Origin of the sequence: Paenibacillus sp. FSL R7-0179, assembly GCF_038002265.1 — a bacterium.
Taxonomy (GTDB): Bacteria; Bacillota; Bacilli; order Paenibacillales; family Paenibacillaceae; genus Paenibacillus_AQ.
Genome location: NZ_JBBOCC010000001.1, coordinates 57,672 through 173,014, shown reverse-complemented (window position 1 = coordinate 173,014; position 115,343 = coordinate 57,672). Strand labels below are relative to the sequence as shown.

Below are 115,343 nucleotides of genomic sequence, written 5' to 3'. Positions count from 1 at the left end.
AATCCGTCCTCCAAGTAAGCAGCGCTTTGTTCGTTTGCGTAGTCTTGGAGAATCGTACAGCGAAGAGGCACTCAAGCAGCGTATTCTCCAAAACAAAGCTCCCAAGCAAGCAATGCCAGCTCTACCACCACGAAAACGAAAGGGTATCCTGTACGGGAAAGTGGCCGGCAGTCGCAAGCTTCAAGGCTTACAGGGCTTATATGTAAAGTACCTGTATCAAATGGGCATTATTCCCTCCAATCGTAAGACAGCTAAAAGACCAACCTTTCGTTTGCGTGAGGATGTGCGAAGGATGTCGCTGCTGACTGCACAAGCCAGTTTGCTTAGCGAAAAGAAGATTTCGACAAGGGAACAGCTTGAGCTTTACCTATCTGAGGTGAGTATGCAGATGGAGCTGCTAAAAACGGGACGAAGGGGACTTTATCATCGAATTCGCCGCTGCAGGGATAATGAACAGCGACTAAGCTACAAGGCGAATATAGCTGATTTAACGAAGCAGCTCTCTGTACTACGAAGGGAGGTGAGGCTTGGCGAGGGAATACTGGTACGTTCTGCGGACATGCAGACTACGCTAAGGCAAGAGCAAGAAGCAGGGCGAAAGGAGGAGCAGAAGAATGAGCACCGAAGCAGAGGCAGCCAATCAGGTCGTGAATATGAGTCTACGCAGCATCGAGGTGATGGCCAAAATTTCAGGAGAAGGCGCTAAGCACCTGGCTGTATATCTATTTGCAGCCCTGCAGGGGCAAAAGCGAACAAAGGGCAGCATTCGCTTGGAGAGTCTGCTGCGCAGCGGCAAGGAACTCAAGGTGTTTGCGGTCAGGAATGCGGATCTCGAAACCTTCTGTACGGAAGCAAAGCGGTATGGTGTATTGTACTGCGCGTTGCGTGACAAAAAAAATGTGGATGGCTTATGTGACATTATGGTTCGAGCGGAGGATGCTTCAAAAATCAATCGGATTGTAGAGCGATTTAAGCTGGCAACGGTAGACACAGCAAGCATTAAAAGTGAAATTGAGAAGTCGCGGGAAAGTGCCTCATCGCAGCAGGAGCAAGAGCTACGAGTAGAGGAGCACATCCATTCACAGGAAGCAGAGGCAACAGCGGCTTCAGACGAGTTGGAGAAGGTGAATACGGAGGATTTTTTGGACGAGCTGATGGGAAAGCCTCAAGCACCGGAGGAATCTCCCATTCAGGAAGAGCAGCCGGTGATGAAGGAGCCAAGCGTGGAGGAGAGGACCTTGGGGGAGAAGCCCTCCCATCCGTTAGAGCCTATCTCCGAACGCAGCGAGGCTACCGTAAAGGATACCCCTGATGCGCAGCCTGCAAAGGAGCCAGAACGAATCTCCATTCGACAGCTATTACGAGAAATTAGAGAAGAAAACCGTAAGGCCAATAAGGAGAAGCAGACGTTAGTGCATGAGGACCCACTACCCTCCAGAAAAAATCGCCAACCAGCAGGGAAGGCAAAAAGCACCAAGGGAAAGGGTGATGGAGGAAGAAAGCGAGGGAAGACGAAATGAGTGGGCTGGATGATTTATTCAGAGAAGAAGCATCCATTCCTACAACAACTGACCGTCACAATCAGGCCTTTAATAAAGAGGCATGGGTGCAAAAAAAGCAGGAGCTGCGGCAGTGGACGTATGACACCATAGATTCGACCTCGCTACACATTGCTCAAAGTGGTGAGGAATTTCAACAGTATTTGGATGTGCAGAGCCGTTTTGACCGCTACAGTGTGGCAAATACGTTGCTCATTTTGGCACAACGGCCAGAAGCAACTCGTATTGCTGATTTTGAAAGCTGGAAGGAACAGGGCGTCTTTATCCGCAGGAAGGAAACCGGTTTTTATATTCTGGAGCCAGGGGAGAGCTACAAGCGGGAGGATGGGAGTACCGCCATTAGCTATAATCCAAAGAGGATGTTTGATATTTCGCAGACCACAGCGCTTCAAAAACGGGAGCGGCACATGATGCCTGATGAACGAGCAAAAATTAAGGCACTAATTGAACGCGCGCCCGTTCCAATTACAATGAGCGACAGCTTGCCATCAGAGAAGCATGCGCTGTATCAACCAGATACAAGAAGTATTATGATTCGCCGCGGACTTGAAGCAGGCGATATTTTTCGTGCGCTAACACAGGAGCTTGCACATGCGGAGATGGATAAGGGCAACGGACAATACGCTCGTTCCGAAAGCAGCTTTCATGCGTATTGTGCGGCTTATATGCTGAGCAAGCAATTCGGATTTTCTACCAGCAGCTTTTCCTTTCAACGTGCACCTGATCTGCTAGGTAAAATGGAGCCGCAGCAATTGCGTGCAGAACTGACTTGCATGAAGGAAGCTGCGCAGCCCAGCATTGTCCGAATGAATCGCCAGCTCTCACAGCAGCAGCGACAAGCTAAGCGTTCGGAGCCTACTCGCTAGCTATAATCTTAAAACAGGAGGGAGTGCCTATGAAGGAGCAGCATGAACGGACGCTAAGCCTGGATCATTACGAGCATGGTATTGTGGTGCACGCACTGCATAGCTTACGTAATGATTTAATTGGTGAGAAGCGTCCAACAGATGCCGTCGATGATTTATTGTTAAAGGCCATTGAAGCCCCGTATCAAAAGCAGAAGCGATGGAAACGCCATGAAGCGCGATAGAGCCGTAAGGAGTAACCTATTACTCTTTGCGGCTTTTTTTGTTCCCGTCATTTGGCTGGCTTTACTGGCAGCACCAGCTTTGTCAGAGGGAGTGCTTGGTATCATTACACATTTAAATCAAGCTTTCCAGCGGCCCTTTCATATTCAATGGGTAGAGGATACACCGCGTAGCTTATTTATCTTTATCCTTTCCTATGGCTTGGGTGCGGGTATTTATTTAGCATCTCCTCGTAACTACCGCCGCCGGGAGGAGCATGGTAGCGCACGCTGGGGGAGGGCAAAAACAATCAATAGCAAATATCGCAGTAAGAAGTCAGAGCAAAACAAAATTTTAACTCAGCGTGTACGGATCGGCTTGGATGGGCGAAAGCATCGTCGTAATTTAAACGTGCTGGTAGTCGGAGGATCTGGTGCAGGGAAAACCCGATTTTATGCCAAGCCTAACGTCATGCAGACCGCTACCTCCTATGTCGTTCTTGATCCTAAAGGGGAGATTTTAAGGGACACAGGCCATCTGCTACAGACACAAGGCTATGACATTCGAGTGCTGGATTTGATTAATCCTCATCGCTCTCATGGCTACAATCCATTTGCCTATTTGCAGGATGACAAGGATGTACTGAAGCTGGTCACAAATTTGATTCGCAACACAACGCCCAAGGGCAGCAGCACCAATGATCCGTTTTGGGAACGCTCTGAAACGGCGCTGCTCGAAGCGCTCATTCTGTACCTGCTCTATGAAGCACCGCCAGAGGAGCAGAACTTTCCAATGGTAATGGAGATGATTGCAGCGGCAGAGGTGCGTGAGGAGGATGAAACCTATCAGAGTCCGCTTGATGAGCTATTTGAACGGCTGGAGATGCGTGACCCTGATCATCTAGCAGTGAAGCAGTATAACATCTTCAAGCTGGCTGCTGGAAAAACGGCAAAGTCGATTTTGATTGGACTTGGTGTACGGCTGGAAAAATTCAACCTGCATACGATAGCAGGTATGAGCTTGGTTGATGAATTGGGCTTATCCACGATTGGAACGAGAAAGACAGCGTTATTTGCTGTCATTCCTGACAACGATAGCAGCTTTAACTTTATTGTAGGCATGCTGTATACGCAGCTTTTCCAAGCCTTAATGTATGAGGCTGATTATCGTCATGGAGGCCGCCTGCCCACACATGTTCATTTTGTTATGGACGAATTTGCGAATGTTGCCTTGCCAGACGAATTTGATAAGCTTCTATCCACGATGCGCAGTCGGGAGATTTCCGTATCTATCATTTTGCAAAATCTGGCGCAGCTCAAGGCACTTTATAAGGATAGCTGGGAATCCATCGTAGGCAACTGCGATGTGTTTTTGTATTTAGGGGGAAATGAGCAGTCCACGCATAAATACGTGTCCGAGCTGCTTGGTAAGGAAACGATTGATACGAATACGTACGGTCAGAGTAAAGGACGCAGCGGGAGCTACTCCATTAATTATCAGCAATCGGGACGTGAGCTGCTCACTCCAGATGAGGTACGGCTGCTGGATAACCGCTATGCACTACTGTTCATCCGTGGGGAGTATCCAGTACAGGACGACAAATACGATTTATTGAAGCATCCAAATATTCTCTATACAGCAGATGGAGAACAGCCACCCTTTAAACACGGAGGCACAGAGCATGCAAGGGATTGGCGCTCTATCACGCTGCATGAGGATGGAGAGTACGAGCTGCTTTCCGAGGAGGAAGTGGAGGCAAGTCTAGTAGACCAGGGAGGTAGAATGGCATGAAGGGAAACACGAAACGCAAGTGGCTGTTAGGACTATACATCTTCACTATACTTAGTGCGGTTTTTTCATCTGTTGCCTATGCAGCAGGTGATCCTATGTCCGCCGTTAATAATTTATCCAATTTCATTTTTGGCCTAATTAGGGCGATTGGCATGATTATTTTAGGCTTTGGTGTGGTGCAGGTGGGACTATCCTTTAAGTCACATGATCCGTCACAGCGAGCTAACGGATTTTTGACCTTGGCTGGGGGAATTATCATTACCTTCACCAAGGAAATTCTGAATATTATCACTGGATAACCAGCTTAAAAGAAGGGGCAGGCCTTATATGCTTGCCCCTTTGCTTCTGGAAGGGAGGCAGCCTGTGTCTAAAAATAGCTGGATTGCTGAAAATTTAGAAAATGCTTTAGAAACCTGGAATGACAAAATGACAGAGATTTGGACGCTGGTCACTCAATCCCCTGCGGAGTTTAAAGGAGGGAGCGTTTGGCACGTCATTCTGGATATTCATGGTGGACTGCAGGCCACAGGCTTAGCCCTGCTTGTGTTGTTTTTTGTCATTGGTGTAGTGAAAACGACAGGCAGCTTTGCTGAGGTGAAAAAGCCAGAGGTGGCCGTTAAGCTGTTTATTCGCTTTATTCTGGCAAAGGCGGTGGTTACCTATGGACTAGAGCTTATGCTGACGCTATTTACCATTGTTCAGGGTATCATCTCGACCATGATGGCTCGTTCAGGCTTTGGTTCCGCGACTTCATCTGCGTTACCCAGTACAATAGCTCAAGCCATTGAAGAGGTGGGATTTTGGCAAAGCATACCTCTATGGATTGTTACACTGCTAGGTAGCCTGTTTATTACAGTGCTGTCCTTCATTATGATTTTATCCGTATATGGACGCTTTTTTCGCATTTATTTGTATACTGCCATTGCACCAGTCCCGCTTTCTTCCTTTGCAGGGGAGCCAAGTCAATCTATTGGAAAATCCTTTTTAAAGGGATATGCTGCGGTGTGCTTGGAGGGAGCCATCATCGTACTAGCTTGTATCATCTTTACAGCCTTTGCTGCTGCGCCTCCAGCAGTGGAGGAAGGTGCCGGGGCTATCACAATGGTATGGACTTATATTGGGGAGCTAATCTTTAACATGCTGGTGCTTGTAGGGATGATAAAGATGGCTGATCGTATTGTGAGGGAAATGATGGGGCTTTAGATGACACAATTAAGATCATTTTACTGCATTTAGAAACAGCTTCAAAAGTGCCAAAGCATCTTTGCGTTGCTTTTCTGTGCAGTTTTGGAGTGCTGCCATAATTAACTCAGACTCATCACTCATTGAAGAGGCTTCATTATCCAATAGCAATTCATTAGGAGAAATTTTGAGCAGATGGCATATGCTGAGCATCGTTTCAATGGACATGCCAACCTTTCCGCGCTCAATATCTCCACAGAACCGCGGTACTCGTTTAATATACTCAGCCATCTGTTCACGCGAAATTTCCAGAGCATCCCGCTGCTTGCGAATGCGCTTACCTACCTTCTTTTTGTCGTAAACAATCATCACAGTGTCCTCTTTTCAATTAAAGTATCTTTATAACTCTTATTATGTAGGAGTACACAATTGACTTAAACGAGTCTTAAAACTACCATTAAGGTAGTTTTTAAATATACATTATGTTCATCTTTTCTACTTTTCATAACTGGAGTGGAGGTCGAGGATGTGAATGAATTGTTGGAAAAAATGGAGGAGGAGCGACGTAAGCTAAACGTATTAGGACAAAATGCAATAGAACAGTTTATTCTTTTGTCTCAAAGTCCAGAAGTTCAGGAGCAAAGTCGCAAGTTAGATGAATTACTGGCCCTCTACCAGAATATGAAGGCCAAGCGAACTGAGCAGATGCTATAAAAGAAAGGTAGGAGGAAGCGGGGCGATGGGATTTCCACCGTGGTTTCGACAAGCGATTCAAGGGAGAATGGATGAGGTTTCTGCGAGAATTGAGCACGATCCTGAATTAAGCTTTATTCGTGAGCAAGCAGATAAAGCTTTTGAAGCGTTGTTTGCGGGAAAGGATATTGGACGTATGCCGGAGTTCTCTGAATGGGAGGACTGGCATCACCACAAGTATGGCATTATAAATGAACGATTGTATCTACAGGGGCTGAAGGATGGTATTCAGTTAGCTGCCACGCTGCTGTGTCATTCCATTGGGTTTGATGAAGGCGAGGGACTTAGCCATTCAGAGGAAAGGAAAAACAGTGAGTAATGAGTAGCTAATGGGGAGTGATGAAGGTGGAGGTAAAGATTAACCGGGAAATCCGGGAATATACGGAAAGCTTATTTTTTGGACTGTCCTTGCGGCAGTTCTTTTTTTCTATTCTGGCTGTTGGTGTAGCGATTGCTTTGTATTTTGGCTTGCGTACCCAATTTGGCATTGAAACATTAAGCTGGATGTGTGTGCTAGGTGCTGCGCCATGCGCGGCATTGGGCTTTATTAGGTATCATGGCATGACAGCAGAGCAGCTATTATGGGCGTATGTAAAGTCCGAATTTCTTATGCCGCGGCGCTTAGTTTTTTATTCCACAAATACCTACTATGAGGCGCTACAGGAAACGATTCAAAAGTATGAAAAAGAAGGAATGAAGCACTATGATTAAAACGCTAAGTCGCATTCTGAAGCAGGATAAGGAAAGGTTCGTTATACCTAAAGGTATTCAACAGGTAATCCCGATTCGTGCCATCTGGCAAGACGGGATTTTTTTTGTTGGCAACAAGTTTTCTAAATCCTATCGCTTTGAGGATATTAACTATGCCGTGGCATCTAGGGAGGATAAGGAGGAGATGTTCTTATCCTATTCAGAGCTGCTTAATTCCTTTGACAGCGGAGCAACAACCAAAATAACGATTCACAACCGCCGCTTGAACCAGGCTGATTTTGAAGGCTCTATGCTTATTCCATTGCGAGAAGATCCACTTGATCTATATCGGAAGGAATATAATCAAATGCTGATGGACAAGGCCGTTGGAGCACACGGAACGGTTCAGGAAAAATATATAACCATCTCCATCGCCAAGAAAAGTGTAGAGGAGGCGCGGCAATATTTCTCTAGGGTTACGACTGAGCTATCTGCTCATTTTGCTCGACTTGGATCACGCTGCATCGAGCTAGATGCGGCAGATCGGCTGCGGATATTTCATGACTTTTACCGAACGAATGAAGAAGCAAGCTTCCGATTTAGCTTGCCTGAAACGATGAGAAAGGGACATGACTTTAAGGATTACATCTGCCCCGATACGTTAGAGTTTGAGAGTGATCATTTTCGCATGGGGGGGCTGTACGGGCGGGTCATCTTCCTTCGTGAGTATGCTAGCTATATTAAAGACAGTATGGTATCCGAGCTATGTGATTTAAATCGGAATTTGTTCCTATCCCTGGACATCATTCCAATTCCGACAGATGAAGCAGTTCGTGAGGTGGAAAATCGTCTGTTGGGCGTGGAAACCAACATTACCAATTGGCAGCGTAGACAAAACAAGCACAATAACTTTTCTGCTGTCGTGCCTTATGATATGGAGCAGCAGCGCAAGCAGAGTAAGGAATTCCTGGATGATCTGACTACACGCGACCAGCGCATGATGTTTGGTCTGCTGACGATGGTGCATGTTGCTGAAAGCAAAGAGCAGCTTGATAGTGATACAGAGGCGCTATTGACAACAGCGCGTAAGCACCTGTGCCAATTCTCCACGCTGAGCTATCAGCAAATGGATGGACTGAATACTGCATTGCCCTTTGGAGTAAGAAAGGTGCATGCGCTGAGAACGTTGACTACGGAAAGCACGGCAGTGTTCATCCCCTTTCGGGCGCAGGAGGTCATCCACCCCGAGGGCATTTACTATGGGCAAAATGTAATTAGTAAGAACATGCTCATTGCCAATCGAAAGCAGTTATTGAATGGAAACAGCTTCATTTTAGGTGTATCCGGTTCAGGAAAAAGCTTTACTGCCAAGCGTGAAATTGTCAATCAGGTGCTGGCTACAGATGATGATGTCATTCTCATTGATCCGGAACGCGAATATTCGGCACTTGTTGAGGCGTTGGGGGGAGAAACGATTCATATTTCAGCAACCTCGCCTAACCATATTAATGCGATGGATATGAACCGTCACTATGGAGATGGAGCCAATCCAATTATTTTAAAATCAGAGTTTGTACTTTCCTTATGCGAGCAGCTAATGGGAGGGCATCATTTGGGTGCAAAGGAAAAATCGTTGATTGATCGTTGCACAGCCAGCGTATACCGAAGGTTCCTGCAAAACAATTACAAGGGAGATCCACCTACTCTGCAGGATTTTAGAGCAGAGCTGCTCAAGCAATCCGAGCCAGAGGCTCAGGATATTGCATTGGCCATTGAGTTGTTTACTGCTGGCAGCTTGAATACCTTTGCAAAACCAACCAATGTAAATGTGAACAATCGCCTCATTTGCTATGACATCCTGGATTTAGGAAAGCAGCTACTGCCAATCGGGATGCTCGTGGTGTTGGATAGCATTCTTAATCGAATTACGCAAAATCGGGCAAAAGGGAGGAACACCTTCATCTTCATAGATGAAATCTATCTGCTGTTCCAGCATGAATATAGCGCCAATTTTCTGTTTACGCTCTGGAAGCGAGTCAGAAAATATGGCGCTTTTTGTACGGGAATTACGCAAAATGTGGACGACTTACTGCAAAGCCACACAGCTCGGACAATGCTGGCTAACAGTGAGTTTATTGTGATGCTGAATCAGGCAAGCACGGATAGAAGGGAATTGGCAGAGCTTTTGAATATTTCTGATCTGCAATTGTCCTACATTACTAATGTAGATGCCGGGAACGGTCTACTGAAGGTCGGCAGCTCATTAGTGCCATTTACAGATAAGTTTCCACGACATACCAGGCTGTATAGCTTAATGACGACCAAGCCAGGGGAGTAGAAGTCCAATTATAAGTAGGCGGCTATCCATATAACGCTGGATAGCCGCCTTAATTCGTATCGTTTTTCATTTGGTTAACTACAATACCTCTTGTAGCAGGTGCTTGATTTTCTTCCTCAGCCTATGTATCCGACTGGTAACTGCTGTATTGGACAGGCTATATTTTGCACTCAATTCAAGAATGGACAAGTGCTGCTTGAAGTAGTCCTCATATAATTCTTGTTCACGAGAATTGAGCTTACTCAAAAGCTCCTCAACCAATTTGCTTAGGTTAGTCGAGGAAAACAGGACCTCATCTAAAAACGGACAGCGACAAGCTAGCATGTCGGCTACATCGCAGTGAAGGCCAATCTCATATTTTTGCTGGATATAGCACTTTCGAAAAACATTGTTTACCTGATTACGGGAGGTTTTATAAAGCCAGCCTTCAATATTTGGATGTTTTTTAAGCTTGTTCGCTTGCTGCCCTGCATGCAGGAAGGTATTTTGCACGCATTCCTCAGTTGCATCAGTGTAATGTCCTTTCAGAAGTCTTTTGCAAAATAAACGGATTCGGCCGGCATGACCTCGATAGATTTCCTCTAAAAATTCCCCGTTGGTTTTTAAGCTGTACATGTGCTGCTCCTCCTCTCGGCTAGTGCTGATAAAGTTACCGCTACTAAAGGTAAAGAGTTGGTTCAATACTCCTATATTTTACCATGAGCATGAAAATTGAGTTTTTATAATTTACAAAATTCGTGTTAGTACGACTAAAAACAGGAAAATATTCCTGGTTGCGTGATTTATAGTAGTTCGAGCGACATATAACCATATAGGGATTATTGTCTAAAAATGTAGTTATTTTGAATTTGGTTTGGAGGCTGTATAGATTGAAGGGTTCTAAGCAGGATTTTCACTTACGAGTGGTGACACCTGAATAACTGAACATGAAGCTTTCTTCTCACAGGGTGTCGCTATGTGAGCGGGAGTTGATATTTTGTGGTCGAGTGCCGTTAATATCAAATCACGTGCAGCTTGTGCTGCAAAGAAGCTGGTAGCGCAGATCAGTTTTGCTGTATACGCTACTCTATTATCCTTGTGTCAATTTCTGATTATTACTATCCATGTGGACTCTAACAGCATTTTGCTTTGGAGTCCTTTTTATTCCACCAGTGGATTTTTGAAGCATGGGACAGGCTGTCGTTCTCCTCCTCTGTTTTGGTTTGCACCTAAAACCAAAAAACGGAGGTAAGAACGATGAAAATAAATTTGAGAGACTTATATTCCTTTTATACAACAGATGTATGGGTAGAGGTGGATAAAGAAATTGTTGAGGAAATGCATCGCTTTGATAATCTTGATAGCGCATACAGATTGCGTGCATATCGTCATCGTGCTTATTATTCACTGGATGCTAACGATGGCATAGAGCATCAAGCATTATTTCAAATATGTTCTTCTGAGATGGAATTCGAGGAGGCTTGGCTTCGGCAGGAGATTTATAAGGCCATGAGCCAGTTGTCAAAAAAGAGCTTCAGACGCATTTATGCTCATTATTTCTTAGGATTAAGCAAGGTTGCTATTGCTCAGATAGAAAAGGTGGACGAGCGTGCGGTTCGTAAGTCTATAAGCAGTGGTCTGAAAAAGCTGTCTCGTTTGCTTGATAAAATACTGGACTAAGCAATGGGTCCGATTTATCCATAAAAATGATGGGATTGTTAGAAGATTGTTTCGCTGCAGCGGCTGGTGCTAGTGACCAGTCGCTGTATGCTATGAAGGGAGCCATTTAATATGCAGCCAAAAATGTTTCGAGATGAGGAGCACGAACGCTTTTATTATGAGTCGCTACGAAGGGCGAATTGTACAGATGCCTATCATCGAGCCGTTTTTTATGTGTTAGGGATATCATGGGAAACGAGAAGCCATGCGAATGAGTTATTTGATTATTCAAATGACAGCATCAAGCCTACAGGCCTTAGCGCTGCATGGCAGACCAGTAGCACAATTCGAACAAGCCGTTTAGCTTTTAATTTGTGGAACGGCTGGACTGAGGATGGCAAGGAGCGTTACTCCACCCCACACGAGCTATTTGACTGTAGCTACGGCTCTTACTTCTTTGAGGCTATTCGCTTGCGTTACCCTGAATACTGTAGAGAGCATGAACGTACTACCAGAAGCATTGAAAATCGCACTCGCTAAATAATTAAGTGGAGGTGGTGGTATGAAGGATATAAAAACAAGGATTACGCATAAAAGTGTAAAAAAGCTGGAGAGACATGTACAGTTACTTGATAAAACACGAGCATCTATAGTTCAACTCAAGCTGAAGGATAACGATGAGTCAGATGCACGTTCTCCTGTTGAATATGCTAAAGGGAGATCGAGTGATGCCTTACAGCGCTCATTCAGAATTGGTAGACATTTAATCAGACCTATTTTAAAAAGAGCGTCTCAAAAGATGAGGATTGAGCACGCACCTTCATTGATAAATAACAAGCGAAATGTAAGCTTGAACAGGCAGGAACAGAGTAAAACAGGAATAAAAGCAAGGAGGAAGGCATCAAAGCAGCCTAGTTTAAATGGTAGAGAAACAAGAACAACTCAACTTCCACGTAGTATGAGGCAAATTAAAGCATCAGTAAGTAATACTAGGTATCGGGGCGTTCAATATACCTTGCTAGTGCCTAGACAGGCCTTGAACGTGGGCTTGTCAGATAGAGTTGTAAGAAACCAGGGTGATTTAAAGGGCCGGGCTAATGCTCGGCTTTTGTATATTGGGAGGGTATCTAAAACGAAATTGCAGTCTATTAAGCAGCAGAAAGGCAGCAGAATACAGGCGGAAGCTAAAAAGCAGTCTCCTGCTCAATCAATGAATCCCTCTTATTTGAGGCGACAGTCTAGCCTTGAGAAACAATCCGGTAATGTTGAAAGGAAGTTCTTCCGTACGCAGTCATCATTTCAATTTGCTAAGAAGCCAAAGCATTCTCGGCTGGTCAGCCATTCTGTTACTACCAAAGGACAAAAAATAATCAAAACCTTATCCAAGCAAACAAGGCTGGGGACGTCCAACAGACCAAAAAGCAGTATGGATGCTTCGGTTCGTAAAAAGGTTGGCATAGAGCAGGCTAAGAAAGCGATTCACCAGGCAGCGTTAGCTCGAAGAAATATACAAAGAATACAAGCCATGACCCGATTTAATCTGCGTATCATTCGTATCGTAGTAAAGGCTGCCGCTGTGGCAGTGAAGGGAATCATGGCTTTATTAGGAGTGAGTGGCTCAGTCATTATGCTGATGTGCATCGTATTAGCGGTTGCTTCTCTTATAGCATCCCCCTTTGGCATTTTCTTTTCTGACGAAAATACGGAGCAGGATGTAAAGCCCTTGTCTGCGATTGTCCAAGAAATGAATTCTGCATTTGTTGATAGACTAGAGGAGATTAGACAAAATGCAGGTACTGTTGATCGTGAGGAGATAAATTATATTGGTGGTGCAGATAATACTCGTGTAGATAACTGGAGTGATGTCATTGCAGTCTTTGCAGTGAAGACGGCGCTGGACACTGAGGGTGGAATGGATGTGGTCACCATTGATGCGACGCGTGAGGAAATGATTCGCTCCGTCTTTTGGGATATGAACATAATTGAATACGATTTAGAAAAGATAAAGCATGAGGAAACAATAGCGGTAGAGCAGGAGGATGGTGGATTAGAAAATAGGACGGTGACAACGTATGAAACGGTTCTCCATATTACGATTACTAGCCGGACAGCCGAGGAGCAAGCAGGGGATTATAGATTTACAAACAATCAACATTCACTAATGGAGGAGATGCTATCAGAGGAATTTAGGCCTCTTATGTTTGCTCTTTTAGGCAAGGACAGTGATACAGGCTTATCACAGGAGCAGCTTGATCTGGTTTATCGAGATTTGCCAGAGGGAGCACATGGGGCTGAGGCGGTTAAGCTAGCATTAACTCGTTTAGGTGATCCGTATAGCCAGCCTAAGGCTGGGATGGGGCGCTACACAGATTGTAGCTACCTGGTACAGTGGGCTTATAAGCAGTTAAATATTCAGTTGCCACGCACCGCGGCAGAACAGGCACGTTATATAGTAGATAACAATCTCGCAATCCAAAATGAGCATTTAGCTCCTGGAGATTTGGTGTTTTGGAGCTATGAACGCAATGGTCGTTTTATGGACATTACGCATGTCGGCATTTATGCAGGCAATGGGAAAGTCGTCGATGCTTCCTCCAGCCGCGGACAGGTGGTATATCGGAATTTGTTTGATGGGGATAAGCAGGTGATGTATGGGCGGGTGGCTTAAGCCGCCCTTCTGGGGGATATTAATTTATAAAAAGAATATTGTACAGTATGATTGTCTGATTGGAAACATGAAAAATGGAGGAATCCTCCAATTTATGTCGAATTCTAGTTCTGTAAGTAAATAAGGAATCTATTTAGAAATAGTAAGGTGTGATTTGGTTGGAGTGGGCACTAGATATAAATAAGGAACATGTTCACGCCTCTTCGTCCGACGCAATAAGAGGCAAAATTTATGTATGCCCTAGATGCAAAAAAGATACTCTTCTGAAAAAGGGAACTAAAAGAGTTCCTCATTTTGCTCATGTCTCTCGACAAACTAATAATAATTGTGAATTATACATACCACCAGCAATCTATTCGACAAAAACAGAAGGCAAAACAGCAATAGATGCCCTAAATGAATATTCACTAGATATCTATTTAAATATAGAAAAAGATAATTGGTCTCTTGAAATAAAGATATTCTCCGCAATAGGGCAATACGAAGGGAATACATTTGTTAAACTTCCATTTGCTTGGGAAGGAGAGAGGAAGATCCCACTATCCTCTATACGGACAAATGGGAAAAAAATTCGCGTTAAATTACAAGCAGAAGAATATAAAATAATAGTTAATGGTATCGTTCGAAATGAGTGGAAAATGAAAATAGAATCACCAGTTAAAGGATTAGATGAATTTAAACCTACGGTTTTTTATTACTCTCGATTGGGAGGTAGAAGACTAAAAGAAAGTGCTTCTCTTCAATGGGGGGAGAGATACGTTCTAGTATGGGACGATTTTGAAAACAGAATGTCTCACAGGTTTCCACCCATGCTTGCCATCCGAAAACTACAGAGCCAGGATAACTGGTCATGTATGATTATAGAATTACCTAATTCATATGATAAATTGGTAGAGAAATGGATTAACCAGCTACTTAATCGTAGTGTAACTTTTACTTTGCCCGAAATAAGGTTGGTAACGCCAGTTTTAACAAAAGTAATTAATGATGGAAGATTCGAAATCTCTCCATCAGGTAAAGTTGTTATTGGAGTGACGGGAACAGAAGGAGCAAAAAAATGGTCAACTATTCACGTTTATAATATTGATAAAGAATTAGAGGTGCAGCATTTAGGGAATGGGCAGGTTCCAATATTATTACTATTAGGAAAGTTGCCTCTTGGAAGAACAGATATTTGGTTAGATGATAATAGAGAAAATGCTCTAAGATTAATATGCCAAGACGCCGTCGATTTATTTCCCACAATAAATGGTGTTTGTTTTCGTGCAGTCAATTTTGTAGGTGTTGAAGAAAAATGTAATTTGCATTCTATAGCGGCTAAAGAGTTTTTTAGAAAAATTCAAGATAATAAGTTAACGTTGACTGACATACAGTTTCCGATGGGTATTAATATTACCGTGAATTTATTGGGAAGTCGATCTAATCATTGGAGTTTAGACACTGAGAGTACTACTGAGGTTGTTTCAATTCTAAATAATTTACTGCGAAAAGATGAGCATATTCGAATTGATGCATGTGGTCTTGGTAGCATAGAAATAATGCCTAAATCTCTATCTAATGCTAATAAGCTTACAATGAGTACTAGATGGCGTGAGCAAATGAAATGGATGTTAGTAACTCTACAAACGATAAATCATAAGGAGGTTACCTTTAGAAACGACGTTATTAATAAGGTCGATTTGTTCCAAATCCATAATTTGAGTAAAAAGGATCAAGGTTTAATATTGGAGTTTGCTAAAGTACGTTTTATTCCTAAATCAATGTTTCAATACGCTAATGCAATTATAGATGAATACAGAAGATTAATTTCTGTGAAAAAATTTAGAACATAGGTTAGGTGAAGTGCAATTATGAGTTTTATTGATTACCCTGAAGAAAGAAAAGTAATAATTAGGGATTACTCTTTCGATGAATTTAAGGCTTTTTTTGATTTAATCCCGACAGGAATGTTAGCAAACTCAATCAAGGTATTACCTAAAATTAATGGTTTTAGAACCGGAAAAGATACTGAAATTAAGCTTAAAGTTTTTTTAGGAAGAATTGATCGTTGGGATCAGAAAGAGTGGAGATTGTTTTCGAGAATATGGATATTATGGGCGGAGTCACAGGAGAGCTTGATGAATTTAATAAATCATCAAGATATTAAAACTACAGTTGAAAAAATGTTGAGTAGCCAAAGTGAGAAAATACGAATAATGAACATTCTTGTTCAAGGTGAAATATCACAGAGTATCATTAGTCAGTGGTTGAAGTTCGGACCATTTAATATAGACATGGATATATTATGGCTAGTATCTTTAGCTCCTTCAGCTACGTTGAAAAGATTAGAAGAGCGGCTTGAAACTTTAGAGAGACAGAATTACGATTTACAACAAAAATTATTTGAAAAACAATCGGAAACTATTGAAGAGAATCTATCTACATTAGCTAGTGATTTTTTAAACATTAAACAAGCAGTTTCTTTATTGGACAAAGAAACTGCTAAGGCTGCGAGGAAAGCTCAACAGATTGAACATGAAACCTTAACGTTAACCAGTCATGTGAATAAGTTATCCAAGTATGAGTCTATTTCTTCAGATGCATATAAGAAACTAGTAGAACAAATAGCGTCTTTAAATCAAACAAGTAAGGACTTAGAACTAAATTATAATATGCTTGCTTCCGACCAATTAAGACTAGAAGATCATTTGAATCAAATAGATATGAATGAAATTGAAACAAGTATAGGACGAATCAAAAAATTAGATCAAACGGCAGCAACTGCGGAAGTATATCAAATTTACGAAAGTACTATTAAGTTCGAGTCAGAACCGATTCAACTGATCAGTTTAGAACAAGCCCTTACTCATTTGAAAAATAATTTGAACAGTTTAGGTATAAAGCTAGCCGATGCAAAATCTATTTCTTTTGAGGTTCTTTCGGCAGTTCTTTCCAATCAATTAGTAATGTTTAGTGGATCGATGGCTATGTTTGTAGCAGAATATTGTGCAGCTAGTTTATGCGGACATACAGCAAAAATAATCAATGTTCCATTTGGTAAAATAGATGATCTTGTTTCATACGAACGAATTGATCAGTGGATTAATCAAGCCAAATCTTATGGATGCCCAATTGCTATTATTTTTGAAGGATTAAATCGCTCATCTTTTGAAGTCTATGGAGCTAGTTTAAAAAAATTCATTGCTAAACGTATAGTTATGCTGAAAAGTGAGGACATCCCGATTGTATTTATGGGAACTATTGTTACTGGCCCTTCCGTATTGAATTTAGGGAAGGAAATTTTGGAAATTGGACCAGTGTTTAATACAGATCATATTGGATGGAACTATAAGAATATTACTCCATATACTACTGGTGTTATTGACTCCAGCATACTGACGAGGCAAGGAATCGAAATTATTGACCATCTGGAAATAGAGGATTTATTACCTAAGGGAATAGTTGAACATGGTAGTATTTTATGGAGAAAGACAATAGCAGCTACTTATAAAACGATGATCCAATTAGATTCATCATTTGATTTTTCTTCTGTAAATTTTGGTTGGTTAATTCCTACAACGTCCTTGTATTTTTCGGATCATATGGAACAATTGTTTGATGAAATAGAATTGGATGAGAGATGCAAGGCACTCATAAATTACATGAAATTGGAAATTCAATAGTTATGGAGCATGCAAAAGTATTGAATCAGAAAGAACTAGTAGAGTTGCTTTTAAATGATAAGATTTTTTCACTTCCAGAGAATATTGAATATCAGAGAGAACTGCTCATAGCGGAATATTGGAGAATTCTCCTCTATGATCTAACTTTTGAAAAAAATTTAGAATATATTGATAATATCGTGGAGCCGGTTCGTATTCGTAAACGACTGTTACTCCAATATCTCGATACTATTTGGCCAGAGTTAAGGGATGAAGAATCACAAAATATTATTTCTTCTGTTTGTAGCAGGCTAGATCAAGTTGGTGATATGGTTCGTTTACCTAATGGATTTTTTCTGGCTACTCCACTAAGACTCATTAAAGTCCCGATTAGCAAGTATTCAATTATAGTAGGTGGTGTTTCAACCGAAGTAGTGCAATTTTTGTTGCCTGAAGCAAAGATTGCGGGATACGGGCGTATAATTGAGAATGATAAAATACCTGATGCTGTTAAAAGCAATCAAAATTGGTGGCAAGATTATACGAATTGGATAGGCTGGAAGCCTGATGATATAGAGAATTGGGTTAAAAAGCAAATGAGTCAGTTATTTTCATTAGGAAGTCAGAGTATTCAAAACTTTGAAGAGTTTGAAGTTTTTAATTCTTTCAAAGAAAGAAAAAATAAAAATCGAACTCTTTGGCTAAATCCAAGTTCTATTTTAACTGAAGGAGCATCAGGTGTTTTCTTATGTAAAACAAATGACTCCAACAGGCGTTACTTTCTTGGAGAGTTTAACAAAGGATTTTTAATTAAAGAATTATCAATTACGGATAAACAAACTCAACTATGGCTGATGCTTGGTTTGCGTTTATATAATAGACACTTTCCCGTGGCACGTTGGAATAATAATTACCTGAGGGTAATTCCCCAACTTCCCAGTGCAATTGAGCGTCATATCCTAGTATTTTCGTTGAAACAAAATGCTTATGAATATTATGTATATGAGCAGTTTCACGACGATGTTGTAGAATTACTCAATGCTTACGGTTATCAGTTTTCAATCAGGAGGACTAAAGATGAATGAAACATACGGTGCTTTTAAAATTTCCAATGTTCTTCATGATACATTAAGATCCTATCTTGAGTCAGCGTATCATATAAAAAATAACAGTTTAATCAGAGAGAGGGTTCAATTACTAAATCAACTTGGTCAAATAAGCCAGGAACCTTATATTGAAGCAACACCAAGCTATAAAATGGGAGCTTCTTATGATACTCTAGATATCCCTGATTCAGCTAAACAAATTTTAATGAACGTTGCTAAATTAAGCAATCCTGGAGTGGGTGTCTTTCCTAAACCTTATACACATCAGGCTAAGGCACTTGAGTCTTTTTTAGGTGATGATAAAGATATAATAGTTGCGACAGGAACAGGATCTGGGAAAACAGAAAGCTTTTTGATGCCCATTTTAGCATCCTTAGCCATTGAGGCAAAGGAACGAACAAATGTGTCTTCTATGCGAGGATGTCGTGCAATTTTATTGTATCCTATGAATGCTCTTGTAAATGATCAATTAGGCAGAATAAGAAGATTATTTGGTGATGAACGAGTAGCTTCATTTTTGCAAAAAGGGAGATCAAGGAATATTCAGTTTGGTTCATATACCTCAAAAACTCCATATCCAGGGGTCCCTAAATCCGGTAAAACGACAGCACATATAGAAAAAATGTTTGAAAATTTTTACTTGAAGTATGCTGGAGATGCGGAGAAAGTAAAGGAATTACAGTCTAAAGGAAAATGGCCCAGCAAAGATTTAGTTCAATTTTATGCAAAGAATAAAGAACAAATTGATACATTTAAAACAGGAAAAAAACAAGGTAAAAGGAGAGTATCAAAAAATTGGAATTTACGTTTAAAAACACAACCAAATGATAGGGAACTATTAACAAGACATGAAATGCAAGAGTTGTGTCCTGATATCTTAATTACCAACTATTCAATGTTAGAGTATATGCTAATGCGTCCAATTGAAAGGAAAATATTTGAAGACACTAAGAAATGGCTTGAAGCTGATCCAAGCAATAAATTAATCCTAGTTTTGGATGAGGCGCATATGTACCGTGGTACTGGTGGAGCAGAAGTTGCTTTTCTAATAAGACGATTAATGGCCAGACTAGGCATAGATCGTAGTAGAATGAAATGTATACTTACAAGTGCAAGCTTGGGAAAAAGTGAAGAGGATGAACGAGCGATCATAGATTTTGCTGGAGAATTAACAGGAGTCACTAGCAATTATCCAAGAAAATTTCAACTGATAACAGGAGATCTTGAATCACGAGCAGGATGGAGTAAAGGAACTACAGGACAGTCGGATATACTTTCAAATGTTGATCTATTCAGTATTCAAAATGGCTTAACTAATCCACAAACTGCAATCAATGAATTTAATTCTATAGCAAGTAAGTTAAAATGGAAAATATTTAAAGGTGTTGATTTTAGTGGATTTATGAACCATCTCTTTTTTCAATTGACAGGTTGGGGACCGGCGGAACAAATGATTAACGTCTTGAGTGGGAATGCACTTCCATTAGCGGAATTAACAAAAAAAATATTTCCAGATTCAGATGAGCAAACAGCTCAAAAAGCAGTTGAAGCTCTGTTAGCGTTGGGAGCCTTGGCAAGAAGAGAGATAGATAATAAAGTATTTTTGCCTACCAGGCTCCACCTTTTTTTTAGAGGAATACCTGGTCTATATGCATGCACAAATCAACAATGTGAGTGTCGGTTGGATAAAACAGATCCCAATCCAATTCTGGGAAGACTGCATGCGGTTCCAATGTTAAATTGTACATGTCAAAAAAAAGCTAGAGTGTACGAATTGTTAACTCATAGAGATTGTGGCGCAGCCTTTATAGTAGGCTACACACATGGGGAGCATGGTGATTTTTTACTTCATGAGCCGACTAATATAACAGGAGTCAATGATGAGGTTGAAGATCGTCTTTATAAGATTCAATTATTAGTAGATGGTGAACCAAATGAAAGAGCTATGGAACATAGTGTTCCTGCTTGGCTGGATATCAGTTCAGGAAAACTTTTTGATAAGGAACCCACTAAATTAGAAGGCTTTATTAAGGTTTTTAAGCCTATTGGTAATACTACTGAGGGAAGAGTATTCAATAGTTGTCCAATTTGCTTGAAAAAGTGGAAAAAAAATAAAAGTAAGATTATGAATCTCTCTACTAAGGGGGAAGCACCTTTTGCCAATCTTGTAAAAGCTCAATTGTTCAATCAACCTGCACAACGTATTGAAAATAATGAATATCCAAATGGTGGTAGAAAAGTATTGCTATTTTCTGATGGTAGGCAAAAGGCAGCGCGTTTAGCTAGAGATATTCCAAGAGAGGTCGAATGGGATACATTTAGGCAAGCTATTGTTTTAGCTGCTGTTCGCTATAAAGCAGTCTGTAATAGAGATCCGAAAATAAATGATGCTTTGTATGTTGCTTTTGTATCAATAGTTTCTGAATTCAATCTTCAATTTTTTGATGGAGATGATAGAAAAGCATTATTATCAGATGTTCGTGAGTTTAAAGATGGATACTCTGGCTCATTAAAGGAGGCCATAGAAGAGCAATGGGATGTTAGACCCTCATCTAGTTATCATAAAGCAATATTGAGGCAATTATGTAATAGAGAGTACTCTTTACGAGCAGCCACTGTTGGTTATTTAAAACCTACTAAATCAGCTCTAAAGAGAATACAAAATGAAATTTCGATAGTAACTAGTAAAATGGATACTCTTCAAGTTGAAGCGCTAATTAACTATTTTATTGAAGAAATTCTGGATGATTATGCATTTGAATTAGAAACTAGGATATCTTCCTCAGTACGTAGGAAAGCAGCAGGATATTCACAAAATTCGTGGACAAGCTCGGGTAAAATTGGAGAAAACCAGAAATTTATATTGGAAAACTATTTTAACATTTCTTTAGATGAAATAACCAGTATTCAAGAGATACTGAGAAAAAGACTTTGCCATAAAGTTGGCGATGCTTTTGTTATTAATAGTAACGAAGTTGTATTAAACATTGATATTGAGTCAGATTGGTATAAGTGTGATAGCTGTACATTCCTTTCTCCAGTAAAGATTGGAGATTATTGTGTTAATTGTGGAAGTAAAGAAATAAGTTCTCTAGATCCAGAAAATCATGAATATATAAAGGCACGAAAAGGATTCTTGCGAAATCCAGTTGTAATGTCAGTTATCGGTAAGGATAGGCCAAAGCATGTAACTGCTGAAGAACATACAGCACAGCTTTCTCACAAAGATGCTGGAGAAATATTTGCCTCGAACGAAATGTATGAACTTCGTTTTCAGGATGTTAAGCTAGAACAAGATGAGCTAGAAGGGGATTCAATAGATATATTGAGTTGTACCACTACAATGGAGGTTGGGATTGATATTGGTTCGCTAGTTGCGGTTGGACTAAGAAACGTTCCCCCTCAGCGTGAAAACTATCAACAAAGAGCCGGTAGAGCAGGACGTCGGGGATCATCACTTTCCACTGTTATTACCTATGCTGAAGGGGCTCCCCATGATAGTTTTTATTTTCAAAATCCTGATAGAATTGTCTCTGGAGCTCCTAGGTTGCCAATGATAAAAATTAACAATATAAAAATTGCTAAAAGACATGTATTTGCCTTTTTATTTCAAACCTTCTTTCATGAGATGATTGACAAGGATGAATTGCATATAGATCGTGATAAAAACCTATTTGCAGCCCTTGGGTCTGTCACAGATTTTTTTAATGAAGAGTCCAATAGTAATTTTAGAAAGGTAAGATTTATTGAATGGATTGAAAAAGAAAAGTCAATTTTAGTGAAAAGAATAATAGAATGGCTCCCTGAAAAAATATCTGATGATAAAGCCGAGAGTGTCAACATTTTTATAAGTGAGTTGTTGTATAAATTAAATGAAATTAACTTTAAAATATCACCTTCGAATGATACGAATTCAGATGAAGATGACGAAGATGAGATCGATTTAAGTTCAAGTAGAGATGAACTTCTAACTTATCTGTTTAATGAGGGCTTCTTACCTAGCTATGCATTTCCTACTAGTCTATGTAGCTTCCCAATTGAGCAGAGAAAAGAAAAAGGAAAAAATAGTTATAAGATATTTACTAAAGAATTGCCACAACAATCTATTGATAAGGCACTAAGTGAGTACGCACCTGGCAGGCTAGTTGTTATTGATAAAAAAACTTATCGCTCTGGAGGGATTGTTTCCAATGACGCTAAGGTTACAGATCCCGATCGAGCAGAGAAACTTTTTCAGCATAACTTACGTAAATATGTATCCTGTAGGAGATGTACATTTGTACGGGATATAAATGAATCCATAAAATTAAATAAAGATGATTCCTGCCCTGTATGTGAAGGACCTCTAGACATTGGTGAACTACTAATACCAGAAGTGTTTCTTCCTGAAAAAGGAACTTCAATTGTTGAAGGGGATGACGAACAAGAACTGACTTATGCTACTACTGCGCAATTTCCACTTCCACTTTCAGAAGATGACTTGGGTGAATGGAAAGGGCTCGGTAAGAGACTGTTAACAGTACAAGCAAAGGATAGATGGTTAGTTACAATTAACAAAGGAAATGACGAAAGTAATGCTGGATTTTATGTGTGCGAAGCGTGTGGGGCATCAAAGGTAGTGGATCCTGAAGATAAATCACCAAACGGTTCACATGAACGCCCATATCAAGTGGAGCCTCTTTATGGAGTGAATGTAACTACAAGATGTCATGGATCATTTAAAAATGTATTTTTAGGCCATGATTTTAAGAGTGACCTGTTGCTTATTCGCTTAAATATTGAAGAGCCATTTGTTCGAACAGTGAGTAAGAATTTGGCTAATCATATTCTCAATGCTGCATTACGAACAGTTTCTGAAGCAGTGTTATTGGCTGCAAGTAGGGAGCTAGATATTGATCCTTCAGAATTTAAATCTGGCTACAGATTGGTAAAATTAAATCCAGATGAAACATTGAGGGCAGACATTTATATGTTCGATTCTTTAGCTGGTGGTGCAGGGTATGCTGAGCAAACAGGTAAAGATTTGCCGACAGTATTAAATAAGGCGCTAACTTTGTTGGAAAGTTGTCCTCAAGGGTGTGACCGTTCCTGTACAGATTGTATTAGACATTATCAAAACAGATATTGGCATACCCAATTGGACAGACATTTAGGCTCTCAGTTGTTGCGGTACATGATTCATTCAAAGATACCTGATATTTCAGATGTTGCAAATCAAAGCAAAACACTTCAACCCTTGGTTCGACTTTTACAATTGGAAGGCTACACATGCGAAGATAATGTGAGTTATAATGGAATTCAAGTTCCGTGGATAATTAGCAATAACAATAGTTTTTTTGTTATTGGTGCGTATCCAAGTCTAATTGATGAAACAGATTCTAATAGACTACATCCATTAACCAAACATTTTTCTGAGGAACAACTGTTTTTAGTAAATGAATATTTGATTGGTAGAAATTTGTCATTGGTTTACAAACAATTCAAAGAAAAGGTTATGAAGGCTTGATTTATTTAGTGATAAAATGTCACCTCCGAAAGGTGGGAGGTGACATTTTTATTTTTGATGGCCAGGTGAAAAAATATGATTGATGAGAAATCAGTAATACAACCGTTTTTATCAGATGAGTATTTGCAGGAGCTTACTGAAATACTAAAAAAAGCGGAGAGCTTAATGGCTGGGCGAGAACGAGCAAATTGGATCGAAGATAACATTCCAGATTCCAACAATAATGAAGTGCTAGATGAAATGAGATTCAGAAGCTTGTTATTGCTGTTCCGAGACTTGTTTTCACAGGGATGGGAATTGACTTTTAAAAATGGAATTGCCAACATTCATCATCCAATAACACCAGATAATGTTGAAACAAAGCAGTGGTATAGAGATGCACTTTTACGCGAAAGAAATAAGCAGTTAGAGAATGATTCAATTAAAAAGTTTATTTTGAAAATGGAAAAGGAAAGAAAATACAATGGAGACAGGGTATCAATAAAAAATCTGATATTGCCTGTTAATCAACTTCTTAGCGATATAGAGGATTATAAAGAGGATGCAGTGAGGCCTTATTTACAAATTATACAATCAAGCTCGGAAAAAGATGAAAAGACAGGATTTAAATTGCTTGATATTTGGAGATACTTTCGTTTGACATGGACGTTACCACATAAACCGACCCCTGGAAGAAATATTTTTCTTTTGGTCCGAGACTCGGCACAGGAATTTAATCCAATTATTGGAATTGCGGCTCTTGGAAGTAGTATAGTGCAAATAACTTGTCGTGATAACGAAATAGGTTGGACATTAGAAGGAATCCGAGAACGTATGGACACCATGAATGATGTTACAGCCGGACAAATAATTAATTCTTTAAGTCATTCGCTTCTAAAGTCAATTTCCGGAATTGAGTTTCGCGATTTAATAGGTGGAGAAGTAAATATATTAAATGCAAAAGATTATGAAAATACATTGAGTACTTTTTTAAAAGGAACTGGGAGTAGGCCAGCAGCTCCGAGAATCTCTTCAAATTTAGACGAAGTGAATTGGAATGATGTATGTCAAAGTCCCTTTTATAAAGTGAAGCGTGCAAAAGCACTTCTTAATCTTTTTAAAGCCCAATCATTTTTTAGCGATCTTAATATTAATGAACCCCTGGAAGCGCTCCGACAACTTATTATGACGTCACGTGGACGTTCGGCTCTGTCTACAGCATTGCAGTCAAATAAAAAAGAAAAAGTTGGGGCTAATATGATGGATATCATTGTATGTGGAGCAATCCCACCATATAATTATCTGCTTGGCGGAAAACTGATTTCAATGTTAATGATGAGCCCCGAACTTACTCAAGAATATCAGAGAAAATACAAAAATCAAATATCAGTAATTGCTTCTGCTATGAAAGGCGAGCCTGTTGTAAAACCGGCTAATCTTGTTTTTTTAGGTACAACAAGTTTATACGAAACTGGGAGTAGTCAATATAATCGTTTAACAATTCCCAAATATGCTTTGAATGATAATGAGCCGCTGCATAAAATTGGTTTTAAACCCCTAGGTGTGACTAAGGGATTTGGTACAGTATATATATCAGATGAGACTGTTGAAGCTCTTTCTGAACTGACAACTAAATTGCACGGAAGAAGGGTAGTGAACAATACATTCGGAGAAGGAACGAGTCCCCGGATGAGATTAATTAGAGCAGGATTGGACGCACTGGGTCTTCCGTCAAATCACTTACTTAATCACAATTTTAAGCGGATTGTATATGGAGTGAAATTAGCCGATAATGCATATGAATATTTGCGTGGTGAAGAAAATGAGCCTTGTTATTTTTTAAGTCAAGATAAACCTCATGAGATGACAGAAGCTATCTGTGAATTTTGGAGAAAACGTTGGTTAGCAATGAGAATAGACAATAACGATATTATGCATAAATTAAGTCGATTTGATATTAATGACTTCCTTTTAGGCAATAATTATTTTGAAAATAAATAGACAAATAACTTAATATTGCTTAGTGTACTTCAACTACGACATAATGTCTAAACGAAGTGTGATAGGTTGTTTTGGGTATCTAAAGTGTTTAGTTAATTTGTGAATTGTCAGCAGTAAATCAGACAGCTTTTTTAAGGGCTTCTTGCCGTTGGACGGGTAGTACTGATTTTTACAGGATAAGGAGAATAACCGTGGAATGATTGTTGATGAAAAAATAATAACTGGAATTTTTGTAGAGGAGAGCAAAAATAGATTTTTGTGTACAGTAATAATTGATAACAAGATTTGTGAATGCTATGTTCCTAGCTCGTCTAGGATTGAGAATTACTTAAATTTAAAGGGACGTGAGGTTCTTCTTACTGAAAACAAGGGAATAAATAAAAGAACTAGATTTAGTCTTTTTGCGGTGAAATATTATAACAAATACATTCTAATTAATTTGAATATGGTTAATAGAATAGTAGGAGCTATGATTCTTGAGAGGAATATGAAGCATCTTTCTGGAACAGGAATCAAAAGAGAGCAAACAATAGAGGGGTATAAAACAGATTTATTATTAGAGGAAAACGGTAAGGTTACTATTATAGAGATCAAAGGAGTAATCTCAGCTCACAGGGAAGTTAAATTTCCAAGTGTAGCTTCGGAAAGAGCAACAATGCAGCTTGAAAAAATTAAAGAGCTTCTGCAGCGTGGATATAGGGTTGTATATCTGATCGTATCACTTAGTCCCATTGTGAAAAAAATCGTATTAGACCCAGATTTCTCGGAGTATTATTACTTATTAAATGAATGTGTTGAATTGGGAATGCGGCTAAAGGGATTTTCATTGTCGTATGAAGAGGGTAGTATCAGCTATAACCAAAAGTTAAGCATTATTTAATACTGAAAATCGTAGGATATATAAGAAAATGCTCAGCATTGAAGTATCATATGATGATGCCACAATTTTTATTAAAGCACGAAACTCAATTCGAGATTCGTGTTTTTTTATTGAGGGTCCGATTTTAACTGGAAAATGAAATGACAAGTAGAGGGACAAAACCTCCTTGTTCATTGAAAACAAAATACTCATCATATCCAGCACTTTCTTCGCATGCTCCAAAAGGAGAAAGCCAGTCTGCAGGTGCGCCATGATCATCTTGAATTATTAGGATACGAGCGATTTTTGCCATGCAGTAAATAAATGGAGGTTCCATTTAAGGCGATGATTTATGCGAAGCTATAATGATACTTCTGTCCAGCCACAGCTTATCGCAATGGGGGCAGCTCGCAGAGAACCTGGGAGAGGCTAGCTACCTATGAGAATGACTAACCATCGTTCGCTGGATAAGTGAATTGTCAAACCAAAACAGAGGAGAAGGGGCATTCGCATGCCCCTTTCATTAAGCTTGTGCCAAACTATGCGTTTATCTTAAACCAAACCCTTCAATAATGAATTTTCTTAATCTGCTTTATTGGGAGGTATTGTATGAAGCACAATCTGATCCGATACAGCATGCAAATTGCTATGCTCAAGCAGTTATTATCCATATCTCTAATTACCGAACAGGAGTTTCGTGCACTCAAAAGCAAAATCATGAAGGACTACGGTGTGATTTCTGACCTGACAACCTGATTCGCACAATTGTTGATTACACCCAGTCTTATTATACTAATTCCGAGATAATAAGCGCTGAGGGAGGAATAACAATGACATATGAAGTAGAAGTGATTAAGGCCAGCCGAAAAATATCTGACCGAAAAGGCGGCGGAGCTTCTGATATTTTAAGAGTAGCCCCATATGCGAGAGTAAGTACAGATACTGAGGAGCAGCTTAGCAGCTACAAATCACAGGTTGCCTATTATACTGAGCTAGTGAACAAACGAGGGGATTGGCAGCTTGTCGATATATATGCAGATGAGGCAGTCACGGGGACACAGGTCAATAAGCGTGAGAACTTCCAGCGGATGATTGATGATTGCATGAATGGAAAAATTGATATGGTTATTACCAAGTCTATTTCCCGATTCGCTAGAAATACGCTAGATACACTCAAATATGTGCGAATGCTCAAGGAGCAGAATGTAGCTGTATTTTTTGAGGATGAGAATATCAATACAATGACAATGGACGGGGAATTATTATTGGTTATTTTAAGCTCAGTAGCACAGCAAGAGGTTGAAAATATATCTTCAAACGTGAAAAAAGGCTTGAAAATGAAGATGAAGCGTGGCGAGCTTGTTGGATTTCAAAGCTGTCTCGGTTATGATTATGATGTTCAAACGAAGAAAATATCTGTTAATGAGAAGGAAGCGGAAATCGTACGTTATATATTCGAGCGTTACATAGCTGGCTATGGGGCTCATATGATTGCTAAAGAACTAACTGCCGCGGGTCATAAAACGCGGGCAGGTCGAAGTATTTGGCAGGATGGTGCGATTCTTGGCATTGTTAAAAATGAAAAATATAAAGGTGATTTGCTTCAAGGAAAGACATTTACAGTTGATCCGATTTCAAAAAGAAGGCTGGAGAATTACGGCGAGGAGGACCAATTTTATATAAGAAATCACCACGAGGCAATAGTCAGTGAAGAGGTTTTTGAAAAGGCTCAGGCTATCCTGCATCGGAGAGGAGCAAGGTTAAGAGGCGTTGAAAAGGGAAAACGTAATAAATATAGCCGACAGTTTGCTTTTAGCAGCAAGTTGGAGTGCTCCTTTTGTGGGAGTAACTTATCCAGGAGAAACTGGCATAGTGGAACGAATCATACAAAGGTAATTTGGCAATGCGTGACTGCAACGAAAAAGGGTAGAAGGTATTGTCCACATAGCAAGGCTCTATTTGAAAATGTACTTGAAGGTGCTTTTCTTGAATCTTATCGGAGATTGTGCAGTAATCATACGGATGTATTAGATGAGTTGATGGGAAATATGGAAACTGTTCTTAATAATCAGAACCATATTCGGCAACTAAATAAAGTGAAAAATGAAATCAAGCTATTGGAGCAAAAGCGTTGTAAGCTCATTGACCTTTGCTTGGATGAAAAAATAGATCGAACTACGTATGAGAGCCGGTATGGGGAACTGGAGGCACATATCAGTAAGCTTTTAGCTGAGCAGACTCAGCTAGAAAAAGGCTCGCGGCAGGAAGTTGATTTGGAAAAGAGATTGGAGCATTTGAGAAAGGTGCTGCAAAAGCATGAGGTGCTTTCTGCCTTTGACCGTAATGTTTTCGAAAGCATTGTTGAGAAGGTTATTATAGGAGACTTTGCTGATCCTACACAGCCAGAACCACACAAGCTGAAGTTCATTTATAAAACGGGCTTCACAAATACCGTCGAAAGTAAGATGTTTAAGCAAAAAAAATCCTACGTAAATGAAAGGGGGGAATTGCCTTCCCTTGCTGAGAACGACACATGTGGAGTCGGTCGGCAAAAATAGACAGAAGACACCCGAAAACTTGAAACGCGCCCCCTGTCAAGTAGACAGAAAATAAAAAGCAATATATAAGCAACCTGAGTCCGGTATTCATACGGACTCAGGTTTTTTTAATTCCGTTGAGGCCGCTTCTTCCCTACACACTTTTGTAACAAGAATCTGGAAATAAGAGCAAAGACAAATTGGGATTAATTTGATAGGATGGGACGATAAACTCTTAATTAGGAGAATTTAACCATGATAACCAACAAAAAAGTTTGGTTTTTTTTGAGCCTGTGCCTTCTTTGCGTGGCTGTATTTAAAGGCCGTGATGCCCTTTCTGCCTTGGAGGCAGGTGCATTTCTGTTCTCAGCAGATAAGAAAGAGCAGCTCCTAGATTTAGCTTACGATCGTAATCCGAAGAAAGGCTACACGGTGTATCTCAAAGAAGGCAGCGAGTATGTGCCCTACCTTGTGGTTTCATCGAACTATGGCGGTAATGTGCTGCTATTAAGAAGAGAACTGCTAGAAACGATGATGCCGTTCAACAAGAATGAGAGGCATATGTGGGCCCGGAGTCAATACGGAGCTTATTACGAGAATAGTTCCATAGATCAGTACTTGAATGGCGAATTTATCAGCAGATTCAGTCAGGCAACACAAGAGGCTATGGTTAGTAGCGATATTACTATTACGGACAAAGCCAGTATAGGGGTTACGGGTGAGAGTACGATTGAAATTTCGCGTAAAGTATTCTTGTTGTCGTTGAAAGAATTGAATGGTGCGGACTCCAGGGCGAGTGTTGCCGAAGGCAAGACGCTAAAGTTCTTTGACGACGATTATAAGAGAAGAGTAGCGTATTTACCCAATCAGGAAGCGAATCCATACTGGACACGCACTCCTGAAACTTGGGAGACCTCCATCGTTTTTACCATAGGCCCCAAGGCAACAGGTGCAGGAGGTGCGGATATACACAGTGGGGTCCGCCCGGCTTTTTGTTTGGAAGGATCTACTGTGTATAAGCAGCGTTCTGACATAATAAGCGGGCAGACGGTTTTTGTTATTGAATGATGCTCGTAGAGAAGGTACCGCTTATAAGCGTTATCATATAAAGAAGAATTGAGGATGATTAGGTTGTTCAAACGTTTATTGATTATTTTACTTGCAGTCTGCCTTATAACGGGAGGGGCTTCATTCCCTCTACTAAATGCAGCGGTTTATGCAGAAGAGTTACCGGATAACATGTCTGGTATGATGCAGGCCATTTCCTCTGGTGAGGATCTTACAGAAGGTCAAACAGTGGCCAGTGAGGTTTATTTGCCTATTCATCCGCCGCAAGTCCATATGACGGCTGCCAAGCCGCCGCAGTCCAATCAGAGGCTCCAAGCAGCAAAAGCATTACCATTGCCCACGAACGAAGTGCTTCGTTATTCTGTTCTCGTGCTGGATACATCAGCTTCTTCTAGTTTCGTAGATTCGAAAGGCCGTGTTTTTTACACTGCCGATACAGCTATAGATTATGTTAAGACATCTGCGAAGAAATTTATTGAAGCCACGCAAGTTGCAGATGGAACGAATTACGTAGCCATCGTTTCTTATAAAGGCTCCCAAGCTTCCGTTGTTTCTCCATTTTCAACTGATGTGAAGGCATTAGGGACGGCTATTGATAGTATCTATGCATCAAGCAATAACCGGAATGTTGCAGCCGGACTTCAAGCTGCGGATAAGCTAATCAGTGAAATATCTGAACCTTCTGCAGTGAAAAATGTTGTTCTTGTTACCACCGGGATGACCAATGATGGAAAGTCTAATTATAATGGTCACTACGATGAAAGTACGGTTGGCAGCAAATGGCGGCGCATGGATACGGAAATCCGATTATATGCGTATGCGAACGTAGCGTATGAAGCGGCGGAAGCCCTTAAACAAAAGGCAACCCTGAACACCATTGGGCTTTTTCAGACCTTTGAGGGCATGCCGGAAGAAGGAAAGGAAGTCGCGCAGTTCTTCAAGCTGAGTGCCCTGGACTGGGCGACATCACCACAGCACTTTTATGATGTGAAGGACCCAAATGACTTAGAGTTTGTGTTCGGTGAAGTGGCTAACAGCATTGTCAAGAAAACCGGTACATTTAAGTATCTGGGGGATGGCCGGGACTACAGCGCGACCTATTATTACGAGGACTCCTACTTCTACAATAGCGCATATCTGTACAATGAACATCTCGCTACAATGTCTCTCAATCTTGAACTCTCGGCTTGGGCGAGTGCAGATGCGGGTGACTCCTATGAGAATAAAAGTAACAACGCTCATAACCTTTTAACCGACATAGGGTTTACTGACTTCGAATCGAATGACTGGTTCAAGGCAAAGCCGACCAAAGACTCTATCGGTGCAGTTGCAGCCCGCAAGAAAATTACGGAAGACGGTAAAGATTATACTCTTGTCGCTTTAGCTGTTCGCGGAGGCGGATATGAAAGCGAGTGGGCAAGTAACTTTACTATCGGTGAGAGTGGTCAACATCAAGGCTTCAGTGAGGCCCGCGACCAAGTACTGACCTTTTTACAAGAATACATAAGTGACAAAGAGATCCAAGGCGACATTAAATTGTGGATTACGGGATTTAGCCGTGGTGCGGCAACAGCAAATATGGTCGCAGGTAAAATTGATGAGGGTGGGGTATCCTTCCCTGGAACAACACTTGCACTCCACGACATGTATGCCTACACGTTCGAAACGCCGGCAGGGGCACAGTTATCCGACATGAAGAGTGATGTGTACGGTAACATATTTAATATTATTAATCCTAGTGATTTAGTACCGAAGGTAGCTCCTGCAGTGTGGTCCTTTACCCGCTATGGTATTGACAAGTGGCTTCCAAGTGCCGAGACAGATTCGGAGAACAGCTACAGCGAAAGTTTATCGAGAATGCTTGCGCGTTACAATGCCTTGGAAGAAGCTGCACCGTATGTCGTAGATGACTTTTTGATGAAGAGGATTCATATTGACGGGTGGAAAATACTTCCCGGCGGCGATCCGTTTATTAGTATCATTGATGATACGAAAAACGCCCAGTCCCAGAATGCCTTCCTGAATGCTTATATCACAATGCTGACTAAGGATTTCCTGAAAAGCCGGTCGAACTTCGTGGGTAAGTTCCAAAACGGAATCAGGGATATATGCGGCCTGTTCTTTGGAGCTAGTTCATCGCAAAGTGAGAAGTTAATTGCTGCAGCAACGGAGAAATTCTCCAGTAAATGGGGTTGGCTGGCCTATGAGATGCTTAAGCCCAATCTAAATCCTTGGGGAAGCAATGAAAAGGATGCCTATGAAAAGGTCGCCCAGTATCTGAAAGAAAGTCTGGACGAGGCTGGAATTACAGCTTACTCACAGACTGAATTCGATAATGCAGTAGTGACTCTGCTAGACCTGGTTGCAGCTGTTCTGACTAATCATCCGAACCTGGCAACGACAATGGTTAAGAACATCGGTGGTATCGGGCAAGCCCATCATCCGGAGCTGGCGCTTGCGTGGATGCAATCTATGGATTCTTACTATACACCTGGCGGTGCGGTAGGATTCTCAAGCGGCAAGTACAGAATTGTGCGGATCAACTGTCCGGTTGATGTACAGGTGTTCAACGATGACAACCAGTTGGTTGCCTCGATTATTGACGATGTGCCTCAAGAAGTAAGCACGATTATATCTGCACTTAATGAGGATGGGGAGAAATTAGTCTTCCTGCCTGCATCGGAAAAGTATACGGTTGTAATTACGGCAACTGGTGATGATCGAATGACTTATTCTATCAATGAATACAGTCCTGAAGCGGGTGAAGTGAACAGGCTCATTAACTACAACGATGTGCCGATTGTAACCGGGCAAGAGCTGTCTGGCGTAGTGCCGGCGTACAATCCTTCTTCCTTAAACAACACAACTGAGGAAGCATCGGATACGGTATATCGCTTGGAAACAAAAGGAACTGAGATTACCTCAAGTGATGATTTATCCGGTAAAGAGGCTACTTCTGCCTATTTCACAATCAATGCTTCAGCGAATGATGAAACGCTTGGGTTGGTGCAGGGTTCTGGTACGAGACAGCTGGGAACATTTGCCCAGGTTGAAGCAACTGCGTATGCCGATAGTGAGTTCCTGGGTTGGTATAAGGATGATAAGGTGCTCGTATCTAAAGAGGCGGCGTATAGATTCCGAGTGGATAGTGATTCCAATATAACCGCCAGATTTGTAAGTACAGTTTCAAATGATGCTAATCTGGCTATGCTCTCGCTTGGTAAGGATATCGCTTTTACACCGGCGTTCAGTCCGGAGCATACGAGTTATACTGCAAGTGTGGGTAATGGCATTTCAAGCGTAACAGTAACTGCGGCCTCCAGTGATCCGGACGCTACCATTAGCGGAATAGGCTTGAAATCTCTGAGTGTTGGGGAGAATACGATAAACGTAGCCGTTACTGCTAAGGAGAACAAGTCAAAGAAGACATACACGATAACAGTAACAAGAGCAGAAGCATCTGGAGGAGGAGGGGGAGGATATAATCCGCCTGCACCGCAGCTATCCATGAGTATGGAATCCACTTCGCTGTCGCTTCAGGATGCTAAAGATACAATCAAGCTGGGTGAGATTTATTCGTTTACACCCGTTCTGAATTCAGGCCCGAGCAAGCTATCGAAAGCGCTGAAATTAACGGTTGATGGTGTCGCCGTCCCTGATGCAAAATCTGGTGAAGTGTACACATTATCTAATTTGGCTGCAGGCACGCACACGATAGTTATATCTTATCCGGGTGAAGGTAACTACAATGCCACAAGCCTTACTAAGAGTGTAATTGTAGTACAAGGAGACTCCCTTATTAAGTCGGAAGAACCTGCATTTGTAAATGTATTCACGGATGTTGCTGAGGGGGCATGGTACTATGAACACATTATGTGGGCCGTTAAGAATGGAATCGTAAGCGTTGCAGGGAACGGAAAATATGCTGCAGCTAAGCCAGTTACAAGAGCTGAATTTGTAGCAATGCTGGCACGATACTATAAAGCTGATGTGGAGAGCTATGGCGAGGTTTCGTTCACGGACGTGTCTGAAAGTGCTTGGTACAGCAAATATATCGGCTGGGCAGCGGCAAATGGAATAGTTACTGGTTATGGCAACGGCAGATTTGGGGCTAATGACAACCTGTCGCGCGAGCAAGTGGCTGTTATTCTGTATAACATTCATGCAAAGCCGCCGGTTACAGGGTTATCCCTTGCATATACCGATAAGAAAGAAATTTCCGCTTGGGCGGTGGATGCGGTGGCATACTGGTCCAATGCCGGTGTGCTCAAAGGCAAAGAAAATCAATTATTTGACCCGAAGGGTTCCATTACACGCGCAGAGAGCGCAACGGTTCTGCACGAACTGGAAAATCACCATCATCAGTAACCCCGAACATGGGGGTTGAACCTTGACAAGCGCTCGGATTGAATGCTCAGAGTGATAAACAGAACACGACAAATAGACCGCAAACCTTTGGTGGGAGGGCGGTCTATTTGCGTTCACCAAACTCCCTTCCTATGCCAGATATCCTTATTCCTGGAAGCTTAGGCTGAGAAGTGTGTCTATTTTCGTAATATATTAAAATCATTCGTGCATTACCCGTATTTAGACTTTCTCTTCAAGTTGCTAATATGAAAGCTGTTACAGCCTAATCATCCGCTTTTGTGAATGCGTTTACAAACATTGTCTGCCATTAGGTTCAGAGGGAGGTGCGGGATTGACTGTCAAGCCAGACTTGGCGTAACCAAGGGTAAGAATCTCCATAAGAAAAGGAGTCAAACTTAGATGAACAGTAGAAAATATGTAATCAGCATCTCCCGCCTTCTCGTTATCATCATGTTGTTCTCCATCTTCACGTATACTCCCGTCCCGGCAGCTGCGGCTGGAGAGGAAGCGTCTGTTGAACTGAGCGGACTCATTGCGCAGGCCGAAGCTCTAAAAACCGGCAATACGGAGTTCCCGCTCCAAGTCAGCCATTCTGTGTATGGATCGGTCTATGGTTCTGACGTGGAGCGGGCTTTTCCGTGGGTGCATGTTGACGAGCTCCAAGCTCTGAATGATGCGATTGAGCTCGCGCGTAACGCGAACACTCCCACTGACGAAGCTGTTGCTGCGCTTAAAGAAGCCATAATGAATTTCAGCAAAAATATTAAATCAGACGGCTCCGATCCTTATTTCCGGCTTGATCCGGGTCCGGGTAAGGTTTCTGTAAAAGTTACCGCGCCCACGAATGCCTGGACAGCCAGAACTCCGCTGGATAACCGTGTCCCTGCCGACTTTGCCGGCGGCACCTTCAAGACGATTGCGTATCCTTTTGCAGATGCCCAAGGGAAAGCGGAAGTGCTCCAGATTAATTACGCCCACAACGGGAAAAGCACCTTCGGCGGCATCAGTCTGGAATCCCCGTTGTCCCCGGCCGTCAATGTTACAGAGGGTTCAACGATTGAATTCGATGTCTACTATCCGAAGAGTGCGCAAGGCAAATTCATGAGATGGAGAGTCAGAAATGCCAATGACAACCTGGACAGCTACCTCAGAGATTACCAGTACAATAACCTGAATCCTGACTGGGTGGGCAGCTACAATGGTGAATCCTGGCTAAAGGCTCATCACAGTATCACCGCCTCAACGGGTAATTCCTCGAAATTCATTCTTGAGCTTCATGGAGAGAATGCCCGCCCTGAAGAAACCGGTATGCTGCTGGTCTCGAACATCCAGATCACGGCTCCAGATCCGAATGGCCAGGCTCTTCCGAACGTAGTCAATAAGGAAAACCAGAGTGTCGTAGCGCCTCTAAAGAGTCTGTACAATAAGGAGAATGGCTTGTTCATGGTCGGAGCGATCGGCACAGGGCCCGTAACCGGAACCAGAGCCAATCACTATGAGATCTTCGTTGACGGCAACAATCTGAAGGCCGATGGCACGCATCCCCGAGGGCCGGAATGGCTGAAGAACGTGAACGGCGAGGCCATGAATGGCGCAACCACTGCCCCTGGCTTAGCGGAATACAGCTTCCCGACTAACTCCTATCAGGCGATCCGGGATTCGGGAACTCCTGGGCAGTACAAGTCTCACGGTCATGTTCTGGCATGGTATAACCAGGCCCCTGGTTGGATGGCGCAGATGATCCCTGCAAGCCTGCCCTCCGGGTATAACGGCAGTGCCGAGTTCTACGGACTTGGTAACGGCGTTACGACTACAGTTAAGGTAGATAAAGACATGGCGAGAAGAGTGCAGTTTAACCATACCATGTATGTGATGCGGCACTTCCTGACTACAGATACGAAATATGGCTCAAGCGAAGCGCGTGGCGTCATTCCTTTCAATTCGTGGGATGTGCTGAACGAAGAGGTACACGAGAGCCGCCACAGCGAGATTATCCCTAAGGATGCCAACAGCTGGAGAACGAGCCTGAAGCACACCAACTGGCTTGCTGCTATGTCGGATGATCAGATTGGCGGCGACATCACCGATCATTACGTATACCTGCTGTTCAAAAACGCGCACATCGCGGCACCCAACGCCAAGATGGCGGAAGCTTACAAAGCCAATTATGCTAACCTTCCAGAATACATGAAGCTGGATGGACACGACACCAAAGGCAGCATTGACAGCTACATCGTTGACAATCCTCCGAAGCTGACCTACAACGATTACGGGCTTGCGACCCGCAGTAAAGCCAGAACCGTATACAATATGGTTCTCGAATTAAATACCGCATGGCGCTCCGATCCGCTGTATGACGGAAGACCTCTGATCGAAGACATCGGTATCCAGGGACATGATGCGGTAGGTAAAACCCTGGCAAGCGACAACCAATATGCGATGGCCCTCTATGCCTCTCTCGTTGACCGGGGCCTGCTGTCGGGGATTACCTATTCAGAGCTTGATCTCAAGGTGCCAACCGATGCTCCTGGAGGAGGCGCAACTGCTCCAGCAGCGCTTAATGTCAGACAGTCGGACGCCCTTGGTTATCAGTACGCACTGCTCTACAAAATGTTCAACAAGTTCGCCCCGTATATTGATCACATCATCAGTTGGGGCGTAACCGGTTCGGGATGGCAGGGAAGCTATGTCCTGTTTGACGGCCAAAGTAATGCGAATGCCGGGTACTATGGCGCTATGAAGCCGGACCGGTTCATTCTGGGACATTCGTATCTGGATGATTATTTTGCTGGCGAATATCAGGCCATCGGGAATAATGCCATCGACCTTGGCGATCTTGGAGTCTATACACCTAATAGCGTGAACGCCGACCTCAGCAGCTTGTCCTTGAGTGCAGGAACACTTGAGCCGGCGTTCAACGCAGCCATCACAGAGTATGAGGTATCCCTGAAGGATGCCGGCAGCATTACCGTGACAGCGGCGGCGGCAGACAGCAGATCCATCCTGAAAGTCAACGAGACGGTGGTTGCCAGCGGTGCAGCTTCCGAAGCTATAACACTGACACCGGGCACCAAAACAGCTATAAAGGTTGAGGTTACAGGGGTAGACGGAAGAGTAAAGACCTATACCCTGAAAGTAACCAACAGTAAGACGGAGAATCCGTCCACTCCGGGGCCTGGAACACCATCACCAACACCTGAACCAGCAACACCTGCGCCTGCAACGTCTGCACCTGGCACCTATTCAACGTCTGCACCCGCAGCTTCTCCAACACCATCACCCGTTGCAGAAGGCCAGAAAGTAACCCTGCAGGCAACAGTGAACAATACGACTGCATCCGTTAGGGTATCGGATCTGGCACAAGCAAAGGAATTCATCGGGAAAAATGTGACGCTGAACATCCCTGCCGTGCAAGGAGTGAATTCATACTCGGTAGGCTTGCCTGCCGCAGCACTGACCGGCGGAACCAATGATAACAAGCTGACCATTTCCACCGAATTCGGTCAGGTTGTCATTTCCGGTAATCTATTGACAGGCACACCTGAAAGCAGCGGCAGGGAAGTCGCGCTGGAGATTAGAAAAGTCGACAAGGCGGGGCTTCCGGCGGAAGTAAAGGCGGCTCTAGGCGAAAGACCAATCATTCAGCTTAGCCTTAAGGTAGACGGCAAAGAAACAGCCTGGAGTAATCCCGGTGCACCTGTAACCGTATCCGTGCCTTACCAGCCGTCTGCGGATGAATTGAAGAATCCCGAAATGATCGTTATCCGCTACATGGACGAAAGCGGGAAGTTGATGACCGTACCAAGCGGACGGTATAGTTCCAAGACCGGTATGGTAACCTTCACAACTACTCATCTCGGCGATTTCGCGGTAGCTTATGTATCCAAGACATTCACAGATCTCGGAAAGGCAGCATGGGCCAAGAATGCTGTCGAAATCCTTGCATCGAAGGATATCCTCAAGACAGAAGGACAGGTTTTCAATCCGTCAACGGATATCACCAGAGCAGATTTCCTGTACTCCCTTGTCAGAGCACTTGGGTTGACTGCGAAGGCAGATGGCGATTTCAGCGATGTACAGAAGAATGCTTACTACTATAATGAACTTGCCATCGCCAAGGCGCTTGGAATTGCGAATGGCCTGGACAACGGCAGCTTCGGCAGCGATCAGAAGATCACCCGGCAGGACATGATGGTGTTGACCGAACGGGCCTTGAAGCTGGGGAATAAGCTGAATACCCAGGGTACAGCTGCGGATCTGCAGAAATTCTCCGACAAGTCCAAGGTGGCTTCCTATGCATTGAATAGCGTAGCCGCCATGGTGAAGGAAGGGCTTATCCAAGGCAGCGGTAACCAGATCAATCCTGCCGGTAATACCACCAAAGCAGAAGCTGCGGTATTCCTCTACAGATTGTATAATAAGTAAAAGCTTCTTATAGGAACAAGATACGCCCAAAAGACCGCACTCCTTTGCCGGGAGGGCGGTCTTTTGGCGTTTGAATTAAAGCAAATGTCCGCCAGACACTTCAATGTCCTGGGCTGTAACCCACCCGAACTCATCGGACAGCAAGCTCACAATAACCTTCGCAATATCTTCGGGGTGGCCGATTCTGCCAAATACAGATTGCTCCGCCAGGGGCTTAATGAATTCGGGATGTTTATCGAATACTCCATCGCCGAAATTGCTGTGCGTAGGACCAGGCGACACGGCGTTGACGCGAATCTGACGTGTTGCAAGCTCTTTGGCAATATAGCGGGTCCAGGTTGAGAAGGCTGCTTTTAACGAGCCATAGACGGAATAGCCTGGAAAGGATTGAGTTTTGGATGAACTCGTGATATTGACAATAGCTCCAGCGTCCTCCATGAATCTGGCAAGCTGTTGCGTTAGAAAAACCGGTCCCTTGAAATTCGTATTCAGAATCTTGTCGAAATATTCTTCACTCATCTCATTGAACAGCATGGGTCCGCCGATACCGCCATTATTCACCAAGTAATCAAAGGTTGTCCGGTTCCAAATGTTTTGGAGACTCTCCTTCACTTCTTGAACAAAGTCTGCAAAGGTCGGGATCTGCGTCAGATCCAGCTTGAGTGCAACTGCCCGGACACCTGCATTTTTTTCAATCTCCTGTACGACATCTTCAGCGCGGTCCTTATAGGAATTGTAGGTGAGAATGACGCTAATCCCGCGTTTGCCAAGCTCCAGCGCCGCCGCTTTTCCAATGCCATTACTTCCACCCGTTATTATCGCAATTGTCATAAGATCCTCCTTGTATTATGTTCGGCTTGGTTCTAATTGTAGCCGCAGCTGTGGCACTAAAATAGACCTGAAAATGCCTATTGATTGCCTAAAAGCACCATTCGTGTGATAAACTATGTGCATGAAAAATGTCCTCGAAGAAATAATGGATCTGATGAAGGATGCGGGCACCAGGCAGATTGAAACCGGAGTACCAGGGCTGAGTATGATTAAAGGAGAGATCCCCAATCATCAGCTTGCAGCGCTATACGAGCCAATGATTGGTTTTACGGTTCAAGGAAGAAAGATTCTATCTATAGGGGGGCGCAGTACGGAACTGGCAGGGCCATCTTATTACGTGTTACCCGTGCATGTTCCTGCAACGGCGGTTGTACATCCAGACCATGCTGGACATCCGTACATGTCCCTTGGTCTCAAGTTGAATCAGAATGTTCTTCAGAGTCTGTTAAGAGATCTCCAGGAGAATCTATTACCGGCTGCTTCCGGGCCATTCGCAGCTTGCGACATGGATATTGAATTGATGGAGGCCTGGCTGCGTTTATTGCGATTATCGAAAGCGCCAGGAGATATTCCGGCTCTTGCACCGGCTTATGAGCGCGAAATCCTGTATCGCGTACTGATGGGACCACAAGGAGGGGAGCTGAGGCAATTGGGTCAGCGGGAAAGTGACCTATCCCGGATATCCCAAATTGTGAAATGGTTCCGGAGTAATTTTATGAGGCCCATAGACATTGGTGAGCTGGCATCGAAATCGGGGATGGCTATAAATACCTTTCACCGGCAGTTTAAACGGGCTACGGGGTTAAGTCCTATTCAATTTCAAAAGCAATTGAGGCTCCTGGAGGCCAGAAACCTTATTGCCTTCGAGGGCTATCCGGTAGCAAGTGCTGCATACCATGTTGGCTATCAGAGTCCTTCACAGTTCAACCGCGAGTATTCCCGGTTCTTCGGTGCATCTCCTGCCCGTGACACGGAGAGCTTAAGACAAATTGAAAGCATGAGGGATTATTAGAAGGTCATGCCATGAGCCGCAGGAATTGCAGGCATTCACTCCTGAGCTCCCGCGGCTGTCCCCGCTTCATGGAATAACGCCGGCTGCTTGCCGAAAAGCTTGTTGAGTGTCTCCAGCACTTCCACCGGGTTGTCCTCGTTAAACTGAGTAATGGCAACGCGCAAAGCCGACAACAGCATCGCCGTGCGGACTTGTATAAAGTACTGCCAATTTCTGTAAAATCAATGCTGTGATACGGGCCGGTGCTTATCACGATAATCAAATGCTTAGTTCGATTAAGCAAAGGCTGGGAACGAAATGAGCAGCTCCCATAATTTATTAATCACTGTTAACATGCGTTAACACCTGTGGTATAGTATAAGCAGAACAGGCGTACAATGCTAAGAGAGCCGTGCGTCAACACGACTCTCTCAAGCAATAGCCGCTTTTAAGGGCGGTAGGCATCAACAGCAGGATACGAAGAATAGACCGCATACCTTTGTGGGGGGCGGTCTATTTGCGTGTATTGGACAGCAGCGCTACGATAAGCAAACCAAAGGTTAGCATCAGCATCATTGCTTCAAACACTGTCACAAGGCATCCCTCCCTTCTGAGAGAGGTAGCCGACCGGCCCTTTTAAGCCCATCCTATTGCTCAATCAGTATAACATATCAAATGCCTTAGTATTACCTAAGTTTGAGGAAAATTTGACGTAAATGCGTATTTATAATGCGATAAGAGCAGCTCCCCATATTGGGGGCTGCTCTTTGTGGTGCGCCCAGCATTGGCGGCGACTTCATTGGTTCCAGCGGTTGATCCTGTGCGCCGTTCCCGAACAGCTCTGGATTAATGAGGATATCTTACCGTGTCCAACCTCATCAACCCCCCCGGTGTCGGCAGAGCGACCTTTTACCGCATGATTGACGAAAGAGTTCCTTCTATCGATCATCCAAGCCAATTTTATGGAGAGTTTCAAACCGGGCTCGCTAGTATGCTTAGCTAAAAACTGACCTTCGTTCAAGAACGGACCGGCAGGAAGAGCATAAGCAGCGCAGGGAGATGCATATTGCTGGCTTCAATCCGGTAACCTATGCTGCTGTCCTCGAGCCTTTTGCAGTGAACCGGCAAATGCAGGAATGCATCCCGTATAATTCTCTCATCCAGACCGGTTGCCCCTACAATATTCTCCATATTAACAAAGCAGTCAAAGTCATGCCTGGTTAACTCATATAATCCAAATAATACCGTTAACCTGTCAGCATCCGCATAGGCCCGGAGCACACCGTACAGGCTTAACAGTTGATCTGGCTCGAGTTCCCGTTTATCGGCGTGATCGGAAAAGAAGAGCATTCCTTGCCTGGCAATAGTAACTCCTTCCGGTTCGCTGCAAATAGAGGTTCCCCAAGTCCGCTGATCATACGTCTTATCCGGGTCCCAAGGCAGGTAGCCCTTGTAACCATTGGATACGATACCCTCATGCAGGCAGAAGGCGATTTGGCAGGCCAGTGTGAAACGCTCCTTGGCAGGGGTCTGTTCAAACAGAAGCTTGATGTCTTTCACTACGTTCTGATCATTGGCCTCGGGGACACGGCCGAATAGAAAGTCAAGGCTGACTCCGAAATAATTAGCGATCTCAGGTAATAAAGCGGTATCCGGATAGCAAGCCCCGCTTTCCCATTTGGATACGGCTTGATTGGTTACACCGAAGACCTCCGCAAGCTCTTCTTGAGTCTTTCCCTTATTCTTGCGCAGTTCCTGTAATTGCTTATGTATGCCCGCTGTTTTCATAATGTGCTCCTCCTTTACGTTGTACGGAATCATTGTACATCCGGAGTCTAACGTATGCCATGTAGTGGTGCTTGGATATCCCTAAGAATTTTCCAACATTGGGTTGGAAAGAAACGCAGCTAAGTCTTCGGAAGATATCAAACGTTTTAAATTTACCTAATTCCGGGAAAGATTTGACGTAAATACGTATTTATAATGTGTAAAGAGCAGCCCCCATTACTGGAGCTGCTCTTATTTGCGCTTGTTCTTACTCAATGCCGTAGGAATGCATCCTACAGCTTCTCTATCAGCTCAGTATAATAGCCGTTACCGTTCCGCTTATCCAGCTTCTCCGCTGTAGCGAGCGCTAACTTCTGGAAGTATTTCGCAAGCGAAGCTACGTCTTCGGACTGGCGTTCACACGGATGCCCAGCCGGAAGCTTGACCTGGAAGCGGATGGATTCCTCAGACAGACGGCGGAACAGCTTGGCCGAATAAGCGTTGAAGATCATCTGATCGGCCGGGTTCTCATGATCGAGCGAGGAGGCGATATACTCTTCGAAGACCTCCAGGGCCTTGACCGGATCGGTCAGGGTCAGGTAGCCAATATGCTCTCCCTGGTGATACAGGAAATCGCGGTTTCCTTTTACCAGCTTATAGCCTTTCTTCTGCAGCTTATCGGCTTCCTTCTGGCGGCCCAGCCGCAGGAGAGGGAACAGCACCTTCGTAATGGTCACATGCGGGACCTCACCGCAGGTCATCCGGCCCTTGAGAATCGGCTCGGCCGCCTTGACGGTTGCTTCGTCGTCTCCCTGCTTCGACAGGAACTCGACCAGGCCATGCTGTTCACAAGCCTCACAATCGCTCATCTCGTCACGGTCCATGGACTGGACAATCGCCCATTCGGCCTGTGAAGCTTCCAGCTCCCCGAAATCTTCGAGAATATTCGCCCGGTAATAGTGATAGGTCCGGCTGCTGTAGCCTTCGGCTTCGTAGCGGGTCTTCATATCCTCCAGCAGGTTCTCAATCTGAGTGCGGCTAATATCTGCAAAAGCGGTGATGCGGTCCAGCACCCACTTGTACGACCACATCAGACTGTAATCATCGAACCGGCCCGGGTTCTTGTCATACTGCCCCAGCTGCCAGGAAAAGGCGACCAGCGCCTTCATCGGATAGCCGTGGAAGCTGCCCAGCTCTACGATTTCGCTGCGGGCCTCATAGCCCTGATCGATATCTCCTGCGGCATCGGCCACCCGTACGGCCTGCTCAAGCAATTCCAGCTTGGCCTTGCCTCCCGGCAGGCCATAGGCTTCTTCCATTAAATCGTCGAAATCCATCTCGGTAACGTTCATTTATTTCTCTCCTTCTGCGGATCGACTGGCCGTCAATCCCCAATCAATAAATTGAATAATGCCTTGGTTCAGGAGCGCGAGCTCCTGGCGGTTCATCGGATAATGTCCTATCAATAGCGCATTGCAGTACAGCATCTCGACAATAGAAGGCAGCGTGGCCTGATTCCCCTGATGGAATACCTTCTCAATGACCGGATTGTTCAGGTTAAAGTAAAGTGTAGCGTATGCCGTATCCTTAAGCGAAGCGCCCAGGCTGCCTAGCACGGAGGAAAGAGCGTCGGTGCTCACTTCCTTCGTTGCCTCAAGTACACGCCACTGGGCGGATTCCTCGGACAGTGTGTAGAGCACCGGAATCTCCTCCGGCTTGAAGCGGCGCAGCTGCACCTGGCAGCGGAACTTCTGCAGGACACTGTCTGCGAGTCTTACAGATTCATAGTAATCCAGCCGCTCTTGAGGCGTAATATCGGTGAAGGATAAGGACACCTCTTCCGGCAGCAGCCGTTCCGTCTGCACCTCAGGGTCAATAAGCGGAAGCCGGGACAGCAGCTCGGCATCATAGATATACCCGCCGTTCACCACCAGCATGGATTGGGCTGAAGCCACGTGGGTAATCTGGCGGTATTCGTCCAGCGTCGCCGTGAAGTACAGGGGAGACTGCTGCTTCAGCTCGCCAAGCGTCTTTCGGCCATACGTGCTCTCAAACGGCAGCCACTCGTGAATGATTGAATAGAACGACGAATCTTCCACCGCGAGCGCCTTCATCGATAAGGCATGCAGTGAGATGATCGATTGCAGGCGGTCCGGGTCATACTCGGCCATCCGCATCAATTCCTGACGAATGGCATTCCCGAGCTCTTCCCGTATCTGCTCCAGCTGGGCATTCTCATAGAAATGCTCCCGGGAAGCGGTCGGCTGCAGCTCATCGGTCCAGATCAGACACTTCACGAAGAACGCCCAGTCCGGCAGGATATTGCTGGCAGCTTCGGAGACCAGCATGTGCTTCAGATACACCCGGTGATTGCGTTTGGCGTTCAGATTCACCGCGTGCGGCAGAATGAAGGCGATGCCTCCCGTCCGGCCCGAGGCGGTGTGCAGGGGAATGAAATCACGGAACGTCTCTCCAAGCACCTGCTTGCCGAAGGAGAGCACCTCATCACGGTGCTTCCGGGCCAGCTGCGGATCTTTGATCCACGGCGGAGTTAGCGGATTAATCAGGCGGGTGCTGCGGTCTGACACCAGCTGGATCGGATAAGGCAGCAGAGCGCCGTAATGGAACAGACCTTCACGCAGGTTCTCCTCTTCGAAGTAAGCTTCCGACCCTTCCTTGCAACGCAAAAAAACCTTGGTGCCCGGAGCATGTGCCCCTTCGAGCTTACGGATCGTATAAGTGCCGTCCGGCTTCCCGCGCCATTCCAGAGCAGGCCCGCCCTTGGCGGATTGGGTCACCATGACGATATCGTTACTCACCATGAAGCAGGACAACAGCCCGATGCCAAACCGCCCGATAAAGGAGGTGTTGGTCGACAGAAAATCTTCGCCCCGCTTGGAGGATTGTCCAATCATGGCCAGAAACTCATGAATCTCTGCCTCATCTAACCCGATCCCGTTATCCTCTACTAATAAGGTTGCCCCCGTGGAGGTTCCGCTTACCTCGACATGGATCTTACCTTCGTAGCCTGCTGGGGAATAAGCCTGGCGTGCAGTAATCGCGTCTATGCCATTCTGCAGCAGCTCTCTTAAGAATACCTTCGGGCTGCTATACAAATGGTTAGACAAAATGTTGATCATACCGCTTAAGTTCACCTGAAAGCGGTACGTATCCGGGTTTTGGTTCTCCATCTTGATTCTCCTGTTCTGTAATCATTTTGCTTGTGCTTCATGCCAACAATCAGTTTCTATGTAGACAGAGACAACTCTATGTATTACCCAGAATCTGCATGAGGAGAAACATATATTCCCAAGCATTCTCTATCATTGCAATATAAAAGAAACCCAAGGTCTCGAAAGGACCTGGGTTTCCAGACAATCTGAAGGCTCTCCGCGTATCTAATACTTACTCCGCCATCTTCACGGCACAGACCCGCAGCCGCCGGTAGTCGGCGATCCATTGGCCCTGCCGGTAATGCTCGGGACGCAGCTGCTCTTCCACTTCGCGATAGATCGCAATCTTGTCTTCTGCACTGACATCGTAGAAGAAGTCATCGGCCATCATGTCGAGCCAATCCCGGATTCCGCTCTCCCCCTGCAAGGGAGTCGGCCGTTGTAAATGCTGGGCCAGCGTGACGAGGAAGCCATGCGCCTCCAGCACTGCTGCATATTCTCCGATGGTGGGAAAATACCATGGATTGCGTCCCTGCGGGTCATAGCCATGCGCGGCCAGTGCGGCCTCGGTCGCATTCACCAGCGCGGCAACGTTGCGGTAGCCGCCGAATTCGGCGACGAACCGCCCGCCGGTCCGAAGTGCACCTGCTACCGTTACCGCGACTGCATGCGCGTCCTTCATCCAGTGCAGCGCAGCGTTGGAGAACACGGCATCGAAGGGCTGAGTGGTCCGGTAAGTGTATGCATTCTGGGCGCTCAGATTCAGGTGCGGATACTTGCTGCGGCCGCGGGCAATCATCTCGGGTGACAGATCGATGCCCACTGTATCCGCTCCAGCGGCCGCGATCTTAGCTGTAAGATCGGCTGTTCCGCAGCCGATATCCAGCACGCGTTCACCGGGCTGCGGCTGGAGCAGCGAGAGGACATCGCCGCCCAGCCTGGAGACGAAATCCAGTTTGTGATCATAAGTGTCTGCCTGCCATTGGTTATTGGAAGCCGGTTGATTCATATACTTCCCCTCCTTATGAGTTCAGTATAGGGCTGTATATCTTATAAATGAAATATATAGTTGCTATACGATTAATAAGTATTTCCTATAAGCAGGCTGCCAACAAAAATAGACCGCAAGCCTCTGTAAGGAGGGCGGTCTATTCTATCACATCATAATAGCAGAAATTAATATACAAGCACGCCTGCATCCAGCACGGACTTGTTCGCCACAGAATTGCCAGTCAGGAATACCTGCTGCAGCTTGGGCAGCTTACTCAGAAGCTCTATATTGGAAATTGCATTGTTCTCCAGATGAAGCTCCTCGATAGCCTGCCATTTGCCCATGAACGCAAGAGAAGCCAGGTTGTTGTCCTGCAGAGTGAAGGAACGCAGGGCAGACAGGTTCGCGAAGTAAGGCATGATCTGGTCAACCTCACTAACGGAGTCGTTGTTCATGGAGAAGTATGGGCGGTCCAAGGTCAAATGCTCAAGCGCGCTGTTCGCTGCCGCAGCGTTCTGCTTGAAATTCAGACGGCATTCCGAGCACACCAGCGTGTTCACCTGCTTCAGGCCGAATAAGGCATCGCTCTCTGAATACAGTGACGAATCATAGATGCTTAGGGTCTTCAGACGGGGCAAGCTGTCCAGTGCACGAAGCTGGATGATGTCGTCGCTCCCCCACAGGGCCAGCTGTGCAAGCTCCGGGAATTTCTTCAGCTCAGTCATATTAAGCTCCCCGCTTCCTCCCCGGAGCGTCAGGTTTGTTACCGCTGGCGCCTTCAGCCCGGAGAGGAAGGAGGTGGGAAGTTCCAACCATTTGACGCCCGGTAAGGTAAGTGCGTCTGGCTCGTCGTAATAACCGTACAAGGTGAATTCCCGCAGCGAGGACAGGCTATTCACGGCCTTTACCGAGCCAAGCTTGCTTAAGGAAGCCAGCCGGAGGCTGGTAATGGAGGTTTTCCCGGCCAGACGCTCCAGGCTGGAGAAATTCAGATTCTCGATATCCAGCATCTGCAGAGCAGGCATGTTCTGCACGAAGTCGATTGACTTCACATTGGACAAATAGGAAAGCTTAAGCTCCTTAAGCCCGGTTAAGGCGTATAACGGCTGCAGATCTGTGGTTTCACTGTGATAGATAGCCAGAGAAGACAGCCCCGTCATGGACGATAACCACCCCAGGTCATTGACGAAGGTAAGGGACAGGGACTTCAGCGGCAGCTTACTCAGCAGATGCAAATCCGTTATAGACTCATCCACATAGGTAATGGACAGTGAGCTTAGATTAGGGAATTCCAGAAGCAGAGCCACTTCCTGATTGCTGCGCAGCTGAGTGGACAGCTCCGTGATTTTGGATTTATCGCCGAAGTAGCCGGAGAAGGCGCTGAAGGATTCGTTGAAGGCGCCGCCATAGCTTTTTAATCCGGGAATATGGGCAAAACTGATTTGATCCGTCTGGTCAATTTCGTAGGTCCCGTTCAAGTCCAGTGCCGTCAGCCCCGTGAAGGCTTCGAAGTCCCGCTGGTCGATCCGCTTGGTATTGAGCCGCTTATCCTGGATCACATAAGTGAGCTTCTCGGCCTGTGCATCGCTGAAGGGATCGGAGAAGCTGTAGGTGAACTGCCAATGATCATTGTCTGAATGCTTCACCGATAAATACCGCAGCCGGGCAATTTCCTCCTCGGTCGGCATGGCAGAGCCTTTACCCAGGGTCTCCCGCAGGAAGGTGAGCAGGACTTCGCTTTCGGGCATCTTCCGCGCAGACTGAGTAGCCTTGGTTGCCTGCTGCGTGGAGCCGAGGCTGTAATACAGATATGTACCGATAGCGCCCCCCAGCACCAGCAGCAGAACCAGCACCAGTCTAATGGGGATCGAGACGGAGACGGGTGGCTTCGGCGCGGCCGTAGGAGGGGGTGTCCCGTGATAATGATTAATGGTCTGATCCACATAGTAGACATTATTTTGCTTGAGCAGAAGCTCAGTCTGGCAATAAGGGCACTTGAGGATCGTCCCTTCCTTGTATTCAATACGTCCGCTGCAATTGGGACAGTTCAACGGAATAAAAGCCATAGGCAGCCGCCTCCTTCATGATGTAATGATATTCCAGTGATCTTATCGAATTTACGTGGGTTCCGCTGATTTGTTCCATTATTCTTTGGAGTGAAGCTGATAATTTGATTCTATATGAACAGATGCTCAGAACACAACAATTGTTAAAAAGGAGAATCAAGCCGTGCTTCACCAAAGAACAAATCATCGATGCGGCGTTCGAAATTGCGAGGACCGAAGGAGTGGATGCCGTGACCATCCGTAAGGTGTCGGAGAAGCTGGGGGGCTCCATAGCCCCCATCTATGTCAATTTCAAAGAGGCTGGCGAGCTGGTGGAGGAGGTGTACCAGAGAACCTTGGCGGTGAGCAGGCAGATTCTGGAGGAGCAGAATTCCGGGCATCCGTTCCACGATATCGGGGCGGCCAGCATCCGTTTTGCCCGGGAGTATCCGGTGCTGTTCCGGGATCTGGTAATGAAGAAGAATGATTAGGTGAAGCATAATGAGGCAGAGACGCAAGGGTTCATTCAGATGATGAGAACGGACCCTGATCTGAACGGATTATCCGATGATGAACTGGGGATGATTTTGCTCAAGATGAAGATGTTCCAGGTCGGGATGAGTGTGATGGTTGCGAACGAATTGCTGCCGGACCATTATACAGAGGAGCAGATGATTCAGCTATTGAACAGCGCGGCAGAGGATGTCATCAGCGCAGCGAAGCGCAGCACGGAGCAATCCTGAACCCGGAGGGGATGATCATATGACAGCAGGCAGAACAAGGCTTAGTCTTCTATTATTCATCGTTATTGTGCTGGCATGCGGCTGGATTGGGGTATGGGTGGATACGAAGCTGCCGGATCATCCGGAAGGGAATTCGCCGGGCATGGGCTTGTGGCTGATTTTGCCGGTGATCGCAATGCTCGTCCTGCGGCTGGTGAACCGCGATTGGAGGGATATGGGCGTCAGGTTCAATTTTCGAGAAAATAGGAAGTGGTACGGCGCAGCCATTGCTGTCTATCCGGTAATCATGGTAATAGCGGTAGGGCTTGCTCTGCTGTTCAATAGCGCCAGCGCTTCAGAGATTGAACTACATACGGTTCTGTCACTGGTCGGGGTATCGCTCGCCGGCAGCTTGATCAAGAACATCTTCGAGGAATTCGCCTGGCGCGGCTATCTGACTCCGAAGCTGATTGAGCTGAAGCTGAATGACTGGATGATCTATCTTGTGTCCGGTCTGGTCTGGGCGCTGTGGCATACGGCTTATTATCTGATCTTCCTGCCGGATACTTATTTCGGGACAACGACAAGATGGGGCTATGTCTTCATCGGCTGTGTGCTTATGGTTGCCTGGTCCATTATGTACGTTGAGATCTATCGTCTTACGCAATCGGTGTGGCCGTGTGTACTCATGCACGCAGTGGAGGATGGAGTACCTACCTTGCTGGTATCGGTTGCCGGGATCATTACATTCACGCCGGCAGGCGAACTATGGTTCAGCCCGACCACCGGCGTGGTAACGACGATTCTGTTCATTGGATTCGGATTATGGCTCAGATCTAGACGATTGAAGCGCGTATAGGGATGTGAGTCGGGTAAGAGATAAGCGGATTATTTGGCTCCATGCCCCATCATATCGCGAAGAACATCATAGGCAATAGGTAAAGTGGTAAAGCCGTCGCTGTCCAGAAAATGTCCGCTGTGCTCTACCTCGTGAAAATCGGCATGAATGACTTGTGCTAACTCCTTGCTGAGCGCGACTGGCACAATGGCATCATCCTTGGAGGCAATCACTGCACGTTTGGGAGCCAGCGCTGCGGCCTCGCTGTAGTTGATCTGATCCTGCGTGAACTCATCAAGCATTGGCAGGCCGGGTAACGGCTTGGTGAAGCCGGACACGAGAACCAGACCGCCGAGCGGTTCCTGCGGCCTCGCGCTGAGCAGATACTTGAGCAGAGAGACGCAGCCTAAGCTGTGAGCAACGAAATAGGTGTCTTGGTTCAGCAGCTTGGCCTTACTGGACAGATGCTCCAGCCATTCTTGAAGGTTAGGCGATAACGGCGTCGGCATCTCCAGAATATCCGAGGTGATCCCGTCTGCGTCGAGCCGCTTCTGTAACCATCCAAACCAATGATTCGCCGGGGTGGCTCCGTAACCATGAACAATATAAACATGCTTGCTGCTTGTTGGATCAGCCATATCGTAACTCCTCCCATTAAGTAAAAGTGAATATTCCCAGTCGCGTATATTATAGATTCTTCCATTCTGCATGCACAACCCCTAAAAAAGACCGCCATCCCATTAAAGGGAGGACGGTCTATTTACCTTCACTTATTCACTAGCAGGTTCCTTGTCTGTATCTGTTCCTGCAAACCTGACAAATAGGAATACTCCAATCAGAACCACGACTATCCCTGACCAGAAGAACCAGAACGGAACGCCGAACCGGTCGGCTACAGGTCCCGCCAGCGCAAGCCCAACCGGCGAAGACAAGAGTCCGATACTCGTCACGAAGGAGAGCACGCGTCCCAGAAGCTCAGGCTCGTAAGACTTCTGGATCATCGCCATGTAAGGGCCGTTGAACAAGGGGGCTGCGGCACCCATCAGGAACGAGAGGACGGTAAAAGCAAGGAAGGCCTCGCGCCCGGTCACCCCGCTCAGGACACAGGTGAGTCCGATCACAACCAGACTCAGACTCATGTAGGTGGTGTCCTTCCATCTGGAAGCAAGCACGGACAGCAGGGCACCGCCAAGGATCATCCCAATTCCGAATACGGCCTCAATCAGGCTGGCGCTGTAACCGCCGCGTCCGAAATGCGACAGCGTCATCAAGGGGAACAGCATCGCCAGCGGCATGAATACCACACTGAAGACAGCCATGGCAACCGTTACTGTGACAATGGACTTTTGCGACAGGAAGGCCCGCCAGCCGAGCATAAACTCCCTACGGAACGAGGGGGTCTCTACGATTTCCGGCTTCGGTTGACGGATCTGTACGAACAAAAGCATAAGGTTAGCGATTAAAGCGCCTGCCACATCTAGGAGCAATACGGTTCCCAGGGAAGTAGCCGAGTATACCGCAATTCCAAGCGCCGGTCCAAGTACGCTGGAAGCAGAGAAGATGAGCTGGTTCCAGCCTGCCACCCGGGTGAGCTGGTCTTCCGGTGCTATCAGTGGAATCGCCGCCTGGAACGAAGGGGCATGGAAGGACGAAGCTGCCGAACGGATCAGCAGGATTGCATACACGATCCATAAGCTCGGCTCCCCCCATAGATAATAAGCACCCAGAATCAGGCTGGTGAGTGCAATGGCACTGTCCGCGGCGATCATGGTGAGCTTACGGTTCCACCGGTCGAGCCAGACTCCGATGAACGGGCCTAAAACCGCCTGCGGCAGGAACCCGGCCAGACCGGCCAGCATCAGCACGGCAGCCGACCCTGTCGTCTCGGTCAGATGCCAGATGATGGAGAACTGAACCATCGCAGAGGTTAATATCGAGAAGATTTGTCCGCTGAAGATGAAGGCGAACGTCTTTTTCCATTGAATATTCATAAGTTTGTACCCTCCCTAAATAAAAGCAGACCCAAGTCCGCATAGGGGCTTGGGTCTGCAACAATTACATAACGGGACAGTGCGAAACCGGGCATAATGAAATAAGCCGTAGCGGATCGCAGCCGATGTCCTTAACGTAAATAGCAGCAACTCAAAAAAAGCCCACACTTGGTGAGAAATCAGCTTTTGTTGGGCGTGCTTACCATATACGTGGAATCATCGGCTGCCATCCTCCTCGAATTTTATAGCTGGAGCTTAACATTAGAGCTTAGCAGATGTCAATAATATCGGAGCATTCCGCATCTTCAGCCTCCTATGCTATAGTGGGGGTAATGAAGCATTTACAGGGGGCTGGAGGATGTTCTTTTTCATTGTAATGCTTGTATGTTTCGGCGTGTTCACAGCGCTTGCCTATGTATTTAACGCGAAGCATAAGATCGTGATGCCGCTGGTCAGCGCGGTGGCGGTTAGTATGCTGGTTCAGGTGCTGGAGCAATTCTACATGAGCAGCATTATTGTCGTGGCGTTCATTCTGTATTTCATCATAAGCAGCATCAGGACCTTCAAGCATGAACAGTTCCAGTTGATGGTGGCGATTCTTTTCAGCACATCCGTCGTAACCCTGGTCATAACCTCAACCTACTTCAAGCAGCCCGTGGTTCCCTCCGAAGCGGAGATGGTCAGGGTGATGTTCATCTATTACCCGCTGCTGATTCTATTTATCTCCTGCTATACCTACATGCTGCTTAGCGTGTTCAATTTCAAGCTGCTGCAGTCGGGGAACCCGCTCGGGTATATGATGGGCAAGGTGCGCGGCTTCAGGCGTATGATCCGTCTGCTCTGGATCGCTTCGCGCAAAGGGCTGAATCATCTGCTCCAGCAGGATCATGCGAAGCTGCCGCAGGTGATTGCTGCCATTCTCGATAATATGGGCGGGGTCTTCGTGAAGTTCGGGCAGGTGCTATCGACCAAGAAGGATCTGCTGCCAGCCCAATACATCGAGGCGTTCTCCAGTCTGCACGACCAGGTTAAGCCGCTCAGCCAGAAGCAGCTGAAGGAGATTATTGACAGCCGGATCGGCGATCTGGAGGAGACGTATGAAGACTTCGGGATGGAGCCCATTGCAGCCGCTTCGATCGGGCAGGTACATCTGGCGAGGCTGAAGTCTACTGGAGAGAAGGTAGTCGTCAAAATCCTGCGGCCGGATGTGAAGCAGAAAATGAGCGTGGATCTGGATCTGTTAATCCAATTCGTGACCCGGCTCTCCGAACGCTCCGCTAAAATCCGGAGACTCGGCTTAATTCAGCTCGCCGAAGGCTTCAAAACCAATCTGATCGAAGAGACAGACTTTGATATTGAAGCGCTGAATACCAATCTGCTGCGCCAGGCGTTCCTGGAACACGATATTCCAATCCAAGTGCCGAAGATTTACGCTGAGTATTCGACCAAGCAAATTCTGACCATGGAATATATTGAAGGACAGCGGTTCACCCGGAAGGTGACCAATGATGTATCGGAAATGATCATGCACGCCTTCCTGCAGCAGATTCTGATGATCGGCATTTTCCACGCCGACCCGCATCCCGGCAATCTGATGCTGACCAAGGACGGGAAGGTCGCACTGATTGACTTCGGCTCCGTGGGGTATCTGACGGAAGAGGAGCGGGCCGGGATGCTCAACTTCCTGATGGGCTACAGCCGGAAGGAGACGAAGCAGATGGCCCAGGGTCTGGCCGGAGTCTGTGAGGAAGGGGAGCTATTAGATGTGAAAATGATCGAGCGGCGCCTCGGCAGACTTTTATCCGAAGCCTCCTTCTCCCCTGATCCTACCAGTGTCATGATGAGAAGGCTGATGTCGATGATTACGGAGCTGGGCATGTCCTTGAAGCCGACGGTGGCCGGGGCCTTCCGGGCGATTATTACCCTGGACGGGACCTTGTCCTCAGTAGATGAGTCGTACTCCTTATCCGCAGCGAGCCAGTCCTTCGCAGACCAGATGGATACGGGAGAGATCGTCAAGGAACAGCTGGGCAAGGTGAAGGGGCGGCTGGAGGATTATATTCCGAAGCTGCTGGAGCTGCCGCTGCTGAAGGAGAACCGGATCACGCTGGCGCGTGAGGACAATCATAGTCTGACGGATTTCGTGGGAACGCTGACGGTCGGGATATTCACGGTAATCTGTATGGTAATCATGCTGGCAAGCTTCTGGGTGCAAGGGGAGATCATGCGGTTTGTCCTTGCCCCCTTATCAATGTCAGGCTTCGGCACGGGGATGATTATCCTGATGATGTCCGTGATTAAGCAATTGAAACCTAAGAGTTAACGGAGGGCGTATAAGATTATGGCGAATCCACTCTCGAACAAGAAGAGAATACGCGGCTGGAAGCGCAGGATAAAGCAGATTGACCAGTGGAAAAAGCATAATATGCACCTGGACCTGGAGGAGCTGCGAAGCGCGCAGCGGGATTATGTGAAGCTGTGGATTGACCCCTTCTACAGGTTGAACAGGCGCAATCCGCCGGTGTGGTATTCCCGCCTGCTGCTGGAGGCGATGATCGAGGTATACCATTCCTGGTCCCGGCAGATGGCAAGTCTGAATGAACCCTTTTATCTGCGAATCTGGTTCTACCATCCGAACTTCATCCAGTCGCAGATCGTGGTCGCCTTCCGGGATGCGCTGCATTTCTACGATAATACCTTCGAGACAGGAGGCGAGAGTCAGGTGTTCCCCTGGGATCTGTACGGGACAGTGCGCGGTCTTGAGGATTTCATCTGGGAGCCTGCCGCTGAGGCGGAGCCCTATTGTCTGCCGGGACAGCCGAGGTCCCAAGCCGCACAGGTATGGTTAGGCAGAATTCAATAGCAGTGAATACACACACAGCCTCAGAGACTCCTCTGGGGCTTATTGTCTGTAGAAGGGGGAGACCCCTTGGCTGGCGGCTACAAATCCCAAGGAGTTATGATATAATTTAGCTTTACTACGGCCGGATAAGGGATTATCCCGGCACGCATAGAGAGGTACTTCATATGATAAATAATTTCTGGCGTGAATTGCCACGCCCTTTCTTTATACTGGCCCCGATGGAGGATGTGACGGATGTGGTGTTTCGTCATGTGGTGAGTGCGGCGGGCCGGCCGGATGTGTTTTTTACGGAGTTCGTGAATACGGAGAGCTATGCCCACCCGGAGGGGAAGCAGGCGGTGCGGGGGCGGTTGACGTTCACCGAGGATGAACAGCCCATGGTCGCGCATATCTGGGGGGACAAGCCGGAGTATTTCCGGAAGATGAGCATCAGCATGGCCGAAGAGGGCTTCAAGGGCATCGATCTGAACATGGGTTGTCCTGTAGCGAATGTAGCCGAGAATGGCAAGGGCAGCGGCCTGATCTGCCGTCCGGAGACCGCAGCGGAGATCATCCAGGCAGCGAAGGCCGGAGGACTGCCCGTCAGCGTCAAGACCCGGCTCGGGTTCACGGATGTGGACGAATGGCGGGGCTGGTTGACTCATATTTTGCAGCAGGACATTGTGAATCTGTCGATTCATCTGCGGACCAGAGAGGAAATGAGCAAGGTGGATGCCCACTGGGAGCTGATTCCAGAGATCAAGAAGCTGCGCGATGAGATCGCGCCGGATACGCTGCTGACGATTAACGGGGACATACCGGACCGGGAGACGGGCCTGAGGCTTGCCGCAGAGTACGGAGTGGACGGGATTATGATTGGGCGCGGGATTTTTCATAATCCGTTTGCGTTCGAGCAGGAGCCGAGGGAGCATAGCAGCAAGGAGCTCCTGGATCTGCTGCGGCTGCACCTGGATCTCCATGACCACTATTCGGCGCTGGAATCACGTTCCTACAAGCCGCTGCCCCGCTTCTTCAAAATCTACGTCCGCGGCTTCCGCGGCGCCAGTGAACTCAGAAATCATCTAATGAACACCAAGTCTACCCGTGAGGTGCGTGCGCTACTGGATGAATTCGCCAGCAAAGAGCAGGACGGGACCGGGGAGCTTGGGGAATCGAGGGAGGGCGTATGAGAAACTTTATTATATTCGGAGCAAGCAAGGGCTTGGGAGAGGCCTTCGTCAAAGCGCTGCCGGTGCCGGGCGATCAAGTCTGGGTGGTCTCTAGAACCTGCCCGGACAGCCTGAAGCTTGCGGATGGAGTGCAGCGGACCTGGATTGAGGCTGACTTGGCGAAGCCGGATGCTGCGGGGCGGATTGCAGAATCATTGAACGGCGTTACCCTGGACGTCTTCATCTATAATGTTGGCGTCTGGGAGAGCAAGGGCTTCAGCGATGACTATGATTTTGAACAGGACGACCCGGCTGAGATTGCCAGCATCATTAACATTAATGTGACTGCGGCGATTACGTGCATTCAGAAGCTTTTGCCGAATCTGAAGCAGTCTGCGCATGCGAATATCTTCTTCATCGGTTCTACGGCAGGCCTCGATCATAATGATTACACCCAGGTCTCGTTCACCGCGTCCAAGTTCGGTCTGCGCGGGATCGCCAATGCGGTCAGGGAGCATGTAAAGCCGTATGGCATTGGTGTGACGGTCATCAATCCCGGTGAGATTGCTACCCAAATTCCGCTGGAAGCGGGGGTGGAGCCTGTCTTGTCCGCCTACAACGGCACGCAGATTCCGCTTCAGGATATTGTCTCCCTAGTGCAATGCGTCATGAACCTGTCCAAGGCCTCCTGTGTGAAGGAGATTAATATTCCGGCGATGCTGGATTCGAATGCGTAGGGAGGAACTCTTAATTTGGAGGAGAGCCTTATGAAAATGAAATTTATAATACCGTTTCTTGTCTTCATCATGGCCTCGGTAGGTTGTATTTCAGTCTCCAGAGTGAATGCAGCAACACCTACTACGTATGGTTCCGTTGTTTTAGACGGGAAGCCACTTGGCTTCGATACTAAGCCCATCATCCTAAATGGGAACACGATGGTGCCGTTTCGTAAGATATTTGAAGCCTTAAATATGAATGTCCAATGGGATTCCAAAACCGGAAATGTTACGGCCCAAAGTACAGGGACAACGATTAAAATGACCGTGGATAGCCTTAAGGCCAAGGTCAATGATAAAGAATTCACTTTAACTCAAACGCCATTTAATACTCCTGAAGGAACAGTTTATGTGAACCTCCGTTTTATTAGCCAAGCCATAGGGGCAACGATAAGCTGGGATAATGTGAAGAAGATTGCAACCATAGATACTAAATAAAATCTTGTGTGATAGTAAATAGGCCGTTTCCTTTACGGGGCGGTCTATTTAGGTTCTCGAATGCCGGTAACTTATGCTACATTGTTAGATATCCCCAGTTCGTAATACTTCCGCCATGTACTTGGGGTCCCGGATAAGCGATTATAGACACAGAAGCTTAAGAGGGCATGAGGACGCTGCGGCACCATCGCAGTGATCCCGATCATAGGAGGTAGAACGAAATGGCGTATCAGAATATAGACGGTGTGCGTGTGTGGGGGAAGCCGGATGAAGGAGCCATGGTGCAGGCCCGGATGTGTGCGGAGAATGGCAACGTGGTGCAGACCCTGCTCATGGCGGATCATCATAAAGGCTACAGCCAGCCAATTGGCGGGGTTGTCGTGTACGACGGACAGATCTCGCCGTCTGGCGTGGGTTACGATATCGGGTGCGGGAATAAGGCGGTGCGGACCGGCTTGAAGATAGAGGAGCTGCGGCCGCGACTCTCAGGGGTCATGGACGAGATTGCCCGCAGAATCTCCTTCGGTGTAGGGCGGGTTAATAACGAGCGGGTGGACCATGAGCTGTTCGACGACCCGGATTGGGCGGTGTTCAAAGCGGTGGGCAGCGGAGTACATGATAAGCTGAAGGTCCTGGCGCAGAATCAGCTCGGTACTGTCGGCAGCGGCAACCACTTCGTAGACATACTGGAAGAAGACGCAACCGGCCGGGTGTGGATCGCCAACCATTTCGGCAGCAGAGGGTTCGGGCATAAGACAGCGAGCGGGTTCCTTAACCTGGCAGCAGGCAGAGACTTCCTGGCAAATGCCCCCGGAGAAAAGATGGATCAGCCGCCCGTACTGCTCGACCTGCACAGTGAGCTGGGCGATATGTATTACAGAGCGATGAAGCTGGCCGGGCGTTATGCCTATGCAGGAAGAGACTATGTTATCCAGCAGGTCTTGGCTATCCTGGGAACGGAAGCGGATATGGAGGTGCATAACCATCATAACTATGCCTGGAAAGAGACACATGACGGCAAGGAAGTCATCGTTGTCCGCAAAGGAGCTACTCCGTCCGCACCCGGCCAGATGGGCTTCATCGGCGGGAGCATGGGAGACATCTCCGTGATCGTCCAGGGCAAGGACAGCGCGGAGAACCGGGAGGCGTATTATAGCACCGTTCATGGAGCAGGCCGAATCATGAGCCGGACCCAGGCGGCAGGCCGTATGAACTATAAAACCCGCACCCGCAGCGGCGGCCAGATCACAACAGCGCAGATGTTAGCTGCGGTCCGGGAATTTGGCGTAGAGCTGCGCGGAGCGGGGACGGACGAGAGTCCTTTTGTCTACCGGAAGCTGCAAGAGGTGCTGGACGCGCACGCCGGAACCGTTGAGGTTATGCATGTGCTAAAGCCAGTGGGCGTATGTATGGCTGGCGCGGATGAGTTCGATCCGTATAAGGATTGAGGGGGATTCAATATTATGATTTGACTTCTAAGTGCATTGTGTATAAACTTTGTATATACAATTTAGGGGGCGATTCTATGTTTCAGGTTCAAAAATGGGGAAATAGCTTGGGCATTCGTATTCCGAAATCCCTTGCCCTAAAGGTCGGAATTGAGGAAGGCTCTGAAGTTGACTTTGATGTGGAAGATGGACATCTTGTTATTAAGCCTAAGTCGGTTACACTGGATGAAATGTTATCCCAGGTTACCCCGGATAATATCCATAAAGAGGTCTCTACAGGTGAGCAACAAGGACGGGAAGTATGGTGAAAGGTGCATATGTGCCGGATCGAGGCGATTTGATATGGTTGCAATTCAATCCACAAGCGGGACACGAACAAGCAGGCAAGCGCCCTGCCCTGGTCGTGTCGCCTGCTTCTTATAATGGTAAGGTTGGGCTCTTTTTGGTCTGTCCGGTAACTTCTAGATCGAAGGGCTATCCGTTTGAAGTAGGCATTCCTCAGGATCTGCCCATTGAAGGGGTTGTCCTTGCTGATCAGGTAAAGAGTCTCGATTGGCAATCCCGGCAGGCAGTGTTCATCTGTAAAGTGCCACAGCCCATACTGTCAGATGTCGTTTCTAAACTCGACTTACTAATTCGTTAACCATGAGATTAACGACAGACTATGGCCTAAGTACTATTAAGATGAATATATCTAACCTCAGAGGAGTATGAACATGACAGGAAGAAATGACCCTTGTCCTTGCGGCAGCGGCAAAAAGTATAAGCAATGCTGTATGCTGAAGCAAGCGGAGGAGCAGACACTGCAGGCGAAGGGGCGGCATTTTTTTGATCGTAAATTTAAATTGACGAAAGACCTTTATGCCTTTATGGCTCAGAAGCATGGCGGAGAATGGACATTTGATCATCAAAAAGTTCTTCCCTTCAAAACTAATTTAGGATATTCCTTAGACGGGGCTGGCAACATGTGGGCGCATTTCTTCCATGTATATGATAATGGTCTGCGTGGAATAGAGTGGTTCATGGAAGAGCGAGGGCACAGATATACCGGAGAGGACCTGAAGATGCTGGAGCGTTGGCTGGAGATGAAGCTGTCCTGCTACCAGCACGTAGACCGGTATGAGCAAGGTGAGATCATTGAAGACATCTGGACTGGAGAGAGGTACCGGATGCCTTACTGTGAGACGATGATTAAGCTTCCGCCTTGGGCCGTAGCGATCGGGATGCTTGAGCCGTTTGTAGAAGATTGGTGTATTCACGGATTATTTACGTGGGCCCACCCGGATGCAGCAACCGCAGTGATGAACCGGGTAGAGCAGCTGCAGGAAGAAGCCTCCGGGACTACTGAACAGAAGTTATCTCCTGCAGACATACTGAGCCGCAACTACCCGGAGATACTCGATTTATCCATTAAAATCAGTAACAGCGAAGGGAAGACGCTCAGCACGCAGAAGGAGATGAAGGAAGTAACCTGGGTAACGCGTGAATATACCTGTGAGCACCGTGAGTTGCTGAAAGAGATGCTGCTGGACATTAGCGATGATTATTTTCTGGCACCGGGCACCGTGCCTGAAGAAGGTATAGCCGTAATTAGCCGGATAGACAGGCTGGTCGGGCTGTTAGGCACACTTCCGGCGGAGCGCCGGGAACGGCTTAGCTTGGATGAGATCCAGCTCTCGAAGGATTTGGCAGATATTAAGATCGACAGACAAGGGATGGTAACTGTCACCGGTTGGCAGAGCGCTGAGCTGGAGGCTACGCTGGAACTGCTCGACTCGGAGCGGTTTGCAGCCGCAGGTCTGACCCGGGTGAATGAAAGCAGAGATGCCCATATCCTCCCCCGGGAACGAATCGTGGAAGGGTACAATATAGTAACAGATAAGCCCCTTTCCGACCAGGAAATCGGAGCTTACGGGAATCTGCCCATGCTGCTGCAATGGATGCTCGATACATTGCAGCAAGACCCCGATGAAAGTGCGGAATTGCTGGTCAGAAAAAGAGAATATGAAGAATCTCGGGCCAATCCGCAAATATCCAGCCTGAACCTGTTACGTGTAGCGCTGGGGTTGCCGGAGAGTCCGTTTACCGGGTAAGATAAGTGAGGATCGGAGAGTTGAGGGAAGGGACAAGCCCGGAGCCAACAAGCCGGTCCTCTATTTTTTTAGTGAAGGTGGGATTACATGTCCTGGAGCAAACTCAAGCAACAATTGGAGGGCTTCCTCAGCCCATCCTTAGAGGGACGGGTAGAGTACCGGGCGCCCGCTTACCGCTATTCGCCTGATAAATCAGGCACCTGTTATATTACGGTGGACAAGAAGAACATCCTCAGCATGACCGACAAGTCCAGCCCCATCCGCTGGTACTCGTCCGAGCTGGAGGTCAAGAATGACCCGGAGCTGCATATTCCCGTCACCCATGAGGATATTGAAGCAGTCAGACTGACGGCCAAGGGGCCGATCCCTGAGGACCGCCTAATTATTATGGCCCGAAGCCGCTTAACCACTGAACATGCCAAGGCACTGATATTGGCCCAGGCTGGCCTGACGAAATCGAATTTCATTATGGTGGCGAATAAGTTCCTGGTTACTCCCATTGAGGAGAGCCTGGAGAGCAGTGATATAGTACTGAATATCCTGGCTCTGATGGACCGGAGAGTCGGGCGGAAGCGGATCGAGGGGATGGCCGGGAAGATGCAGCGGAAGCATCCGGCGGTGGAGTACTTCTATGATCTGCGGCGCGGGGCACGATGATGGTTATAGCCGCAGCCGTCAGCGCGATTCGCTGGTTCAGCGTTTCCCGGCAGCCAGCATATATCCGGCCCCCCGGACGGTAATGATCCGCTCGGGATGGATAGGGTCGTCCTCGATTTTTTTGCGCAGATTACTGATGTGGACCGCCACCGTTCGCGTATCCTCCAGACTCTTCATCCCCCAGATGAGGTGAAACAGCTTATCGACAGTGACCACTTGATTCACGTTCTGTGCCATGTAGGAGAGCAGACTGAATTCCTTTTTCGACAGAAAAATCGTTCTGCTGCCCATATGGACAGACTGTGCATAGAAATCCAGCGTTAGTCCCGGCAGCTCCAGCAGCTGTTCTCTTCTGCCTGAGGATATCCTGCGGAGATGGGCCTTGATCTTGGCCATGAGTACGCCCGGACTGAACGGCTTGGTTACATAATCGTCCCCGCCATACGATAAGGCGCTGATCTTCACCTCATCCTCCTCTTGACTGCTTAGGAACACAATCGGCGCATTCGTGTAATTGCGTGCGTTCTTGCACCAGTCAATGCCGTTCTCATTCGCCAGCAGCACATCCAGCACAATCAGGTCCGGGTTAAAGGATGCCAGCAGCATCATAGCATCGGCCCCGTTGTGGCAGGATGAGGAGTCGAAGCCCTCCCGCTGGCAGTATAGCTGAACAATCTCGCAGATATGGGGATCGTCGTCAACGATCATAATTCGGTATGTGTCCATTCTATTGTCACCTTCCTGCATCTCAGATCAACGGCAATATGACCCGGAAAATCGACCCCGTCTTCCCGTCGCTCTCCGCCCGGACACTCCCGCCATGCGCTTGCACAATTTCCCGGCATATCGCGAGCCCCAGCCCGCTGCCCTCCACGCCCATGTCCACCCCCGGCCGGTCCACCCGGTAATTGCGGTCGAAGATCTGCTCCAGCTGCGCTGGAGGAATACCTATACCGGAGTCTTGTACGCTGATTACCGCAGAGCGGGTATCATTCACCTCGTCCACGGTTAAGGCAAGACGCACCAATCCGCCGTCAGGCGTGAACTTCATCGCGTTCGACACCAGATTGAATAACGCCTGTTCTAAGCGTTGTGTATCGATCCGGGCAACAGGCTGGTCCGCGCTTGAAGCTTCCGTATCCCCGATGTTCAGAGCGAAATCCAGCCCCGCATCCCGCACCACCAGCTCATATTGCTCATAGAAGCCGCGCAGGAACTGCATCACCTGAACCGGCTCTATCCGGTATTCCACTTGCCCTGTCTCCAGATGGGACAAGAAGCTCAGCTCCCCGATCATGCGGTTGATCCTTATCGTGTTATCACGGATATACCTCAGGTATTGTTCATTGTGCTCCGGCTTCACCCTGTCTATCACCGCCTCGACATAACCGAGCATACTGGACAGCGGCATCCGCAGATCATGCGTGATGTAGGCCAGCAGCTTCTTCCGGCCTTCCTCGGAATGCAGTAACCGCTCATACGACAGGCGGAGGTCCTCATGGGCGACGGATAAGGCACGGGTGCGCTCCAGCACAATCTGCTCCAGGTTGGCATTCATCCCGGTCAGCTTGTGGTTGGCCTCCTGCAGCTCCCGTGCAATCCGCTCTTCATTCGTTGCTGCCCGCGTGAATCTGGAAGAGAGCAGCAGCATCTGGGCAACCGTGAAGATGAGCAGTCCGAACGGGGAGGTATTGGCGATGGGCGACCATTCGTTGTAATACAGGAAATCGTTGACCACCGTAGCCAGAGCCACCACCGACACCAGCAGGAAGATCAGCGCTCCCTCCATCCGCCGCAAGGCCGCATGAGCCAGCCCCACCATCAGATACACCATATGGAGAACCACGACGACACCGATCAGCACCAGCATCCGGGAATAGACGAGGGCAGGGGTCACCACAACCACCAGACAGAGTGCGCCGGTGACGATCCGGGAGCCATAGCGGAACCACCGCGACACGTAATCCGGGAAAATGCACTCAAAATACATCGTGATCACCCATCCGCCGAGGCATAGGATCAGATACTCCAGCTTGAACTGCAATTCCCATGGAAAGTGAGGCAGCCACTGGGTAAGCATAAGCTCGCCGTTCAGCAGGGAGCGGATCGCGAACATCACAGTGAACAGGCCGAAGTATAGCGGGGCCCGGTCCTTACGGCGTAGCATGAACAGCAGGAGATGATACACGCCGATCACCAGCAGGCTGGCCGTGATGAACATATCGGCAGCAATCTTCAGATGGGTCCGGACCGTTAACACATTACTGCCGCCCAGCTCGATATCCTTGGTGATGCCGCCCCGCTTATGATGGAAGTTCGCTACTTGCATCACCAGCTCCACCGTGTCGCCTTCAGGCTGGAAGAACACCAGTCTCGTCGCCAGAATCGGCGTCATGCCCTCCTTGTCCTGATCCACCACACCGACCTCTGACAGCAGCTCTCCGTTCACCCATAATTTATACGCATGAAAAATAGTAGGCAGCCGCAGAGCCAACCGCTCCTTACTATCCTGCTCACTAAGCCGGATCACCAGCCGGAAGGTGGCATAGCCTTCGCCCTTCAGCGCATTACCGTCCATCGGGTAGCCTAGCCAGGAGCTGGGGATGTTGATATACCGGTCTTGGTCGGCTGGTTGTCCGCCTGCCATCTGGCCTCGTATATCCTCGGGTGAGAGCAGCTTGTGCCAATAGAAGGCCCATTCTCCCTGTAGCTTCAGCGGATTCTGATAGATAGAGTTGTGCGTTAGATCCAGAAGGCCTTCCTTGCTTCGGGGCTTGGGGGCATCCGGCGTTGCAGACAGGATGGCATAGCTTGCGATCAGCCCGATAACTACGACCACAGCGATATGTAACCAGATATTACGACAACCGGACCTTAGTATACCCCTCATCATGATGCTGACCCCAATCTACAAAATTCGTCATTCTTAAGCTCATTGCCTTAATGATAGCATCATTGCCGAAAATTGTGTGAAATTGCACTATTTAAAGTTTTCTTTTCTTGCCTGAACAGGCTGAATTCCCGTGTAGAATGCGAGGTAAGGAGACGGGAATGTCGAAAATTGTAAGGTTCTCGGGGTGTTTTGAAAGATACATGATTTATGGAATGAATTAGAAAATCGGTAATAAAATATAGTACCCTGTGGATGGCCCTTGAAGGGGCCTTTTTATATTATGTTTTGGGGCCCCCGCAAAGTACCTGAGTAAGCATCGAAGCTTAGCATCACTTTGTGGGGCAGTTTGCGGGGAAACGATCTGAGGAGGCTTGGCTATTGTATACCAAAGTGTCAGCTAGAGCTGTATCCCTGTTAGCCGCATTCGTATTACTGCTCTCCGTGTTCTTCACCGCCTTACCGAACGCAGAGGCAGCCGCGAGAGGAGCGTGGTCACCAAACACAGCCTATGCGGTGAATGACACCGTAACCTATGGCGGAGGTACATATACCTGTCTGCAGGCGCATACGTCCCTCACCGGCTGGGAGCCGCCGAATGTTCCTGCACTATGGAAAAGCGGCAGCACCACCACACCGACACCAACGCCCACAACGCCACCGGCAACGAATGGGGCCATCTTCTATGCAGACAGGGATTATGGCGGCAAGGCTGTTACCCTGGGAATAGGCAATTATGTGCTGTCCCAGCTGAACAATGCAGGCATTCCGAATGACTGGATGTCCTCGCTCAAGGTACCCAGCGGCTGGACGGTAGAGGTGTATGCAGACGATAACTTCGGGGGCACGAAGTGGACCTATACCTCAAGCTCCTCCTGGGTCGGCGACAGTGTGAATGACAAGATGTCTTCGGTCAAAATCTACACCGGTTCACCGCCCGCAACCGGCGTCACCCGCCCCTCCGAGGTGCCCAGCCAGATCTGGACGTATGCCATGAACGTGGACAATAAATTCGGCAAAGGGGGAGATTTCGCTCTACTTCTGAGCGCGGTGATCAAGAAAGAGAGCAGCTTCGGAGCAGGTCTGCCGGGCAGCCCGTCCGCCGGTGACGGCTTGATGCAGGTCGAGCCGAATACACGTGCCGCGTATGCCTCCCAATTCAGCGCCAAATTCGGCCGCACCTATAATCACAGCAGCGAGCAGGATCAGGTAGCCTTGGGCGGACTGATTCTCGATGAGAAGATCTCCAGATTCGGCAACATCTACAACGGACTTTTACACTACAACGGAGGCGACAACTGGTATCCAGGCGCCACCGATTCCTACGGCCGCCCGATTCTGGCGGATCAGTATGCCAATGCTGTGTACGGGACGTATAAGGGGTATGGCGGGAAGAACTGAGGGAGTACCTTTCTTCCTTTATACATCAACAAAGACGCTCGGGAATTTCCCCGCAGCGTCTTTGTTATTGTATAGGCGAATACAATGGGCTGCTGCGATGAGGAATGGGCCCCGTGCCCCGCAGCCAGCAACATTTTTAGAGAAATCCTGCAAAAATTGCAACAATACTCCTCAATAGAAGTGGTCTACGTCGAAATCCTGCACGAAATGTAACAAAGTTAGCGCTATCTTGCTCTCTGCGCCAGAATTCCTGCAAATCATGCAACATTGTACCCACAGCTAATGATAGTTATAGAAAATCCTGCAAGATGTGCAACAATGCTCTTGCCCTTAGAAGGAAATAAGACACCCGAGGGCTTCACCAGCTTATGATATACTTGGGGGTGAATGTCAAAACGATATCATGATGAATGAGCAGACAAGGAGGTTAACCTTATATGCGTAACCGGAAGGTTTTTTTAACACTTAGAATTATAATTACCGTTCTTCCTATTGTCCTGTTGATCCAAAATTATGGTACCACCATTCGCATCTGGCTCCATCCTGTAACCACAACGGTAGGGCAGGTAGCCCCCATTTTGCCTAACAAGGAGATTACTACCCTGACCTTCATTCCTGGAAATGACGCAGAGAGGGAATTCGAGATTACCCGCGATGATGATCTTAGCGATCTCATAACCCGTCTTTCCAGCCTGCAAATCAAGGAAAAGAACAAAAGTAACCAAAAAGAGCCGGATCAATTCGACTCCATATTTTTAAGCGTCCAAGGCGGCCTAAGAGTGATTCTGGATGTCTCCGAAGATAAGAAGGAGCTGCTTCTGCTGAGAGTTAGCAAGGATAACACCACCACCCGATGGTATTCTGTCCTTAACCAGGAGGAGATGGAGCAGATCGTCAGCTTAATTATGGAGAAGAAAACAAATTGAGCATGAGCTAATATAGCCTTGCTATTCCCAATAAGACACGCCGCTGAAGAGGAACGATTCATTGTTTAAGTAGGCCTTAACCTCTCTACTGGCTAATTTACCAATATGTCCAGGCAGCCATTCCTGCCAGTCCGGCAGACCCAACCAGAAATTCATCGTCTCCAGTTGTGCTGCAATGAAGAAGCCCTCTAACCGCTGGGTATAGTTATCCGGTAACGGATGGGCTTGGAATAAGACTGAAGCAGCTGTTCTCTGAACGAAGGATGGATGTAGGAGAACGTCCAGCCCAAATCCACTAAGTAATAACCGAACCCGCAAGCGCCGAAATCAATGGGCCGTACTTCTTGTTCAAGGAACACCAAATTACTTGGAATCAGATCAGCATGAATCATTCCCCAATTACTGGCGGTCCGCTCCATAGAATTCATCATGTGAATGACCCGCTCCCCGGCTAGCCGCAGCAGCTCCACATCACCCGCACTAAGCAGTCCGGCAGCCGCATGTTCCTTCAGCATATCAAGGGCTTGCAAGATCCGGGAGCCGTCGAAGGCCGGGCGTTCAAAAGCATCGGGGATGCTCCAGTTCGAGGCTTGCTTATGTAGCTTGCCGATCAATTCACCTATGGCTCAGGCATCTTCTATAGTAGGAATGAAAGGCTTCTGCTCACTCTCCACCCATCGTAACAAAGTACAGTGAGTATGGTTCACATCCGTAATGAATTCTCCGCGAGTATTCTTGCAGGGTGAAGGCAGAGTCACATCGGTATCCAAGGTTAAGGCTTCCAGCCAGACCATCTCGGATTGAAGGACTTCCCGCTCCCTCATATATCAAAGTATATAGGAACGATAACATAGCTGTGCACAGGCGGGAATGGAACGGTTGATTCTATTCGTTTTTTATTGATAGGATGAGAATGAAGTTTAGTTGAAGGGAGTGAGGACGCAATGATTGATTTTCTTAGAGATAAGAGTATAAAGGCCTTTCACGAAATATCTGAGATCGCAGAGCGTCCAGATTTACTTTTTTCCAATGACAAACAGCAGTACCAAGCCGAGGCCCGTTATAACTTCTACACCATTCAGAGATTGAACAAGCTGATCCGAAAAGACAAGCTCTCGCTAAATGAATTCAAGCAGCTCATAAGCTTCATTGAAGATTCCTGGTCCAGCTATTTGAGCCGTCTCTATCCAGGGAAGCCGTTTGTGTTCTATTGTTGGGGGGATTATCAGATTCCCGCGTTCCAGGTCTCGGTCGTGTCCTTTTATGAAGGGGTTGAACTGCCTTTCGGATGTGTACTGGAGAAGGTGAATGACATCAGCCAAGTGCTATCGCATTATGTGGATATAGTGAAAGCTGGGAGCATCGAAGTGTCAGAGGCAGAAGAAGAAATGAGCAGTCCAGAGTCAGACAACAACGATTATAAGCTTATGGTGTATTCCAAGAGAATGATATGTTGAACTGGAAAAGGGGACGGTGATGATCTGATGGACATCCATAACTGCAACCTGAATATCTGGGCCCATCTGCCGGATGAGATTTGGACGAAAGTAGCTAATATATATGAGTCGATGCCTGGTTGGCTGGGGTACACAGACGGAATTCCGTATTGGTACGGGCAGGAAATGGACGAGAGGTTCATAACGGCGTCCGTTGAGCCGAGCGGCTTGTCGTTCTACGCCCAGATGCAGACGAGCGAGTGGGATTCGTGGATCGGAAGGCTCAAGGCGGAAGCGACGAGGGTGCTGGGGTTTGCAGTGGGGGAGCCGGAGGATGAGGGATTTCATGTGAATTTCGAATAATTCTGCTCGGCCAAAATATTAAGGTCCCCCATAAGGAGGATAATGACATGTCTGTTCCCTCAGTCTCTAAGCCATTCCTGTGGTGGTGCACCGTTTTGACGGTCATTATCCTCTTGGGTGTTATTGCCTACCGGACAGGGTCCGCATGGTATCACAACCACCAGCTACGCAAGGATTTCTCGGCTACGGCAGCAGCCAGTCCCTATCAACAAGGCATTCCGCTGGAGCAGATGGATCTGGGCGCGTAAGCTCCTATTTTCCCGGTATCTCTGGAGAGCCTGCCTATGTGATAACGCATTTCATACAAGCGCCTGTGTCTCTGCAATATTATAGTGAGATTCCAAGCAAGGATACGGCGGTGGCTCTACATATCCCCAAGGGGACGGTCATTGAAGCCATTCCGCAGCATTCCCCGGGGTCCTCATTCTATGAGTTAGGGTACGGGTATACCAGCTATCCTGCGTATGAGAACGGATGGCGGTATGTCCGGCCGTTCAAGACGGAAGAGGCGGCAAGTTCGTAGATAGCATGAGAGTGTTCGCAACATAGCCCCTCCAGGCAGATTAGACTTGGAATCTCATGAGTTCATGGTTCCGGTTACGTCTGCTGAAGGGGCTATTTGTCGTTAGTGTGAATGATCTTACTGCCGGCCGCTTATTTCAGCGCCCCTTCAGTCAGGCCGGCCACGATATAGCGGTGGAAGAAGAGGTAGACGATAATCATCGGGAGCGTAATCATCGCCAGTGCGGAGAACAGCAGCTTATAGTCGGTCATATAGCGGCTGGAGAAGGCCAGCAGACCTACCGGAATCGTCTTCAGGGAGTCGTCCTGGATATACAGCATAGCCAGCAGCAGCTCATTCCAGGCATTCAGCGCAGAGAAGATCCCCACGGTAGCCATATTCGGAATCAAGAGCGGAAGGATGATTCTGCCGTACATCCGCCAGTCTCCGCAGCCGTCAATCCGGGCAGCCTCCAGCAGCTCTTTCGGGATCGAGTCCAAGTACGCCTTGAGCAGGAAGATGGCCAGCGGCAGTCCGGTGCCGATATAAGGGAGAATTAAGCCCATATAAGAATCCTTCAGATTCAGCTGCTCAAAAATATAGCTCTGCGCGATGAAAAAGGATTGCAGCGGCATGAACAGTCCGAAGACGAACAGCAGCATCAGCAGGCTGCTGCCGCGGAAGCGCAGCTTGCTGAAGGCGAAGGCTGCGAGGCTGGCGAAGAGCAGAATACCCGCAACGGTGACCGAGGTGACAATTACACTGTTGCTGGCGTAGGTGCTCATATTGCCGACCGTCCAGGCTTTGGACCAGTTTTGCAGATGAATCTGCTCCGGCAGCGCGAACGGAGAGGAGAAGATCTCCCGGTTCACCCGGAAGGAAGAGAGAATAAGCCAGAGAATCGGGTAGGCATAGAAGCAGGAGATGACGATCATGAACAGATAATACAGGATATGCGGGAACGGTCTGCGGCGGGCGGCTTCCCCGCTGTTATAGGATTTTTTCTTGATATCCAGGGCCGTGGTCGTCAAGGGATACACCTCACTTTCTCATAATGTCGCAGTTTACATGCTCCGGGTTCCCCGCTAATACTCCAGGACACCGTCGTCCTTCTTCTTCATTTTTCCGGCCACCAGCCCGATCACCGCGATTACAATCGTCATAATGACGGCCAGCGCGGAGCCGTAGCCGATGCTCATATGGGTGAAGACGACCTTGACCAGATAGGTGGTCACGATCTCGGTTGAATTGTACGGTCCGCCGTTAGTCATGACATAGAACAGATCAAAGGACTGGAAGCCGGTGAGCACACACAGCATGATGCCTGTCTCCACCAGATTACGGATCATGGGGATTTTGATTTTGAAGAAGATCTGTGCTTCCCCTGCGCCGTCCAGATAGGCCGATTCGTAGACTTCTTTGGAGATGCGCTGGATTCCGGAATAGAAGATGGTCATATAAAAGCCTGCATACACCCAGCCGGAGACGATACAGATGGCATACAGCGCGGTATCGGGGTTGCCAAGCCAGACACGGGTCCAGCTCTCCAGGCCGATTTTCTCCAGCAGGATATTAATGAGGCCAAAATCGGAATTATAGACGAACTTCCACAGGTAGGAGACGACAATCATCGGCAGCATGACGGGGACGAAGAAGGCTAGCCGGAATATTCCGCTGCCCTTGCGGCCCATCGTGATCAAGCCTGCGAGTCCGAGTCCGGCAATGACCTCGACCAAGACCGTAGCAACAATATAGATCAGCGTGTGTCCGTAGGAGTTAATGTAGACCTGGTCCTGCAAAGCGCGGATGTAATTGTCGAAGCCGGTGAAACGCATCGTGCCGATCCCGTTCCAGTCGTAGAAGCTGAAGACGAAGGTCATCAGCACGGGGACCAGGACAACGAAGCCAAACAGCAGGAGGGCGGGAGAGATGAACAGGTAGGGAGAGAGCTTATTGCTTCGGCCGGACATGGGGCCACCTCCAATTCTTGATGTACAAGGAAATACATAATTTCCGTTTTCGGGATGAAGCCGCCTTGCGGGCGGATTCACCGTTATTTTTTCAGAGGGGCAATGGTGGTCTCCAGCTCAGCCAGAGCAGCTTCAGGGGACTCCGCGCCTCCGATAACCTTAGAGGTGGCCATATTAAGCGCGTTGGCGACCTCAATGGAATAGCCGGTATCGGGCGGCGATACAAGCACTGGGGCATTCTCCATCAGATCGTTCAACTCCAGCGAGAGCGGAAGCATGGTCTCCTTGTTAATCCCGTCTTTGGTAATCGGCACAGCACCGGCGTCTGAGAGCTTCTTCGAGGATTCGGGGGAGCTGTAGAGCTTCATGAATTCGATGGCCTCACCGATCAGCTTGGAGTTCTTATTGACTACCATTCCGTTCAACACGCCGATGACGCTCTCCTGATTGCCCTTGCCGTCCGGCATGGCCGGCGTATTGAAGTAGCCCAGCTCAAGGCCGGGGGTTTCTTCCACTGCGGTCGCAGCCAGCCAGCTGCCGATCGGATGCATAGCACCGCTGCCGTTCAGGAACAGCATATCCGCTTCACTGTCGCTTGCGGCAGTAATGTTCTCATTAATATAGCCCTTATCCCAGAGCTCCTTCACATAACCATAGGCTTTGGCGAAATCAGGGGAATTGAACGGCTGCTTCAGCTGCATGGCCTCACTGTAGGCATCCTCGCCCGCAACGCGTGAGAGGATATGGGCAACCCAGTTGCCTGCTGTCCACAGATCGGAGTTGCCAATCACGAGCGGGGTGATGCCTGCCTGCTTAATAGTTTCGCATACCTTCAGGAATTCCTCCCAGGTGGCTGGCGGCTGAAGGCCCAGATCATTGAACACCTTTTTACTGTAAAAGATTACGTTCGTCACATCGCCCGCAGTAGGAATCATATATGTCTTGCCGTCGATCACCATCCCATTGAAGGTCCCTTCGGCGAACATATCCTTCAGTCCTGAGCTCTCGAGCTGGTCTGTAATATCTGCGGCATACCCGTCCGTGACTCTGGTCTGCAGACGCTGTCCGGCCCATTCGAAGTACAAGTCAGGAGCATTCTTGCCGCTTAGCAGATTGGGCAATCCAATCGTCTGATACGTGTCATCGTCCTGATAGTTGAATTCCACCTTAATCCCCTGATGCTGTGCCTCGAACTCCTTGCCGATCGTCTCCCAGACCTTGATCAGGCCTTCGCCGGGCGAGCCCATAGCAATCCGGAGGGTTTCCTGCTTAGCACCGGACCCGCCGGTATTGGCTGAGCTGTCATTAGAGGCTGCAGAAGAGCAGCCCGTCAAGGCGGTAACCAGCATCGTTGAGACCAGTGCAATCTTCCTTTTGTTCATTCGTTCATCGCTCCTTCGATTTGTATGGGCCAATAAGCTGATGCGACTACGCGATTCCCTCTTCTTTCTGCTTTTCCTTTCGCATTCACACTCCCGTATGTAATATTACTTAACTCAATAGAGTGAGGTATCCCCGGTTTGGTCTAAGATTTGTTCGGAATAAGTAATTTGTAGTAACAATATAGTTTTCATTATTAAGTATAGCCAAGGACCTGTCAATTGTTTTTTTAGGCGAAAAGACAGAGAAAATTCATTTTTAACCGAAAGTGAAGGAGGATACAACTCTTCCAGCGTAAAATATTGTAAGCGCAAACAACGTTGATATCACAAGGAAATATACGATGTTATGGGAGGAAGTGGAAAATGGGGTGTGTATGTAGAACCCGCATGATAAATGTATTGACAATTTGTTATGATTAAAAATAGAATGTGTGTAAATGTTACTACAACAACATCGGTAACCTTACATGGGGGTGACATTGGTTAGGGCTATTCTGGAGCTGGCTTTATCGCGTTAACGATTACACTTTGAGGAGGAATGCATATGAAGTTCAGATGGAAGCAGATGCTCGGAGTATTCGCCGTCGTCTCGTCCGTGGCATGTACAGTTGTATCCACGGTATCGGCAGAAGCCGCCGAGAAGATTCCTGCATGGGCCGCTGAGGAAATGGCCTCGTGGAAGGAGATGGGGCTACTGAAGGGGAATCCCGATGGCCTTGTGCTCCCGAACGAGGGAATCCGCAAAACAGAATTCGCCGCGTTGATTAACCGGATCTTTAATTTCAGTGAGGAGAGCGGCCAGAGCTTCAGCGATGTTCCTAAAACGGCCTGGTACGCCTCTGAGATCAGCAAGGCAGTCGCAGCCGGTGCTCTTGTCGGCGATGGCGGAGGGAAGATCCAGCCGCTGGAGATCCTGACCCGGGAGCAGGCGGCGCTGATGCTCAGCAGAGTATTCCATGTTACAGCATCAGGAAATTCATATGCCCCGTTCACAGATGACGCCCTTATTGCCGGCTGGTCCAAGGGAGCGGTCTATGCGATGAAGGAGGCCGGTTATGTAGCGGGCACACCGCAAGGCGCATTCCAGCCCAAGAAGGCATTGACGCGGGCCGAGGCAGTGAAGATGATGAACAATGCCATGGGAACCCTGGTGGCAGACGGGGGAGAGCATTCAGGCATCTCCGGCAGCAACCTGATCGTTAACACAGCGGGAGGTACGTTATCTAATCTGAAATTATCTGGGAATGTATATATTACTCCCGGCGTTGGCGAAGGGAATCTGAGCCTCAACAACGCAGCAGTTGAAGGCGTCGTCTACATCAACGGCGGCGGTGTGAACAGCATTACGCTGACAGACAGTCAAGTGGGCAGCATTGTGATCAGCAAGCCTGCTTCTCCGGTAAGAGTAATCCTCAAGGGGAAGACCACTGCCGGGAAGATGGATGTAACCTCGGGTGCCAGAATTGTTAATGAATCCGGCCAGCCGGTTAGTACCATGAACTTGCTTACGCGGGCTTCCGATGCTGTCTCCGTGTCAGGGGATGTCAATGAATTGAATGTAACTGCACCGGCGGGCTTCACGCTGGAGAGCGGCCGGATTGGCAGCTTCAACCTCTCCCTTAAGGCAGGCGGCTCAGCGATCAAGCTGAACAAAGGCAGTGTTGTCACGAAAATGACCTTGAACGGTGCCGCAGTGATCACCGGTGAAGGGACAATCGCCGAAGCGGTGGTCAATGGAGAAGGGGTGTCTTTCCCGGTCAAGCCGGACAAGCTGACGGTCAATGCTGCCAAGGTAACGATAGGCGGACAAGATTATGACGCTTCAGGACAGCTCATTAATCCTGCGGCCGGCAACCCGGGAGGCTCGGGTTCAAGCGGCGGCACAGGAACTCCAACTCCGACCCCAACCTCATCTCCGAATCCAACCCCTAGCCCGGGTACGGGGAATCCAACGCCGACACCAACACCAACGCCGACACCAACGCCGACATCAACGCCAACACCAACACCGACGCCGACGCCAACGCCAACGCCAAAACCAACACCGACACCAACACCGACACCAGAGCCCAAAGCTGTCGAGCTGTACACCTATACGGAAGCATTAAGTTCGTTCAGCTCCACAGGAGCAGAAGGGCTGGCCAAGCAATACCTGACCTTCCTTCAGGACCCTTCCTACAATCCTCCGATCGCTAACAAGGATGTGGTCATGCCGGACCTTGTGAATGCCGTGACTTTTGTTAACTATGAATTTAATATCAAGCCTTCCATATTCGCTTCGATGCGGGGGATTAATACCTCTGTTCTAGACAAGACCCGGACTTATTTATGGATTGGAACAGACAGCGGAGTCACCAGAATTAATCTCGCCACGAATGAAATGACCACTTATACCGCTCAAGGCAAGCAATTGTACGATGACAAGGTGCTGCTGCTTTTGCCGGATGAGAATACGGGGGTACTGGTGATCACACGAACCGGCGTATCGCATATCTACCAATAAGGAAAGGGGAGCTTACCATGGACAAGATGAAAAGAACGGGCATGAAGATCACGGGTGGACTGCTTGCTCTAACATTATTCGTATTGCCGGCGGCGCCCGTGCTTGCGGAGAAGCTGCCTGGCTCGGCGTACTCTCCGGTTCAGCTGGAGGCTGTGCAGACCAAAGAAATGACCTATTACAAAGCCGGATCGGCTTCTATCCCGGGCAACATTGAATGGGTCACCGATGCTTCAGCACTCAAATTCCTGCCGCTCTCGGTCATCGGCGATGTAACCAGTGTGGTTCTGGACGGGGGAGTCTACTGGATTGGAACGGAGACCGGCTTACAGCGGGTGGACTTCAGCGCAAGCGACACCAAGGATATTGTGCAGTATATGGCTGGACCAAGGTATCTGTATGGCGGAGACGATCATGTGACGGGACTGGCCAGTGACGGTAAGAACGGCATTTGGGTCCGTACGGCGAGCGGGGTCACGCATATTGCGATGCCGGAGAAGACGCTACATGATAAATCGTTTATCTATGAGGATCTCGTGCAGTCGATTCTGGACCGGCGCGGCATGGTTCATGGCGCGGGCTTCACCTTCCCAGAGACGGACAGCACGCTGGATGCGGTCAATTACAACTCCGCGACCGGAGTGTTCACATCCACGCCTACCACCAGCGATAATGACGGTCTATGGACCGCGATGTATGCGATGGGCGAAATTTTCCGCTATAAGGCATTGCAGGAGCAGTACGGAACGAGCCCGGCTTCAGAGGAGCAGGCCGAGATTGCCGCGGCCAGAGCGGCAGCGCTTAGAGCGACCAAGGCTGTACTGCTGCTCGATTATGTCTCCGGCCGCGGCAACGGGTTCCCGGCACGCTCGTATATGCTGACCAGTGAAGCCAGTGCGGCTACAGTGGATAATTCAGTGTATGGCTACCAGTCCCAGAACGGCTTCTGGTTCCAGAACTTCGTCGGGCCGGACATGATCAACCCGAATGGAATCATTCCAAGCATGCAGCGTGGCGACGGAGTTGCGCCGATCGGCTATTCCATGGTCAGAGTAACCAAAGACGCAGAGAACAAAAAAGGCTCCACCCTGTTCCCGAGCGGAGGCACGGATGTGCTGAACTACAATGGACTTGGCCTTAGCCAAGCTGCCATTGACGAGCTGAACCTGACACGTCCCGAAGGCCAGAAGCTGGGGATTGATATCAAGACCCGGGTTGGAACGTCCGTAACCGGCGCAGTGTATCAGGTGCTGCCAGTCATTACGGCTGCCACGAACAATAATGACGCCAAGGAAGACAAAACAACAGGCCTTCATAATAAGCCGTTGTTCCAGCTGACAGCTCCCGTATATGAGCAGATTCCGTCATTCTTCAATGATCTGTTCCCGGAGAGCGCCATTGTGGACGGCCATATCGACATGAACCAGATTGTGTATAAGGCCGATACTTCGGCAGATGAGGTGGATGGCCATTATGCCATGTTCTATACCGCCTATAAATATCTGATCGGGGACAGCACCGATCCTGAGCTGCTTGAGCTGAAGGCCCTCATTGAAGAAACGACGCACCGCATGACCGAGCTGATCCTGAAGGACGACCACTATTACATTGAGGACGCTACCGGCAAATCAACACAGTGGTCCAGATGGTTCGCCAAATACTTCAACGACAGTGTTGGGACCATGGAGCGGCAGGAACAGTGGAAGTCCAAGATTGGGGTCGATGAGAATGGGGATGATGCGCTGTCCTACGGCTACGAGGACGGTCCGCTCAACGCACTGCAAGTCATGGCTGCACTGAAATCGGCAAGCTATATTGTCGCAGAGAGTTATCCGGCTGATTCAGCCAAGTATGAGCTGGCGTATGAGCAGGCTTTTGAAGGCGGCTACAGCAAGGAAGAGCCATATATCAACGGTAAGGGCTACATGGCGATGGCGCAGGAATATATTGAGCGCAGGCTCGTCCGCCAGGCAACCAATGCTTACAGCGGGAACGATAACCAGCCGGTAACGATGGACAATGTGGGAGACGACACCAACACCAATGCTACGCTGCATAATGACTGGACCCAATATATCAATTATTCAGATGAAGAGCTGGGCTGGTTCCCGGTATTCATCCTGGTGACTCTTGAGCAGGATGCAGACCGGCATGCGCAGATTGTAGCCGCCTATGACCAGTGGTACTCCAATGAGGTGCGGGAGGAGAATCCGTTCTACACCTTCCTCTACCAGCTGGCGCACCCGGACAAGACCGATGTCGATCTGCAGTCGGCGGTCCGTTTCCTGTACCGCTTCCCGGAATTCCAGATTGAATTCCCGGTGCAATGGGACCGTCAGGATGTCCTCTATATTGAACCGGGTGACCGCGATGATTATAAACAGACGAATTACGCACTGGCTCCGGACGAACGGCGGATCATTAAGCATAACTCGAATCCGTTCGAGAATGACAGCCAGACGACCGGTGCCAATCCGGGGTATAACTACCGTTCGGGCAGCATTGAGGCGGGTTCGGTATTCACGCTGCCCTACTGGCTGGGGAGATATTTCGAGATTATTAAAGAGTAACAGGGGTTACCGGGACGAAGGTCACCTTCATCCGAATTGTCTCTCAATCGTATAGCTGGGGAAGTCTCCCCGGAATACGCCGAAGCTGTACTCCAGCGGCGAGCCGTCAGCCAGATAAGTAAAAGTTCTCACTTGCAGGCAAGGAGAGCCTTCTTTGACACCCAGCAGCTTGCTGGCGGTTTTGTCCGCGAGGACCGGCTTCAGCTGCTCCACAGAGCGGTGGGCCTTCAGGTTGTACTCTGACTCCAGGAAGGAGAAGAGCGAGCCGTCCTTATAATCATTGATGAGCCCGGGTGCCAGATCCCAGGCGATATAAGTGGTCTCGTACAGGAGCGGTTCATGATCGGCGTAGCGGAGCCGCAGTAACTGATTGACCGGAGCTTTGATAGGAATATTCAGGAATTCATTGAGCGGGATCTCGGCAGGCGTCACCTTGGCTTCGATAATCTTACTGGTGGGCTCCTTGCCGCTCATCAGCACATCCTCGGTGAAGCTGCGCTTCTGGTTAAGCTGGAGCTCCTTGCGTTTGACGAAGGTGCCCTTGCCCTGGTGCCGCTCCAGAATATCCTGCATCTCAAGCTCGCTGAGCGCGAGGCGGATGGTGGTCCGGCTGGCGGAGAACATATCGCATAATTCAGCCTCGGTGGGAAGCTTCTCTCCGACGGCATAGTGGCCGGATTGAATCTGTTTAAGCAGTTGTTCTTTAATATTGAAATATAATGTATTATTAGTTCTCTTTGTCATTACAAGTGTCCTCCGATGGCAATTTGTTATATTATATCACGGAACAAGAGCCGGAGAAACTATTGTGTAACAACTGAGATTTCAAGCTGAAGGAAAGCTATACGTGCAATGTCAGCGGAACAAAGAGAGGGCATTTGTAGGAACAATGTCTGCAATTATGACTATTAAAATAACAATGGACCAATCAGGAGTGGAAGCTATGTATCTAGCAGGTGTAGACGGCGGCGGAAGCAAGACCATCGCTGTTATCGCCGATCATAACGGCAGGATTCTGGGGTCGGCAGTGACCGGCTGCGGTAACCATCAGATTATTGGAGTGCGGGCGGCGGTGCTCAACATTCGCGGAGCGCTGTTCGGTGCACTTGCAAAGGCAGGGGTAGGCATCGACCAGCTCGATCATGTGCAGTTCGGTCTTGCGGGCGCTGACCGCAGGCCGGATATGGACAAGCTATATCCTGAAATCAGCAGTCAATTAGAGCTGCGGAGCTGGGATATCGTCTGCGATACGTTCGAGGGGCTTCGTGCCGGGAGCCCGGATAACACAGGGGTGGTGCTTGTCTGCGGTAGCAATACGAACGCGGCCGGCCGCAACCGGCTTGGGCAGACGGTGCAGATAGGCGGCTTCGATACCTTGTTCGGTGACCGGGCCGGCGGCTTCTATCTCGCGGCGCAGGCGTTCAGCAGAGCGGTGCGCTGCTGGGACGGAAGGGAGCCCTACAGCGAGCTGGTGGAGCGGATACCGCAGAGGCTGGGTTTTACAAGCTTCGAAGAGATGGTGGACCGTTACCTCGATGATGACATCACTGCGCCGCCGCTGGAGCTATCACTGGTTGTTCATGAAGCGGCAGCTGCGGGGGATTGGCTCTCCCGCCAGCTGCTGGCGGATATGGGCAGAGAGCTGGGGATCGCTGCGGCGGCTGTCATCCGCAGGCTGGGCGGCTTCGAAGACGAAGCGGTGCCGGTCGTCCTGACCGGGAGCATCCTGCAATCGGGCAGAAGCCCGCTGCTGCTGGATGCACTGCTTGAGGCAGTGTGGGCGGAGCATCCCCGCTGCACACTGGTCATTCCGGAGCTGCCGCCTGTGTTCGGTGCCGTGATGCTGGCGATGGACCGGCTGGGCATCCCTGTAACCAGTGCAATACTAGAGCAATTCAAGAGAGACGGAGGAAATCACAGATGAAGAAGAAGCACTTGAAGCTTGCAGTGATCGGAGGCGGTTCCTCCTATACGCCGGAGCTGGTGGAGGGCCTGATCCGGTATCATGATGAATTTCCTGTTGCGGAGCTGTATCTCGCCGATATTGAGGCGGGGGCGGCCAAGCTGAGCATCATAGGCGAACTCGCCCAGCGGATGATCGATGCCAGCGGCAAGCCGATCCGGCTACATACCACACTGGACCGGCGCGAAGCGATCCGCGGTGCGGACTTCGTGGCCACACAGATCCGTGTCGGCATGCTGGATGCACGCTCCAGAGATGAGAGAATCCCGCTGGCCCATCATCTCATCGGCCAGGAGACCACCGGAGCGGGCGGCTTCGCCAAGGCGCTGCGCACCATTCCGGTCATTCTGGATATCTGCCGGGATATCGAGGAGCTGGCGCCGGATGCGTTCATGATTAACTTCACCAATCCGGCCGGGATCATTACGGAAGCGGTCTCCAAGCATTCCCGGGTCAAGTCTGTGGGGCTATGCAATCTGCCGATCAGCACCAAGATGCAGGTCGCTGAGCTGTACGGAGTTCCGCAAGCCGAGATGTTCATTGAGATTGTCGGCATCAATCACCTCAACTGGACAACCCGGGTGATGCTGCAGGGGGAGGATGTGACGGAGGACTTCCTGAACAAGCTGGCCGGAGCCAAGGGACCATCCATGGCCAACATCCCTGATCTGGAGTGGGATTCCGAATTCATTCAGTCCGTGGGTGCACTGCCTTGTCCGTATCACCGTTACTATTATATGAAGGAAGAGATGTACCGGGAGATCTCCGAGCATTATCAGGAGACGGGCAAGACACGCGCCGATGACGTGAAGGAAGTGGAAGCCGAGCTGTTCGAGATCTACAAGCAGCCTGAAGTCAACAGCAAGCCGGCGCAACTGGAGAAGCGCGGCGGCGCCTACTATTCGGAAGCCGCCGTTCAATTGATGAAGTCGATCTACAACGACACCGGCGACATCCAGACCGTCAATGTACGCAATCAGGGGATCATTCCCGAGCTGCCCGCCGATGTCTCCATCGAGATCAACTGCGTCATCAAATCCGACGGCCCGCACGCACTCGCCCCCACCAAGCCCCTCCCTCCCCAGATCCGGGGCCTGCTCCAGGTCGTGAAGGCTTATGAGGAGCTAACAATCGAGGCCGCCGTCAGAGGAGATTACGCCTCTGCCCTGCAAGCCCTCACCATCCACCCCCTCGTAGGCGACGAGCACCTCGCCAAAGAAGTTCTGGCCGACATTCTGGAGCAGAATGCTGATTACCTGCCGCAGTTTCGGGTGCGGGTGAGATAGAGGATTAGCTTAAAAAAAGGAACAAAGACGCTCGGGCATCCCCCGCAGCGTCTTTGTTTATGGGTTAGTATTTAATAATATACCACCCGCTGAATGTTGAATAATTCAGACCGTTACCATAATTGCGATCAGCAGTTTGTGGATTGCGAACCGAGTTGCCGCTTGCATCTCTGAAATCAATGGCAGTCAGGCCGCGTTTGTGTGACCAGCCTCCGTCAGCATCTTGTCTATACCAGTGATAATCATAATTCGGTGCAATGACTAAGGCTACTTTGTATTCCCTATAACCTGGGACCTCGCTATAAGAAGAACTACGAAGAGATTTACTCATATAAGGCATGTCAGCTTTTGCTGCAGTAATTATGCTGTTTGTTGTTAAACTTGAAAAAATATTTCCTGCCTTTTCACCCGGTTGTAACTTATGGCCTGAATAGGTTGAGGTATTCAACATATACGCATAGCAATTCGCCTTATCTGTCAATGGGGCCCAAACACTTGTATTATAAGGATGTTCGTATCCGCCAGTTACCATGGTTTCAAGTCGTTGAACCTCTGCGGATTTATTGGAGTCCTGTTTAGGCTCAGAAGCATTCTGAGGGTATTGTGTTTCATTCATTGGTATTTCACTGGCTGGTAAAGCTGTTTTGCTGAATGTGGAGGTAAATCCAGCAGGTCTGTAATTGACTTGCAGTTGTACTTCTTCAGGCAAGCTGTTAAACCACTCTAACCATTCTTTTGGATCAGGATTAAAAGATGCTAAAGGGTCAACAGATGATTCAAGCTGATGTATTGAAACATTTTGGGAATTGATTTCGTTAGTATTAGTGCTTGCTAATACTGGGGTCGTAAGCAGAAATACCATTACAACAGCTGTGAGCAAGGAAAGTAGTTTTTTCATTCAGAAACCTCCTGATTTTTTAACACACTTGACTTGCAGTTGTTTACCATGCCCCCTTTGTTCTATTATTAGTGTGTTTTACATAAATATGGTATAATGATTACCAAAATATATCCAGTAAAATTATGGAAGAAACGAGGATCGATATGAACATATCCAGATGCTTTAAGCTTTCGATGACATTGTTGTTCGTATTAATGTTCTGTGCAGCCTGCCAAAATAAAGAGAAAGAAGATGTAAGGGAATATATTTCATTGCATGAATTAAAGAGCTTGTCTGAGAAGGGCTCCTCACTAAGCTGGAATGATTTCGACAAATATCCGTTCGAAGATATCGGCTCAGGATTGTATATTAGAAAGTACAAAATCGAAGGGGAACGGCAGTTGCTGGTCAGGGGGAAGAGTCTTGATAACCCGCCTGAGCAAATTACCATTATTGAATCAAATGGTACAGAGCGGGAGTTCACACCAGAGATTGTGAGCGAAATGGAAGATGTGAAGTGAAATTCTATAAGGAGTATGGGAGATGAAGGACAAAGACGCTCGGGCATTCCCGCAGCGTCTTTATTTTTGCGCTTGTGCCAAGCCCAGGTGAAAGGTCATTCCCAATACGGCCCAGCTAGAAATTCATGGTCTCCAGCTGTGATACAATGAAGAAGACTTCTAACCGTTCAATATAGTTATTCGGTAATCTATGAGTTGCACAATTCATTAATTGGGTTGTAGAAGGAAGCGATATAGGAGGTTAAGATGGCACTAACACATGAGTTTTATCTGATTCCTGCTATAGAAGATGCAGAACACTTGTGGAGGAATATAGCTAATCACCCGAAAGTCGTGGATAGTGTGGTCATACATGACGACATTATTCTGTACATAAACGATACCATGAAATGGATTCCAAGCAGAAATCCGGCGTTACCAGGAGCGCCGACAGGTGCCGGGATTAACTATTATGGTGTGACTCTTTTCAATCAGCATTCGGCGGCTGCCTTGTACAGGATATTCTCCGCTTGGAGAGACCTATTCCTGAATTCACCACAAGTATTAGAACTTACCGGAGAATTCTATACGGTTGAGGGCGAAGCGCAGTCTGGGCAGTATGAACGATTGATCTACGAGCGGGATGAGGTCATTGAGCAGTTTGCAAAGATGATTTCATTCGCGGAAAAGTTGGCTGAAGGCAGGTTTTATTTGTACCATTGTGGGATTTAGTTGTGCTTGTTGTGTTGAGTCCATAGATAACTGAAAGCTGGTGGAAGCATGAACGTAACTCAAGCGATAGGTTTCATTGATCAGGAATTATCCCAGACGTTAAGTGACTATCAAGACTGGTTTGATTTGAAGTCCGACGTCCGATCCTTTAAACCGCAGGTTGGATGGAGTATTGAACAAGTATTGGAGCATGTAACCTTAACTAATCACTTTCTGTTGATTCTCATTCGTAAAGGGAAGCGGAAAGCTATTGAACTCTCCAAAAAGAAAGATCTGCCGGCAGTGATTGAATCCCGTCCAATTAATCTTCAGGAGCTTGATGCAATAGCGAAGCATAAGGCTTTTGAATGGATTAGGCCAGAGCATATGGAGCCTACAGGAGACAAAGAATTAGGGCAGATTAGAGCATTGCTGGAAGAGCAGATTAGCGAATGCAGAGAGCTTTTGAAGGAGCTAGGAAACGGAGAGGGGCTACTCTATACAACCACAATGACGGTAAACAACCTGGGGAAGCTTGATGTTTACCAATACATCTATTTCCTGTGCCAGCACGCCAAGCGGCATATTGTGCAAATGCAGAAGGTTATGGAGGAGTATACAGGGTAGACTGGGGGATTTATCATGAAGAGAATCAAAATGCTACTCCTGGTAATTGTTCTGATGGCTTGCACCTTAGGATTAGTTGGATTGAAAATATTCAAAGACAAAACAACGAACGAAGTAGAAACTTACTTAATAGAAGAGCGAGGGTATAACCCGAATGATATAAATGAAGTTTATACTCAAATTGGTAAAGCTCCTCTGGTGAGTACGACCATCATTTTTGATGATGATCGAAGCTCCAGATATTTTTATCGTAAAGAAAATGGAAAGATCTATCAATACAGTAGGGCTCCCGTTCAAGGTGTGGATGATGGAACAAAACAATATAGGCATATTGAAGAATGACAAGGGCGAGACCTTTTGCGTGGTTGATCAGATTATCCGCAGTACTTCCAATAGAACCTTAAGCATACAATAGAATAGGATGTTAAATAACACCTTCACATGAGGGTGTTATTTGTTTCAAAATATTTGTACGGAGGAATATCATGAAAAGATTAATAGGGTTTTGTCTATTATTACTATTGACCGCTTGCTCTAATTCTCAAGAAACTAATACAACAAAGAAGGATATTTCCTTTGCAGAGATTAAATCCTCTCAAAGTAATGCAGCGCCTATTATAAAATGGAATGATCAAATTTAATTAATAACTGACGAAAAAGTATCTGCCAGTGAAGTTGAGTTGGAAATCGGAACAGTTACCAGTTACTCTATTACAGGCGAAGCAATAACACCGAACAATTTATCGAATTATTATGGTACAGGCACACCTTTTTTCATTATTAAAGGGAAAGACGAATTAAAAGAGCTAGCGATCCAGACCAGTAAAGAAACCTTTGTGAAGGCAATAATTCCATTGGCAGTTACCAGCTCTAATTCTGAATTCCAACTCTAATATGGTTCTAGACCAATTCACGAACCAGGGCTCCAATAGGAGTCCTTTTCTGTGTAATTTTAGAAATATCATAGATTTACATTAGGGATTGGGCTATCATCATTACATACAGAGAAATTGTGGAAAATTGAATTTGACCCACTGGGCGGAGGTACACATGGACGAATTAATGCAGAGAATCATTCAATTCCGTGACGACAGGGACTGGAAGCAATTCCATGATCCCAAGGATCTGGCGCTCTCGATCACGCTGGAGTCTAGCGAGCTGCTGGAGCTTTTTCAATGGAAGAACAGTCAGCAGGCTATAGAGCAGCATTACTCCGACATGCAGGACGAAATTGCGGATGTTCTCATCTACACGCTGACGCTTGCCCATGATCTGCAGATCGATGTTAAGGATGCTATCCTCCAGAAGATAGACAAAAATGCGAAGAAATACCCCATATCCAGCTCCAAGGGAAGCTCACAAAAAAGCACACAGCAGTGAATGAATAGGGGAGAGCTCTATGATTATCTATGAATCGACCAAGCAGCAGTTTATGGATGATGTGACCGAGGATACGATTGCGGTAAAGATCCATAACCAGTACGTCCAAAAAATCGGCAGGGCCGCCATGGGCGAAATCAACGCCTGGAACAATTCCATGAACTATCTATATAAAGTACTGAACACATCGGACATTCCAGATGACGCAGGAATCGCGATTGAATATAGAATTCCAGCGACTCCGAGAAGAGTCGACTTCATGATCACAGGCCTGAACGAGCAGGATCAATACTCTGTCGTCATTATTGAGCTTAAGCAGTGGACGGAAGTGGAGACAGTTGAGGATGCAGATGGACTGGTGCAAACCTATTTTAACCGGACCAAGACTAGAACGTCGCATCCATCTTACCAAGCGTGGTCTTATGCCAGGCTAATCAATGATTATAATGAGACCGTGCAGAACGAAGCTGTACAGCTCTATCCCTGCGCCTATTTACATAACTACATTCAAACCGACAACGATCCGTTATTACATCCAGTCTATGATCCATACATTGAGGAAGCACCGATTTTCTCCAAGGGAGATGCACTGAAGCTAAGAGGGTTCATCACGACCTATATTAAAAAGACCGATAGAACCAAATCGCTGTACCTTATCGAGCATGGCAAAATTAAACCCTCCAAATCGTTGCAGGATTCACTCCTCAGTATGCTCCAGGGGAACCAGGAATTCATCATGATTGACGATCAGAAGGTCGTCTATGAGGAAGCTTTAAGATTAGCGAAGCAGGCCCAGTCGGGCAAAAAGCAAGTCCTGATTGTCGAAGGCGGCCCGGGGACAGGCAAATCGGTGCTTGGCATTAATCTTCTGGTAGAACTGACCGCCCGGGAACTCGTCTGCCAATATGTGACCAAGAATAGCGCTCCGCGTTCTGTGTACATGAAGAAGCTTCAGCAGAACGTGAAGAAGTCGGTCATTGATAACTTGTTCAAGGGCTCAGGCGTATATTATGAGGCATTACCTGATGAATTCGATTGCCTGATTGTCGATGAGGCACACCGCTTAAATGAGAAATCCGGCCTGTTCAAAAATAAAGGGATCAATCAGACGATGGAGATCATCCGTGCTTCGCGGTTCTCCGTATTCTTCATTGATGAATATCAGAAGATTGCTATGCACGATGTAGGCAGCAAGGAGCAGATTCGACACTATGCGGAGCAAATGGATGCGGACATCACGGAGTTAACGCTGGCCTCCCAATTCCGGTGTAATGGTTCCGACGGATATTTGGCATGGCTGGATGATGTGCTTGAGATTCGGGAGACGGCGAATGCCGACGGCTTCGACTTCGAGTATGATATCCGGCTCTACGATGACCCCAATAAGCTGCGGGACGAAATCTTCAGCAAGAATCAGATCAATAACAAGGCCCGAATGCTCGCCGGCTACTGCTGGGACTGGAAGAACGATGGCAAGAATAATCCTGGCGTTCACGATATTCAATTAGAGCAATACCAATTCTTCATGAGCTGGAACCTGAGCAACACCACTACCTGGGCAATCGACCCTGAATCCATTGAGCAGGTAGGCTGCATCCACACCTCACAAGGCCTGGAGTTTGACTATGTTGGCGTGATCATCGGCGAAGATATGCGTTATGAGAACAACCGGATCATCACCGACCCCTTCAAGCGTGCGAAGACGGACAAGTCCCTGTCAGGCTTCAAGACCCTGTACAAAAAAGACAAGGAAGAAGCCCTCCGCATAGCCGATCAGATTATCCGTAACACCTACCGGACCCTAATGACCCGGGGAACGAAGGGGTGCTATATCTACTGTGTTGATCCTCATCTGAAGGCGTACTTGCAGAGGCGTTTGGCTTTGCAGGGGGCGGTGGTGGGGTTGGGGTGACTATTATATGAAAATCATACCGAATCAACAAACATAAATTTTTATAGGGGGAAAATTAAGATGAAGTATATTTTTGAGAAAAGTATGTTGACAGAACTCGCTAATAATGGATGTAGAAAGCAAGTTATCAATCGTCTTGACTTAGAGTGGAAAAATTTTTGTAAGAAGGAAAGGATTAATACTGGTACTATTATTCCTGATAGGATGTACATAGAAGAAAAGTTAACTACCATTCCTTATCCAGATAGACCTCCTCTAGCACAAATAAAACTCGAGGGTGAATTGGCTGAAATTTGTAAGTTAGAGGAAATTTCTCATAATTACAAAATAATTTCAGAATTTAATACTGAAGAAAACGATGACTTAGATGACTTAGAGGAAGAAATTAAAACAAAGTTTTCTAAAGAGAATTACGACGGAATTTATAATAAGGTAATTGAAGCATTTGAATTTTCAAGTTATACGGTTGAAAATTTATCCGAATTAATAAAAAATGAATTAATATCTAGCAATGATTTTAAAGTGAAACTATCTTCAGATTCGCCCAATCTAATCGATAAATTCATAAAACGTTTTGATCCGTCTATCACAGACTTTATTTATCAACCTGAGTTTTCTGTAGATTCTGATTTCTTTTACCCATTAGTACGGGATCATCATCGTTTACAATTAAACAATTTGTCCATAGCTTTCAAATCTCTCAGACCTGATCTTGTACAGGTACTTGATTGTAATCATGAATGTATGGTTTTGGATGAACACTTTAATATTGTCAAATCGAGTCCGAATAAAATTAAACTTCAAATCTGTGATATTAAAATGTCAGAATTCAATAACAAATTTTTCTTGGAACTTGGAATATATATAATTGCCTTTAATTCATTTATTCATAAACATGGTCTAAACACAAGATTTGAAGTTATATCCACAGGAAAGATTTTTCCACAAGATAATACAAAAACACGAAAAGAGATTCAGAGCATTATTAGTTCAAACAAACATGAATTTTGGTTAGGAGATTTTGCTAATGTTAAGAGTAAATTAGAAAAAGTCTTCGATTATCATCTCTTAGAGGTTATTTCAATAATAGAAGGAAGTGATTTGGGGAAATACTCCAACGTTAAAGTTAATCATAAATGCCAGACTTGTGATTACTATGGTGGACAATATTCTGATCACTTGAAAGGGCATTTGAAGCATGAACTTCGAAAAGATATTGATAATCAAGATGTTGAGGAGTATCTAACCAATCCTGCAAATAACTTTTGTAGGTATGTTGAGCAACAGAAAAATAGTGTTAATTTATTATCTAGTTTAAAAAATGGACAAAAAAATTTAATTATTGATAAATGTGTTAATACTATCTCAAAACTTGATTCTGAAATTCAATATAACGTACTGGGAATATTTAAAGACAATAAAACACTTAAAGCTGATAAAAAAATAATAGGAGCACAAGTAAAGTTAAAAATGAACGTTCAAGGTTACTCCAAAACTGGAAATTCAACTTTGAATTTACCGAAATATAGTGATCTTACGATATTTATTGATGAAAGACATGATACCCAAGGTAGAAGCTTAGCACTTTCCTTAGCTTATCGTTTTAAAGGAAAGGACCCTAATGGAGAAAACGTCAGTGAGTCAACCTTAAGCGATCCCTATTTAGCTATTATCGAAGACTATAGTGTAGTAAATGAAAAACGATATTTCCTAGATTTTCTTATTCATTTTAATAAGATTCTGAAAAAATTTGAAAATCATAAAAATAATTATAATAGCCCAGCAAAATTTTCAATTATTTATTGGAGTGAAGAGAATGTCGAACAGTTTAAACGATTATTTTTAAGTGTTTATAAATATATCACAAATTATAAAGAAGAGAGTATTGATGAGATTTACGCGGAGCTTCCTTTAAATATTATATTAGAAAAAAGGAGAGATATTTTTCAATTACTACAAAGATTTAATAGCTTTTTTACTTCAGATGAACAACTTCAAGATTATAGGGTTGTTGAAAAGACGCCGTTTTTTTCATTGAAAAAGGGAGTTGAAGACCTTTATGTGTTAAACATTAATTTTAATAGTACGTTAATTAGGGTACTGAATTTGTTAACTGGAAGTAATAAAAAAGAAATTTATTACAAACCTGATTCCGATCAGTTTAGCGGCACTGTTTACTCTCAAGTTTGGAAAAAATGGAGAGATCTTGCTGAAAAAAGTAAATTTATTGATCGGGTCAAATCTTTAATCAAGGACAGAATCTTTGGAATGAACTCAATTTTGATGAGCTTATATAACAATTCAATGGAACTTTTAGGAGCTACTCCAGAAATACCAATGCCAACAAAAATTAACCTTTTCCCAGAACTAAAATTTGGTACTGAATTAGTGATGTTAAATAAACTGAATTCAGTTTATTCGATGCTAGAACAAGAGAGCATCCATAATGAAGATCCGCACCCTAAAACAGTATTAGGAAAATCTATCTACCTAGAAAAAGAAATAATTGGTAATAATCGTAAAGAAATACTCGATAAATATGAGATATTAAACTCTGTTAACAAAAGAGTCTATCAGTTAAATGAAGATGCAATTGATTCTAAAATTGATGAAAAATCATTCGCTCCAACTATATATCCTATTAACAAAAAAGAATATATATATAAAAAGTTTACAAATGATAAATCCTTTGAGAATTATTGTATCTATTATGACCCAACTAAATATCTGAAAGGTATTAATTTTTTTAATGGAAAAGGAAAAGGCGCTAAAACATACATGGAGAAAGTTACAATCACTATTGTAAAATTTGATCGCTTTAAAAAAATAGTTATTTTGGAGCTCTCAAATGAAGTAGTTCAAATTATTGATTTTCTAGAAAGAGAGTTTAAGTTCGATTACACTAAAGATCTATTAATTGAAACTACTCACTCAAATGCTTGGGAGAAAAAATTAAAACAGGCTCTTAAACGTATTAAAGATAATGAACCTGCTAAATTTATACTTGAATCTTATATTCCTCAAACAGTAAACACCATTACTTCTCACGATGTTGAGAGTAGCTTACTATTATATTATAAGAATAATATTGTGCCGCTGGATAATTCTCAGAAACAAGCGATTGTTAATACTATTAACTCACGTTTAACTCTTTTATGGGGGCCTCCAGGAACAGGGAAAAGTCACACAATAGCACACCTCCTGCTTTATATCTGAGCATTTTGCATAATTCATTTTCAAGAAAAAAAAGAAGGTTATATCTCAAGCTGAATTGAGATTTTGAGTGAAAAAGATGAAAATGGACAGACGGGCAGAATTTTCAGAGGATTGAAATTTTAAGCGGCGTTTGTGCCTCGTTGTCTCGAGATAGCTAGCGCAGAAGCAAGCAAAATAATGGCATTCAAATATTGGTGAGTCGTGACTTTCTGAATGCCCCAAACATGTAATTGGTCTGCGGTTAGGTAGGTCTTCATTCGAGAATTGCATCGTTCTACACTTGTTCGCTTGTTGTAGAGTTCTTTCCAATTTCGGCTTTCTCGGTGTGGTAACGCATAGCGACGTAAATCGTCTCTGCTACTGACCTTAACGACCATTCCGTAATTGGAAGACGAACAGGCCGTCATACCTAAAGGACAATCCACTTTCCCCGTAGCGTGTGGACAACGAAACTTCAAACGTTCCTTTTCCTGTCCCCAATACGTCATTGGAAACCCCATCGAACAGCATGGCGTCCCTTTGCTTGTCATCCCTGCAGGAGGTTCCTTTTCGTTTCGCGGGTTCATTGGAATAATGGCCTGGGCCTTGACGCTGCGAGCCATTTCGTAGTTTTTCATTTGGTCATATCCTGCATCCAGCATGAAAAAACGAGGCTTGAATCGTTCGGCGGTTCGCTTCATGAGTGTAGGTCCCTCATCGCCATCATTTACATGAGCAGGTGTAACCTTTAGGGCAATCGGAAGTTCACTCTCCGTATCGACGGCCAGGTGCAGCTTATAGCCAAACCACTTGACTTTGTTGCCAAACGTATCGAGTTTAACTCCCCAATTGGCATTGCCGGTGAGTTCGCTTTTTCGCTTGGGTTCTTTTTTCTCGTAGGCGTGAATGGCTGCGCTGTCGATGGCGACATGCGTGCCGCCTAGGATTCCGGCTTCCTGACACTGAGCAACAAGATCCTCAAACAACTGCTGGGCAAGGTTTTTGCATGTCAGTTCGGCAAAAACCCGACTTAACGTAGAAATCGAAGGGGCGGGAATGTCCAGCCGAAGTCCACATTGGTAACGGAAACGAAGGTCAAATTCCAGTCTGCGTGCTAGGCCGGTGAACGTATCGATGTTTTCTAAGGGAGCCGCGAGTAATGCGCGAAGAATGCCTTGACGGCAGTGCCCGTCCGCTCCTCGGGGTGAAGGATTTCTTAATTGTCTCGCATACGGCCGTAGATCCAGTGCACTGAAAAAGAGGGGCAGTCGTTCTTTCGATTCAATTTTTTGAAGCTCCTCAAAGGAAAATAGACTTTCTTGGAGAATATACAAAGGGGGCTTCCTCCTCTTGAGTGTTTTGGTGTCGTTACCAAAAAACTTCTCCAAGTTGGGGTGAAGTCCTTTTTCATGCTCGAAAAACCTTTGTGTAATAAGGGCTTAGATTAATGCAAAATGCTCATCTATTTAACAAATGTAGATATAACAAAAGTTTTAGTAATGGGGAACTACGATGCAACTGATAATATTTTAAGTTCAATAATAGAATTACTTAATCACTATGAGGATGTCTCTATTACAAGAATCAAATCTTCAAGACGAGCCGATGCAAACTTTCCAAAAATAGAAAAATTAAATTTTGAAGAGTTAGTGGCTGATAATAAAAAAAGATGTGAAGAATTAGTTAAAATGAAATATAAATTTCAAATTTTCAGTTCTACTCCTGACCAATTGGAAAAAGCATTTATTAATAATTCTGCGCGATCATTTAAATTTGATTTTGTTATTGTTGATGAGGCTTCACAAATGGATGTAGGGCACTTTATTCCTGGTTTAATAAAAATCGCTCCTTCGACGCAATTTTTACTAGCTGGAGACCATCTTCAACTACCCCCAATTTCTAAAGTTAAAATTAAAGGAGCGGAAGAAAATTATTTCGGCTCAATATATGACTTTTTTAGAAAAGAGTATGCTAGCTTTTATCCAGAGATGAAGTCTGATCTTTTATATAATCGTCGTTCTAATGAAACAATTGTTGAGTTTAATAAGACAGCTTTTAATTATCCTGCAGCTTATCAAGCTGTTTCCACAAACGCAAAAGGGAAAATAAGTTTTAAATCTTCAATTAATCAAAATGATGTGCTAGATGCAGCATTGCACCCGAATTTTAGTACAGTATTATTAAGCTATGAGGATGGATACTCTCATCAATCAAATCTCTTTGAGGCCGAAAAAGTATTAGGCTTAGTAAGCAGAGCTTGGGAAAAGCAACTTATTGAGTTTGAGAAAAATAAGGCTTACTCTATTTTAAACTTCTTTGATAAAGGTCTAGGAATTGTAGTGCCTCATCGGGCTCAAAGAACCGTAATTCAGCAATTATTAATGGAGTATTTTATTGATTCCAATAAACATGGTTTTGATCAAAACATAAAAAAATTATTGAAAGAAAAAATCATTTCAGCTGTAGATACTGTTGAAAAGTATCAAGGACAGCAACGGGAAATAATGATTTGCAGTTATGTCTTAGGTGACCCAGATTTAATATCTCAAGAAGAAGAATTTATTTTTAACCCTAATAGATTAAATGTCATTATCTCACGTGCAAGGTTTAAAGTTATTTTGATTGCCTCTGATCAATTGCTTTCACATGCAAGCGATGATATTGATATAATAGAAAATCAAAAATCATTGCTTAAATACGTAGAATATACCAATAAAGAGCTTGATATATCATCAGATATATCTTGGTCACAAAAGTCTGCAAGATTTCGTTATAGAGAATAAAAAGATCTGCTCTTTCAGAAAGTTGAAATAAGGGGTGTCTCGAAAGCCATTAATTGGCTGCTTGAGACACCCCTCGTTTTTGAGTTGAAGATAAGTTAGGCTCGTGGTGAGGATGCTCCGCGAACTGACCATTATTCCAATTACTGTGCACCAAAGGTTTTACTCATTCTCCTTAGCAGTGAAATCCGGAGACCAAAGCGACCGCTGTTGCCGCTTTTCCACAATCAGTTCGTTCTCTCCATTGTTTAAGCAGGAATTGGATCTGAATTCTTTTTTTGTACCATTCGATCCATGGACACAGTTTGCTTGCCAGTGAATCTGGAGGGTCCAGGGGACTTTAGCTTGCCTATAATGTACTGAAACCAGCCACAGTGGACCAAAAAATGCAGGGCATCTATGACACCCTGCTGTCTTTTTACTGCTACTTGAATAAGAATGGGCTATTTTCATTTGTAGAAAATCTATTTATGAGGCAGCCCCTTCACAAACAATAAAAGCTATATCATTTTTTTAACGAGTTCCAAATCTTTTATAAGATCTGAGTTTGATGTTGAAAATACTTGAACAGCTAAGGATCTAAAAAAACTTAGTTTATCACACTCTTTTAAATCTAAACTTTCCATTACAAAATATTCTTTCCAAAATTCTACTAATGTATGAAGAGAGCCTTTCCATCGATCATTATTCATGCTTTTTTTTCTCATTATGATAATAGAATCCCACTTAATGGAATTTTCATTTGTGTGATATCCACTGTTTCCTTCAGACCTAATTGGTATTATATTAGTTATTTCAAATTCAGCCTTTTTGATTGCCTTGCCCATAGCCAACCATGCAAGTTCTTTATTATGATGATAAGAAAAAATCATCATCCCGCTTTCATTCAGTTTTTTGTGACACTGTTTGAAAATGTTTGTCAATTTGTTTTCATAATTACTATGAGTTTCGTCAGAAGTATCGTGCACAAATAATGATTGTGATAATGGATTTTGTTTATTATCTGATATTTGAGCTTTAATCCATTGATAGTAAAAATCAGCAAGTTCAGAATAATGTAGATTGTCGTAATATGGAGGGTCTGTCAAAACCAAGTCAACCGAGTTATCAAGAACTTGGTCCAAATTCTCAGAACTTTGATTTATTATAAGAGAGTCGGCTAAATTGTTGTAGAAAATCTTACTATTATTTGTTACAACAGATGAGATTTTCTCACCAGTAACCGTTTTCTGCAGGTTCCCGTTTAAATAATTTGATTCGTAAACTTCATTACAATAATCTTTTGCTTTCATAACCTTATTCAGGCATTTTTTGAAAGAACCCCTTCCAAAAGTTGGAGCACCCCAAACATTATTTTCTACAGGTCTAACTGGAACCGTGTATGCATGAATACCAAATAAAGGAGTCAATTTCCTATACCCGTAAGCATAATTACAAAGCATGTTATTGGATGCTAAAGAATCAGAAAAAGCAATTAATAACCATTCTCTGAAGTTTCTATCTTTAATTTTTAAAATTTCATCAAATAATATTGCAAGCGAAAACAATTGTCTTGAATTGAAGAGATCTTTATAGTATAGATATCCATGGCTGATCGGCCTAGGATCTGTTCGATTATCGCTTGGGATCTTATTTTGTGGTACATAGTATTTATCTAAAATTTTTTCGGATTTTTTCATAGCCGTACTATACAGTTCTTCATCCTCAATTGTTGTTTTTTTAAAAAAACGTTGTCCTTTATTCTCGTACTCTAATGCGAACATTTTATATCTTTTGTTCTCAGAAATAGTTTTAGCAAACTCGAATTTTGTGCTACAGTTTGGACAGACACAATAGCCTCTCTTATAGACACCTTTTTCAATTTCTGTTTTAGTTTGGCACGTGTTGCAGATAAATTCATTTGTGTGGTTATCTACAACATGAATTTCTCCGCAACATTTGCAAAAGACATCTTTCTTTTTTTTGTCAGAATTAAGTTTATAGTGTGGATGGGTATGTATATTAAGATTACAATTAGGACAATTCAATTCATATACCCAAAATACATTAATAATTGGATATTTAGACCCTTGGACAGTTGTTGTATACATTTCTTGGATTTCCCTTCCAACTGTTTCCTCAAGATGCTCTAATTCCATATCCAAATTAACATTCATACACTCTAACTCTTTTCTAGTTATAAAACAAGCTAAAGGGTCGATATCAACACCTATTGTTTTAGCGGCCATTTTTTTGGATTCTACAAGTGTTGTACCACCACCCATAAATGGATCAAGTACTGTAATGTCCAGAGTATTCTTTGAATAATAATGCTTCCAAAACTCTTCATCACTTGCATTATGAGGTAATGTTGCACCAATTAATATAGAACGCACGACAGAACCCAACCGCCTGGCCCACCATTTGTGTATGGTATATACAGGTTTCTTACTATTTCCTTCTTTTAAAGCTAAGTCCGATATGAGTTTAATGGGGAGATTTCTTTCAAGTAGTGTTTTATCAAGCATTTGGGTTACCTCTATTTCAACTTTTTAGCAATTGTATCATATTTGCTTTAAGTGGACCATCCCTTAAATGTTTATTAATGCTTGGTGAAGGCTTCTTATGTTTCATTTTCAATAAAATACTATTTCATTGATTATATAGTTGCTATCCATTCTGAAATAAATGTCCTTATGACTCTTCCAATTCCAATAAAACATTTCATCATTTTCGTTATAATTTGCAGTAAATCTGTTGAAATTTAAAGCTTGTGAGAATTCTTTGCGTACCAAATCAAATTGAGATTCTTCTATCCAATTTCTCCAATGAATGGGTAAAAGATCTTTGTGATTGTTAAGAGACTTTGATAAAGAATCTGAAAGCATTGATTCATATTTCATTTTTTGATACAAATATATTTCACCTTCTTTGTCAGAAGTAATAATTAAAGCATGATCTGAATAAAAGTTAAAGGCTACTATTGTGGTAGAAGTTTCTGTTTTATAACTTTTAGTGTACTGCTGAATTAACAATTGAGTAATATATTCCTTCATAAAGTTGTCAGGCTTTTTATTGAAAATTTTTTTGCTTACGGTAAGTTCAGGCATGTCAGACCTCCTTAAATAAGCCAAGACGGGAACGTTAGTTCCTATCTTGGCTTATTATATCATTGTAATCCATAAAATGGAATGCTATTTTTTTCTTCCTGTTAATTTTCTTGTAATATTAGAAGTATCTAAAATAGAATAACTTCTTGCTGCAATTTCTACATCTTCGAGTTTTTCATCAATATATTCTTTAGTAATTACGATTTCATCAGTTGAGAAGATAGCAGCTAATTGTTTGTAGAATATATCCGGTACCTTATCTACTTTATTTTTATTATATATAAATTGGTCATATAAATAAGATAGGTCTTTAGAGTTAATAAAAACTGGTTTTGTATAATGGCCTTTAGCAATTTCTTTACGGATAAATTTAGCCATTGCTTGTACTTGACGTTCTCTAAATTTGTTTCCAACAAAAATGTGAGATGTTAACTCTCCCGAAGAACAATAAGTTGATACATCAACTAATTCATTGAGAAGCTTAATATAGTGAAGAGCTTTACGATTTTCAGAAGATCCTAGCTTGTATCCAGATCTATCTAATGTGAATTTGCAGTCGTAGGTAAACCCATGTTTGTGCTCGACAGACATTACTCCGCTATTTTCTTTGTATTGAATAGTGAAAATTCCCTCTGGAACAGTTGAACCAGAATATTCCTTCCCCCATTTTTCAGAGTTAGGGAATAAGTGTTTAATAAGTGAATAGACGTCATCTTCAAGCATGTCTTCATCATATATTTCTTTAAGTTCAACAGTTTTATCTCCAATAAATGAGAGGTTTTTAGTAGCTTTAGTAGCAGCAGAAACGACTTGATGATGTGTGCGTTTTTCCAAATCATTAAGATATTCCTCGAAAATCTCATGAATTTGAGCCTTCTCTTTATAAATATATAGCTCACCAAAAGTAACTTGTTCAATTGTATCAAGAGCATAGCGGTTACTTGTTTGCTTATCAATCCCATAACATACAATAAGTGTGGGAACTAGCTTCTTTTCAATCCATTCCAGCGTTTTTTTTGATAATAGACTATCTGTAACGAGTAATTGATAAGGGCGGTTTTTGTATGAGCATTTTGCATTAATCTAAGCCCTTATTACACAAAGGTTTTTCGAGCATGAAAAAGGACTTCACCCCAACTTGGAGAAGTTTTTTGGTAACGACACCAAAACACTCAAGAGGAGGAAGCCCCCTTTGTATATTCTCCAAGAAAGTCTATTTTCCTTTGAGGAGCTTCAAAAAATTGAATCGAAAGAACGACTGCCCCTCTTTTTCAGTGCACTGGATCTACGGCCGTATGCGAGACAATTAAGAAATCCTTCACCCCGAGGAGCGGACGGGCACTGCCGTCAAGGCATTCTTCGCGCATTACTCGCGGCTCCCTTAGAAAACATCGATACGTTCACCGGCCTAGCACGCAGACTGGAATTTGACCTTCGTTTCCGTTACCAATGTGGACTTCGGCTGGACATTCCCGCCCCTTCGATTTCTACGTTAAGTCGGGTTTTTGCCGAACTGACATGCAAAAACCTTGCCCAGCAGTTGTTTGAGGATCTTGTTGCTCAGTGTCAGGAAGCCGGAATCCTAGGCGGCACGCATGTCGCCATCGACAGCGCAGCCATTCACGCCTACGAGAAAAAAGAACCCAAGCGAAAAAGCGAACTCACCGGCAATGCCAATTGGGGAGTTAAACTCGATACGTTTGGCAACAAAGTCAAGTGGTTTGGCTATAAGCTGCACCTGGCCGTCGATACGGAGAGTGAACTTCCGATTGCCCTAAAGGTTACACCTGCTCATGTAAATGATGGCGATGAGGGACCTACACTCATGAAGCGAACCGCCGAACGATTCAAGCCTCGTTTTTTCATGCTGGATGCAGGATATGACCAAATGAAAAACTACGAAATGGCTCGCAGCGTCAAGGCCCAGGCCATTATTCCAATGAACCCGCGAAACGAAAAGGAACCTCCTGCAGGGATGACAAGCAAAGGGACGCCATGCTGTTCGATGGGGTTTCCAATGACGTATTGGGGACAGGAAAAGGAACGTTTGAAGTTTCGTTGTCCACACGCTACGGGGAAAGTGGATTGTCCTTTAGGTATGACGGCCTGTTCGTCTTCCAATTACGGAATGGTCGTTAAGGTCAGTAGCAGAGACGATTTACGTCGCTATGCGTTACCACACCGAGAAAGCCGAAATTGGAAAGAACTCTACAACAAGCGAACAAGTGTAGAACGATGCAATTCTCGAATGAAGACCTACCTAACCGCAGACCAATTACATGTTTGGGGCATTCAGAAAGTCACGACTCACCAATATTTGAATGCCATTATTTTGCTTGCTTCTGCGCTAGCTATCTCGAGACAACGAGGCACAAACGCCGCTTAAAATTTCAATCCTCTGAAAATTCTGCCCGTCTGTCCATTTTCATCTTTTTCACTCAAAATCTCAATTCAGCTTGAGATATAACCTTCTTTTTTTTCTTGAAAATGAATTATGCAAAATGCTCGTATGAGAATCGCTTAAATGTAAATTCTTTTTTCTTGAACTTTTGATTGGATATTTTCGCATTTTTAAAATTTTCATGTTTATTGGTTAGATCATCTATTAGTGAATAAATGAATTTGTAGATATTATCGCTATTCGGATTTAATTCTTTTATTATTTTTTGATAAATGGGCTCATCACATTCAGGACATATCGAACTACCATTATCGTTTTTTGCAAGCAATTTAGTATCATTTGTTGTGAAACTACAATGTGAACAACTGTAGGAAACTTCTTCAGTTTCATCTATTAGCTTTGAAAAGCGTAGTTTGTCGTAGATGTCTTTGTGATCATTAGTAATTTGGTTAATGTTCGCAAATCTAAATATTTGATCGACTTTAAACGCTTCCCCACCATCAAATTTGTTTTGTATTGGTTGGTCAAGAGGGAAGCCGAATTTCATAAAAAATTTCTTTTTAATTGCACTTCTGGTTTGTTCACTTAAACTACTATCATTAAGTTTGAATATAACACTACCATCTTCAAGGGGAATTGAAAGGATTGATTTTGAATGTTGTTCTGAGCGAAAATTTATCTTTTTAATGTCTTTTAGGTTATAAAGATTAATTATTCCCCTTCTAAATGCATCATTAATACTAGGCCAGATATCGCTGCCTTTAAGTTGTAACTTCACATCTGGGGATTTAATCAGCAATGAATTAGAAAATGTAATAGAGTCAATGGTGAAATCCTCCGGCTCCTCATCTACTACAGGAGTACCTTCTTTAAAAAGCTGAACTACATCATCGATTTTGTATTGAACGAACAATTCGTTTTCCATTTTACGCAGTGCAGTATTAAATTCCTGGTCAAAATACTTTTTAATGCCGAAAACGTCATTGTGTGGTGCCTTGACCTCCAAGGATTGTTTTTTTATATCAACAGAAAACATTATCTGATCTCGATCTTTGATGCGCTTGTTCTGATCATATCCAGGCTTCTTGGAATCCTTTATTTTTTTATAAAGGAGATATATGGTCTGTTTTTCACCAACATCACAATGTGCGACAACTCTGTAATCATTGCTATATCCGGAATTCTGGCGCATAGTGTCTACAAGTTTCAAGTGAAAATTGTGGTCCTGGCTTAGTTTATTTCGCATATCAGTTAATTTTTTCTCTGCAATATAAAGATCACCAGAAGCTTTTGTCCTCCATTCATGAAGGACGAAAATCTCAAACAACCAGTTAGAATCTGTATAGAATAAAATAATAAGTTTTATTAGTGGAGAGACGGATGAGAATGAATAGTCAGGCAGCTTTAATTTGAAAATTTCATCAATGGACTTTTTCTTTCTTTGTAGAAAATCTTTTAAATATAAAAAATTAAGGAAATCAGAACGTTCACTTAGGTTTTGTTTCCATTTTTCAGCCTCGTCAAAGTTAGAAAGTTGAAGTATGGATTGTAAAGCTTCTATATCTGTAGCATTAAGAGAGGAAGTGAAAGCAACTTTGTCGGTTTCACTATAGTTCTCTTTGATTCTTTCATGACTAACAAGTAATTCATCCCAGTAAGCTTCTGAAACAGCTGGCTTGTCCTCAATATTTAATGAGTTCGACATGAATCTCATTCCTCCACAATCAAATTCTCCAAAGTTGCGTTAAAAACTAAGGGGCGTATTTCCTTTATACTATAATTATGTAAAAAAACCAATGATTTTAGTTTCTTAGCTATGCTAAGGCAATACACTCAGGAATAAAATTAAGCATGTGACATTCTACATGCCTTAGCGGCATAAAGCACAGTGGAAATGCTGAATGGGCTGCTTCAAAAGACAGTTCATTTAGAAATGCGCTGAAGTTTAGGATTTACCACATAGGTAAGAGGAAATTACTTGATAAAACTCTTTTAAGACTGCCTGAGTCGGAAGTGCTTCATTAGTATGTTAAGTTACGTACTTATAAGTACCGAATCTCTTACAGCATCAGGGTCCACCGCAAGAGCCTATCATTTACGCCCGTCTCCTTCCGGCAACTCCCTAATCCCCAAATAACCAGCTTTTTTGCAATGACACCTCCTAATCTTGGCAGAATACAAGTAAACTCGTTGGGGTGAGACTTCATTCGGAGGTTTGCAACTTAGCGCAACGTTTTTCCTGTAGACGATGAATAGATATTCAAACATTTATCATTTTATTTTATGTAAATTCGATATTCGCATTAAAAAAATATTTTCATCGTATACAATGGGGCTAATGGTGATGCCGAAATGAAGCATCGATAAGATTCAAAGGTGGAAAAATTCAATGTATTGTGAGTTGTATCCAATTGAGGACTCTGGTTAATAATGGGTTTCCAGGAAAGTGAGGATGCAATGCGCAATCTGACGCATAATTATGAGGAGGAGAAGGCACGGAGCCGAAGAGTTGATGATTTTTTAAATCAGATTTATCAAGAAAAGAACGGATATTCATAATAGTACGTTCGTTTAAACTTCTGTCTTGGAGGAGATATTGTGATCTTTCCAGCATGGTTTATAGAAACTATTCAATGTCGTTTGGTCGAAGTCAGTGCATTAATTGAACATCAATCTGAGCCTAGACTAGCTTTTGATGAAGAGCGAGAAGCTTTTCAAGCATTATTTTCTTCTATGGATATTGTGCATAGGCCAGAATTTGAAAACTGGGAGGATAAGCTTTCTATAAAGCAATCCGTTCTTTATGAACGCCTATATCTTCAAGGACTCAAGGATGGGATGCAGCTTGCACATGCGTTTAATGCTCCTTCTGCTCTCTCGGAGTAAGCACAATAGACAACATAAACATATTCATGTTTGGGCTGTTCATGCGACAGTCCTTTTCTTATGCCATTAATGGAAGGGAATCCTTCCCATATTGTCGAATTACCATACATATTGTAAATCCTGATGACTGGAGTTAACCGAGATGATCAAACAACTACGAAGCTGGTGGAAGGATACAGAGATTCCTAATTTAATCGGGCGTAAGAAAGTAGATTTTTCTATCTTTCGTGATGGAACCCATATTCCGGTGGAGTTTCATCCGGATTTCTTAGAAGCTAATCAAGGTCAACAGCCCAATCTGGGTGAAGGTATAAACGTTAAGCTTATCTATGAAGATCGAGATTACGAAGCCAAGCTATTTAAAATAGATCAAGCATCCGCTAGCCGGGAAGCTCTTCAGCTTCGTTATAACGGAAATCAGAGGTTGAAGGATTTTCTAATTGAGGTCTTCGCTCATTCTTACTCTTACATTATGCAAGAAAGAGAAAATCAACAATCCGATGTGGATGTGAAGAAACCCCAAGTCGTCGTCCCCGAAGATCAAGCGGAATACATAGATTTCTATGCGACAGGTATTCCTTTTGAATACCGTCTAGATTTCATTACTTATCAGCCGAATCCTAGTGTGTGGTGGGTTAATCAGGGGACTTCTATCCAGGCGGAGAAGGAAGAGGGGATTCTGTGGGCGCCTCTACTGAATACACAAGGGCGTAAACTCTATCACTGGGAGACGATGAAGGAAGTCCAAGAAGGCGATATCGTCCTTCATTACTCCAATAAAGCTATTCGTTATGTGAGTCAGGTTACTGCTGCAGCAGTGGAAGCTCCTAAGCCAAGCTCCATGGTGAATACAGGCTGGCAGGAAGATGGGCGGTTGATCCGTACAACATATGTAGAATTGATTCCGCCTATTGCGCTGCAACAATTCAATCAGCAAATTATGCAATTGAATATCACCCAAGGACCGCTTCATACCGGAGGCGGAGTGAATCAAGGTTATTTGTTCCGCTTCTCAAGACAAGCACTTCAAGTACTTCAATCGCTCACGGCAGAAGTGAATTGGCCTGAGTTTGCTATTCTAGATCAAGAAGAGGTTGCCTCTAATATAGAGAGCCTACGTGAGGTGATTCCTATTTTACCGCCATCGGATACTAGCATTCCTTCTATCCTCCACCACATCCAATCCCACATCCGCCGCCAGGGCTTCTTTTTCCCGGAGCATCTGATCGAGAATTTCTACCTGTCGCTGAAGGCGAAGCCGCTGGTGATTCTGGCGGGGATCTCGGGGACGGGGAAGACGAGGCTGGTGAAGCTGTTCGCAGAGGCGCTGGGGGCGACACGGGATAATGGGCGGTTCAGGCTGATTCCGGTGCGGCCGGATTGGAGTGATCCTGCGGATCTGCTGGGGTATAAGGATCTGTCGGGCAGGTTCCAGCCGGGGCCGATGATGCAGGTGTTCGTGGAGGCGCGGCAGCCGGAGAACCGGCATCAGCCGTATTTTATCTGCCTGGATGAGATGAACTTGGCCCGGGTGGAGCATTATTTCAGTGATCTGTTAAGTGTGCTGGAGACGCAGGAGTGGCGGGAGGGGGAGATTCAGACCCAGGCGCTGATCTCTCCGGCTACGCTGGGGAACCCTGAGGATGAGCGGACCTACGGCGGCCTGGGCATCCCGGAGAATGTGTTCCTGATCGGGACGGTGAATATGGACGAGACCACGCACCCTTTTAGCAAAAAAGTCCTCGACCGCGCCAGCACCCTGGAGTTCAATTACATCAATCTGCAGCAGTATCCGCAAGAGGCGGTTCAGGCTGAAGACGTTCCCGCTGCGCTGGCGGAGCTGAATCATCTGTTCGTCCGTTCGGATTATCTGAAGCTGGCAGATGCCTACGAACCTTATCAGGAGCTTGTGGTGCGGACGACCGGGAGACTGGTGAAGATCAACGCGCTGCTGGAGGATATTCATGCTCATGTGGGGTTCCGGGTGCGGGATGCGGTGTGCTTTTATATGATCTATAACGAGCGGTATGGCCTGATGGATGAGGAAGAAGCGTTCGACTGGCAGCTGCTGCAAAAGATTCTCCCGCGCATTCAAGGCAGTCACTCCTCGGTGCGCCGGGTTCTGCTGAGCCTGATCAAGGAGGCCATCGGCAATGGGACGAGCTTAACGTTCAATATGGAATTGCTCATGGAGGATGCGTCGCCGCTCTATTTGGAATGGGCTGGCGGGAAGACTCCGCTTGGGCTGAAGCATCCGCAGAGTGCCCGCAAATTGGCGTATATGCTGAGGAGGCTGGAGGAAGATGGATTCACCTCATACTGGCTCTCGTGACCAAGCGGTAGAATTGCTGCGGGTGGAGACGGAGCTGTTCACGCTGTATCTCCAGGGGAAGCCCTATCATCCTACGGTGGAGACGTTGCAATTGCATCGTTCCTCAGAGCAGGAGTGGGTAGAGGCTACGCTTGGCATCACTTGCCCGGAGCGGCTGGGTGAGGTGCAGATTAAGGTGTTCTCGCCGGAAACGTATGGGCTGGTGGAGTGGGTGCCGGGGGAGACGGCTTTTCCTTGCTTTTATGAGACGCAGTCTTACGAGCTGGTGGTTCAGCATAAGCAGGTGGAGAGTCTTACGTTCTATCATGAGAATGTGCTGCTCCGGCAGGCGGTGAAGCCGCTGGGGGACTCGATTCTGGCGGGCGTGCTGAACTTCAGGAATGAGGTCGGGCTGACGGAATGGGAGCTTCGGGGAGCGGGGAGGCTGCTGCTGAGGGTGGAGATGGAGATTTTCCCGTCGAAAATGGATTACAAGCTGGACTACCAGAACATTCTGCATGAAGTGAATGCGCAGATCTATAATCTGGCCTTCGACTTCCTGCGCCGGACCTACCAGCTCACCGGGCTGCGGGAGACCCCGCATCAGAGCCTGACGGAATTCTTCACGATCCTCCAGCACATCTTAAGGCAGCTGCTGGATGCGGTTGAGCGGATCAACAAGCACCCTCACTATGCGCTGCTTCAAGAACGAAGGTTAATGGATGCGGGCCGGGTCAAGCAAGCCGGAAAAGAGAACCTCCGCGAGCTCGCCAAGCACCCTGAACGGTTAAGGGAGGATGCGAAGCACGGGTTCCTGACGATCGGTAACCGCAGCTACACGGCCACACACTTAATGGAGACGCGCAGGCGCCTCGCCTATGATACGAATGAGAACCGCTTCGTCCGCTGGATGCTGGAACGGGTTCGCGGGAAGCTGAAGGAGCTTAAGCTCCGCTGGAGAGAGAACAGCCGAACCTCAGACCCCTTGCTGATGGCAAGGCTGGATTCGATGCTGAAGCAGATGGACCGGGTGCTGCAGATGGATTTTGTGCGTGAGGCGGGTGTGATGAAGCAGATGTCCGTTACACTGGTGCTGCAGATGGCCCCCGGGTACCGTGAGGTCTACCGCTTCTATCTCATGCTGCTCAAAGGCCTGTCGATCCAAACCGATCTCCTCCGGCTATCCATGAAGGATGTCGCGCAGCTCTATGAATACTGGTGCTTCCTAAAGCTGAATCAGCTGCTGGGGCAGAAGTATAAGCTGGTGAAGCAGAATATCATCCGGGTGAACCGGAGCGGAATCTTCGTTACGCTGGACCGTTCGCAGAGCGCCAAAATGGTCTATGAGAACCCGGTGAACGGGGAGCAATTCATCCTGTATTACAACGCGATTCCGGGTACGGATCAGACGCCGACACTGAGCCAGCGGCCGGATAATGTACTCACCTTGAAGAAGAAGGATGCGGGTCAGGTGAAGGAGTATAAGTATGTTTTTGATGCCAAGTACCGCTTGAATCCTGCCTATCCAGGCACTCCCTATGAGAAAAGGTACAAACAGCCCGGACCGGAGGAGGACGACATCAATACGATGCACCGCTATCGGGATGCGATTGTGTATCAGGAGCAGAGCTCCGGGGAGTATGAGCGCAGCATGTTCGGGGCGTATGTGTTATTCCCTTATCCGGACGAAGAGCGGTTCAAGAGCCACCCGTTCTACCGGAGCATTGAGCTGCTCAACATCGGCGCTCTTCCGTTCCTGCCGAATGCCACCGGTCTGGTCGAGCAATTCCTGGAGGAGATCATCCGTGACAGTCCGGAGAAGGCCTATGAACGCTCCACACGCCCGCGCGGTACGAAGGAGTATTATGCCGACAAGCTGGCGGGCAAGAATGTGCTGGTTGGATCGGTGCGGGGGCCGGAGCAGGTGGGGGTGGCGTTGCGGAACGCTTTTTATCATATGCCGCTTAAGAATCTTGCCAGCCAGAAGCTGCTGACCCAGATCGAATACATCGCGATGTGCCAATCCCGCAAGAAATTCATTAATCCGGCCAAAACAGGGATTCACTGGGTAGGCAAGGTGGCCGATTGGAAGGTGCTGCGGCGTAAGGAGATTACCGAGGTTCCTTATAGGCCGGGTACGGAAGAGGACCTGTATGTCCGGTTCACTATTGAAGAGTGGAAGAGGTTAGCTGATCCTATCGCGCTGGGCGGGCAAGGGATTCTCACGGTGCTCCATACCAGCAAGTATATTCTGGACCGGGCTTTGGAGCTTGCCGAGCTTCGGCTGGAGACGGAGGAAGCGATGCGGGAATGGCGGGAGAAGCGCCGCAAGGGTAGAGTGAAGGTGAAGCTGGATCATGAGGAGTATGTGGATTTGGGTCGGGTGGTGGAGGTTAGGAATATATGAAGTTAGTGACACTGATGACAGAGGTGAAGTATGCCCGTTGAGAGAAGTCTGCCGAATTATTATCAGAGCTTCAGCAAGGAATTAGATGTTGCAAAAAATCGGGTGAGAGATATTATCGGAAATACTCATTGGATATCTGATGGGACACATAAAGAGGCTATTTTGCAGGATGTATTAAAGAGATTTATTCCTCAGAAGTATTCAGTTTCAAGTGGATTTATTCTCTCCAACGATGGGGAATCCTGTAGTAAGCAACTGGACATTATTATTTATGATCAAGCTTCTCCGTTGCTTTTTAATGGGCCTAACTTTGTCATTGTTCCAGATCAATATGTTAGAGCCGTAATAGAAGTGAAGACCAGCTTAAGTGTGGGGACGAAATTGACAGATGCTCTAGAAAATCTCTATACTGTACAATCAATAATGGAGCGGGCTTCTGACAACGTTTATTTTGGGATATTCTCTTATGGCTATCAGGATTATCGAAACATTGGACCAGCAGTTGTGGCACAGCGATTATTTACGAGAATCCAAGAATTCTACCGGGATAAAAGACAGCATTATAATGGGATGGAGCTGCAATTTTTGCAGACGAGAACTTTAACTTCTTTATGTATGAATGGGCAGCTGTATGGCCTACATCGGAATAATACAACGCATAGTAATCCCAAATTTAGATTATATGATACCGGAGAACAGTCCTTCAATTATTTTGTGTCCAATCTATTAAACACATTAGATAATAATGCAATTACACTTTCAAAACCGTTATGGTTTCCTCAGTCCAAGGAGTCTCGTGTGCTTCTTAAGGAAAGGATTGAGCTTTGATCGAGTGAGATCAATTTTATAAATATAATGACCACTCCATAATATCAACACAAGGAGGCCAGGCCTGCCATGGACAAACAGGAACATATCCAGAAGCTGCATGATGAACATCGAAAGGAATGGTTATCGGCTAAGCCAGAGGCGCGTGTGATACGTTTCTATGAGACGGATAAGCCTTATGGTTGTTTTTCTAATTTTGCGAAGTATCCCATAATGTTAAAGGGCAAAGAGTGGGCGACATCGGAGCATTATTTCCAAGCGCAGAAGTTCGCAGGGACTGAGCATGAAGAGGAGATCCGGCTTGCCAGTACGCCTATGATCGCAGCCAGGATGGGGAGGGAACGGAATCGGCCGCTGCGCCCGGATTGGGAGGAATGCAAGGTTCAGGTGATGCGGGAAGCCTTGGTCGCCAAAGTCGAGCAGCATTCTGTGATCAAGTCCATTCTGCTATCTACAGGGGATTGCGCGCTTGTTGAGCATACCTCGAATGATGCCTATTGGGGAGACGGCGGGGATGGGCAAGGCGGTAATATGCTGGGGAAGCTGCTGATGGAGATTCGGGATGGCCTGGAGAGGGAAGCAGTCACCGGAGGCTCTTAAGGAGTACGATGCGTATTTCAATAGATAACTTCCTACATTTTCTTACTTTATAAAATGATTTGTGGTATAGTAAAGGCAGAAAAAACGTAGAATACAAAGAGAGCCGTGCTGCGAACACGACTCTCGGAGCAATAGCCGCTTTTAAGGGCGGTGGCTTCAGTGGGTAAAACAGTTAAAGAATAGACCGCTACCCTTGACTAGGGCGGTCTATTTCTTTTTGTGGAAAGAGAGAATCAACACAACCAGAGTCGCGAACGAAATCATTAGCGTCAATGCTTGGTATACCTCCACAGGCTTCACCTCCCTTCCGGGAGATTAGCCGACCGCCCATATAAGCCTTTCTATTGCTTCAGCGATTATACCATGAATGGAAATATTTGAATATACGAACAGCGCAGACTCTTTCAATGGATCTCGCCGGATGAGTGGACTCAGACTAATGAGAAGTTTTGAGAGAGTGGTACAATAGGCAGAAGAAAGTATAATGAAAAAAGAGAGCCGTGCTCGATACACTACTCTCGAAGCAGTATCCACTTTTAAGGGCGGTGGCTCGGTAATAGGTTTAGGCAGAAATAGACCGTCTCCTTTGACCAGGGTGGCCTATTTCTTTATGGGGGAATTAAGCAATGCGATAATGAACATGCCGAACATGAACAACAGGGATTACGAATGGAATACACAAACCGAATCCCTAACCAAGCTCAAAGCAGGCTCCCCACCTGCCTTTGGGCTTTTTTTCATTAATTAGGAAATTACGGTTTTCATCCAATGTGGATAAGTGTCTTGGAGCATGCGCAGGATGACTATATTCTGGAATGACTTCACCGAACACAATGGGCTGCGTGTGGTCATCTGGGCCGGAGACGGATAAGGTCGAAAAACCGACCACATTCGGTACAGCGGAGGCGCGATGGCGGGATAAGGTCGAAAAACCGACCACATTCGGTGCAGCGGAGGCACGATGGCGAGATATGGTCGAAAAACCGACCACATTCGGTACAGCGGAGGTGCGATGGCGGGATAAGGTCGAAAAACCGACCACATTCGGTGCAGCGGAGGCGCGATGGCGGGATAAGGTCGAAAAACCGACCACATTCGGTGCAGCGGAGGTGCGGTGGCGGGATATGGTCGAAAAACCGACCACATTGGTGATGCCGCAGGCGTGTTGTCCATGCCTCTTCCCCCCCTCTGGAAATTTATTCTTCCATCGTAATACTTCCGCCATGTTCGTTCCGCCTGATCTAAGCGATGATAGAGCCTGTAGATAACGCCGGGCGCGTTCATCCTACATCCGGTTCTTATCCGGGGCGGCGTAACGAGGCGGGGATCTCTGGCGATCCCGCAGTGCCGGCATGTATGTTACGGTATCCTGTACGGTCCGTTGCGGTAAGAGCAAACAAGGGGTTCGATTCCCCGATCGCCTTCACAGCGACGTTGGTTACAGTACTCGATTTCCATCGAGCGACTATTGAGCACAATCAGAGTAAGGCAACCAATGGACAGAGTCCCTGGCGGCTGGTCTAGCGCTACTGCGGCAGGGCTTTGTAATCCGTGGATACTGGCAGCAGGGAAGCTTGCGGAGACTGGGGCAAGGACAGAAGAGAACGAAGGCTGGCTGAAGGTTGGGTTAGTCTCAGGTATCAAGAGTCCTCCCGGATCTCCCGGCAGAGCGGCTGTCTCAAGCGTGATTCCGTCCGGGTCCGCAGCGGGATTCTGTCATCCATTGGTCAACACATGAAGGAGGTAATACATACGATGTTGAAGCCAATTACGATTCAAGCGGACCAGCGCGGTCTGCTCTTTCATAAGGGAAGTTATGTGAAGCGGCTGCTGCCGGGAACCTACCGTTATTTCTCCTGGTCGCAGCACACTGTGGTAGTAGTGGATATAACTAAGCCTTTTAGCGCTGGCGGGAAGGATCTGCAATTGTTCTTGCAGGATGAGGAGCTCCTGCGGGAGCTGGATGTGGTCCGGGTACAGGATCATGAACTGGTACTGCACTACGAGGATGGTCAGTTCATGCAGGTGTTGAAGCCGGGGGTGTATGCGTTCTGGAATCTGCTCAAAAAGCACACCTTCGTCCACACCGACATCCGCGTGCCGGAGCTGCCCGCCGGGATCGACCGCTCGATCATCGCGCGGATTGCGCCGCACCTGCAGAGCTGCGAAATTGCCAGCCACGAGCTGGGTTTCCTGTTCTATGATCATACGCTTCAGCGGGAGCTTACGCCGGGGAAATATTACTTCTGGAAGGGACCGGTCTCGGTGCTGACCAAGAAGGTCGATCTGAGACAGCAGCAGATGGATCTGCTCGGCCAGGAGATGATGACCGAAGATAAGGTTACGCTGCGTCTGAACTTCGTCTGCCAGTACCGGATCGTAAGTCCGCACCGTGTGCTGGAGATGAAGGATTTCGATGAGCAGATCCACATCCAGCTGCAGCTCCTGCTGCGGGAGTATGTCGGGACGCTGAGATTGGACGATCTGCTGAAGCGTAAGGAGGATGTGGCGACGTTCATCCTGGACCGTATCCGGGAGAAGGAGGAAGAGTTCGGGGTGCGCTTCCTTGGGGCGGGGGTGAAGGATGTGATTCTGCCGGGAGACATGAAGGAGATCCTGAACACCGTGCTGCTCGCTGAGAAAAAAGCCCAGGCCAACCTGCTCACCCGCCGGGAAGAGACAGCCTCGACGCGCAGCCTGCTGAATACGGCGAAGCTGATGGACGAGAACCAGACGCTGTTCCGGCTCAAGGAGCTGGAATTCCTGGAGAAAATATGCGATCGGATCGGCTCCATCTCGGTTACAGGCGGCGGTGATCTGCTGGAGCGGTTGAGCTCACTCATCGGCGCAAGTAAATAGACAAGAATCGCCCTCCACACGGCTCAGCTTATGAGCCAGTGGAGGGCGATCTTTTTAACAGAGGAGCTGCTTCATCTGTACGATTCCGCTTAATCTACTCCACCAGCCCCGTCAAATACCCGTAATGCTCTGCTTCCATCTTGTCGAGAGGGATGAAGCGGATAGAGGCGCTGTTGATGCAGTAGCGCTTGCCACCGCGGTCTGCGGGACCGTCGTCGAAGACATGGCCAAGGTGGATGTCACCGGATTGGCTGCGCACCTCGGTGCGTTCCATGCCGAAGCTAGTATCCGTGTGGTAGGTGACGACCTGCGGGGCAATGGGCTTCGTGAAGCTGGGCCAGCCGCAGCCGGAATCGTATTTATCCTTGCTGGAGAACAGCGGCTGGCCGGTAGTGATATCGACATACAGGCCGGGCTCATAGTTATCCCAATACTCGTTGCTGAAGGCACGCTCCGTGTCATTATTGACGGCCACTGCGTATTGATCGGCAGTTAACCGCTCCTTCAGTTCTGCGTCGGAAGGGCGCGGGTATTGGGCCGGATCGATCACCGGCTCTTGCCCGTCCAGAATTCTCAGGTCGATGTGGCAATACCCGTCCGGGTTCTTCGCCAGGTAATTCTGATGATATTCCTCTGCCAGATAGTAGTTCTGAAGAGGAAGAACTTCGGTTACGATCTTCTTGTCATACTTGGTCTGCTCCTGCGCTACGGCCTGCTGAATAACAGCTGCATCCTCCGGGGACGAATAGTAGATTCCAGTCCGGTATTGAACACCCTGGTCATTGCCTTGCTTGTTCAGGCTGGTCGGGTCAACGACCTTGAAATAAGCCTCCAGGAGCTGCTTCAGGGTGACCTGCTTCGAATCATACTTCACATGCACCGTCTCCGCGAACCCCCGGTCTCCGCGAATGACATCCTCGTAGGTAGGATTCTCGCCTTCCCCGTTGGCATAGCCGGAGGTAACGTCCTGAACGCCCTGGATACGGTACATGTATGCCTCGACGCCCCAGAAGCAGCCGCCCGCCAGATACAGGTTACGCAGATCCTTGTCAGGTATATTGTTGGTCGTGACCGCTGGCACCGGAGCGGCGGCTGAAGCGGACGTCATTCCTGCGAACGTGTCCTTAATCTGCTCGTTGGAGGCATGGCCCGGGAGGGATTTCACCAGCACCCCTTCTTCATCGATATAAAAGGAGCTGGGATACGCACGTACCTGAAACTCCTTAGCCCATGTCCCGTCTTCATCGAGCAGCACGGTCAGCTTGTCATAGGACTGCCGGTTGAACCAGTCCGTGAATTCCTCGGCCGATTTTTCGCCTTTGTAGCCGGGAGCTACAATCGACACCACCTCGAAGTCCTTCTCCTGTCCGGCCAGCGTATTCAGCTCCTCCAGACCGGCAAGGCAGATGGAGCACCAGGAGGCCCAGTATTTCACATAGACGTTTTTGCCGTGCAGATCTTCGAGCTTCAGTGAATCACCCTTCAGATCCTGTAAGGCGAATGCCGGTGCCGGCTTCCCCTTGCTCGTGGCTGCGGCAGAGTCTGTCTTACCTGCTCCGGCTTCCGGCTTGACGCCGCAGGCGGCCAGGACCGCGAGCATTCCGCCAATGACCAGGAGCATTCCGAACCATGTCCATGTCTTCTTCATGCCTGTTTCCTCCTCCCGTTATTGAATCCAGCTCACAATTGTATTCAACTGGTCTGTCATTAGCAGCAGTCCCATCCCGATAAGCATAAGCCCGGAGGCTATCTTGATGCCTCCCATGTATCTGTACAAGCGGCGAATCCGCTGCAGCAGATAGTCTGAGAAGACGGACATGATCAGGAAGGGAATCGCCAGACCCAGCGTATACAGAAGCATGAGGAATCCTCCATAAGCAGGGGAGCCTTCCCCGGCGGCGATGCTGAGAATGCCCGCCAGTACAGGGCCGATGCAGGGCGTCCAGCCGAAGCTGAACGTCAGGCCGAGCAGGAAGGCTCCGATATAACCGCCTTTTGTCACACGATTGCTGGATAGTTTTTTTTCGCGTTCCAGCCAGGGCAGCTTAATGAATCCCGTCTGATAAATCCCGAATAAGATAACGATGGCTCCGCAGATGGCAATGAACCTGGAGCTTGAAATGATATTGCCCAGGGCCCCGGAGCCGAAGCCAAGTAGAATGAAGACCACGGACAGTCCAAGAACAAACAGCAGAGTCCGCAGCATGAATACAGAACGGAAGCGGAAGGAGCCGGAGTCAGCCGCTCCCTGATTCGTACTGCCTGCTATGCCCCCGGACAAGTAGGACACATAGACCGGGAGCAGCGGCAGGATACATGGTGCGAAGAACGATAACAGCCCGGCACCAAATACACCGGACAAGAATACAAAATCACCAGCCAAATCAGTCACCACCTTGTGAGATACGGCTTACTGGACGCTGCGCCTATCGGCTGGTATACATTGGGATCGTAAACCAGAAGCAGCTCCCGGCGCCCTTGCTGCTGTCTACGCCAATCTCGCCGCCATGCAGCTCGACAATCGATTGGGCGATGGCGAGGCCGAGGCCGGCGCCGCCGCTATTTTTGCTGCGGGATTTATCGATCCGGTAGAACCGTTCGAAGATTCGTGAGGTCTCCGCAGCTTCGATCCCCTGGCCTTCATCTGTAACGGAGATTCGCAGGAACTGGCCTTCCTCGGTAGCGGATAACAAGATGGTCCCGTCCACCGGAGAATGTTGAATGGCATTCTGCAGCAGATTGGACAGCACCCGCTTCATCTGCGAAGTCATCATCAGAGCGGCAGGTAATTTATCCGGCAGATGAATCTCCACGTTCAGCTTCTTCTCCGCGAGATGGAACGAGAAGCTCTCCAGGGTACTGATCAGCAGCTCATCGGCATGGGATGGCTGCGGGTCGAAGCTCCCGCCGTTCGCCTCCAGACTGGATAGTTCAAATAAGTCATGGATCAGGCCCGCCAGCCGCTTCGTCTCCAGCCGGATCGTATTCAGATAACGCTGAAAAGTCACTTCGTCCTTAATCACATCATCCTCCAGCGCTTCAACGAACGATTGGATGGAGGCGAGAGGAGTCCGCAGATCGTGGGAGACATTGGCAATCAGCTCCCGGCGGGCGGATTCGGACTGGTGCAGATGGTCGAAGCTATCTTTTAACTTACTGCTCATTTCATTGAATTGCCGGGCCATCAGCTTGAACTCCTGCGGACCGATTAAGGGGACCACGGTGTGGAAATCCCCATCGGCAATCCGCACCGTCTGCTCGGTGATCCGGGCAATGGACTTCTCCACCGGCCGTGTCAGCAGATGCTGGAGAACGAAGGAGAACACGCCGATCCCGGCCGTGATGCCGGACAGGTAATAGAATTGGTCAATGGTGAGCAGCATCCGGGAATAGCTGACGAATAGACAGATGAGCAGGACGCCTATGCCGGTGAAGCTGGACAACAATAGATAGGTGCGCAGTTTCATCAGATACCCTCACCCGCAAACTTATAGCCGATTCCCCAGACCGTCTTGATATATTTCGGGTCGGAGGGCGTCTGTTCGATCTTCTCCCGTAATCTCCGGATATGGACGGTCACGGTGGTGGTATCCCCTTCATAGCTGAAATCCCACAGCTTGCTGAGAATTTGAGTCCGGGAAAAGGCCTGGCCGGGATGGCTCGCCAGCAGGTAGAGCAGCTCGAACTCGGTAACGGTCAAGTCAATCGCCTGCCCGCTGATCTCTACCGTCCGCTTCGCAACGTCAATGGTAAGTCCTTCGTACTTGATCGTGTGTTCAGCGGCAGTAGCAGGCGAGACCTGCACAACCCGCATTCTGCGTAGAATCGCCTGCACCCGCAGTACGAGCTCCCTTGGACTGAAGGGCTTGGTCAGATAATCATCCGCCCCCATTGTCAGCCCCATGAGCCGGTCCTGCTCCTCGCCGCGCGCCGTCAGCATGATGATCGGGAGATCATCGGTCTGCCGGATCTCGCTGCACACCTCCCAGCCGTTCTTATGCGGCATCATCAGATCGAGCACCATCAGGCTGGGCGGCTGGCTGCGCCAGAGCTCTAACGCCTCCAAGCCGTCCTTGGCAGTGGTGACCACATACCCTTCCCGTTCCAGATACCTGCGGCACACATCGGTAATATTCGGATCATCATCCGCGACCAGCACTCGTTCATTCATCCTAACCCACCCCATATCCGTAAAAATCCATTTGATTCCATCATATCATATGGCGGGGGCACTGCTCCGTCTGCCTTATTTCATAGCTTCAGCAGGCTTCATGTACATGGTCACTACCGTATCCGCCACATAAGTGCTGCCATCGTAAAGTGCCGGAGCCATGCTCAGGTTGACTGTTTTACCGTCGACCATCATTTTTTTCGACCCGATCATGACCTTAATCATCTTGCCCATCGGCTTTATGCCGTCATCTATCATCTTGCCGTCATCCGTCATCTTGCCGTCGTTCGTCATCTTGTCCATATACATCAGCGAGACGGAGCGGTCTTTGCTGTTCCATTCAATGCTGTAGCCGTACATCATGGCCGCCTGTCTTAGGTTCATCAGTTCCATGCCGTCCTTCTTCATCGTCTTGATGCCTGCCGCTGCGCCGGAGATGCCCGACACTGCCAGAGAAAGTGCCAATACTGCCGCCATCATGAACCGTTTGCCTGCTTTGCTGTTACCCATGCTAATCACGCTCCATTTCTTTGTAGTGGTTACATGGAACAGAATAAACGGGAGAGCTTACGATTCTCTAAGCGAAATCTTACGATTGTATTACGGCAGCGCAAAAAGCGTATAACTTCTTCCTATAACCAGGTATCGTTTTTAAGTGTTACGTCCCTC

At 46.5% G+C, this 115,343-nt stretch carries 99 protein-coding genes and 1 pseudogene (1 of these 100 only partly in view); 66 read left to right on the top strand and 34 right to left on the bottom strand.

Translation table 11 applies throughout. The features are described 5' to 3' along the window. The 7 genes from MKX63_RS00715 to MKX63_RS00685 all read left to right on the top strand — a co-directional run. Positions 1-706, top strand: partial view of a relaxase/mobilization nuclease domain-containing protein gene (locus tag MKX63_RS00715; protein ID WP_341014605.1) — the 3' portion only. 710 nt of this gene lie to the left of the window's left edge; the window shows 706 of its 1,416 coding nt (coding positions 711-1,416); the start codon falls outside the window, past its left edge; the stop codon is at positions 704-706. After that, complete coding sequence (locus tag MKX63_RS00710; protein ID WP_341014603.1) at positions 615-1,520, top strand: PcfB family protein; 906 nt, start codon at positions 615-617, stop codon at positions 1,518-1,520. Before MKX63_RS00715 ends, MKX63_RS00710 begins: the two co-directional genes overlap by 92 nt. Next, positions 1,517-2,425 (top strand): hypothetical protein, encoded by a 909-nt coding sequence (locus MKX63_RS00705; RefSeq protein WP_341014602.1) that lies wholly within the window; start codon positions 1,517-1,519, stop codon positions 2,423-2,425. Before MKX63_RS00710 ends, MKX63_RS00705 begins: the two co-directional genes overlap by 4 nt. A 29-nt stretch (positions 2,426-2,454) precedes the next feature. Continuing rightward, positions 2,455-2,649 (top strand): hypothetical protein, encoded by a 195-nt coding sequence (locus MKX63_RS00700; RefSeq protein ID WP_071639619.1) that lies wholly within the window; start codon positions 2,455-2,457, stop codon positions 2,647-2,649. Beyond that, positions 2,636-4,417: a VirD4-like conjugal transfer protein, CD1115 family gene (locus MKX63_RS00695; protein ID WP_341014599.1), complete on the top strand. Its 1,782-nt coding sequence runs from the start codon at positions 2,636-2,638 to the stop codon at positions 4,415-4,417. The genes MKX63_RS00700 and MKX63_RS00695 overlap by 14 nt, the downstream gene beginning before the upstream one ends. Next, a complete protein-coding gene (locus MKX63_RS00690; RefSeq protein WP_341014598.1) occupies positions 4,414-4,716 on the top strand; it encodes a glutamyl-tRNA amidotransferase in 303 nt (100 codons plus the stop codon). Before MKX63_RS00695 ends, MKX63_RS00690 begins: the two co-directional genes overlap by 4 nt. 64 nt (positions 4,717-4,780) lie before the next feature. Then, positions 4,781-5,620, top strand: coding sequence for a hypothetical protein (locus tag MKX63_RS00685; protein WP_445323469.1), 840 nt, complete (start codon positions 4,781-4,783; stop codon positions 5,618-5,620). Positions 5,621-5,635: 15 nt separating this feature from the next. Here the strand turns inward: MKX63_RS00685 and MKX63_RS00680 are convergent, their stop codons facing one another. After that, positions 5,636-5,968, bottom strand: a complete 333-nt coding sequence (locus tag MKX63_RS00680; RefSeq protein ID WP_341014597.1) for a helix-turn-helix domain-containing protein — start codon at positions 5,966-5,968, stop codon at positions 5,636-5,638. A gap of 159 nt (positions 5,969-6,127) precedes the next feature. Between MKX63_RS00680 and MKX63_RS00675 the strand changes: the two genes are divergently transcribed. Genes MKX63_RS00675 through MKX63_RS00660 form a run of 4 tightly spaced genes read left to right on the top strand, consistent with a single transcriptional unit; the run spans position 6,128 to position 9,380 of the window. Further along, a complete protein-coding gene (locus MKX63_RS00675) occupies positions 6,128-6,313 on the top strand; it encodes a Spo0E family sporulation regulatory protein-aspartic acid phosphatase (RefSeq protein WP_341014596.1) in 186 nt (61 codons plus the stop codon). A gap of 25 nt (positions 6,314-6,338) precedes the next feature. After that, entirely contained in the window at positions 6,339-6,671 is a 333-nt protein-coding gene (locus MKX63_RS00670) for a hypothetical protein (RefSeq protein ID WP_341014595.1), read from the top strand. Positions 6,672-6,691: 20 nt separating this feature from the next. After that, on the top strand, positions 6,692-7,063 hold the full coding sequence (locus tag MKX63_RS00665; protein WP_445323510.1) for a PrgI family protein: 372 nt from the start codon (positions 6,692-6,694) through the stop codon (positions 7,061-7,063). Beyond that, positions 7,056-9,380: a VirB4-like conjugal transfer ATPase, CD1110 family gene (locus tag MKX63_RS00660; protein ID WP_341014594.1), complete on the top strand. Its 2,325-nt coding sequence runs from the start codon at positions 7,056-7,058 to the stop codon at positions 9,378-9,380. The genes MKX63_RS00665 and MKX63_RS00660 overlap by 8 nt, the downstream gene beginning before the upstream one ends. Before the next feature lie 78 nt (positions 9,381-9,458). Here MKX63_RS00660 and MKX63_RS00655 read toward each other — a convergent pair whose 3' ends face one another. Further along, positions 9,459-9,995 (bottom strand): RNA polymerase sigma factor, encoded by a 537-nt coding sequence (locus MKX63_RS00655; protein ID WP_341014592.1) that lies wholly within the window; start codon positions 9,993-9,995, stop codon positions 9,459-9,461. Positions 9,996-10,616: 621 nt separating this feature from the next. Here MKX63_RS00655 and MKX63_RS00650 point away from each other — a divergent pair. The 9 genes from MKX63_RS00650 to MKX63_RS00610 all read left to right on the top strand — a co-directional run bounded on the left by MKX63_RS00650 (position 10,617) and on the right by MKX63_RS00610 (position 26,799). Beyond that, positions 10,617-11,039, top strand: coding sequence for a sigma-70 family RNA polymerase sigma factor (locus MKX63_RS00650; protein WP_341014590.1), 423 nt, complete (start codon positions 10,617-10,619; stop codon positions 11,037-11,039). A 111-nt stretch (positions 11,040-11,150) separates the two neighbouring features. Continuing rightward, entirely contained in the window at positions 11,151-11,558 is a 408-nt protein-coding gene (locus tag MKX63_RS00645; RefSeq protein ID WP_341014589.1) for a DUF6075 family protein, read from the top strand. Positions 11,559-11,580: 22 nt separating this feature from the next. Next, a complete protein-coding gene (locus tag MKX63_RS00640) occupies positions 11,581-13,686 on the top strand; it encodes a C40 family peptidase (RefSeq protein WP_341014588.1) in 2,106 nt (701 codons plus the stop codon). A gap of 158 nt (positions 13,687-13,844) precedes the next feature. Next, on the top strand, positions 13,845-15,518 hold the full coding sequence (locus tag MKX63_RS00635) for a competence protein CoiA family protein (protein ID WP_341014587.1): 1,674 nt from the start codon (positions 13,845-13,847) through the stop codon (positions 15,516-15,518). An 18-nt stretch (positions 15,519-15,536) separates the two neighbouring features. After that, complete coding sequence (locus tag MKX63_RS00630; RefSeq protein ID WP_341014586.1) at positions 15,537-17,348, top strand: hypothetical protein; 1,812 nt, start codon at positions 15,537-15,539, stop codon at positions 17,346-17,348. Positions 17,349-17,368: 20 nt separating this feature from the next. After that, the gene (locus tag MKX63_RS00625; RefSeq protein ID WP_341014585.1) at positions 17,369-18,412 is read left to right on the top strand and encodes a hypothetical protein; all 1,044 of its coding nucleotides are present in this window, start codon (positions 17,369-17,371) and stop codon (positions 18,410-18,412) included. Further along, the gene (locus MKX63_RS00620; protein WP_341014584.1) at positions 18,405-23,939 is read left to right on the top strand and encodes a DEAD/DEAH box helicase; all 5,535 of its coding nucleotides are present in this window, start codon (positions 18,405-18,407) and stop codon (positions 23,937-23,939) included. Before MKX63_RS00625 ends, MKX63_RS00620 begins: the two co-directional genes overlap by 8 nt. Before the next feature lie 75 nt (positions 23,940-24,014). Continuing rightward, positions 24,015-25,919, top strand: a complete 1,905-nt coding sequence (locus MKX63_RS00615; RefSeq protein WP_341014583.1) for a Druantia anti-phage system protein DruA — start codon at positions 24,015-24,017, stop codon at positions 25,917-25,919. 196 nt (positions 25,920-26,115) lie between these two features. Beyond that, positions 26,116-26,799 carry a DNA/RNA nuclease SfsA gene (locus MKX63_RS00610; RefSeq protein ID WP_341014582.1) on the top strand — a complete coding sequence of 228 codons (684 nt, stop codon included), beginning with the start codon at positions 26,116-26,118 and terminating at the stop codon, positions 26,797-26,799. A gap of 124 nt (positions 26,800-26,923) precedes the next feature. On the opposite strand, the gene MKX63_RS00605 is transcribed toward MKX63_RS00610, so the two are convergent. Continuing rightward, positions 26,924-27,091, bottom strand: coding sequence for a hypothetical protein (locus MKX63_RS00605; RefSeq protein ID WP_341014581.1), 168 nt, complete (start codon positions 27,089-27,091; stop codon positions 26,924-26,926). Positions 27,092-27,387: 296 nt separating this feature from the next. On the opposite strand from MKX63_RS00605, the gene MKX63_RS00600 reads away from it, so the two are divergent. The 5 genes from MKX63_RS00600 to MKX63_RS00580 all read left to right on the top strand — a co-directional run bounded on the left by MKX63_RS00600 (position 27,388) and on the right by MKX63_RS00580 (position 39,176). After that, on the top strand, positions 27,388-27,534 hold the full coding sequence (locus MKX63_RS00600; RefSeq protein ID WP_074093518.1) for an SHOCT domain-containing protein: 147 nt from the start codon (positions 27,388-27,390) through the stop codon (positions 27,532-27,534). Positions 27,535-27,608: 74 nt separating this feature from the next. Further along, complete coding sequence (locus MKX63_RS00595) at positions 27,609-29,336, top strand: recombinase family protein (RefSeq protein ID WP_341014580.1); 1,728 nt, start codon at positions 27,609-27,611, stop codon at positions 29,334-29,336. Positions 29,337-29,570: 234 nt separating this feature from the next. After that, positions 29,571-30,383, top strand: coding sequence for a DUF6273 domain-containing protein (locus MKX63_RS00590; RefSeq protein WP_341014579.1), 813 nt, complete (start codon positions 29,571-29,573; stop codon positions 30,381-30,383). Between the two features lie 63 nt (positions 30,384-30,446). Continuing rightward, the gene (locus MKX63_RS00585; RefSeq protein ID WP_341014578.1) at positions 30,447-34,751 is read left to right on the top strand and encodes an S-layer homology domain-containing protein; all 4,305 of its coding nucleotides are present in this window, start codon (positions 30,447-30,449) and stop codon (positions 34,749-34,751) included. Positions 34,752-35,150: 399 nt separating this feature from the next. Then, positions 35,151-39,176, top strand: a complete 4,026-nt coding sequence (locus MKX63_RS00580; RefSeq protein WP_341014576.1) for an S-layer homology domain-containing protein — start codon at positions 35,151-35,153, stop codon at positions 39,174-39,176. Between the two features lie 75 nt (positions 39,177-39,251). Here MKX63_RS00580 and MKX63_RS00575 read toward each other — a convergent pair whose 3' ends face one another. Continuing rightward, complete coding sequence (locus MKX63_RS00575) at positions 39,252-40,007, bottom strand: SDR family NAD(P)-dependent oxidoreductase (protein ID WP_341014575.1); 756 nt, start codon at positions 40,005-40,007, stop codon at positions 39,252-39,254. A 145-nt stretch (positions 40,008-40,152) separates the two neighbouring features. Between MKX63_RS00575 and MKX63_RS00570 the strand changes: the two genes are divergently transcribed. Further along, positions 40,153-41,019: an AraC family transcriptional regulator gene (locus MKX63_RS00570; RefSeq protein ID WP_341014574.1), complete on the top strand. Its 867-nt coding sequence runs from the start codon at positions 40,153-40,155 to the stop codon at positions 41,017-41,019. 492 nt (positions 41,020-41,511) lie between these two features. On the opposite strand, the gene MKX63_RS32515 is transcribed toward MKX63_RS00570, so the two are convergent. The 6 genes from MKX63_RS32515 to MKX63_RS00545 all read right to left on the bottom strand — a co-directional run bounded on the left by MKX63_RS32515 (position 41,512) and on the right by MKX63_RS00545 (position 48,995). Continuing rightward, positions 41,512-41,586: a putative holin-like toxin gene (locus tag MKX63_RS32515; RefSeq protein ID WP_445321861.1), complete on the bottom strand. Its 75-nt coding sequence runs from the start codon at positions 41,584-41,586 to the stop codon at positions 41,512-41,514. A gap of 429 nt (positions 41,587-42,015) precedes the next feature. Next, positions 42,016-42,786, bottom strand: coding sequence for a helix-turn-helix domain-containing protein (locus tag MKX63_RS00565; RefSeq protein ID WP_341014573.1), 771 nt, complete (start codon positions 42,784-42,786; stop codon positions 42,016-42,018). 272 nt (positions 42,787-43,058) lie between these two features. Next, entirely contained in the window at positions 43,059-44,117 is a 1,059-nt protein-coding gene (locus MKX63_RS00560) for a hypothetical protein (protein WP_341014572.1), read from the bottom strand. After that, positions 44,118-45,956 carry an HSP90 family protein gene (locus tag MKX63_RS00555; protein WP_341014571.1) on the bottom strand — a complete coding sequence of 613 codons (1,839 nt, stop codon included), beginning with the start codon at positions 45,954-45,956 and terminating at the stop codon, positions 44,118-44,120. Between the two features lie 214 nt (positions 45,957-46,170). Continuing rightward, positions 46,171-46,947, bottom strand: coding sequence for a methyltransferase (locus tag MKX63_RS00550; protein ID WP_341014570.1), 777 nt, complete (start codon positions 46,945-46,947; stop codon positions 46,171-46,173). A gap of 167 nt (positions 46,948-47,114) precedes the next feature. Continuing rightward, entirely contained in the window at positions 47,115-48,995 is a 1,881-nt protein-coding gene (locus MKX63_RS00545; RefSeq protein WP_341014568.1) for a leucine-rich repeat domain-containing protein, read from the bottom strand. 122 nt (positions 48,996-49,117) lie between these two features. Between MKX63_RS00545 and MKX63_RS00540 the strand changes: the two genes are divergently transcribed. Genes MKX63_RS00540 through MKX63_RS00530 form a run of 3 tightly spaced genes read left to right on the top strand, consistent with a single transcriptional unit; the run spans position 49,118 to position 50,555 of the window. Further along, on the top strand, positions 49,118-49,465 hold the full coding sequence (locus tag MKX63_RS00540) for a TetR/AcrR family transcriptional regulator (RefSeq protein WP_341014567.1): 348 nt from the start codon (positions 49,118-49,120) through the stop codon (positions 49,463-49,465). Continuing rightward, entirely contained in the window at positions 49,466-49,717 is a 252-nt protein-coding gene (locus tag MKX63_RS00535) for a hypothetical protein (protein ID WP_341014566.1), read from the top strand. It abuts the gene before it with no gap. A gap of 19 nt (positions 49,718-49,736) precedes the next feature. Then, entirely contained in the window at positions 49,737-50,555 is an 819-nt protein-coding gene (locus tag MKX63_RS00530; RefSeq protein ID WP_341014564.1) for a CPBP family glutamic-type intramembrane protease, read from the top strand. Positions 50,556-50,584: 29 nt separating this feature from the next. Here MKX63_RS00530 and MKX63_RS00525 read toward each other — a convergent pair whose 3' ends face one another. Together MKX63_RS00525 and MKX63_RS00520 are read right to left on the bottom strand one after the other, a co-directional pair. Next, on the bottom strand, positions 50,585-51,172 hold the full coding sequence (locus tag MKX63_RS00525) for an RBBP9/YdeN family alpha/beta hydrolase (RefSeq protein WP_341014563.1): 588 nt from the start codon (positions 51,170-51,172) through the stop codon (positions 50,585-50,587). Between the two features lie 132 nt (positions 51,173-51,304). After that, positions 51,305-52,525, bottom strand: coding sequence for an MFS transporter (locus MKX63_RS00520; protein ID WP_341014561.1), 1,221 nt, complete (start codon positions 52,523-52,525; stop codon positions 51,305-51,307). A gap of 358 nt (positions 52,526-52,883) precedes the next feature. Here MKX63_RS00520 and MKX63_RS00515 point away from each other — a divergent pair, with 358 nt between their 5' ends. The 10 genes from MKX63_RS00515 to MKX63_RS00470 all read left to right on the top strand — a co-directional run bounded on the left by MKX63_RS00515 (position 52,884) and on the right by MKX63_RS00470 (position 61,948). Then, complete coding sequence (locus MKX63_RS00515; protein ID WP_341014558.1) at positions 52,884-54,848, top strand: ABC1 kinase family protein; 1,965 nt, start codon at positions 52,884-52,886, stop codon at positions 54,846-54,848. An 18-nt stretch (positions 54,849-54,866) separates the two neighbouring features. Next, positions 54,867-55,388: a hypothetical protein gene (locus MKX63_RS00510; protein WP_341014556.1), complete on the top strand. Its 522-nt coding sequence runs from the start codon at positions 54,867-54,869 to the stop codon at positions 55,386-55,388. 164 nt (positions 55,389-55,552) lie between these two features. Then, positions 55,553-56,557, top strand: coding sequence for a tRNA dihydrouridine synthase (locus MKX63_RS00505; RefSeq protein ID WP_341014555.1), 1,005 nt, complete (start codon positions 55,553-55,555; stop codon positions 56,555-56,557). Further along, on the top strand, positions 56,554-57,273 hold the full coding sequence (locus MKX63_RS00500) for an SDR family NAD(P)-dependent oxidoreductase (protein WP_341014554.1): 720 nt from the start codon (positions 56,554-56,556) through the stop codon (positions 57,271-57,273). The genes MKX63_RS00505 and MKX63_RS00500 overlap by 4 nt, the downstream gene beginning before the upstream one ends. 30 nt (positions 57,274-57,303) lie before the next feature. Continuing rightward, positions 57,304-57,750, top strand: a complete 447-nt coding sequence (locus MKX63_RS00495) for a copper amine oxidase N-terminal domain-containing protein (RefSeq protein ID WP_341014553.1) — start codon at positions 57,304-57,306, stop codon at positions 57,748-57,750. 221 nt (positions 57,751-57,971) lie between these two features. Then, positions 57,972-59,198, top strand: coding sequence for an RtcB family protein (locus MKX63_RS00490; protein ID WP_341014551.1), 1,227 nt, complete (start codon positions 57,972-57,974; stop codon positions 59,196-59,198). A gap of 77 nt (positions 59,199-59,275) precedes the next feature. Continuing rightward, positions 59,276-59,506, top strand: a complete 231-nt coding sequence (locus tag MKX63_RS00485; RefSeq protein ID WP_341014549.1) for an AbrB/MazE/SpoVT family DNA-binding domain-containing protein — start codon at positions 59,276-59,278, stop codon at positions 59,504-59,506. Next, positions 59,500-59,841: an endoribonuclease MazF gene (mazF, locus tag MKX63_RS00480; protein WP_341014548.1), complete on the top strand. Its 342-nt coding sequence runs from the start codon at positions 59,500-59,502 to the stop codon at positions 59,839-59,841. The genes MKX63_RS00485 and mazF overlap by 7 nt, the downstream gene beginning before the upstream one ends. Before the next feature lie 73 nt (positions 59,842-59,914). Then, positions 59,915-61,291, top strand: a complete 1,377-nt coding sequence (locus MKX63_RS00475) for a YecA family protein (RefSeq protein ID WP_341014545.1) — start codon at positions 59,915-59,917, stop codon at positions 61,289-61,291. An 87-nt stretch (positions 61,292-61,378) separates the two neighbouring features. Continuing rightward, a complete protein-coding gene (locus MKX63_RS00470; protein ID WP_341014543.1) occupies positions 61,379-61,948 on the top strand; it encodes an SF0329 family protein in 570 nt (189 codons plus the stop codon). A 36-nt stretch (positions 61,949-61,984) separates the two neighbouring features. Here the strand turns inward: MKX63_RS00470 and MKX63_RS00465 are convergent, their stop codons facing one another. Further along, positions 61,985-62,674 carry a response regulator transcription factor gene (locus MKX63_RS00465; protein WP_341014540.1) on the bottom strand — a complete coding sequence of 230 codons (690 nt, stop codon included), beginning with the start codon at positions 62,672-62,674 and terminating at the stop codon, positions 61,985-61,987. A gap of 22 nt (positions 62,675-62,696) precedes the next feature. Beyond that, complete coding sequence (locus tag MKX63_RS00460; RefSeq protein ID WP_341014538.1) at positions 62,697-64,841, bottom strand: sensor histidine kinase; 2,145 nt, start codon at positions 64,839-64,841, stop codon at positions 62,697-62,699. A gap of 378 nt (positions 64,842-65,219) precedes the next feature. Between MKX63_RS00460 and MKX63_RS00455 the strand changes: the two genes are divergently transcribed. Together MKX63_RS00455 and MKX63_RS00450 are read left to right on the top strand one after the other, a co-directional pair. After that, positions 65,220-66,239, top strand: coding sequence for a carbohydrate-binding protein (locus MKX63_RS00455; protein ID WP_341014535.1), 1,020 nt, complete (start codon positions 65,220-65,222; stop codon positions 66,237-66,239). A gap of 500 nt (positions 66,240-66,739) precedes the next feature. Then, the gene (locus MKX63_RS00450; protein ID WP_341014533.1) at positions 66,740-67,165 is read left to right on the top strand and encodes a hypothetical protein; all 426 of its coding nucleotides are present in this window, start codon (positions 66,740-66,742) and stop codon (positions 67,163-67,165) included. A gap of 21 nt (positions 67,166-67,186) precedes the next feature. Here the strand turns inward: MKX63_RS00450 and MKX63_RS00445 are convergent, their stop codons facing one another. Then, complete coding sequence (locus MKX63_RS00445) at positions 67,187-67,321, bottom strand: hypothetical protein (protein WP_341014531.1); 135 nt, start codon at positions 67,319-67,321, stop codon at positions 67,187-67,189. 32 nt (positions 67,322-67,353) lie between these two features. After that, positions 67,354-67,779 (bottom strand): phosphotransferase, encoded by a 426-nt coding sequence (locus tag MKX63_RS00440; RefSeq protein ID WP_341014530.1) that lies wholly within the window; start codon positions 67,777-67,779, stop codon positions 67,354-67,356. 330 nt (positions 67,780-68,109) lie between these two features. Here MKX63_RS00440 and MKX63_RS00435 point away from each other — a divergent pair, with 330 nt between their 5' ends. The 4 genes from MKX63_RS00435 to MKX63_RS00420 all read left to right on the top strand — a co-directional run bounded on the left by MKX63_RS00435 (position 68,110) and on the right by MKX63_RS00420 (position 69,487). Next, positions 68,110-68,622: a hypothetical protein gene (locus tag MKX63_RS00435; RefSeq protein WP_341014529.1), complete on the top strand. Its 513-nt coding sequence runs from the start codon at positions 68,110-68,112 to the stop codon at positions 68,620-68,622. Between the two features lie 27 nt (positions 68,623-68,649). Next, complete coding sequence (locus tag MKX63_RS00430; RefSeq protein ID WP_341014528.1) at positions 68,650-68,964, top strand: hypothetical protein; 315 nt, start codon at positions 68,650-68,652, stop codon at positions 68,962-68,964. Between the two features lie 47 nt (positions 68,965-69,011). Continuing rightward, the gene (locus MKX63_RS00425) at positions 69,012-69,212 is read left to right on the top strand and encodes a hypothetical protein (protein WP_341014526.1); all 201 of its coding nucleotides are present in this window, start codon (positions 69,012-69,014) and stop codon (positions 69,210-69,212) included. A 65-nt stretch (positions 69,213-69,277) separates the two neighbouring features. Then, positions 69,278-69,487 carry a hypothetical protein gene (locus tag MKX63_RS00420; protein ID WP_341014525.1) on the top strand — a complete coding sequence of 70 codons (210 nt, stop codon included), beginning with the start codon at positions 69,278-69,280 and terminating at the stop codon, positions 69,485-69,487. Positions 69,488-69,618: 131 nt separating this feature from the next. Here the strand turns inward: MKX63_RS00420 and MKX63_RS00415 are convergent, their stop codons facing one another. From MKX63_RS00415 to MKX63_RS00405, 3 genes are all read right to left on the bottom strand, one after another. After that, positions 69,619-70,497, bottom strand: a complete 879-nt coding sequence (locus MKX63_RS00415; RefSeq protein ID WP_341014523.1) for a carbohydrate ABC transporter permease — start codon at positions 70,495-70,497, stop codon at positions 69,619-69,621. 54 nt (positions 70,498-70,551) lie between these two features. After that, positions 70,552-71,436: a carbohydrate ABC transporter permease gene (locus MKX63_RS00410; RefSeq protein WP_341014522.1), complete on the bottom strand. Its 885-nt coding sequence runs from the start codon at positions 71,434-71,436 to the stop codon at positions 70,552-70,554. Between the two features lie 83 nt (positions 71,437-71,519). Beyond that, on the bottom strand, positions 71,520-72,818 hold the full coding sequence (locus MKX63_RS00405) for an ABC transporter substrate-binding protein (RefSeq protein ID WP_341014521.1): 1,299 nt from the start codon (positions 72,816-72,818) through the stop codon (positions 71,520-71,522). A 544-nt stretch (positions 72,819-73,362) separates the two neighbouring features. Between MKX63_RS00405 and MKX63_RS00400 the strand changes: the two genes are divergently transcribed. Together MKX63_RS00400 and MKX63_RS00395 are read left to right on the top strand one after the other, a co-directional pair. After that, a complete protein-coding gene (locus tag MKX63_RS00400; RefSeq protein WP_341014519.1) occupies positions 73,363-75,321 on the top strand; it encodes an S-layer homology domain-containing protein in 1,959 nt (652 codons plus the stop codon). Positions 75,322-75,338: 17 nt separating this feature from the next. Continuing rightward, positions 75,339-77,888, top strand: a complete 2,550-nt coding sequence (locus MKX63_RS00395) for a hypothetical protein (RefSeq protein WP_341014517.1) — start codon at positions 75,339-75,341, stop codon at positions 77,886-77,888. Positions 77,889-77,915: 27 nt separating this feature from the next. Here MKX63_RS00395 and MKX63_RS00390 read toward each other — a convergent pair whose 3' ends face one another. After that, entirely contained in the window at positions 77,916-78,632 is a 717-nt protein-coding gene (locus MKX63_RS00390; RefSeq protein ID WP_341014516.1) for a GntR family transcriptional regulator, read from the bottom strand. A 199-nt stretch (positions 78,633-78,831) separates the two neighbouring features. Here MKX63_RS00390 and MKX63_RS00385 point away from each other — a divergent pair, with 199 nt between their 5' ends. Both MKX63_RS00385 and MKX63_RS00380 read left to right on the top strand, forming a co-directional pair. Next, the gene (locus MKX63_RS00385; RefSeq protein ID WP_341014514.1) at positions 78,832-79,812 is read left to right on the top strand and encodes a BadF/BadG/BcrA/BcrD ATPase family protein; all 981 of its coding nucleotides are present in this window, start codon (positions 78,832-78,834) and stop codon (positions 79,810-79,812) included. Then, a complete protein-coding gene (locus MKX63_RS00380) occupies positions 79,809-81,137 on the top strand; it encodes a 6-phospho-beta-glucosidase (protein ID WP_341014513.1) in 1,329 nt (442 codons plus the stop codon). The genes MKX63_RS00385 and MKX63_RS00380 overlap by 4 nt, the downstream gene beginning before the upstream one ends. A 64-nt stretch (positions 81,138-81,201) precedes the next feature. Here MKX63_RS00380 and MKX63_RS00375 read toward each other — a convergent pair whose 3' ends face one another. Further along, the gene (locus MKX63_RS00375) at positions 81,202-82,035 is read right to left on the bottom strand and encodes a hypothetical protein (RefSeq protein WP_341014512.1); all 834 of its coding nucleotides are present in this window, start codon (positions 82,033-82,035) and stop codon (positions 81,202-81,204) included. Positions 82,036-82,289: 254 nt separating this feature from the next. Here MKX63_RS00375 and MKX63_RS00370 point away from each other — a divergent pair, with 254 nt between their 5' ends. The 9 genes from MKX63_RS00370 (at position 82,290) to MKX63_RS00330 (ending at position 90,363) form a co-directional block, all read left to right on the top strand. Beyond that, on the top strand, positions 82,290-82,538 hold the full coding sequence (locus tag MKX63_RS00370) for a hypothetical protein (protein ID WP_341014511.1): 249 nt from the start codon (positions 82,290-82,292) through the stop codon (positions 82,536-82,538). A gap of 246 nt (positions 82,539-82,784) precedes the next feature. Beyond that, on the top strand, positions 82,785-83,249 hold the full coding sequence (locus MKX63_RS00365) for a hypothetical protein (protein ID WP_341014510.1): 465 nt from the start codon (positions 82,785-82,787) through the stop codon (positions 83,247-83,249). 48 nt (positions 83,250-83,297) lie between these two features. Further along, positions 83,298-83,855 (top strand): DinB family protein, encoded by a 558-nt coding sequence (locus MKX63_RS00360; RefSeq protein WP_341014508.1) that lies wholly within the window; start codon positions 83,298-83,300, stop codon positions 83,853-83,855. Positions 83,856-83,870: 15 nt separating this feature from the next. Next, on the top strand, positions 83,871-84,197 hold the full coding sequence (locus MKX63_RS00355) for a DUF3139 domain-containing protein (protein ID WP_341014505.1): 327 nt from the start codon (positions 83,871-83,873) through the stop codon (positions 84,195-84,197). 143 nt (positions 84,198-84,340) lie between these two features. After that, on the top strand, positions 84,341-84,496 hold the full coding sequence (locus MKX63_RS00350; RefSeq protein ID WP_341014503.1) for a hypothetical protein: 156 nt from the start codon (positions 84,341-84,343) through the stop codon (positions 84,494-84,496). Positions 84,497-84,535: 39 nt separating this feature from the next. Next, the gene (locus MKX63_RS00345; RefSeq protein WP_341014501.1) at positions 84,536-84,748 is read left to right on the top strand and encodes a hypothetical protein; all 213 of its coding nucleotides are present in this window, start codon (positions 84,536-84,538) and stop codon (positions 84,746-84,748) included. Positions 84,749-84,905: 157 nt separating this feature from the next. Next, on the top strand, positions 84,906-85,235 hold the full coding sequence (locus MKX63_RS00340; protein ID WP_341014499.1) for a nucleotide pyrophosphohydrolase: 330 nt from the start codon (positions 84,906-84,908) through the stop codon (positions 85,233-85,235). Between the two features lie 19 nt (positions 85,236-85,254). Then, complete coding sequence (locus MKX63_RS00335) at positions 85,255-87,147, top strand: DUF2075 domain-containing protein (protein ID WP_341014497.1); 1,893 nt, start codon at positions 85,255-85,257, stop codon at positions 87,145-87,147. A gap of 60 nt (positions 87,148-87,207) precedes the next feature. Further along, positions 87,208-90,363, top strand: a complete 3,156-nt coding sequence (locus MKX63_RS00330; protein ID WP_341014495.1) for an AAA domain-containing protein — start codon at positions 87,208-87,210, stop codon at positions 90,361-90,363. A 119-nt stretch (positions 90,364-90,482) separates the two neighbouring features. Here the strand turns inward: MKX63_RS00330 and MKX63_RS00325 are convergent, their stop codons facing one another. After that, complete coding sequence (locus MKX63_RS00325) at positions 90,483-91,676, bottom strand: transposase (protein WP_341014490.1); 1,194 nt, start codon at positions 91,674-91,676, stop codon at positions 90,483-90,485. Between the two features lie 165 nt (positions 91,677-91,841). Between MKX63_RS00325 and MKX63_RS00320 the strand changes: the two genes are divergently transcribed. Continuing rightward, a complete protein-coding gene (locus MKX63_RS00320) occupies positions 91,842-93,125 on the top strand; it encodes a DEAD/DEAH box helicase (RefSeq protein ID WP_341014494.1) in 1,284 nt (427 codons plus the stop codon). Between the two features lie 497 nt (positions 93,126-93,622). On the opposite strand, the gene MKX63_RS00315 is transcribed toward MKX63_RS00320, so the two are convergent. The 3 genes from MKX63_RS00315 to MKX63_RS00305 form a co-directional block, all read right to left on the bottom strand. Beyond that, positions 93,623-95,629, bottom strand: a complete 2,007-nt coding sequence (locus MKX63_RS00315; RefSeq protein ID WP_341014493.1) for a DNA methyltransferase — start codon at positions 95,627-95,629, stop codon at positions 93,623-93,625. 108 nt (positions 95,630-95,737) lie between these two features. Then, positions 95,738-96,211: a hypothetical protein gene (locus MKX63_RS00310; protein ID WP_341014492.1), complete on the bottom strand. Its 474-nt coding sequence runs from the start codon at positions 96,209-96,211 to the stop codon at positions 95,738-95,740. Between the two features lie 84 nt (positions 96,212-96,295). After that, a complete protein-coding gene (locus tag MKX63_RS00305; protein ID WP_341014491.1) occupies positions 96,296-97,045 on the bottom strand; it encodes a hypothetical protein in 750 nt (249 codons plus the stop codon). 358 nt (positions 97,046-97,403) lie between these two features. Here MKX63_RS00305 and MKX63_RS00300 point away from each other — a divergent pair, with 358 nt between their 5' ends. Then, a complete protein-coding gene (locus MKX63_RS00300) occupies positions 97,404-98,597 on the top strand; it encodes a transposase (protein WP_341014490.1) in 1,194 nt (397 codons plus the stop codon). Between the two features lie 106 nt (positions 98,598-98,703). Here the strand turns inward: MKX63_RS00300 and MKX63_RS00295 are convergent, their stop codons facing one another. Further along, positions 98,704-100,317 (bottom strand): hypothetical protein, encoded by a 1,614-nt coding sequence (locus MKX63_RS00295; protein WP_341014489.1) that lies wholly within the window; start codon positions 100,315-100,317, stop codon positions 98,704-98,706. An 893-nt stretch (positions 100,318-101,210) separates the two neighbouring features. On the opposite strand from MKX63_RS00295, the gene MKX63_RS00290 reads away from it, so the two are divergent. The 5 genes from MKX63_RS00290 to MKX63_RS00270 all read left to right on the top strand — a co-directional run bounded on the left by MKX63_RS00290 (position 101,211) and on the right by MKX63_RS00270 (position 107,644). Then, positions 101,211-101,498, top strand: a complete 288-nt coding sequence (locus tag MKX63_RS00290) for a hypothetical protein (RefSeq protein ID WP_341014488.1) — start codon at positions 101,211-101,213, stop codon at positions 101,496-101,498. A gap of 508 nt (positions 101,499-102,006) precedes the next feature. After that, positions 102,007-103,830, top strand: a complete 1,824-nt coding sequence (locus tag MKX63_RS00285; protein ID WP_341014487.1) for an McrB family protein — start codon at positions 102,007-102,009, stop codon at positions 103,828-103,830. After that, entirely contained in the window at positions 103,802-106,216 is a 2,415-nt protein-coding gene (locus tag MKX63_RS00280; protein ID WP_341014486.1) for a restriction endonuclease-like protein, read from the top strand. Before MKX63_RS00285 ends, MKX63_RS00280 begins: the two co-directional genes overlap by 29 nt. A gap of 30 nt (positions 106,217-106,246) precedes the next feature. Next, on the top strand, positions 106,247-107,044 hold the full coding sequence (locus tag MKX63_RS00275) for a DUF6602 domain-containing protein (RefSeq protein WP_341014485.1): 798 nt from the start codon (positions 106,247-106,249) through the stop codon (positions 107,042-107,044). A gap of 69 nt (positions 107,045-107,113) precedes the next feature. Next, a complete protein-coding gene (locus MKX63_RS00270; protein WP_341014484.1) occupies positions 107,114-107,644 on the top strand; it encodes an NADAR family protein in 531 nt (176 codons plus the stop codon). A 207-nt stretch (positions 107,645-107,851) separates the two neighbouring features. Here the strand turns inward: MKX63_RS00270 and MKX63_RS32510 are convergent, their stop codons facing one another. The 3 genes and pseudogenes from MKX63_RS32510 to MKX63_RS00265 form a co-directional block, all read right to left on the bottom strand. Then, a complete protein-coding gene (locus MKX63_RS32510) occupies positions 107,852-107,935 on the bottom strand; it encodes a putative holin-like toxin (RefSeq protein WP_367272796.1) in 84 nt (27 codons plus the stop codon). 309 nt (positions 107,936-108,244) lie between these two features. Beyond that, a pseudogene (locus tag MKX63_RS32505) lies at positions 108,245-108,307 on the bottom strand (putative holin-like toxin); the annotation flags it as partial. A 28-nt stretch (positions 108,308-108,335) separates the two neighbouring features. Continuing rightward, complete coding sequence (locus MKX63_RS00265) at positions 108,336-108,869, bottom strand: hypothetical protein (protein ID WP_341014482.1); 534 nt, start codon at positions 108,867-108,869, stop codon at positions 108,336-108,338. A 530-nt stretch (positions 108,870-109,399) separates the two neighbouring features. On the opposite strand from MKX63_RS00265, the gene MKX63_RS00260 reads away from it, so the two are divergent. Beyond that, on the top strand, positions 109,400-110,503 hold the full coding sequence (locus MKX63_RS00260) for a slipin family protein (RefSeq protein WP_341018464.1): 1,104 nt from the start codon (positions 109,400-109,402) through the stop codon (positions 110,501-110,503). A 94-nt stretch (positions 110,504-110,597) separates the two neighbouring features. Here the strand turns inward: MKX63_RS00260 and msrAB are convergent, their stop codons facing one another. The 5 genes from msrAB to MKX63_RS00235 form a co-directional block, all read right to left on the bottom strand. Beyond that, positions 110,598-112,151 (bottom strand): bifunctional peptide-methionine (S)-S-oxide reductase MsrA/peptide-methionine (R)-S-oxide reductase MsrB, encoded by a 1,554-nt coding sequence (gene msrAB, locus MKX63_RS00255; RefSeq protein ID WP_341014481.1) that lies wholly within the window; start codon positions 112,149-112,151, stop codon positions 110,598-110,600. Between the two features lie 18 nt (positions 112,152-112,169). Then, positions 112,170-112,895, bottom strand: coding sequence for a cytochrome c biogenesis CcdA family protein (locus MKX63_RS00250; RefSeq protein ID WP_341018462.1), 726 nt, complete (start codon positions 112,893-112,895; stop codon positions 112,170-112,172). 34 nt (positions 112,896-112,929) lie between these two features. After that, a complete protein-coding gene (locus MKX63_RS00245; protein WP_341014480.1) occupies positions 112,930-113,970 on the bottom strand; it encodes a sensor histidine kinase in 1,041 nt (346 codons plus the stop codon). Further along, positions 113,970-114,674, bottom strand: a complete 705-nt coding sequence (locus MKX63_RS00240) for a response regulator transcription factor (protein WP_341014479.1) — start codon at positions 114,672-114,674, stop codon at positions 113,970-113,972. Before MKX63_RS00240 ends, MKX63_RS00245 begins: the two co-directional genes overlap by 1 nt. Before the next feature lie 75 nt (positions 114,675-114,749). Then, entirely contained in the window at positions 114,750-115,184 is a 435-nt protein-coding gene (locus MKX63_RS00235; protein ID WP_341014478.1) for a stalk domain-containing protein, read from the bottom strand. Between the last annotated feature and the right edge of the window lie 159 nt (positions 115,185-115,343).

Coding starts and splice junctions, on each gene's coding strand:
- MKX63_RS00460 (WP_341014538.1), bottom strand. CDS start 64,841: ATGATGAGGGGTATACTAAGGTCCGGTTGTCGTAATATCTGGTTACAT.
- MKX63_RS00425 (WP_341014526.1), top strand. CDS start 69,012: ATGTCTGTTCCCTCAGTCTCTAAGCCATTCCTGTGGTGGTGCACCGTT.
- MKX63_RS00365 (WP_341014510.1), top strand. CDS start 82,785: ATGGCACTAACACATGAGTTTTATCTGATTCCTGCTATAGAAGATGCA.
- MKX63_RS00525 (WP_341014563.1), bottom strand. CDS start 51,172: ATGGCTGATCCAACAAGCAGCAAGCATGTTTATATTGTTCATGGTTAC.
- MKX63_RS00260 (WP_341018464.1), top strand. CDS start 109,400: ATGTTGAAGCCAATTACGATTCAAGCGGACCAGCGCGGTCTGCTCTTT.
- MKX63_RS00565 (WP_341014573.1), bottom strand. CDS start 42,786: ATGAAAACAGCGGGCATACATAAGCAATTACAGGAACTGCGCAAGAAT.
- MKX63_RS00695 (WP_341014599.1), top strand. CDS start 2,636: ATGAAGCGCGATAGAGCCGTAAGGAGTAACCTATTACTCTTTGCGGCT.
- MKX63_RS00380 (WP_341014513.1), top strand. CDS start 79,809: ATGAAGAAGAAGCACTTGAAGCTTGCAGTGATCGGAGGCGGTTCCTCC.
- MKX63_RS00265 (WP_341014482.1), bottom strand. CDS start 108,869: ATGGCGGAAGTATTACGATGGAAGAATAAATTTCCAGAGGGGGGGAAG.
- MKX63_RS00560 (WP_341014572.1), bottom strand. CDS start 44,117: ATGAACGTTACCGAGATGGATTTCGACGATTTAATGGAAGAAGCCTAT.
- MKX63_RS00495 (WP_341014553.1), top strand. CDS start 57,304: ATGAAAATGAAATTTATAATACCGTTTCTTGTCTTCATCATGGCCTCG.
- MKX63_RS00295 (WP_341014489.1), bottom strand. CDS start 100,317: ATGTCGAACTCATTAAATATTGAGGACAAGCCAGCTGTTTCAGAAGCT.
- MKX63_RS00610 (WP_341014582.1), top strand. CDS start 26,116: ATGATTGTTGATGAAAAAATAATAACTGGAATTTTTGTAGAGGAGAGC.
- MKX63_RS00485 (WP_341014549.1), top strand. CDS start 59,276: ATGTTTCAGGTTCAAAAATGGGGAAATAGCTTGGGCATTCGTATTCCG.
- MKX63_RS00350 (WP_341014503.1), top strand. CDS start 84,341: ATGAAAAGATTAATAGGGTTTTGTCTATTATTACTATTGACCGCTTGC.
- MKX63_RS00445 (WP_341014531.1), bottom strand. CDS start 67,321: ATGAATTTCTGGTTGGGTCTGCCGGACTGGCAGGAATGGCTGCCTGGA.
- MKX63_RS00700 (WP_071639619.1), top strand. CDS start 2,455: ATGAAGGAGCAGCATGAACGGACGCTAAGCCTGGATCATTACGAGCAT.
- MKX63_RS00575 (WP_341014575.1), bottom strand. CDS start 40,007: ATGACAATTGCGATAATAACGGGTGGAAGTAATGGCATTGGAAAAGCG.
- mazF (WP_341014548.1), top strand. CDS start 59,500: ATGGTGAAAGGTGCATATGTGCCGGATCGAGGCGATTTGATATGGTTG.
- MKX63_RS00490 (WP_341014551.1), top strand. CDS start 57,972: ATGGCGTATCAGAATATAGACGGTGTGCGTGTGTGGGGGAAGCCGGAT.
- MKX63_RS00510 (WP_341014556.1), top strand. CDS start 54,867: ATGGCGAATCCACTCTCGAACAAGAAGAGAATACGCGGCTGGAAGCGC.
- MKX63_RS00235 (WP_341014478.1), bottom strand. CDS start 115,184: ATGGGTAACAGCAAAGCAGGCAAACGGTTCATGATGGCGGCAGTATTG.
- MKX63_RS00465 (WP_341014540.1), bottom strand. CDS start 62,674: ATGGACACATACCGAATTATGATCGTTGACGACGATCCCCATATCTGC.
- MKX63_RS00500 (WP_341014554.1), top strand. CDS start 56,554: ATGAGAAACTTTATTATATTCGGAGCAAGCAAGGGCTTGGGAGAGGCC.
- MKX63_RS00710 (WP_341014603.1), top strand. CDS start 615: ATGAGCACCGAAGCAGAGGCAGCCAATCAGGTCGTGAATATGAGTCTA.
- MKX63_RS00650 (WP_341014590.1), top strand. CDS start 10,617: ATGAAAATAAATTTGAGAGACTTATATTCCTTTTATACAACAGATGTA.
- MKX63_RS00515 (WP_341014558.1), top strand. CDS start 52,884: ATGTTCTTTTTCATTGTAATGCTTGTATGTTTCGGCGTGTTCACAGCG.
- MKX63_RS00390 (WP_341014516.1), bottom strand. CDS start 78,632: ATGACAAAGAGAACTAATAATACATTATATTTCAATATTAAAGAACAA.
- MKX63_RS00340 (WP_341014499.1), top strand. CDS start 84,906: ATGGACGAATTAATGCAGAGAATCATTCAATTCCGTGACGACAGGGAC.
- MKX63_RS00630 (WP_341014586.1), top strand. CDS start 15,537: ATGAGTTTTATTGATTACCCTGAAGAAAGAAAAGTAATAATTAGGGAT.
- MKX63_RS00590 (WP_341014579.1), top strand. CDS start 29,571: ATGATAACCAACAAAAAAGTTTGGTTTTTTTTGAGCCTGTGCCTTCTT.
- MKX63_RS00555 (WP_341014571.1), bottom strand. CDS start 45,956: ATGGAGAACCAAAACCCGGATACGTACCGCTTTCAGGTGAACTTAAGC.
- MKX63_RS00375 (WP_341014512.1), bottom strand. CDS start 82,035: ATGAAAAAACTACTTTCCTTGCTCACAGCTGTTGTAATGGTATTTCTG.
- MKX63_RS00595 (WP_341014580.1), top strand. CDS start 27,609: ATGACATATGAAGTAGAAGTGATTAAGGCCAGCCGAAAAATATCTGAC.
- MKX63_RS00430 (WP_341014528.1), top strand. CDS start 68,650: ATGGACATCCATAACTGCAACCTGAATATCTGGGCCCATCTGCCGGAT.
- msrAB (WP_341014481.1), bottom strand. CDS start 112,151: ATGAAGAAGACATGGACATGGTTCGGAATGCTCCTGGTCATTGGCGGA.
- MKX63_RS00690 (WP_341014598.1), top strand. CDS start 4,414: ATGAAGGGAAACACGAAACGCAAGTGGCTGTTAGGACTATACATCTTC.
- MKX63_RS00410 (WP_341014522.1), bottom strand. CDS start 71,436: ATGTCCGGCCGAAGCAATAAGCTCTCTCCCTACCTGTTCATCTCTCCC.
- MKX63_RS00670 (WP_341014595.1), top strand. CDS start 6,339: ATGGGATTTCCACCGTGGTTTCGACAAGCGATTCAAGGGAGAATGGAT.
- MKX63_RS00665 (WP_445323510.1), top strand. CDS start 6,692: ATGAAGGTGGAGGTAAAGATTAACCGGGAAATCCGGGAATATACGGAA.
- MKX63_RS00240 (WP_341014479.1), bottom strand. CDS start 114,674: ATGAATGAACGAGTGCTGGTCGCGGATGATGATCCGAATATTACCGAT.
- MKX63_RS00705 (WP_341014602.1), top strand. CDS start 1,517: ATGAGTGGGCTGGATGATTTATTCAGAGAAGAAGCATCCATTCCTACA.
- MKX63_RS00395 (WP_341014517.1), top strand. CDS start 75,339: ATGGACAAGATGAAAAGAACGGGCATGAAGATCACGGGTGGACTGCTT.
- MKX63_RS00470 (WP_341014543.1), top strand. CDS start 61,379: ATGTCCTGGAGCAAACTCAAGCAACAATTGGAGGGCTTCCTCAGCCCA.
- MKX63_RS00270 (WP_341014484.1), top strand. CDS start 107,114: ATGGACAAACAGGAACATATCCAGAAGCTGCATGATGAACATCGAAAG.
- MKX63_RS00385 (WP_341014514.1), top strand. CDS start 78,832: ATGTATCTAGCAGGTGTAGACGGCGGCGGAAGCAAGACCATCGCTGTT.
- MKX63_RS00540 (WP_341014567.1), top strand. CDS start 49,118: ATGCTCAGAACACAACAATTGTTAAAAAGGAGAATCAAGCCGTGCTTC.
- MKX63_RS00330 (WP_341014495.1), top strand. CDS start 87,208: ATGAAGTATATTTTTGAGAAAAGTATGTTGACAGAACTCGCTAATAAT.
- MKX63_RS00530 (WP_341014564.1), top strand. CDS start 49,737: ATGACAGCAGGCAGAACAAGGCTTAGTCTTCTATTATTCATCGTTATT.
- MKX63_RS00605 (WP_341014581.1), bottom strand. CDS start 27,091: ATGGCAAAAATCGCTCGTATCCTAATAATTCAAGATGATCATGGCGCA.
- MKX63_RS00275 (WP_341014485.1), top strand. CDS start 106,247: ATGCCCGTTGAGAGAAGTCTGCCGAATTATTATCAGAGCTTCAGCAAG.
- MKX63_RS00505 (WP_341014555.1), top strand. CDS start 55,553: ATGATAAATAATTTCTGGCGTGAATTGCCACGCCCTTTCTTTATACTG.
- MKX63_RS00545 (WP_341014568.1), bottom strand. CDS start 48,995: ATGGCTTTTATTCCGTTGAACTGTCCCAATTGCAGCGGACGTATTGAA.
- MKX63_RS00645 (WP_341014589.1), top strand. CDS start 11,151: ATGCAGCCAAAAATGTTTCGAGATGAGGAGCACGAACGCTTTTATTAT.
- MKX63_RS00680 (WP_341014597.1), bottom strand. CDS start 5,968: ATGATTGTTTACGACAAAAAGAAGGTAGGTAAGCGCATTCGCAAGCAG.
- MKX63_RS00600 (WP_074093518.1), top strand. CDS start 27,388: ATGAAGCACAATCTGATCCGATACAGCATGCAAATTGCTATGCTCAAG.
- MKX63_RS00615 (WP_341014583.1), top strand. CDS start 24,015: ATGATTGATGAGAAATCAGTAATACAACCGTTTTTATCAGATGAGTAT.
- MKX63_RS00655 (WP_341014592.1), bottom strand. CDS start 9,995: ATGTACAGCTTAAAAACCAACGGGGAATTTTTAGAGGAAATCTATCGA.
- MKX63_RS00620 (WP_341014584.1), top strand. CDS start 18,405: ATGAATGAAACATACGGTGCTTTTAAAATTTCCAATGTTCTTCATGAT.
- MKX63_RS00310 (WP_341014492.1), bottom strand. CDS start 96,211: ATGCCTGAACTTACCGTAAGCAAAAAAATTTTCAATAAAAAGCCTGAC.
- MKX63_RS00400 (WP_341014519.1), top strand. CDS start 73,363: ATGAAGTTCAGATGGAAGCAGATGCTCGGAGTATTCGCCGTCGTCTCG.
- MKX63_RS00315 (WP_341014493.1), bottom strand. CDS start 95,629: ATGCTTGATAAAACACTACTTGAAAGAAATCTCCCCATTAAACTCATA.
- MKX63_RS00355 (WP_341014505.1), top strand. CDS start 83,871: ATGAAGAGAATCAAAATGCTACTCCTGGTAATTGTTCTGATGGCTTGC.
- MKX63_RS00360 (WP_341014508.1), top strand. CDS start 83,298: ATGAACGTAACTCAAGCGATAGGTTTCATTGATCAGGAATTATCCCAG.
- MKX63_RS00435 (WP_341014529.1), top strand. CDS start 68,110: ATGATTGATTTTCTTAGAGATAAGAGTATAAAGGCCTTTCACGAAATA.
- MKX63_RS00570 (WP_341014574.1), top strand. CDS start 40,153: ATGGATCTGATGAAGGATGCGGGCACCAGGCAGATTGAAACCGGAGTA.
- MKX63_RS00660 (WP_341014594.1), top strand. CDS start 7,056: ATGATTAAAACGCTAAGTCGCATTCTGAAGCAGGATAAGGAAAGGTTC.
- MKX63_RS00280 (WP_341014486.1), top strand. CDS start 103,802: ATGGATTCACCTCATACTGGCTCTCGTGACCAAGCGGTAGAATTGCTG.
- MKX63_RS00320 (WP_341014494.1), top strand. CDS start 91,842: ATGGGGAACTACGATGCAACTGATAATATTTTAAGTTCAATAATAGAA.
- MKX63_RS00245 (WP_341014480.1), bottom strand. CDS start 113,970: ATGAAACTGCGCACCTATCTATTGTTGTCCAGCTTCACCGGCATAGGC.
- MKX63_RS00520 (WP_341014561.1), bottom strand. CDS start 52,525: ATGAATATTCAATGGAAAAAGACGTTCGCCTTCATCTTCAGCGGACAA.
- MKX63_RS00580 (WP_341014576.1), top strand. CDS start 35,151: ATGAACAGTAGAAAATATGTAATCAGCATCTCCCGCCTTCTCGTTATC.
- MKX63_RS00475 (WP_341014545.1), top strand. CDS start 59,915: ATGACAGGAAGAAATGACCCTTGTCCTTGCGGCAGCGGCAAAAAGTAT.
- MKX63_RS00405 (WP_341014521.1), bottom strand. CDS start 72,818: ATGAACAAAAGGAAGATTGCACTGGTCTCAACGATGCTGGTTACCGCC.
- MKX63_RS00335 (WP_341014497.1), top strand. CDS start 85,255: ATGATTATCTATGAATCGACCAAGCAGCAGTTTATGGATGATGTGACC.
- MKX63_RS00640 (WP_341014588.1), top strand. CDS start 11,581: ATGAAGGATATAAAAACAAGGATTACGCATAAAAGTGTAAAAAAGCTG.
- MKX63_RS00550 (WP_341014570.1), bottom strand. CDS start 46,947: ATGAATCAACCGGCTTCCAATAACCAATGGCAGGCAGACACTTATGAT.